The 108,514-nt window shown below is 65.1% G+C and carries 95 protein-coding genes and 1 pseudogene; 52 read left to right on the top strand and 44 right to left on the bottom strand.

Annotated features, from left to right (window positions below; translation table 11 throughout):
• The coding region (locus DY467_RS14970) for a helix-turn-helix transcriptional regulator (protein ID WP_164637138.1) at positions 1-286 on the bottom strand (286 nt) is incomplete at its 3' end.
• A gap of 83 nt (positions 287-369) precedes the next feature.
• On the opposite strand from DY467_RS14970, the gene DY467_RS14965 reads away from it, so the two are divergent.
• From DY467_RS14965 to DY467_RS14955, 3 genes are all read left to right on the top strand, one after another.
• Entirely contained in the window at positions 370-1,014 is a 645-nt protein-coding gene (locus tag DY467_RS14965; RefSeq protein ID WP_164637136.1) for a glutathione S-transferase family protein, read from the top strand.
• Positions 1,015-1,279: 265 nt separating this feature from the next.
• Positions 1,280-1,678, top strand: coding sequence for a hypothetical protein (locus tag DY467_RS14960; RefSeq protein WP_349627644.1), 399 nt, complete (start codon positions 1,280-1,282; stop codon positions 1,676-1,678).
• A 65-nt stretch (positions 1,679-1,743) separates the two neighbouring features.
• Positions 1,744-2,301: a flavin reductase family protein gene (locus DY467_RS14955; protein ID WP_164637133.1), complete on the top strand. Its 558-nt coding sequence runs from the start codon at positions 1,744-1,746 to the stop codon at positions 2,299-2,301.
• Positions 2,302-2,347: 46 nt separating this feature from the next.
• Here DY467_RS14955 and DY467_RS14950 read toward each other — a convergent pair whose 3' ends face one another.
• From DY467_RS14950 to DY467_RS14940, 3 genes are all read right to left on the bottom strand, one after another.
• Complete coding sequence (locus tag DY467_RS14950) at positions 2,348-4,150, bottom strand: NAD(P)/FAD-dependent oxidoreductase (protein ID WP_164637132.1); 1,803 nt, start codon at positions 4,148-4,150, stop codon at positions 2,348-2,350.
• Positions 4,151-4,337: 187 nt separating this feature from the next.
• Positions 4,338-5,309 (bottom strand): hypothetical protein, encoded by a 972-nt coding sequence (locus tag DY467_RS14945; protein WP_164637131.1) that lies wholly within the window; start codon positions 5,307-5,309, stop codon positions 4,338-4,340.
• 111 nt (positions 5,310-5,420) lie between these two features.
• Entirely contained in the window at positions 5,421-6,899 is a 1,479-nt protein-coding gene (locus DY467_RS14940; RefSeq protein ID WP_164637130.1) for a pyruvate kinase, read from the bottom strand.
• Between the two features lie 218 nt (positions 6,900-7,117).
• Here DY467_RS14940 and DY467_RS14935 point away from each other — a divergent pair, with 218 nt between their 5' ends.
• From DY467_RS14935 to DY467_RS14915, 5 genes are all read left to right on the top strand, one after another.
• Positions 7,118-7,465: an ArsC family reductase gene (locus tag DY467_RS14935; protein ID WP_164637129.1), complete on the top strand. Its 348-nt coding sequence runs from the start codon at positions 7,118-7,120 to the stop codon at positions 7,463-7,465.
• Between the two features lie 215 nt (positions 7,466-7,680).
• Entirely contained in the window at positions 7,681-8,436 is a 756-nt protein-coding gene (locus DY467_RS14930) for an ABC transporter ATP-binding protein (RefSeq protein WP_107344178.1), read from the top strand.
• Complete coding sequence (locus tag DY467_RS14925; RefSeq protein WP_164637128.1) at positions 8,429-9,175, top strand: ABC transporter ATP-binding protein; 747 nt, start codon at positions 8,429-8,431, stop codon at positions 9,173-9,175. The genes DY467_RS14930 and DY467_RS14925 overlap by 8 nt, the downstream gene beginning before the upstream one ends.
• A gap of 39 nt (positions 9,176-9,214) precedes the next feature.
• Complete coding sequence (locus DY467_RS14920; protein ID WP_107344180.1) at positions 9,215-10,090, top strand: branched-chain amino acid ABC transporter permease; 876 nt, start codon at positions 9,215-9,217, stop codon at positions 10,088-10,090.
• A gap of 1 nt (position 10,091) precedes the next feature.
• Positions 10,092-11,063 carry a branched-chain amino acid ABC transporter permease gene (locus DY467_RS14915; RefSeq protein WP_164637127.1) on the top strand — a complete coding sequence of 324 codons (972 nt, stop codon included), beginning with the start codon at positions 10,092-10,094 and terminating at the stop codon, positions 11,061-11,063.
• Positions 11,064-11,216: 153 nt separating this feature from the next.
• Here the strand turns inward: DY467_RS14915 and DY467_RS14910 are convergent, their stop codons facing one another.
• Positions 11,217-13,802, bottom strand: a complete 2,586-nt coding sequence (locus tag DY467_RS14910; RefSeq protein WP_246701552.1) for a DUF4407 domain-containing protein — start codon at positions 13,800-13,802, stop codon at positions 11,217-11,219.
• A gap of 600 nt (positions 13,803-14,402) precedes the next feature.
• On the opposite strand from DY467_RS14910, the gene DY467_RS14905 reads away from it, so the two are divergent.
• Positions 14,403-15,047 carry a DUF47 domain-containing protein gene (locus DY467_RS14905; RefSeq protein ID WP_104512446.1) on the top strand — a complete coding sequence of 215 codons (645 nt, stop codon included), beginning with the start codon at positions 14,403-14,405 and terminating at the stop codon, positions 15,045-15,047.
• Positions 15,048-15,061: 14 nt separating this feature from the next.
• Entirely contained in the window at positions 15,062-16,072 is a 1,011-nt protein-coding gene (locus DY467_RS14900; RefSeq protein WP_107344184.1) for an inorganic phosphate transporter, read from the top strand.
• A gap of 102 nt (positions 16,073-16,174) precedes the next feature.
• On the opposite strand, the gene sugE is transcribed toward DY467_RS14900, so the two are convergent.
• Positions 16,175-16,489 (bottom strand): quaternary ammonium compound efflux SMR transporter SugE, encoded by a 315-nt coding sequence (sugE, locus tag DY467_RS14895; RefSeq protein WP_107344185.1) that lies wholly within the window; start codon positions 16,487-16,489, stop codon positions 16,175-16,177.
• Positions 16,490-16,718: 229 nt separating this feature from the next.
• Between sugE and DY467_RS14890 the strand changes: the two genes are divergently transcribed.
• Positions 16,719-18,344, top strand: a complete 1,626-nt coding sequence (locus DY467_RS14890) for a peptide chain release factor 3 (RefSeq protein WP_164637125.1) — start codon at positions 16,719-16,721, stop codon at positions 18,342-18,344.
• A gap of 1,141 nt (positions 18,345-19,485) precedes the next feature.
• Here the strand turns inward: DY467_RS14890 and DY467_RS14885 are convergent.
• Positions 19,486-20,163 carry a hypothetical protein gene (locus tag DY467_RS14885; protein ID WP_164637123.1) on the bottom strand — a complete coding sequence of 226 codons (678 nt, stop codon included), beginning with the start codon at positions 20,161-20,163 and terminating at the stop codon, positions 19,486-19,488.
• Positions 20,164-20,283: 120 nt separating this feature from the next.
• Here DY467_RS14885 and DY467_RS14880 point away from each other — a divergent pair, with 120 nt between their 5' ends.
• Both DY467_RS14880 and rpmD read left to right on the top strand, forming a co-directional pair.
• Complete coding sequence (locus DY467_RS14880; RefSeq protein ID WP_164637121.1) at positions 20,284-21,684, top strand: hypothetical protein; 1,401 nt, start codon at positions 20,284-20,286, stop codon at positions 21,682-21,684.
• Positions 21,685-21,706: 22 nt separating this feature from the next.
• Positions 21,707-21,883, top strand: a pseudogene (gene rpmD, locus DY467_RS26535) (50S ribosomal protein L30); the annotation flags it as partial.
• An 844-nt stretch (positions 21,884-22,727) separates the two neighbouring features.
• Here rpmD and DY467_RS14870 read toward each other — a convergent pair.
• Entirely contained in the window at positions 22,728-23,156 is a 429-nt protein-coding gene (locus DY467_RS14870; RefSeq protein WP_164637117.1) for a GNAT family N-acetyltransferase, read from the bottom strand.
• Between the two features lie 417 nt (positions 23,157-23,573).
• Positions 23,574-24,035 (bottom strand): SRPBCC family protein, encoded by a 462-nt coding sequence (locus tag DY467_RS14865; RefSeq protein WP_164637115.1) that lies wholly within the window; start codon positions 24,033-24,035, stop codon positions 23,574-23,576.
• 280 nt (positions 24,036-24,315) lie between these two features.
• Here DY467_RS14865 and DY467_RS14860 point away from each other — a divergent pair, with 280 nt between their 5' ends.
• Positions 24,316-25,644, top strand: a complete 1,329-nt coding sequence (locus DY467_RS14860; protein ID WP_164637114.1) for a hypothetical protein — start codon at positions 24,316-24,318, stop codon at positions 25,642-25,644.
• A gap of 11 nt (positions 25,645-25,655) precedes the next feature.
• Positions 25,656-27,374 (top strand): FecR family protein, encoded by a 1,719-nt coding sequence (locus tag DY467_RS14855; protein WP_164637112.1) that lies wholly within the window; start codon positions 25,656-25,658, stop codon positions 27,372-27,374.
• A 14-nt stretch (positions 27,375-27,388) separates the two neighbouring features.
• On the opposite strand, the gene DY467_RS14850 is transcribed toward DY467_RS14855, so the two are convergent.
• Positions 27,389-27,814 (bottom strand): hypothetical protein, encoded by a 426-nt coding sequence (locus DY467_RS14850; RefSeq protein WP_164637110.1) that lies wholly within the window; start codon positions 27,812-27,814, stop codon positions 27,389-27,391.
• A 150-nt stretch (positions 27,815-27,964) separates the two neighbouring features.
• On the opposite strand from DY467_RS14850, the gene DY467_RS14845 reads away from it, so the two are divergent.
• Positions 27,965-30,259, top strand: a complete 2,295-nt coding sequence (locus DY467_RS14845; protein ID WP_164637108.1) for a CHASE2 domain-containing protein — start codon at positions 27,965-27,967, stop codon at positions 30,257-30,259.
• Between the two features lie 14 nt (positions 30,260-30,273).
• Here the strand turns inward: DY467_RS14845 and DY467_RS14840 are convergent, their stop codons facing one another.
• Positions 30,274-31,692 carry a sensor histidine kinase gene (locus tag DY467_RS14840; RefSeq protein WP_107344195.1) on the bottom strand — a complete coding sequence of 473 codons (1,419 nt, stop codon included), beginning with the start codon at positions 31,690-31,692 and terminating at the stop codon, positions 30,274-30,276.
• A gap of 185 nt (positions 31,693-31,877) precedes the next feature.
• On the bottom strand, positions 31,878-32,468 hold the full coding sequence (locus tag DY467_RS14835) for a hypothetical protein (protein WP_164637106.1): 591 nt from the start codon (positions 32,466-32,468) through the stop codon (positions 31,878-31,880).
• 344 nt (positions 32,469-32,812) lie between these two features.
• Between DY467_RS14835 and DY467_RS14830 the strand changes: the two genes are divergently transcribed.
• The 7 genes from DY467_RS14830 to DY467_RS14800 all read left to right on the top strand — a co-directional run bounded on the left by DY467_RS14830 (position 32,813) and on the right by DY467_RS14800 (position 40,427).
• Entirely contained in the window at positions 32,813-33,376 is a 564-nt protein-coding gene (locus tag DY467_RS14830) for a TetR/AcrR family transcriptional regulator (RefSeq protein WP_246701130.1), read from the top strand.
• A 566-nt stretch (positions 33,377-33,942) separates the two neighbouring features.
• Positions 33,943-34,503 (top strand): PepSY domain-containing protein, encoded by a 561-nt coding sequence (locus DY467_RS14825; RefSeq protein WP_246701551.1) that lies wholly within the window; start codon positions 33,943-33,945, stop codon positions 34,501-34,503.
• The gene (locus DY467_RS14820; RefSeq protein ID WP_107344200.1) at positions 34,500-34,976 is read left to right on the top strand and encodes a hypothetical protein; all 477 of its coding nucleotides are present in this window, start codon (positions 34,500-34,502) and stop codon (positions 34,974-34,976) included. The genes DY467_RS14825 and DY467_RS14820 overlap by 4 nt, the downstream gene beginning before the upstream one ends.
• 379 nt (positions 34,977-35,355) lie before the next feature.
• On the top strand, positions 35,356-38,043 hold the full coding sequence (locus DY467_RS14815; protein WP_164637102.1) for a DUF1522 domain-containing protein: 2,688 nt from the start codon (positions 35,356-35,358) through the stop codon (positions 38,041-38,043).
• Between the two features lie 68 nt (positions 38,044-38,111).
• Positions 38,112-38,666, top strand: coding sequence for a flagellar biosynthesis repressor FlbT (locus DY467_RS14810; RefSeq protein WP_164637100.1), 555 nt, complete (start codon positions 38,112-38,114; stop codon positions 38,664-38,666).
• Positions 38,667-38,795: 129 nt separating this feature from the next.
• Positions 38,796-39,542, top strand: a complete 747-nt coding sequence (locus DY467_RS14805) for a helix-turn-helix transcriptional regulator (RefSeq protein ID WP_107344204.1) — start codon at positions 38,796-38,798, stop codon at positions 39,540-39,542.
• Positions 39,543-39,782: 240 nt separating this feature from the next.
• Entirely contained in the window at positions 39,783-40,427 is a 645-nt protein-coding gene (locus tag DY467_RS14800) for a helix-turn-helix transcriptional regulator (RefSeq protein ID WP_349627643.1), read from the top strand.
• Positions 40,428-40,451: 24 nt separating this feature from the next.
• On the opposite strand, the gene DY467_RS14795 is transcribed toward DY467_RS14800, so the two are convergent.
• Positions 40,452-41,444, bottom strand: coding sequence for an AraC family transcriptional regulator (locus DY467_RS14795; protein WP_164637098.1), 993 nt, complete (start codon positions 41,442-41,444; stop codon positions 40,452-40,454).
• A 153-nt stretch (positions 41,445-41,597) separates the two neighbouring features.
• On the opposite strand from DY467_RS14795, the gene DY467_RS14790 reads away from it, so the two are divergent.
• The 5 genes from DY467_RS14790 (at position 41,598) to DY467_RS14770 (ending at position 47,372) form a co-directional block, all read left to right on the top strand.
• Positions 41,598-43,289, top strand: a complete 1,692-nt coding sequence (locus DY467_RS14790; protein WP_164637096.1) for an acyl-CoA synthetase — start codon at positions 41,598-41,600, stop codon at positions 43,287-43,289.
• Between the two features lie 18 nt (positions 43,290-43,307).
• The gene (locus DY467_RS14785; RefSeq protein WP_107344209.1) at positions 43,308-44,075 is read left to right on the top strand and encodes a 3-hydroxyacyl-CoA dehydrogenase; all 768 of its coding nucleotides are present in this window, start codon (positions 43,308-43,310) and stop codon (positions 44,073-44,075) included.
• A 58-nt stretch (positions 44,076-44,133) separates the two neighbouring features.
• A complete protein-coding gene (locus tag DY467_RS14780; protein ID WP_164637094.1) occupies positions 44,134-45,321 on the top strand; it encodes an acetyl-CoA C-acetyltransferase in 1,188 nt (395 codons plus the stop codon).
• 7 nt (positions 45,322-45,328) lie between these two features.
• Positions 45,329-46,456 carry an acyl-CoA dehydrogenase family protein gene (locus DY467_RS14775; protein ID WP_164637093.1) on the top strand — a complete coding sequence of 376 codons (1,128 nt, stop codon included), beginning with the start codon at positions 45,329-45,331 and terminating at the stop codon, positions 46,454-46,456.
• Between the two features lie 367 nt (positions 46,457-46,823).
• On the top strand, positions 46,824-47,372 hold the full coding sequence (locus DY467_RS14770) for a cytochrome b (protein ID WP_107344213.1): 549 nt from the start codon (positions 46,824-46,826) through the stop codon (positions 47,370-47,372).
• Between the two features lie 69 nt (positions 47,373-47,441).
• Here DY467_RS14770 and DY467_RS14765 read toward each other — a convergent pair whose 3' ends face one another.
• Complete coding sequence (locus tag DY467_RS14765) at positions 47,442-49,451, bottom strand: TonB-dependent receptor (RefSeq protein WP_246701550.1); 2,010 nt, start codon at positions 49,449-49,451, stop codon at positions 47,442-47,444.
• A gap of 668 nt (positions 49,452-50,119) precedes the next feature.
• Between DY467_RS14765 and DY467_RS14760 the strand changes: the two genes are divergently transcribed.
• From DY467_RS14760 to DY467_RS14750, 3 genes are read left to right on the top strand one after another with little or no spacing between them, the layout of a single operon-like run.
• The gene (locus DY467_RS14760; protein WP_246701549.1) at positions 50,120-51,184 is read left to right on the top strand and encodes an ABC transporter substrate-binding protein; all 1,065 of its coding nucleotides are present in this window, start codon (positions 50,120-50,122) and stop codon (positions 51,182-51,184) included.
• Entirely contained in the window at positions 51,181-52,272 is a 1,092-nt protein-coding gene (locus tag DY467_RS14755; protein WP_164637087.1) for a FecCD family ABC transporter permease, read from the top strand. Before DY467_RS14760 ends, DY467_RS14755 begins: the two co-directional genes overlap by 4 nt.
• Complete coding sequence (locus tag DY467_RS14750; protein WP_164637085.1) at positions 52,269-53,039, top strand: ABC transporter ATP-binding protein; 771 nt, start codon at positions 52,269-52,271, stop codon at positions 53,037-53,039. Before DY467_RS14755 ends, DY467_RS14750 begins: the two co-directional genes overlap by 4 nt.
• On the opposite strand, the gene DY467_RS14745 is transcribed toward DY467_RS14750, so the two are convergent.
• From DY467_RS14745 to DY467_RS14735, 3 genes are read right to left on the bottom strand one after another with little or no spacing between them, the layout of a single operon-like run.
• Positions 53,034-53,663 carry a hypothetical protein gene (locus DY467_RS14745; protein WP_164637083.1) on the bottom strand — a complete coding sequence of 210 codons (630 nt, stop codon included), beginning with the start codon at positions 53,661-53,663 and terminating at the stop codon, positions 53,034-53,036. The two genes, DY467_RS14750 and DY467_RS14745, sit on opposite strands and share 6 nt — an antisense overlap.
• Entirely contained in the window at positions 53,660-54,265 is a 606-nt protein-coding gene (locus DY467_RS14740) for a hypothetical protein (protein WP_164637081.1), read from the bottom strand. Before DY467_RS14740 ends, DY467_RS14745 begins: the two co-directional genes overlap by 4 nt.
• A gap of 12 nt (positions 54,266-54,277) precedes the next feature.
• Positions 54,278-54,805 carry a hypothetical protein gene (locus DY467_RS14735; protein WP_164637079.1) on the bottom strand — a complete coding sequence of 176 codons (528 nt, stop codon included), beginning with the start codon at positions 54,803-54,805 and terminating at the stop codon, positions 54,278-54,280.
• A 599-nt stretch (positions 54,806-55,404) separates the two neighbouring features.
• Between DY467_RS14735 and DY467_RS14730 the strand changes: the two genes are divergently transcribed.
• The gene (locus DY467_RS14730; RefSeq protein WP_107344224.1) at positions 55,405-55,845 is read left to right on the top strand and encodes a c-type cytochrome; all 441 of its coding nucleotides are present in this window, start codon (positions 55,405-55,407) and stop codon (positions 55,843-55,845) included.
• 3 nt (positions 55,846-55,848) lie between these two features.
• Positions 55,849-56,523: a cytochrome b/b6 domain-containing protein gene (locus tag DY467_RS14725; protein ID WP_164637076.1), complete on the top strand. Its 675-nt coding sequence runs from the start codon at positions 55,849-55,851 to the stop codon at positions 56,521-56,523.
• Between the two features lie 29 nt (positions 56,524-56,552).
• Here the strand turns inward: DY467_RS14725 and DY467_RS14720 are convergent, their stop codons facing one another.
• The 6 genes from DY467_RS14720 to DY467_RS14695 all read right to left on the bottom strand — a co-directional run bounded on the left by DY467_RS14720 (position 56,553) and on the right by DY467_RS14695 (position 62,325).
• Positions 56,553-57,338 (bottom strand): enoyl-CoA hydratase, encoded by a 786-nt coding sequence (locus DY467_RS14720; protein WP_164637074.1) that lies wholly within the window; start codon positions 57,336-57,338, stop codon positions 56,553-56,555.
• Between the two features lie 24 nt (positions 57,339-57,362).
• On the bottom strand, positions 57,363-58,157 hold the full coding sequence (locus DY467_RS14715) for a CoA-transferase subunit beta (RefSeq protein ID WP_164637071.1): 795 nt from the start codon (positions 58,155-58,157) through the stop codon (positions 57,363-57,365).
• On the bottom strand, positions 58,154-59,149 hold the full coding sequence (locus DY467_RS14710; protein ID WP_164637068.1) for a CoA transferase subunit A: 996 nt from the start codon (positions 59,147-59,149) through the stop codon (positions 58,154-58,156). Before DY467_RS14710 ends, DY467_RS14715 begins: the two co-directional genes overlap by 4 nt.
• A 125-nt stretch (positions 59,150-59,274) precedes the next feature.
• On the bottom strand, positions 59,275-60,267 hold the full coding sequence (locus DY467_RS14705; protein WP_164572967.1) for a Bug family tripartite tricarboxylate transporter substrate binding protein: 993 nt from the start codon (positions 60,265-60,267) through the stop codon (positions 59,275-59,277).
• Positions 60,268-60,346: 79 nt separating this feature from the next.
• Positions 60,347-61,849, bottom strand: a complete 1,503-nt coding sequence (locus DY467_RS14700) for a tripartite tricarboxylate transporter permease (protein WP_164572968.1) — start codon at positions 61,847-61,849, stop codon at positions 60,347-60,349.
• Entirely contained in the window at positions 61,849-62,325 is a 477-nt protein-coding gene (locus DY467_RS14695) for a tripartite tricarboxylate transporter TctB family protein (protein WP_164637065.1), read from the bottom strand. The genes DY467_RS14700 and DY467_RS14695 overlap by 1 nt, the downstream gene beginning before the upstream one ends.
• A gap of 801 nt (positions 62,326-63,126) precedes the next feature.
• Between DY467_RS14695 and DY467_RS14690 the strand changes: the two genes are divergently transcribed.
• The 11 genes from DY467_RS14690 to DY467_RS14640 all read left to right on the top strand — a co-directional run bounded on the left by DY467_RS14690 (position 63,127) and on the right by DY467_RS14640 (position 78,188).
• A complete protein-coding gene (locus tag DY467_RS14690; protein WP_107344237.1) occupies positions 63,127-64,020 on the top strand; it encodes a LysR substrate-binding domain-containing protein in 894 nt (297 codons plus the stop codon).
• A 167-nt stretch (positions 64,021-64,187) separates the two neighbouring features.
• Entirely contained in the window at positions 64,188-65,462 is a 1,275-nt protein-coding gene (gene gabT, locus DY467_RS14685; RefSeq protein WP_107344239.1) for a 4-aminobutyrate--2-oxoglutarate transaminase, read from the top strand.
• A 37-nt stretch (positions 65,463-65,499) separates the two neighbouring features.
• Complete coding sequence (locus DY467_RS14680; protein ID WP_107344241.1) at positions 65,500-66,951, top strand: NAD-dependent succinate-semialdehyde dehydrogenase; 1,452 nt, start codon at positions 65,500-65,502, stop codon at positions 66,949-66,951.
• 49 nt (positions 66,952-67,000) lie between these two features.
• Positions 67,001-68,299, top strand: coding sequence for an ArgE/DapE family deacylase (locus DY467_RS14675; RefSeq protein ID WP_164637062.1), 1,299 nt, complete (start codon positions 67,001-67,003; stop codon positions 68,297-68,299).
• Entirely contained in the window at positions 68,299-69,888 is a 1,590-nt protein-coding gene (locus DY467_RS14670) for an acetolactate synthase large subunit (RefSeq protein ID WP_164637059.1), read from the top strand. Before DY467_RS14675 ends, DY467_RS14670 begins: the two co-directional genes overlap by 1 nt.
• A 77-nt stretch (positions 69,889-69,965) precedes the next feature.
• Complete coding sequence (locus DY467_RS14665) at positions 69,966-71,555, top strand: ABC transporter substrate-binding protein (RefSeq protein WP_164637057.1); 1,590 nt, start codon at positions 69,966-69,968, stop codon at positions 71,553-71,555.
• Positions 71,552-72,574: an ABC transporter permease gene (locus DY467_RS14660; protein WP_107344249.1), complete on the top strand. Its 1,023-nt coding sequence runs from the start codon at positions 71,552-71,554 to the stop codon at positions 72,572-72,574. Before DY467_RS14665 ends, DY467_RS14660 begins: the two co-directional genes overlap by 4 nt.
• 12 nt (positions 72,575-72,586) lie before the next feature.
• The gene (locus DY467_RS14655) at positions 72,587-73,426 is read left to right on the top strand and encodes an ABC transporter permease (RefSeq protein ID WP_107344251.1); all 840 of its coding nucleotides are present in this window, start codon (positions 72,587-72,589) and stop codon (positions 73,424-73,426) included.
• The gene (locus DY467_RS14650) at positions 73,423-75,081 is read left to right on the top strand and encodes an ABC transporter ATP-binding protein (RefSeq protein ID WP_164637054.1); all 1,659 of its coding nucleotides are present in this window, start codon (positions 73,423-73,425) and stop codon (positions 75,079-75,081) included. The genes DY467_RS14655 and DY467_RS14650 overlap by 4 nt, the downstream gene beginning before the upstream one ends.
• A 77-nt stretch (positions 75,082-75,158) precedes the next feature.
• Positions 75,159-76,736, top strand: a complete 1,578-nt coding sequence (gene ggt / locus DY467_RS14645) for a gamma-glutamyltransferase (protein ID WP_164637052.1) — start codon at positions 75,159-75,161, stop codon at positions 76,734-76,736.
• A 375-nt stretch (positions 76,737-77,111) separates the two neighbouring features.
• Positions 77,112-78,188, top strand: a complete 1,077-nt coding sequence (locus tag DY467_RS14640; RefSeq protein WP_164637050.1) for a thermonuclease family protein — start codon at positions 77,112-77,114, stop codon at positions 78,186-78,188.
• A 35-nt stretch (positions 78,189-78,223) separates the two neighbouring features.
• Here DY467_RS14640 and DY467_RS14635 read toward each other — a convergent pair whose 3' ends face one another.
• From DY467_RS14635 to DY467_RS14610, 6 genes are all read right to left on the bottom strand, one after another.
• Complete coding sequence (locus tag DY467_RS14635; protein ID WP_164637047.1) at positions 78,224-80,326, bottom strand: heavy metal translocating P-type ATPase; 2,103 nt, start codon at positions 80,324-80,326, stop codon at positions 78,224-78,226.
• The gene (locus DY467_RS14630; RefSeq protein ID WP_107344263.1) at positions 80,323-80,661 is read right to left on the bottom strand and encodes a hypothetical protein; all 339 of its coding nucleotides are present in this window, start codon (positions 80,659-80,661) and stop codon (positions 80,323-80,325) included. Before DY467_RS14630 ends, DY467_RS14635 begins: the two co-directional genes overlap by 4 nt.
• Positions 80,654-80,995: a hypothetical protein gene (locus DY467_RS14625; protein ID WP_164637045.1), complete on the bottom strand. Its 342-nt coding sequence runs from the start codon at positions 80,993-80,995 to the stop codon at positions 80,654-80,656. Before DY467_RS14625 ends, DY467_RS14630 begins: the two co-directional genes overlap by 8 nt.
• Positions 80,982-81,254 (bottom strand): hypothetical protein, encoded by a 273-nt coding sequence (locus DY467_RS14620; RefSeq protein WP_349627642.1) that lies wholly within the window; start codon positions 81,252-81,254, stop codon positions 80,982-80,984. The genes DY467_RS14625 and DY467_RS14620 overlap by 14 nt, the downstream gene beginning before the upstream one ends.
• Before the next feature lie 68 nt (positions 81,255-81,322).
• Complete coding sequence (locus DY467_RS14615) at positions 81,323-81,655, bottom strand: HMA2 domain-containing protein (RefSeq protein WP_164637040.1); 333 nt, start codon at positions 81,653-81,655, stop codon at positions 81,323-81,325.
• Between the two features lie 7 nt (positions 81,656-81,662).
• Positions 81,663-82,163: a hypothetical protein gene (locus DY467_RS14610; RefSeq protein ID WP_164637038.1), complete on the bottom strand. Its 501-nt coding sequence runs from the start codon at positions 82,161-82,163 to the stop codon at positions 81,663-81,665.
• Positions 82,164-82,660: 497 nt separating this feature from the next.
• On the opposite strand from DY467_RS14610, the gene irrA reads away from it, so the two are divergent.
• Complete coding sequence (gene irrA, locus DY467_RS14605; RefSeq protein ID WP_107346569.1) at positions 82,661-83,152, top strand: iron response transcriptional regulator IrrA; 492 nt, start codon at positions 82,661-82,663, stop codon at positions 83,150-83,152.
• Positions 83,153-83,281: 129 nt separating this feature from the next.
• Here irrA and DY467_RS14600 read toward each other — a convergent pair whose 3' ends face one another.
• The 3 genes from DY467_RS14600 to DY467_RS14590 all read right to left on the bottom strand — a co-directional run bounded on the left by DY467_RS14600 (position 83,282) and on the right by DY467_RS14590 (position 87,758).
• Positions 83,282-84,655: an FAD-dependent oxidoreductase gene (locus DY467_RS14600; protein ID WP_164637035.1), complete on the bottom strand. Its 1,374-nt coding sequence runs from the start codon at positions 84,653-84,655 to the stop codon at positions 83,282-83,284.
• A gap of 51 nt (positions 84,656-84,706) precedes the next feature.
• Positions 84,707-86,386 carry a dihydroxy-acid dehydratase gene (gene ilvD, locus DY467_RS14595; protein ID WP_164637032.1) on the bottom strand — a complete coding sequence of 560 codons (1,680 nt, stop codon included), beginning with the start codon at positions 86,384-86,386 and terminating at the stop codon, positions 84,707-84,709.
• Between the two features lie 64 nt (positions 86,387-86,450).
• Complete coding sequence (locus tag DY467_RS14590; RefSeq protein ID WP_164637030.1) at positions 86,451-87,758, bottom strand: MFS transporter; 1,308 nt, start codon at positions 87,756-87,758, stop codon at positions 86,451-86,453.
• Between the two features lie 408 nt (positions 87,759-88,166).
• Between DY467_RS14590 and DY467_RS14585 the strand changes: the two genes are divergently transcribed.
• Positions 88,167-88,844: a GntR family transcriptional regulator gene (locus DY467_RS14585; protein ID WP_164637029.1), complete on the top strand. Its 678-nt coding sequence runs from the start codon at positions 88,167-88,169 to the stop codon at positions 88,842-88,844.
• A 38-nt stretch (positions 88,845-88,882) separates the two neighbouring features.
• Here the strand turns inward: DY467_RS14585 and DY467_RS14580 are convergent, their stop codons facing one another.
• The 6 genes from DY467_RS14580 to DY467_RS14555 all read right to left on the bottom strand — a co-directional run bounded on the left by DY467_RS14580 (position 88,883) and on the right by DY467_RS14555 (position 96,298).
• Positions 88,883-89,503: a dimethylsulfonioproprionate lyase family protein gene (locus DY467_RS14580; RefSeq protein WP_164637027.1), complete on the bottom strand. Its 621-nt coding sequence runs from the start codon at positions 89,501-89,503 to the stop codon at positions 88,883-88,885.
• Complete coding sequence (locus tag DY467_RS14575) at positions 89,504-90,514, bottom strand: class I SAM-dependent methyltransferase (protein ID WP_164637024.1); 1,011 nt, start codon at positions 90,512-90,514, stop codon at positions 89,504-89,506. It lies immediately after the preceding gene.
• 243 nt (positions 90,515-90,757) lie between these two features.
• The gene (locus DY467_RS14570) at positions 90,758-91,933 is read right to left on the bottom strand and encodes a hypothetical protein (protein WP_164637021.1); all 1,176 of its coding nucleotides are present in this window, start codon (positions 91,931-91,933) and stop codon (positions 90,758-90,760) included.
• Positions 91,934-91,953: 20 nt separating this feature from the next.
• Complete coding sequence (locus DY467_RS14565; RefSeq protein ID WP_164637018.1) at positions 91,954-93,345, bottom strand: nitrogenase component 1; 1,392 nt, start codon at positions 93,343-93,345, stop codon at positions 91,954-91,956.
• The gene (locus DY467_RS14560; protein WP_107355442.1) at positions 93,345-94,880 is read right to left on the bottom strand and encodes a nitrogenase component 1; all 1,536 of its coding nucleotides are present in this window, start codon (positions 94,878-94,880) and stop codon (positions 93,345-93,347) included. The genes DY467_RS14565 and DY467_RS14560 overlap by 1 nt, the downstream gene beginning before the upstream one ends.
• Positions 94,881-95,104: 224 nt before the next feature.
• Entirely contained in the window at positions 95,105-96,298 is a 1,194-nt protein-coding gene (locus tag DY467_RS14555; protein WP_164637015.1) for a PLP-dependent transferase, read from the bottom strand.
• 273 nt (positions 96,299-96,571) lie between these two features.
• Here DY467_RS14555 and DY467_RS14550 point away from each other — a divergent pair, with 273 nt between their 5' ends.
• Positions 96,572-97,873, top strand: coding sequence for an O-acetylhomoserine aminocarboxypropyltransferase/cysteine synthase family protein (locus tag DY467_RS14550; protein WP_164637013.1), 1,302 nt, complete (start codon positions 96,572-96,574; stop codon positions 97,871-97,873).
• A 157-nt stretch (positions 97,874-98,030) separates the two neighbouring features.
• On the opposite strand, the gene DY467_RS14545 is transcribed toward DY467_RS14550, so the two are convergent.
• The 5 genes from DY467_RS14545 to DY467_RS14525 form a co-directional block, all read right to left on the bottom strand.
• Entirely contained in the window at positions 98,031-98,519 is a 489-nt protein-coding gene (locus DY467_RS14545; RefSeq protein WP_164637010.1) for an Lrp/AsnC family transcriptional regulator, read from the bottom strand.
• A gap of 281 nt (positions 98,520-98,800) precedes the next feature.
• Positions 98,801-99,298 carry a cupin domain-containing protein gene (locus DY467_RS14540; RefSeq protein WP_164637007.1) on the bottom strand — a complete coding sequence of 166 codons (498 nt, stop codon included), beginning with the start codon at positions 99,296-99,298 and terminating at the stop codon, positions 98,801-98,803.
• Between the two features lie 42 nt (positions 99,299-99,340).
• Positions 99,341-100,216 carry a nucleotide-binding protein gene (locus tag DY467_RS14535; RefSeq protein ID WP_164637005.1) on the bottom strand — a complete coding sequence of 292 codons (876 nt, stop codon included), beginning with the start codon at positions 100,214-100,216 and terminating at the stop codon, positions 99,341-99,343.
• 42 nt (positions 100,217-100,258) lie between these two features.
• Positions 100,259-101,182, bottom strand: a complete 924-nt coding sequence (locus tag DY467_RS14530; RefSeq protein WP_164637003.1) for a radical SAM protein — start codon at positions 101,180-101,182, stop codon at positions 100,259-100,261.
• On the bottom strand, positions 101,179-101,562 hold the full coding sequence (locus DY467_RS14525; RefSeq protein WP_164637000.1) for a NifB/NifX family molybdenum-iron cluster-binding protein: 384 nt from the start codon (positions 101,560-101,562) through the stop codon (positions 101,179-101,181). Before DY467_RS14525 ends, DY467_RS14530 begins: the two co-directional genes overlap by 4 nt.
• A gap of 470 nt (positions 101,563-102,032) precedes the next feature.
• On the opposite strand from DY467_RS14525, the gene DY467_RS14520 reads away from it, so the two are divergent.
• Together DY467_RS14520 and DY467_RS14515 are read left to right on the top strand one after the other, a co-directional pair.
• Complete coding sequence (locus tag DY467_RS14520) at positions 102,033-103,430, top strand: pyridoxal-phosphate dependent enzyme (RefSeq protein WP_164636997.1); 1,398 nt, start codon at positions 102,033-102,035, stop codon at positions 103,428-103,430.
• Position 103,431: 1 nt separating this feature from the next.
• Positions 103,432-104,604: a trans-sulfuration enzyme family protein gene (locus DY467_RS14515; RefSeq protein WP_164636995.1), complete on the top strand. Its 1,173-nt coding sequence runs from the start codon at positions 103,432-103,434 to the stop codon at positions 104,602-104,604.
• A gap of 109 nt (positions 104,605-104,713) precedes the next feature.
• Here DY467_RS14515 and DY467_RS14510 read toward each other — a convergent pair whose 3' ends face one another.
• Positions 104,714-105,760 carry an isopenicillin N synthase family dioxygenase gene (locus DY467_RS14510; protein ID WP_164636993.1) on the bottom strand — a complete coding sequence of 349 codons (1,047 nt, stop codon included), beginning with the start codon at positions 105,758-105,760 and terminating at the stop codon, positions 104,714-104,716.
• 496 nt (positions 105,761-106,256) lie between these two features.
• On the opposite strand from DY467_RS14510, the gene DY467_RS14505 reads away from it, so the two are divergent.
• The 3 genes from DY467_RS14505 to DY467_RS14495 form a co-directional block, all read left to right on the top strand.
• Positions 106,257-107,039: a MetQ/NlpA family ABC transporter substrate-binding protein gene (locus tag DY467_RS14505; protein ID WP_205502387.1), complete on the top strand. Its 783-nt coding sequence runs from the start codon at positions 106,257-106,259 to the stop codon at positions 107,037-107,039.
• Positions 107,040-107,047: 8 nt separating this feature from the next.
• Positions 107,048-108,181 carry a methionine ABC transporter ATP-binding protein gene (locus DY467_RS14500; protein ID WP_205502385.1) on the top strand — a complete coding sequence of 378 codons (1,134 nt, stop codon included), beginning with the start codon at positions 107,048-107,050 and terminating at the stop codon, positions 108,179-108,181.
• A partial coding sequence (locus DY467_RS14495) for an ABC transporter permease family protein (RefSeq protein WP_502706446.1) occupies positions 108,135-108,514 on the top strand: 380 nt, incomplete at its 3' end. The genes DY467_RS14500 and DY467_RS14495, both read left to right, overlap by 47 nt.

Below are 108,514 nucleotides of genomic sequence, written 5' to 3'. Positions count from 1 at the left end.
CATCGAGACCGAGCGCGGCGGCGGGGCCGGGCAGGCCGGCGAGGAACAGCGCGCCGGCTTCGCTCTGCGACAGCCCGTTCAGCCGCACGCGATAGCCATCGAGCAGCCGATAGCCGCCGTCCGCGCCGCGGTCGGCATAGACTGGCACGCCGGACGCAGAGAGCGCGTCGATGTCGCGATAGATCGTGCGCACCGACACCTCGCAGGCCTCGGCCAGCTCCGGCGCGGTGACGCGGCCCTTGGCCTGCAGGGTGGTGAGGATCGACAGCATTCGGCTCGCGCGCATGTTTCATTCAACCATACCTGACAGAGGATGTCAGGTATGGGGCTGTAAGCAGGTGTCATCGCCGTCCAGCCGAGGAGCCCCCGATGACCAGCCCGAACCGCGTCACCCTGTTCTATTCGCCGCAAACCCGCGCCACCGGCATGCGCGTGTTGCTCGAGGAAATGGGAGCGCCGTACGATCTTCACGTCCTCAACATGAAGGCCGGCGAGCAGCGCCAGCCGGCGTATCTCGCGATCAATCCGCTCGGCAAAGTGCCGGCCATTCGTCATGGCGATGCGCTGGTGACCGAGCAGGTCGCAATTACGATCTACCTGGCCGATTTGCTTTCGCCGGGCGGCCTCGCGCCGGCGCTGAATGATCCGCTGCGCGGTCCTTACTTGCGCTGGATCGCTTACTACGGTTCGTCGTTCGAACCGGCGGTGGTCGACAGGTTCATGCAACGCGAACCCGGGCCGGCGGAGATGTCGCCCTATGCCGACTACGATACGATGCTCGGCGCGCTCGAAGCGCAGCTTGCGACCGGACCGTATCTGCTCGGCGACCGCTTCACCGCCGCGGACGTGCTGTGGGGGATTGCACTCAACTGGACGCTGAGTTTCGGCCTGGTGCCGAAGAGAGACGCGTTCGTGCGGTACACCGAACGGGTCACCGCGCGACCGGCGTTCCAGCGGGTCGATCAGGCCGATGCCGCGATGGCGGCCGAGCATGCCGCCGCAGTCGGTGGTTGAACGGGCGCGGGCGCTCGTGTTGTCGGCCGGTTGATTGACGAGCGCCAGTGGCGGCCGCGAGGCGGCAAGATCGTCGTGCGGGCGGCAAGACTTGCCGCCATCCGGCCACGCGGCGCCGCTGCCTGGCGCCGCAATGCGCTGTGGCTGTTGGCGAAAGCGGCCGCCGCCGGGATGGCATGTCGGTTGCTTTTGAGTGTGCTCGACCAAGCACGTTTGAAGGCGCGTCATGAATATTTCTGGAGTCGGGTCATATGCGGCCTCACTGGTGACCGCCTCGCGCAGCAGCGCAGGTGCATCGGCGGCGTCCGCCTCTGCGGACAGTGCGGCGGCGACCAAGCCGGGCAGCGGCGGGGTGCAGAAGACCGACTTCACCCAGATGACCCATCAACAACTGTTCGACTGGATCAACAGCAAGATCGCCAGCGGCGAGATGAGTTTCGACGAGAGTTCGACCTTCATCAGCATGACGGTGAGCATGCCGGTCGATGGCTCCTCCTTGGCGCCCGACGACACGCAGAAAGTCGATTTCATGCGGTCGGTGCACAGCGGCATGGAGCGGGCGTTGCAGACTAACGACACCGACCTGTTCGCCCGCCTGCAAACCGCGCTGCAAACCATGCAACGGTTTCAGGGCGAAGTCCGCGGCGTGAACATGACGGTTTGAGGCGTCGTTCTTCCGGGATGTGCTACTGATAGAGGCTGCCCAGACGGACCGACAGGACGCGGAAGATGATCCATCCACGCAAATCCGACTTTCCGGTTTCGGGCGTGCGCCGCTATCTCGAGCCGGGGCCGATCGTGCTGGTGAGCTCGCATTGGCGCGGCGCGCACAACGTCATGACGCTCGGTTGGCACGTCGTGCTGGAATTCACCCCGTCGCTGATCGGTCTGATGATCTCGAGCGGCAACCACTCGTTCGAGATGATCCGCGGCTCCGGCGAATGCGTGGTCAATCTGCCGACCACGGCGCTGACTGATATCGTCGTCGGCATCGGCAACACCTCGGGTGCCGAGATCGACAAGTTCGCGCATTTCGGGCTGACGGCGGAGAAGGCGACGGTGGTCACCGCGCCGCTGATCGCCGAATGCCACGCTGCGTTCGAATGCCGGCTGCACGACGATGCGCTGGTCGGCCGATACAACTTCTTCATCTTCGAAGTCGTCAAAGCGCACGTCGCCGCCCGGCCGAAACATCCGCAGACGCTGCATTACACCGGCGACGGTGTGTTCATGGTCGCCGGCAAGACCATCAGCAGGAAATCGCTGTTCCGGCCGGGGATGCTGTGAGCGGACGCCGAAACGATCGGCGTCCGCGGATTTGATCGAACGGCACTCAACCCAGGTGATGCACCTGTTGCAGGCCGTAGACAGAGGTGGGGAGGCCTTCCATCCGGGCTTTGAGCTGCAGCGCCAGGAACTGCGAGTAGTGGCGCGACTGGTGCAGATTGCCGCCGTGGAACCACAAGCCTTCCTGTTGGGTCGGCTTCCACATGTTGCGCTGCTCGCCTTCCCACGGACCGGGGTCTTTGCGGGTGTTGGAGCCGAGGCCCCAGACTTTGCCGACCTTGTCGGCGACCTCTTTCGAGATCAGGTCGGCGGCCCAGCCGTTCATCGAGCCATAGCCGGTGGCATAGACGACGAGATCGGCCGGCAGCTCGGAGCCGTCGCTGAGGATCACGGAATGTTCGGTCAGGCGCGTAACGTCGACGCCGCTCTTCAGCTTGATCCGGCCGTCGGCGACCAGCTCGGATGCGCCGACGTCGATGTAGTAGCCCGAGCCGCGGCGCAGATACTTCATGAACAGGCCGGAATCGTCGTCGCCGTAGTCGAGCATGAAGCCGGCCGCTTCCAGGCGCTTGTAGAATTCGGCGTCCCGCTCCCGGATCGCGTTGTAAATCGGGATCTGGAACTCGTGCAGGATTTTGTACGGCAGCGAGGCGAAGATCAGGTCGGCCTTGGCGGTGGTGATGCCGTTCTGCACCGCCTGCTCGGAGTAGAGCCCGGCGAGCCCGAGCTCCATCAGCGAGTTCGACTTGACGATATGGGTCGACGAACGCTGCACCATGGTGACGTCGGCGCCGGCCTCCCATAGCGCCGCGCAGATATCATGCGACGAATTGTTCGAGCCGATCACCACCGCTTTCTTGCCCTTCCACGCATCCGGCCCGGGATGCTGCGAGGAGTGGTGCTGATCGCCCTTGAACACGTCCATGCCTTCGAATTTCGGCATGTTCGGCTTTGCCGACATCCCGGTGGCGAGCACCAGCTGCTTCGGCTTCAGCGTGATCTCCTGGCCGTCGCGCTCGACCACCACGGTCCATTCCTTGGCGGCTTCATCGTAGGAGGCGCGCTTGCAGACGGTGGAGCCCCAGTAATTCAGCTCCATCACCTTGGTGTACATTTCCAGCCAGTCGCCGATCTTGTCTTTCGGCGCAAACACCGGCCAGTTCGGCGGGAACGGCAGATAGGGCAGGTGGTCGTACCACACCGGGTCGTGCAGGCAGAGCGACTTGTAGCGCTTGCGCCAGCTATCGCCCGGGCGCTCGTTCTTCTCGATGATGATGGTCGGCACGCCGAGCTGGCGCAGCCGCGCGCCGAGCGCGATGCCGCCCTGGCCGCCGCCGATGATCACGCAATACGGCTGGCGGGTGATGCCGAGCTCGGCGGCCTCGGCGTCGCGCTCTTCCTTCCAGGTCTTACGGCTGGGATCGGCGCCGTGCTTGACGCCCATCGGGCGCTGAAAGCCTTGCGGCTCTTCGAAGCCTTTCAGTTCGGCCATGGTGGTGAGCAGCGTCCAGATCCGGCCGTCCTTGATGCGGAGATGGCCGACGCCGCGGGCGAGCGCGGTGTCGAACTGGATGAAGCACTCGACGATGCCGTCGGTCTCGGCGGCGTCCTCGCCGTCGGCGATCCGCCAATGCGACGGTTTGGTATCGGCGAGCCGCGCGGTCAGCATGTCGCGGACTTGATCCTTACCCTCCATGGTCTTGATGTTCCAGGTGAAGGCGATCAGGTCGCGCCAGTAGCAGTCGGTTTGAAACAGATCGACCGCGCGGTCGATGTCGCCGGCGCTCAGCGCGTCGTCGAGTTGTCCGAGGAGCGTGGTGACTTTGCCGTTCGGTGCGGTGTCGAGCATGCTGGTCCTCCCATGGGCTGTTGTTTTGACAGCATTGTTGCGTCGCGATGCGACGTCGTTTTTTCGCGATGATACCATCGCGCCGATCCGAGGGGAGAACGAAGCGAGCCAGCTAGTGAAGTTGTGATCAGTCGGTTGCTGCGATGCACGCAGCGGCGACAGCGTCTGCAATGCCATGTGTGCGGTTCTATTCGGTCTTGACGTCGAGTTTGGGCGCGCCGGTGTAGTTGTAGACGTCGTGCAGCAATGTGAGGATTTCGGCGGCGATCGCGCCATCCGTCAGCGTCAGCGGATAGCTCTTGCTGTAGTTCGGCGCGCGGCCGGGCTCCTTGTAGCCGGCGGCCGTCAGGCGGGCGATGCGATCCGGACTCAGGACGGCGCTCAACGCCGCCCAGCTTTCGGCCGACGCGGCCTCGCAATACAGCGCCACCGGTGGCGTTTCCGGCATGCACTGGATGTAGCCGATGCCGCTGTCGAACACCGCATAGACCCGATGTGCCGCGTTCACCCGCAGTCGCTGAATCTCTGCTGTGACCGAGGGGCCGTAAAGCTTGATCAACGCTTCCGCAGTTTCGGCGGTCTGCGGCTGCGGCTTCGCCGCATAAGAGCAAGTGAGTAGCGCCGTCGAACGCATCGACGGTGCGCCGCTGACCATGCCGGCGAGAGTCTGGGACGGCCCGTTCCGCGGCGGGCAGGGGATGTCGACCACCCAGTCGGTTTTCGGTTCGAGGTCTTGAAGGTTGATGTCGTAGGCATCTGTCAACGTGCGTAAGATGTCTGCAGAGATCTGGCCGGTCGGCGTGTCGGCCGGAAATACTTTCGCGTAGTTGCCGAAAGCCGGATCGATGGTCCAGCCGAGCGTCGCAAGCCGATTTTGCCGTTCGATCGTCAGGACGTGCTTCAACGTTGGTTGCAGCGTCGGGCCGGCAGCTTCGCAGCGCATCTCGCGGCTCGGCAGTCGGCGGCACTGGATGTATTTGTTGCCGTCCCAGATCGTCGCGTAGCCGACCTTTTTGGCCCGGACGATGCTGGTGATGTTCTGCAGCGCGGCGTCGATCCGATCGACCGCAGCCTCTTCGGCGCGCCCGGGCGCGGCCGTCGTGCCCAAGGTCATCAGCAGGGTGATCGCGGCTGCAAATCGAGCCGTCTGCTGCCTCATGATTTCCTCCGCTCACTCTGGCCGGCACAGCGGTTTTGCACCGTATGGGAACATAGAGTGAACGAAGGTGTTATGGAGTCAACCTTAGGTTGATACCGAAAGTAATTGCGCTTACCCCCAACTACGCAGCCGCCGGAGCTGCGGCGTCTTCTTGTGCTGATGGTCGGCCATCCGGCCGAGCAGTGTATCGAGCTCGGTGATCGCCTTGAACAGATAGGGGCCCTTGTTCAGCATCACGCATTCGGCGCGCGCCGCCATCGCGGCGTCCGTCATTTCGCCGCGCGAGGGCGTGCCTTTCTTCACCAGATGTTCGAGCACCTGGGTGGCCCAGATCACCGGGACATGGGCGGCTTCGCCGATCCACAGGATCTCTTCCTGCATTTCGGCGAGCCGGGCAAAGCCGATCTCGACCGCCAGATCGCCGCGCGCGATCATCACCGCGGTCGGCTGGCGGCCGGCGGCCTGCACCAGGATGTCCGGCAGGTGTGCGACCGCATCCGGCGTCTCGATCTTCAACACCAGCGACAGCTTGTGCCAGTCGTCGGGCCGGCGTTCGGCGAGCGCGGCCTGCAGCATCTTCACGTCGCCGACCGACTGCACGAACGAGAACTCGACACCGTCGGCATGGGCGGCGACGAAATCAAGGTCGGCGCGGTCCTTGGCGGTGAGCGCCGGGATGTCGAGCGGCGTATCCGGGAAGTTCAGGCCTTTCTCCGGCTTCAGCCGGAAGCCGGTGTCGGCCGTGGCGGTGACGCGGCCGAGCAAACCCCAGGCGGTCTTCCGCTCGATGCGGACGCACAGCTTGCCGTCATCGACGAACACCCGGGCGCCGACGGCGGCGCGGGTCAGCGGATCGGGCAGGGTGCATTCCACTGCGAAATGCTCGTCGTCGAGATCGATCCGCTCGAATTCGCCCTGCGCCACGATCGCCACCAGGTCGCCGGTGACGATGCGGTCGCGGCCGTCGGGCGTGCGCGCGGCGCCGGTGCGGATCTTCGGCCCGGCAATATCCATCAGCACCTTCATCCGTCGCCCGGTGGCCTCCTCGGCGACGTGGAGGTGATTGATCATCCGCTGCCAGGCGGCTGCATCGTCGTGGGCGCAGTTGATCCGCACCGCCTCGACGCCGCGCTCGGCGAGCCGCAGCATGAAGGTCGGATCGTCGGCGGCTTCGGACGGGCAGGTGACCAGCAGGGCGGAGTGGCGGGCGCCCGACAGCGGTCCGAACAGCTCGGCGCTGCGGCTAGCGAGATCGTGATCGCCGGCGAAGAACTGCTTCGACGACGGCCGCAGCATTTCCGGCTCGCCCGCCAGCGCCGCCAGGGTGGCGCGCACCGCGAGCAGCGTCGGCATCACCCGACTTTCGAGCCGGCCGAGCGACGACAGCCCCAGCGCCATCAGGGCGTGCTGCAGCGGGCGCAGATCGTGGTGACGTAGCGCCAGATAGTGGGCGAGGTTGGCGGCGCTGGGGCCGAAGCCGGGACGGTGGATCTGATCCACCCAGCCGGCCAGCCGCTCGCGGCTGCCCTCGTCGATCTCCGTGATCAGCGTGTCGAGCTTGTGCTTGAGGCGGAGGATTTCGGTCGACATCGCAGGCATCTCACGGGTTTGGGCGGCGTGGAGAACCGCATTCCACCCGCTCTAGGATCGCTGGATGAAACCGATGTGACAGGCGCCGTTCCGCAGCCTCAGACTTTCTTCCCAGCTTCTTTCGCGGGTTCATGCACAGCGCGGCCATCGCGCTTGACGGCTGAGGGGTGGGCGGCCTGAATGCGAGTCGATTGCTTTCAATCTTGCGGAGCCTGCGCGTGCCCACCACCCTCTATGGCATCAAGAATTGCGACATGATGAAGAAGGCGCGGACCTGGCTCGATGGCCACGGCGTCAGCTACACGTTCCACGACTACAAGACCGCGGGCATCGACCGGGAGCATCTCGAGCGCTGGGCGAAGCAGGCCGGCTGGAAGACGCTGCTCAACCGCGCCGGCACCACCTTCCGCAAGCTGCCCGAGGCCGACAAAGAGGGGGTGACCGAAGCTAAGGCGATCGCGCTGATGCTGGCACAGCCATCCATGATCAAGCGTCCGGTGCTGGAGCACGGCCACAAGCTGCTGGTCGGCTTCCGCCCGGAAGCCTATGCCGAGGCGTTTGGCTAATACTGATCACCGCTCCGCCGCGCGGAGGAGTTTCCCCAAAACCGACCGGCCGCAAACGCTGCCCAGCTTTGCATCTTGCACAAGGCTCGCGAATAGCGGCATAGTCGGGCCAGAAAGACGGGCCGGGCGCCAACGGCGCTCCGAGCACCGGCTCCAAAAAAGAAGACATCGGACGTCTGCGCCGGCACCGCATGCGTTCGATGGGGGGAAGTTGCTTGGCCGATGATATCATCCTCGAAACCAACGGATTGACGAAGGAATTCGCCGGCTTCTTTGCCGTGCGGGACGTCAACCTGCGGGTCCGCCGTGGTCACATTCATGCACTGATCGGTCCGAACGGGGCCGGCAAGACCACGTGCTTCAATCTGCTCACCAAGTTCCTGCGGCCGTCCGCCGGGCAGATCCTGTACAACGGGCAGGACATCACCGCGATGGCGCCGGCCGACGTGGCGCGGCTCGGGCTGGTGCGTTCCTTCCAGATCTCGGCGGTGTTCCCGCATCTGACCGCGCTCGAGAACGTCCGGGTCGCGCTGCAGCGGCAGCACGGGTCGTCGTTCGATTTCTGGCGCTCCAAGAGCGTGCTCGACAAGTACAACCACCGGGCGCGGGAACTGCTCGATGACGTCGGGCTGAGCGAGTTCGCCGACACGCCTGCGGTCGAGATGGCTTACGGCCGCAAGCGCGCGCTGGAGATCGCCACCACGCTGGCGCTCGATCCCGAGATGATGCTGCTCGACGAGCCGATGGCCGGCATGGGGCACGAGGACATCGACAAGATCGCGGCGCTGATCAAGCGGATCTCGGCCAAGTACACGATCCTGATGGTCGAGCACAATTTGAGCGTGGTCGCCAACCTGTCGGACGTCATCACCGTGCTGACCCGCGGCCAGGTGCTGGCGGAAGGCAACTACACCGACCTGACCCAGGATCAGCGGGTCAAGGAAGCCTATCTCGGAGCGGGTCATGGTTGAGGCGACCACAATGGAACGGCCCGCATCGTCGGCTGCCGGCGCAGCGATGCTGAGCGTGCGCGATCTGCAGGCGTGGTACGGCGAGTCCCACATTCTGCACGGCATGAATTTCGACGTCCGCGAAGGCGAGGTGGTGACGCTGCTCGGCCGCAACGGCGCCGGCAAGACCACCACGCTGAAGGCGGTGATGGGGATCGTCGGCAAGCGCAGCGGCACCGTCACGTTCGACGGCACCGACATCAGCCGGGCGTCGTCGGACAAGATCGCCCGCCGCGGCATCGCGTTCTGTCCCGAGGAGCGCGGCATCTTCGCCAGCCTCGACGTCCGCGAAAACCTGATGCTGCCGCCGCAGGTTCGCCCCGGCGGGTTGTCGCTCGATCAGATCTTCGAACTGTTCCCGAACCTGCGCGAGCGGCTGAAGAGCCAGGGCACCAAGCTCTCGGGCGGCGAACAGCAGATGCTGGCGATCGCCCGCATCCTGCGCACCGGGGCGCGGTTCCTGATGCTGGACGAGCCGACCGAAGGTCTGGCGCCGGTGATCATCCAGCAGATCGGCCACACCATCGCGCGGCTCAAGAAGCAGGGCTTCACCATTCTTTTGGTTGAGCAGAACTTCCGCTTCGCCGCCACGGTGGCCGATCGCTACTACGTGGTCGAGCACGGCAAGATCATCGACGGCTTCGCCAATTCCGAGCTCGAAGCCAACATGGACAAGCTTCACACCTATCTCGGCGTCTGACGGCGGGACCGGTGACCTCCACGAAAGACTGAGAGCAAGATGGATATCAACGTCCCCGCTCTGTTGGCGCAGCTTCTGGTCGGCCTGATCAACGGCTCGTTCTATGCGCTGCTCAGCCTCGGCCTCGCCGTGATCTTCGGCATGCTCAACATCATCAACTTCGCGCACGGCGCGTTGTACATGATGGGCGCGTTCTGCGCGTATTTCCTGCTCAACCTGCTCGGCCTGAACTATTGGTGGGCGCTGATTCTGTCGCCGATCATCGTCGGCCTGTTCGGCATGGTGATGGAGCGCACGCTGCTGCAATGGCTGTCGGGGCTCGATCACCTCTACGGCCTGCTGCTGACCTTCGGCGTCGCGCTGATCATCCAGGGCGTGTTCCAGAACTATTTCGGATCGTCCGGCCTGCCTTACGCGATCCCCGAACAGCTGCGCGGCGCGATCAATCTCGGCTTCATGTACCTGCCGGTGTATCGCGGCTGGGTGGTGGTGTTCTCGCTGGTGGTGTGCCTGCTCACCTGGTTCCTGATCGAGCGCACACGGCTCGGCGCCTATTTGCGCGCCGCCACCGAGAACCCGACCCTGGTGCGGGCGTTCGGCATCAACGTGCCGCGGATGATCACGCTGACCTACGGCCTCGGCGTCGGGCTGGCGGCGCTCGCCGGCGTGCTGTCGGCGCCGATCAACCAGGTCCGGCCGCTGATGGGCGCCGATCTGATCATCGTGGTGTTCGCGGTGGTGGTGATCGGCGGCATGGGCTCGATCATGGGCTCGATCATCACCGGCTTTACCCTCGGCGTGATCGAGGGCTTGACCAAATACTTCTACCCCGAGGCCTCCAACACCGTGGTGTTCGTGCTGATGGTGCTGGTGCTGCTGGTGAAACCCTCGGGCCTGACTGGACGGGCAACCTGACATGACCACGATTACGCAGAATTCCGTCCCGACCACGACCCGCCGCCCAGTGCGCGACGAGATGATCGCGTTCGGCGTCATGACCGCGCTGCTGGTCGTGGTGCCGTTCACCGGCGTCTATCCGTTCTTCGTGATGCAGGGGCTGTGCTTCGCGCTGCTCGCCTGCGCCTTCAATCTGCTGATCGGCTATGGCGGCCTGCTGTCGTTCGGCCACGCGATGTTTCTCGGCACCGCCGGCTACGTCAGCGGCCATGCGCTGAAGGTGTGGGGACTGCCGCCAGAACTGGCGATCATCGCCGGCACCGGGGCAGCGTTCGCGCTGGCTGTGGTGACCGGGCTGATCGCGATCCGCCGCCAGGGCATCTATTTTGCGATGATCACACTGGCGCTGTCGCAGCTGTTGTACTTCATCTATCTGCAGGCGCCGTTCACCCATGGCGAAGACGGCATCCAGGGCATTCCGCAGGGCAAGCTGTTCGGCTTCATCGACCTGTCGAACGCCACCACGCTGTATTTCGTGGTGCTGGCGGGCTTCCTGCTCGGCTTCCTGATCATCTACCGCGCGATCAACTCGCCGTTCGGCGAAGTGCTGAAGGCGATCCGCGAGAACGAGCCGCGGGCGATCTCGCTCGGCTACAAGACCGACCAGTACAAGCTGCTGGCGTTCATCCTGTCGGGCACGCTCGCGGGCTTTGCCGGCGCGCTGAAAGTGTTCGTGGCGCAGAACGCCTCGCTGACCGACGTGCACTGGTCGATGTCCGGCGAAATCGTGCTGATGACGCTGGTCGGCGGCCTCGGGACGGTGTTCGGCCCGGTGGTCGGCGCCTTCGTGATCATCGCCATGCAGCAATACCTTGCCGGCTTCGGCCAATGGGTCACGGTGATCCAGGGCGTGATCTTCGTCGCCTGCGTGCTGACCTTCCGCCGCGGCGTCGTCGGCGAGATCGGGCACCTGTTCAAACGCTCGCTGTAACGGCGAGGCGAGGGCAGAGGGAAAAGCAAGCGCCGCAAAGGGCGCTGGTCTTCTGCTCGCGGGCCTCGGAAGAGCGCTGTCAGAAAACAAAAACCGCCGCGCGGCTGAGCCGCGCGGCGGTTTTGCGTTTGGTTGGTTCTGAGCCCGCTGGCGCTACGCCTGCGGGGGCGTCTCCGGCCGGGCGGTGTGCTCCAGCGGCAGTTCGGCGTCGCCCTCGGCGTGGTGCTCTCGCTTGGGATGCGACGCCTTCTTGCGCGGGCGGGACTGCTCGACCGCCTCGGTCATCAGCTTCTCGACGTCGGCATTGTATTTCGGCAGCGGTCCGATCGCCTCGGCGTGGTCAGTGCTTGCCGTCCCGGCGTCGCTCAGGATGGCCGCCTGGGGCGAAGGCGTCGGCTGCTCCATTGGAGCGGGTCGCGCGCGCGCCAGCACGTTCGGCATGACATCCGGCTCCAGCGCCTGCGGCGGTACGGTCGGCGCTTCGGCAACCGTCGTGGCCGGCTCTGCGGCCGGGATCGAGGCCGCCGGTTCGGCCACCGCGACGTCGACAGGCTCTGCGGAAGCAGGCTCAGCCGCGGTAGGAACGGGCGTCGCGGGCTCGACGGCGGCCGGCTCGCTGGGAACGGGCTCGGGGGGGGACGCCTCGACCGGGCGCAGGGCTTCGACGCGCGGCGTCTCGGCTGGCGCCGCTTCGCTGCGCATTGGTTCGGCGCGGGCGGCGGAGCCGGCATCGGCCAGCACCTGGCGAACCAGTTCGCGGGTGTTGAGGTCGTCGACCGGGATGCCGTCCGGCCAGCGCAGGCTGCGTTCGGCGGCCGGCTCCAGGGCAGCGCTCCGGGCCATCGCGCGGTCATCGACGGAGACGCGAACCCGCGCGGCCGGCTCGACCGCGTAGGCCTCGCGCCGCGCCGAGCCGCGCCGCGGCATGATCAGATTGCGAACGTCGAGGTCGCTGGCTTCGTAGTCCGGTTCTGCGAAGTCGCGGCCGCCATAGTCGCGGACCGCATAGTCGCGTGCGACGAATTGCGGCTGGGCACGCCGAGCGGTGGCGCGGCGCGGCCGGTCGTCATAGCGGTCGTAGTCGTGGCGGCGAGCGAACTCGCGGCGTTCGACCTCGCGCGGATCGTACTCGTCATAGCCGCCATCGCTGTCGCGACCGCCGTAGCGCCGCCATTCGTAGGCGCGGTGATCGTCGCGGCGGCGCATCTCCTCGTACTCGGCTTCGTCATCATAGGACGCATGCTCGAAGCTGCGCGGGCGCTCCGCAGGGCGCTGCGGTGCAGTGCGCGGTTCTTCGGCGCGCACTGGCTCTTGGGTCACCGGTTGTGGTTTCGGTGGTTGTGCTGGTGGCTGCACGGATGCGACGGGAGCGGGCGCCGCTGGCTGGACGACCGCGGCCACCGCGGCTGCGGGAGCGGGCTTCGGCGCTTCGTCTTCGAGGTCTTCGTTGTTCTCGATCCGCTGCCGCGCGCGTTCGACCTGAGCCTGAATCTTCGCGGCGTAAACGCTCGGCGGCGAGAAGAAGATTTTCGCAACCACCGGAACGATTTCCAGGAAAATGATGAAGCAGCGGGTCATCCACGAGAACAGCGTCATGGTGGCGCCGTCACGCGGGTCGTTCTTCAGTTCCTGATACGCCGCGATCCGAGTCAGCGGATCGAATTTGTCTTTCTTCTCCTGGTAGTAGGAGTCTGCCATCACCTTCTTGCGGAAGTCGGCGACGCTTGCGGCCTTGTCGATTTCGAACTGCTTCAGGTCGGCGCGGGCCGCATCGATCCGCTGCTGCAGCGCATCGGCGCGCGCCTTGATCGCCCCGCGCTCCTGCTCGCGGGCGCCGAGCGCGTCCGCGGTAATCTTGGCCTGAGCGGCGCGGAGGTCGTCGCGGCGGACGTGGAGCTGGGCGATCTCAGCTTCACGCTCGGCGCGCTGCGCCTGGAAAGCCTGGCGCTGCTTCCTGGCGAATTCGTAGCGGGGGCCGGCGCCGGGGCGGCCGGAATTGTTCGGCGTGGCTTTCAGGCCGAACTCTTCGGCGTTCATGTCGGCGATGTAGCGCTGGATCGTCTTGTCGATCTCGGCGATGTCGGCGCGGATGCCGGCCTCGCGGGTCGCCAGCGCGCGGATCTGCTGCTCGATGTCCTCGGTGCGGGCCTGGGTGGTCGGCTCCGGCTTCGGCTGCTCGGTGAGGGCGTCGCGGTGCAGCGCCTCGAGCTGTTCGATGTCGGCGAGCCGGCGCTTGGCTTCGGCGTTCAGCCCGGCTTCGAAAGCTGCGATCTTGTCGTAGACCGGCTGGTTGGCGGCGACGCGGTCGGCTTCGATCTTCTCGTTGATGGTCGAGGAGAAGATCGCGAGTTCCAGGAACATCGCGATCACCCAGGCGAGCCCGAACGACAGCGTCAGCCGGATGCCGACGCGGACGAACCGCCACGCGGTCTGCTTGGCCTCGGCGCGCGACTGGATCGCAGAGGTATTCCACAGCGTGCCCTGATAGAACCAGTCGGATTGGCACAGCGCGCGGTCGAACATCAGCACGGTCAGTGCGATCACCGTCGAGACCAGCAGCCGAGTCCATATATTGTCGATCATGTAGCCGGTGGCGTGGAACGACACGCCGAGCACGACCACGAACGACAGACAGAGCGATGCGCCGAGATGCGTGGCCCATAATTTGTCGGAGGCCGGGCAGCTCTGAAGAGTCTTGCGATCGACGCCAGCGATGATGCCAAGAACGCGTTGAATCATGGCCGCCCAGTTCTGCGGTGACATGCGCCGCGGTTTGGTTGTGACAGGTCGGCCGAGTCTAACAGAGCGTAAACAAATTCAATACGAGGCCACGTTTAGTAGGCGATTCAACAAGCTCCGATTTGGTCTCAGCAATTTCTGCTAAGGTGCCGTGATCGATTGCAAACTTTCTGAGTTGAAGAGGCGGTGAGGCCGCTTTCGCCATCCTCAATATTTTGTCGTGATGGTCCGTTCGGCCACGCTCGTCCATTCCTCGATTACCACTGCTACGCGGCCTCACGGCCCTCGATTTCACATCAGCGCGTTGAAGTGATTCGCGAGCAGGAGGCGCCCAGGCCGTGACGGCGGCATCTGCCGGCAACCCGGCGGCCGGGCAAAATCTGTGGACGAGGGGACCCAGCGATCACCGAAATGCCCCGATCTCGTGTCGTCCGATGGCGGACGGGACCGGTCCGCGGCTCACGCGTCCCGTCGGTCCGGAATGGACGGTTGCCTGTGAGCCTCTGAAGTGTTTTATGACGCCGGTGTGACGCGGTCGGGCGTCTCCGGTCTCCCATGGCCGACCTACGAACCCGCGTTACGTCAACCGGATAGCTCCCGATGCTACGATACTTTCGAGCCTTTCTGCCCAAGGAAGAGAGGTTCTTCGACCTGTTCGCCCAGCACACGCATACGGTCGTGCAGGGAGCCCAGGCGCTGCAGGACATGCTGCGCGGCGGCGACGAGACGCTGGTGCACTGCCAGCGCGTCAGCCATTTCGAATCCGAGGCCGACAACATCACCCGCGAGGTGCTGACCGCGGTGCGCCGGACCTTCATCACCCCGTTCGACCGGGTCGACATCAAGAACCTGATCACGTCGATGGATGACGCCATCGACCAGATGCAGCAGACCGCCAAGGCGGTGATCCTGTTCGAGGTCCGCGAGTTCGAGCCGCCGATGCGCGAGATCGGGTCGCTACTGGTCGAAAGCGCCAATCTGGTCGGCCGCGCGGTGCCGCTGATGCAGTCGATCGGGCCGAACCTGCAGATGCTGACGGCGATGACCGAGGAGATCACCAAGCTGGAAGGCCGGGTCGACGATCTCCACGATATCGGGCTGAAGGAACTGTTCCTCAAGCACCGTAACGCCAACACCATGGATTACATCGTCGGCGCCGAGATCTACGACCACCTCGAGAAGGTCGCCGACCGTTTCGACGACGTCGCCAACGAGATCAATTCCATCGTCATCGAGCAGGTCTAGGGCAGGGGCCGGCCGTGGACGCTTCGCTCGGGCTGCCCATCCTGGTCGGGTTGATCGCCGTCGCGCTGCTGTTCGACTTTTTGAACGGCCTGCACGACGCCGCCAATTCGATCGCCACCATCGTCTCTACCCGCGTCCTGCGGCCGCATTACGCGGTGTTCTGGGCGGCCTCGTTCAATTTCATCGCCTTCATGGTGTTCGGCCTGCACGTCGCCAACACCATTGGCACTGGCATCATCGAGCCCAGCGTGATCGACGCCTCGGTGATCTTCGCCGCGTTGACAGGCGCGATCGTCTGGAACCTGGTGACCTGGGGGCTCGGCATCCCGTCGAGCTCGTCGCATGCGTTGATCGGCGGCCTGCTCGGCGCCGGCCTCGCCAAGGCCGGACTGTCGGCTGCGGTGTGGGGCGGCCTGACCAAGGCGCTGCTGGCGATCGTGTTGTCGCCGCTGGTCGGTTTTCTGCTGGCGCTGGTGCTGGTGGCAATCGTGTCGTGGGCGTCGGTGCGGTCGACGCCGTTCGCGGTGGACCGCGCCTTCCGCATCCTGCAGTTCGCCTCCGCATCGCTGTATTCGCTCGGCCACGGCGGCAACGATGCCCAGAAGACCATGGGCATCATTGCGGTGCTTTTGTATTCGCAGGGCTATCTCGGCGGCGAGTTCTCGGTGCCGTTCTGGGTGGTGCTGTCGTGCCAGGCGGCGATGGCGCTCGGCACCCTGATGGGCGGCTGGCGGATCGTCCGCACCATGGGACTGCGCATCACCAAGCTGACGCCGATGCAGGGCTTCTGCGCCGAAACCGGCGGCGCCGCGACGCTGTTCATGGCGACCTTCCTCGGCGTTCCGGTGTCGACCACCCACACCATCACCGGTGCGATCGTCGGCGTCGGCGCCGCGCGCCGGATGTCGGCGGTGCGCTGGAACGTGGCGAGCTCGATCGTCTATGCCTGGGTGATCACGATCCCGGCCTCGGCCATCGTCGCGGCGCTGGCGTATTGGGCCACGCGGCTGGTGCCGGCGTTCTAAACACAATGTCATTGCGAGGCGCGCAGCGACGAAGCAATCCATCGCGCCGCGCGAGGCGCTGGATTGCTTCGCTTCGCTCGCAATAACGCAGAAGCTTCGCCTTTAGGCCACCAGCTTGAGCCCGACGATGCCGGCGACGATCAGACCGATGCAGGCGAGGCGGCCGACCGTGGCCGGATCGCCGAACAGCGCGATGCCGAGCGCCGCGGTGCCGACCGCGCCGATGCCGCTCCACACCGCATAGGCGGTGCCGATCGGCAGCGTCTTCAGCGCGAGCCCGAGCAGTGCGACGCTGGCGACCATCGCCGACACGGTCAGCGCCGTCGGAACCAAGCGGGTAAAGCCTTCGGTGTATTTCAGGCCGAGCGCCCAGCCGATCTCCATCAGACCGGCGACGAACAGATAGAACCAAGCCATAGCGGCCTCCTTGCACACGTCCCGGCAATATTGATGAGGCCATCCAACGGGATAGCGCGCCGGCGCAATGCGCGGTCTTGAGGAGGCCGGGTCGTCCCGGCCGAAAAGGTGATTTTGAGGTCGTCCTCGATCCCTTATATGAGGGACGCCGTTCCGCCGCGCAACTGCAGGCGCTGCGACCCGCCGGAAGCCCTTGATCGCGCCGGCTTTCCCTGCCACAGGCTGATGAATGTCCGACACCGCTGTTCCGGCCGAAGCGCCGTCCTCGACCCCGTTTTCGCTCGCCCATGAAGTGGCGCGGCGGCGCACTTTTGCGATCATTTCGCATCCTGACGCCGGCAAGACCACGCTGACCGAAAAGCTGCTGCTGTTTGGCGGCGCCATTAATTTGGCCGGTCAGGTCAAGGCCAAGGGCGAGCGCCGCAACACCCGGTCGGACTGGATGAAGATCGAGCGCGACCGCGGCATCTCGGTGGTCACCTCGGTGATGACCTTCGAGTTCGACGGCCTGGTGTTCAACCTGCTCGACACCCCGGGCCACGAGGACTTCTCGGAAGACACCTACCGGACGCTGACCGCCGTCGACTCCGCCGTGATGGTGATCGACGCCGCCAAGGGCATCGAGGCGCGCACCCGCAAGCTGTTCGAGGTCTGCCGGCTGCGCGACATTCCGATCATCACCTTCATCAACAAGATGGACCGTGAGAGCCGCGACACCTTCGATCTGCTCGATGAGATCGAGAAGACGCTGGCGCTCGACACCACGCCGATGACCTGGCCGGTCGGACGCGGCCGCGACTTCCTCGGCACCTACGACGTGCTGAACGGCGGCGTGCGTCTGCTCGAAGGCGGCGGCGCCAAAACCGGTGCGGCCGAGCAGATCACCATCGAGGAGCTCGGCAAGCGTCACGCCAATCTCGACGTCGCCGCGGTCAAGGAGGAGCTCGAGCTCGCCACCGAGGCGTGCAAGCCGTTCGACCTCGAGGCGTTTCGCGAAGGCCACCTGACGCCGGTGTATTTCGGCTCGGCGCTGCGCAATTTCGGCGTCGGCGATTTGCTGCAGGGGCTCGGCCGCTACGCGCCGCCGCCGCGCGCGCAGGAAAGCAATTTGCGCAAGATCGCCGCCGATGAGCCGAAGATGAGCGCCTTCGTGTTCAAAATCCAAGCCAATATGGATCCGAACCACCGCGACCGGATTGCGTTCGCGCGGCTGTGCTCGGGCAAGCTGACCCGCGGCATGAAGGCCAAGCTGGTGCGCACCGGCAAGGCGATGCCGCTGTCCAGCCCGCAGTTCTTCTTCGCGCAGGACCGCTCGGTGGCGGACGAAGCGTTCGCCGGCGACGTCGTCGGCATTCCCAACCACGGCACGCTGCGGATCGGCGATACGCTGACCGAGGGCGAGGACGTGACCTTCGTCGGCGTGCCGAGCTTTGCGCCGGAAATCGTCCGCCGCGTCCGGCTCGGCGACGCGATGAAGGCCAAGAAGCTGAAAGAAGCGCTGCAGCAGATGTCGGAGGAGGGCGTCGTGCAGGTGTTCCGCCCGCGCGACGGCGCGCCGGCGTTGGTCGGCGTCGTCGGCCCGCTGCAGCTCGACGTGCTGAAGGCGCGGCTCGAAGCGGAGTATCAGCTGCCGGTCGATTTCGAAGTCTCCGAATTCCAGCTCGCGCGCTGGATCTCGTCCGACGACCGCAAGAAGCTCGACACCTTCATCGCCAACAACGGCTCGTCGATCGCCGACGACGTCGACGGCGATCCGGTGTACCTCGCCAAGAACGAATTCTATCTCGGCTACACGAGAGACCGCGCCGAAGGCATTGTGTTCTCGGAGATCAAGGACGTGAAGAAGGTGGCGTGAGGCTGCGTACTACGCGCCATCACAATGCGTCATTGCCGATAGCTGACTTGGTTAGTCGCGTTGTCACCTCACTCGGCCGTCATCCCCCGCGCATGCGGGGGACCCAGTATCCCAGAGCGATAATTGATGACTCCGGCGCACACGAGCGCTCTGCAATACTGGGTCGCCCGATCAAGTCGGGCGATGACGTCGTGCTTAGGGACGTCGCCTCGATCCGCATTTGCCCCGTCGCCCTCGCGGGCCGCGACCTCCGGGCCGCTGAGCTCCAAATAACCAGCACCTTCAAACAGCCACGCCTTCGCACCCTCGCGGCGCAATGCGCCCGAGCTTTGCCCGAAGAGCCGCCCCAAAGTGAGGGGCGGTGGCGCGCCGCAAGACGCGGCGTTGGGTAGTGTCGCGATCCGGCCTTCGCCCGCGCGAGGGGCGAAGATCGCGAACCGCGCGTCGCCTTGCGGCGCGCCACCCCGGCGGTTTTTGGCTGAAGGACCGCTCTTCCGGGACCGAGCGAGCTTGCGGGCTTTCCCCGGCCTCTACTCGACCCGTCCAGCCTCTGAAGCGGCGGCCGCTCGTAGTAGCGGCGGACGGTGACCCTCAACCTCCCGGGCGCGTGCTTGCGAGGCACGTCACGCAGGACGCCGTATCCCGCTCCGCCTCGCAAGCGCCCTCGAGAAGCGCCCCTCGCGAACGAGACAAATAGGAATATAATCTATGTCGGCGGGGGCGTCAATCCGGTCCTGCGGATTTGGCGGACCTTAGCGATCGAAGAAAACGACGCGGACGAGCTGCACGCACATGCATCGGCTATTGGCGAAGCCCGCGGCCGATCAGAGGCCGATACGAGCAGCGAAGCGCGACTTTCAGGTCCGGAGAGTGTACTTAAGTCGATGTCAGGTAATGACCCTTAGCAGATCTAGTGCATCCGCAGGATGTCCGCCGATGTGCCAACAGCCGCCGCCACTCTCCGTCTCCCTTCAACATATCCAAGCGGCCTGGTAGTCACCGGAGTCTTAGCGAGGCCGCGCTAGGGAGGAGGCCCGAAGAGTGAAGCCCCGCGGCAAGCGGGGCTTCGGCGAAGCCGACAGTCCAGCCCCTCAGGGAGACGCGGATCGTGGCTCTTACGACTGCAGGGCCTGCTCGTGCTCTATCCCACCCGAGCCGACAGACGGCGATGCTCGCGATCGATGTGCTCGAACAGGGCATATTCGGCGTTGGTCATCAGCGCGCGGTCGTACTCCTCATATTGCGAACGATCTGCACGATTGATGAGGCCTTGAAGTTCAGGCCCGGCATAGCGGACGTCAGTGCGCACCAGGTCGATGATCTTGGCCAACGGAAAGCCCCCACCATATTCAACCTCGAAGCTTAATGAACGCTGCTTGTCGAAAAGCGCGTGCCAGGCGCGCTTGAGGCGTCGCGAGCGCCGCCCATGCGACCCGAGCTCGTCCCAGGCGTTTTCAAGCCGTTGCCGCAGGTATGGCGACGCCTCCCCGGTGTAGACCGTGATGTGGCGGGTCAGAAACAGCGCATTGAGCGGACGATAGAGATAGATCAGACGTTCAAGGTCGAGTGCGCGCGACCGCTGCCGGCGGTCGGCAACATTTGCCAACAACAAACTGAAGAGTTTGCAGATAGTCAACGTTGTCACGAAGAGCAGCGCGACCGGGATGTTCGAGCGCAGCGATTCGGGCAACGCGGTTAGAAACTGCGGCCACAGCCAGCTCACTAAGAGGGAAATAGAAAGTCCAAAAAACAACCACGTGGGTATCGACTTGAACGTATCGAGCATCTTCGTGGCGGCGATACCGACCGTCGAATCCATTCCAACCTCCTGTATCGGGGCGTATATGTAGGCGCGCCAACGGCGCTATTCTAGTGGACTGCCCATGCTCGCAGGCATTTTCATTTTGTGCACCGTGCAACATTTCGGCTGAGCAAGGGGATGAAAGACAGCGTGGCTACAGCGTCGGTCTATGTCTTGAATGTGCGCCCCGAGAGGCGCGAAACGCTTCTGAACGCCGAACCGGGATGGTTTGGCGGGCCTAGGGCGTCCGAACCCGTTCCGGCTTTTGGTCACAGCCGACGTGCCCCGCTAGTAGTCCTTGCCGCGTTTGAAGATGGCCACCTCACCCACGTCGGGGAGGCACGCAAGGGGGCCTCGGCCGGCACCGGGCTCGTTCGGCTCAACATGATCTCCCTTGAAGCGCTGACGCGTCCGATCCCGTTCGAGGAGGTCATCGGACGCGTCCCAGCAAAGTTCAAGCCCGGTCTGCGAAAGGCCCTTTCGATCAGCGGTTTGCTGCCGCCCAAGACGATGAGCGCTGTCGTCGATGTGCTGAGCGAGATGGATCCGGTACTTCAGGAGAAGCTCAGCAGGATGTCGGCAAGCCGCCGCGAGTTGATGGCGGCCCTTGGGGACCGCGAGAAGAAGAATCTCGCGCTGCAAAAGGAGACGCTGGGGGCGGCGCTGGAAATTGCCGGGGTAGGAACGCAGGGCATCCTCGAATGGACGCCGGGGACAGTTGAGCGCGCCTCGTTTCTGGATGGCCTTGGGGCCGCGAGGGTCAGGGAAGACGTGATGCTTCATGCAGATCTCGCGAGCCTGCCCGGATTCAACGCGATCAGCGAAGCGCCTCATATCGCGGTCCGAACATTCCAGTCCGAAACAGATTCCGCCGTCCGCGTCACAGTGGTCATGGCCAACCGTCTTCCGCTCGAACAGCAGACTGGCGCCGACCTCATCTATTTCAACGAAACGTATCGCTCGTTCATCCTGGTCCAGTACAAGGCGCTGGAGAAGGTCGACAACGAGCATGAATTCAGATGGACCGACGAGGACCAGTTTTCCGGCGAGATTGCGCGCATGGACAAGCTGTTGGAGGAACTCGATAAGATCGAGCCCGACACCGATCCGGACGCATTCCGCCTTAGTAGCAACCCGTTCTTCCTAAAATTCTGCTCGCGGATCGTGTTCAATCCCGACGACAGAGGCTTGTTTCCGGGAATGTACCTGCCGCTTGGACTGTGGAAGAGCCTGGCTCAAAGCGGCCGCCTGAAGGGTGCACGAGGTGGCAACTTGCTGACGTACAACAATGTGGGGCGAAAGCTGAGCGGGACGGAGTTTATCACCCTCGTCGCTGGATCCTGGGTGGGGACCACAATTACGCAGTCGGCGTCACTTGAGACCATGATCCGTTCGGTCCTGGAAAGCGGCCGGACCGTCACTTTCGCCGTGAAGCGGAGCACGCCGCCCGCCCCAGCCGTTGCGGCTGAAGTATTCCCGGAGCTTGATGAGGGAGAGGCGCTTACACCCGAGGAAGCGCTAGTAGAGATCACCAAGTGACCGCAACCGTTAGACTTTCGCCATGCCGCACGCTACTCTCACCATCGAACAAATCCGCAGTCCCATCCGACGCCCCTCTGATCAACGGGCAACGTTGATCGGACTGCAACTGAACCGCATTGGGCGCTTTGCCGAGCAACCCGATACACCGGCCATTCGCGGCATGATCGCAAAGGTCAACCATCTCGTCCGTGTCGTCTATGCAACTAGCGAACTCGACACGTTCGTCGCGGAGGCAATTGCCGAATACCGGAACCTCCTGGTCGGTCAAGGAAGGCGGGTTGTCCGCGGCCAAGTGCTGTGGGATCAGTTCGAAGCTGCCGTCGCTGAATATCACGCGTCACATGGCAAGCGCGATCGGCGCTTGATTGAGGTCGTCAACGAACTCGCGGTCGCCAAGGTGCTGGTCGACGACCCGGCCTTGCAGACAGCACGTATTGAATATGAGCCAGACCTGCTTCCCGATGGGCGCAGGATCGACTTCGTCGTCGATCGCGGCAGAGACAATCTTTATGTCGAAGTCAAGACGGTGCGGCCAGAGACCAGAGCCACACTGGACACCTACAACAAATTCGAGAAGCGAAAGCAGTATCATCCGAAGAACGTCGAGTTCGTTGTAAACCCTCGACAGATGGGCGGCGCGATCTATGGGGACGCTTTCGCCTCGCGCTCGCGTTTCCTCGAATACACCATGGACTTCGAGGAGCGTCTGGCCGCCGCCAAGGCCATCCGACCGGGACCCGGCATTCTTGTCTTTTGTGGCAATGGTTTCGCTTGGCGGAAGTCAAACCTCGAGGACTGGGCCGATTTCTATCATCTCGGACGCCACCGGGCGGACGATCCGTTCGGCCCCATGGAGAGATATTACATCGAGAAGAAGAAGATTGAGCTGAAGCGAAACGTTGACCATTTTTCGTGGCTTCAACGACATTTCGAGCAAGCGAAGCGCTCAGATCTCACCTTCCCGATACGAGGGCCTGCTTTCGGCCGCTGATCTCGTCGGATTCCGAATCAATCATGCCAACGCATACGCTTAGTTCTCATCATGGCCTGGACCGAATACCCGACGGATCGATGCTCTTTTCCAGCTCGGTGGGGCAGTTCGGTCTTTCGGCGTAGCCATGAATCTTGTACCAAGCGATAAGTTCTTCTTCAGAATGACCCTGCTCTAATGGCCGCGGCGATAGCGTGATCTTTTCGTAGCCGAGAGCCTTGGCTAAGCTTTCGACTTCGCCCAGCAGACGCGAACCGAGACCCTTCCCGCGACAGTCCGTCCGCACGAAAATCTCGTACAGAACGAGATAGTCAACATAGGGGATCTGATCGAGGGCTAGGAAGGCGACCTCAAGTCCATCCTCCATCACAACGTAAATACGTGTATGGGGGGCCTTGGCGGTCTGCGATATGCGCGAACGAAGTCCAGCGTCATTGCAGCAGTCGTCGACACCAAGCTGAATCATCGTCGCCGACATCTTCGTCCTCACTGCCTCACGGCCCAGTACCGCGTGAGGGCTGAAATTGACACGAACCGCCAAGCGCGGGTGGCGGCTCTGCGCATATACGCTTATTCGCGATCACACGCGACATGGCACGCGTCGCCTAGCGCATGATGGGCGTCCGAGAGTTGAATTAGTGAGGGGAACATCGCGAGAACGGATCGTAAAACATCGTAAAACCTTCTTGCACAGAGGCTGCAAACGCCCCCTCCTATCCAAATGAATCACAAAGCTTTCACTCCAGTCCAGGATGGCCAATGCCGAGCTAGGCTCCAGGCGGATGGAAGTGGTCCGCTTTGCGCCTAACAGCTGCCACATCTCTCAAATCAGCTTCTGGCCCATAGCGGCCATTAGGCCGTGTCGACCCTGTTGGCCACCGCTTCTCCGGTTAGCTCACCGCCGCTCCACAATCCTTTTGATATTCTCCAGCCCCAGCTCCGCTTCCGCGCTCACCCGCTCGACCATCTCCGGCGTAGGCGGTTTTGGCCGTGCCGGGTTGCGCAGGATTCGGGTGAAGCGGGTGCCGCCGTCCACGGCTTCGAACGTGTAGTGCACCACCACCGGCCCCATGAAGCTGGTCTGGGTGAGGCCGATCCACAGCAGTGGGCGGTCGCAGGCGATCACCAGCCAGTCGAGGTCGACCGGGCCGCTGCGGGTCGACCAGTGCTCGTGGAAGGTATCGCCGAATCCCATCGGGCGGTCGTCGCATTCGAGCGCGTGGGAGGAGGGCAGCCATTCCGGCCAGGATTTCGGATTGGTGACGTAGTCGAACACGGCCTCGGGCGGCGCTGCGATCGTCACCGCATGGCGGATTTCGAACGGCGAGGTCGGGCTGCGGGCGGCTGCATCGGCCATGGAGATTCCCTCTTGCTGTGTTGCTCTGGGGCCGCAGTTGGACGGGCGGCCATCGGTTCCAGCGCCAGTATCCCGAGCGGCGAAGCTCAGTTCTTGCGTGAACTGCCGGTTCCGTTCTTTTTCGGGACGTTCCGCGTGGCAAAAAGGCCACGTCGGCGTGCAATTGCGGACCTTTCGCGTAAAAAAAGATACCGCTGGCCGAACGCCTCCAGCAAAATCCCGACCAATTAGCTCGGCCAACGAGCAATCAGTTTCCAGACAGATCATTTCGGGGTGCGGCGTGCGATTGAAGGCGACATGGTTATGCGCTGTGGCGGCGACGGTGATCGCAGGCTCGGTCGCGTCCGCGCAGGAGCAGAAGGCGACTCCCGCCGCGGTTGTGCAGCAGGGCTACGACGCGCTGTTCAACCAGATGTATCAGCAGCCGGCCAATCTCGACGTCAGCTTCAAATTCGCCCATGCGGCGGTCGAGCGCGGCGACTACGAGGCCGCGATCGGCGCGCTGGAGCGGATGCTGTTCTTCAATCCCGATCTGCCGCGGGTGAAGCTCGAACTCGGCGTGCTGTATTTCAAGCTCGCCTCGTATGAGATCGCGCGCGGCTATCTGCTCGACGCGATCAAGGGCGGCAACGTTCCGGACGAAATCCGCGGCCAGGTGATGGCGTATCTGGCCGAGATTGACCGGCGGCTGTCGAAGCACGAATACAGCGTGTTCCTGCAGGGCGGCATGCGCTACCAGACCAACGCCAATATCGGGCCGAATTCGCTGCAGGTGCGCGCACTCGGCCAGGATGCGATCCTCGATCCGCGGTTCGGCCGCAAACCGGACTGGAACGCGTTCCAGAGCATCACCGCCGCCTACGCCTACAAGCTCAACATGCGCGGCGACGCGATCGAGACCACCTTCCTCGGCTACAATTCGCGGCAGTTCACGCAGAGCCAGTTCAACCTCGGCCTGCTCGAAGGCACGGTCGGCCACCGCGTCGGGATCGGCCAGAACGCCTCGTTCAAATACTACGCGATCGGCGACAAGGTCTGGCTCGGCGACTACAGCTATTTCGGTGCGCTCGGCGGCGGTTTGTCAGCGCGCTCGACGATCGGCGACAATGGTCTGATCGAAGGCTACGTCGAGACCCGGCACCGCAAGTTCACCGACTCGACCTACTACCCGACCGCCGGCACCCAGACCGGCGATCTGACCACGGCGGCGATCACCACCGATTTCCGGTTTGGTCCGGTGCACTGGACCACCCGCGGCGGCTATGACGTCAACAAGGCGGTCGCGGACTACAACAGCTACAAGCGCTATTCGATCGATATGGCGTTCCCGGTCGAATTCGTGGTGCCGGTGTTCGGCCAGCCGCATCAGTTCGTGGTGGCGCCGACCATCGGCTACAGCCGCTCGAACTACGATGCGCCGAACTTCATCGTCGACCCGACGCTGGTGCGGCGCGAGGACGAATACCGCTACGGCGCCATTCTCGATGCGCAGATCGCCGGCAATGTCGGCGTGCGCACCCAGGTGCTCTACACCAAGATCGACTCCAACCTGCCGAACTATCGCACCAACAACCTGTCGGCCTCGCTCGGGCCGACGGTGCGTTTCTGAGGAGGCTCGCGATGCGTCTGTCGGGATGGATGATCGGAGCCGCCGCACTGCTCGCGGCCGGGAGCGGCGCAAATCTCGCGGTGGCGCAGGAGGTCGGCAAGGCATCGGCCGTGAACCCCGCCGCGACGGCGAACTTGCGGACGATTTCGATCGGCGAGTCGATCGCCCACAAGGAGCGTATCAAGACCACTGATAAGGGCTCGGTGCAGATCCTGTTCATCGACAAGACCTCGATGACGGTCGGGCCGAACAGCGATCTGACGATCGACGAATACGTCTATGATCCGAATTCCGGCACCGGCAAGCTGGCGGCCCGGCTCGGCAAGGGCGCGCTCCGGTTCGTCGGCGGCCAGATCAGCCACACCGGCGATGCCGAGATCAAAACTGCCGCGGCCACCGTCGGCATCCGCGGCGGCGTCGCGATGATCGGAACCGGCTTCGTGTTTGCGGGCTACGGCTCCTCGACGGTGACGACGCCCGGCGGCACGGTGACGCTCGGCGCCGGTGAATTCACCCAGACCCCCGGCGCCGGCCAGCCGCCGTCACCTCCGGGACCGCCGCCGCCGAACTTCGTGCAGAATCTAATTCAGTCGTTCCAGAGCGCGCCCGGTCAGAGCGGCGGCGCCGGGCAGGGTACCGCTTCGCGCGGCAACGTGCAGCGCGCCGAGGCCCGCGCCACCGGCACTCCCAATGGGTCGGTCGCCGGCTCGCTGACGCCGCAGGTGCCGACGCCGCTGCCGCCGATCAATCAGGCCGCGTCGACCCTGAACCAGACGATCCAGACCTCGACCCAGCAGACCGCGGTGGAAAAGACCGCCACTCAGCAGGCGTCAGGCACGCTGTTTGGCTTCATCGGCGGCCTGATGACGACGTGGCTCACCGCCTCGAGCCCGACCTCCGGCAATTATGGCTATGGGACGGTCGGCCCATTCACCGGCACCGCGGTGGTCGGTATCGATGCCGTCCGTCGCCGCGTCCAGGCCAATTTCGACGGCACCGTCGCGCACGATGCGAACGGCAATTATCTGCCGGGATCGTTCAGCTATCAGTTCGGTTTCCTCGACCCGAGTGAAGACCCGCAAGGCGGCTACTACGACCAGTCGAATTTTGCCGCCGGGCCGGCGATCCGCAGGAATGGCGCGATCGTGTCGACCATCGACGACGCGCCGATCACCAACCAGACCGGCGCGATGGTGACGATCTCCCGCGAGATGGCACAGCAATACGGCTCGGCATTGGGCTTCGGCAACATCCAGCCCTGCGACTGCGACTACACCAAATGGGGCTTCTGGAGCAGCGGCAGCAATCAGGGGCCTTATTACGATTGGGCTCATGGCTTCTGGGTCGCCGGCCGGCCGCCCACCGCCGGCGAGGTGCCACTCAGCGGGCAGGCGAGCTATGTCGGCCATGCCGTCGCAGCGATCCAGAACGACGGCGCCGTCTATTACGCGGCCGGCGTCTTCAACAACACGGTCAATTTCGGTGCGCGGACCGGGCAGGTGAGTGTCACCGGCCTCGACGGCACCAACTACGCCGGCCAAGTCTCGTTGCTCTCGGGAACGACAGGCTTCGCCGGATCGCTCGCCGGAAACGTCGGCACGCGCAATATGGCGCTGGTGGGATCGTTCTTCCGCGGCGTGTCGAGCCCGGTCGGCGAGATGGGCGGCAGCCTCGCGGTTAGCGGCCCGGGCTATCTCGGCGCCGGCATCTTCGCGGCGAAGATGAAGTAACGCCCGATGATCGCCTACATATGGCCGGGCGGGCCGGCGCGGCGGCCGATCGCTGCCGACTGTTGATCGATGCGGCCTGAGCTCGGCGGCACGTAGCGCGCGCTGGATCGCACGCGCTGCCGGGTGGCGGGATCGACGACCTCGACCGAGACTTCGAGTTCGTCCGCGGACAATCTGCTGGCCTGCACCGTCGCTTCGCGGTCACCAAGCACGCGGCGGGCGGCCGCGGTCGAGACGGTGGTGCTGCGCTCCTGAGAAATGGCCGCGCTGGCGGCCAGTGCGGTGACGCCCTGCAGGGCGGCCTGGTCGGCCAGCCGCTGCAGCGGGGGATCGGCGGGGTGAATCAGCGGCACGGCATAGACGGCGCCAAGACCGACCGGAATGGCGAGCAAGACTGCCAGCGGGGTGGCGATGCGCATGCGAGAGCTGTGCGGTCCCATGGGGGCGCTCCTCCTGGCCGCGCGGGCGTGCTCCCGAACCGGCCTGCGATCTGCTAACGTCGGCGTGATGCGCCAGTTCCCTGTTTCTCCGGCCGTGCTGTGGCCGTTGTCCCGTTTGAGTTGCTCGCTTGCGGAGCGGGAGGCCGTGCCGTGCGGCTGCTGAGCCGGGGGACGCATCCGCTGCTCGGCCGCGCCGCGCGTGGCTGGGTTCGGCTGCGGCGGATGTTTCGCGGCAAGTACATGCGCGCGGTGCTCGCTGCGCTGGCGACGCTGATCGCGCTGACGGCGCTGCGGACCTACGAGCCGCGCATCGTCACCGAAACCAAGGAGCGCGCTTTCGACGCGTATCAGCGGCTGGCGCCGCGGCCGCCGGGCAACGACCTGCCGGTGCGGATCGTCGATATCGACGATGCGTCACTCGCCGCGTTCGGCCAGTGGCCATGGCCGCGCACGCGGCTGGCGGCGCTGACCAAGCGGCTCGGCGAACTCGGTGCCGGCGTGATCGCCTACGACATCATTTTCTCCGAGCCGGACCGCACCACGCCTGAGCGGCTGATTGCCGATCTGAATGCCTCCGATCTACCGGATCGCGATCGCGCCGTGGCGCTGCTGAAGAGCCTGCCCGATCACGACGCCAGTTTCGCCGAAGCGATGCAGCAGACGCCGACCGTGCTCGGCTTTGCCGCCAGCCTGCGCCCGAACGACACGCGGCCCTCGGTGAAGACCGGCCTGGCATTCGTCGGCGTGGCGCCTGCCAACGTGCTGCCGCCGTTCCGCGGCGCGGTCTCCAATCTGCCGCAGCTCGACGCCGTCGCGGCCGGGATCGGCGCGATCAATCTGTCGGCAAGCGATCGCGGCGGCGTGGTGCGCCGGCTGCCGATGCTGATGTCCGACGGCGCGCGGGTGTATCCCAGCCTCGCGGTCGAGGCGCTGCGGGTGGCGCAGGGCCAGAAGGGTGTCATCATCCGCGGCACCGGTGCGTCCGGCGACGACGATGTCGGCGATGCCGCACTGGTGGACATGCGGATCGGCCAGTTCAAGCTGCCGCTGACCCACGACGGCGAAGCCTGGCTGTATTTCAATCGCGACCGCGCGGACCGCTACGTGTCGGCCAAGGACGTGCTCGATCCGGCCCAAACCGAGCAGATGCGCGACCGGCTCGAAGGCACCATCGTGCTGATCGGCACCTCCGCATCCGGTCTCGGCGACGTCCGCGCCACGCCGATCGGGCAGGTGATGCCGGGTGTCGCGATCCAGGCGCAGATGATCGAGCAGATCGTGTCGCAGGAGTTTCTCGAGCGGCCGGACTGGGCGAACGGCTTCGAGATCGTGATGACGCTGCTGCTCGGCTCGCTGGTCGCAGCCCTGGTGCTGATCGCCGGCGCGCGGTTCTCGCTGGTCGCCTGCGCGCTGGTGTTCGTCGGCGCGATCGGGGGCTCGTGGATTGCGTTCTCGCACTTCCGGTTGCTGATCGACCCGGTGTATCCGTCGCTGGCGACGCTCTTGACCTACATCGCGGTCGAGCGGGTGCTGCACACCGCTTCCGACCGCGAGAAGAAGTTCGTGCGCCAGGCGTTTGGCCAGTATCTGGCGCCGGATCTGCTCGCCCAGCTCGAACGCACACCGGACGGCCTGCGGCTCGGCGGCGAGCAGCGCGAACTGAGCGTGATGTTCATGGACGTGCGCGGCTTCACTCCGATTTCCGAGGCGCTGAGCGCGACCGAGCTGGTGGATTTCATCAACACGCTGCTGTCGCCGCTGTCGGATGCGATCCAGGACGAGCTCGGCACCATCGACAAGTATATCGGCGACTCGATCATGGCGTTCTGGAACGCGCCGGTCGACGTGCCGGATCACGCGCTACGCGCCTGCCACGCCGCGCTGAAGATGCGCAGCATCGTCGAACAGCTCAACGACAGCGATGCGTTCGGGTTCGCCGCGCGCGGTTTCGCCGATCCGGTGGTGCGGATCGGCATCGGCCTCAACACCGGCGCGGCCTGCGTCGGCAACATGGGCTCGTCGCGGCGGTTCAACTATTCGGCGATGGGCGATGTGGTGAACGTCGCGGCGCGGATCGAGAGCGCCTCGAAGGAATTCGGTACCGATCTGTTGGTGTCCGAAGAGGTCGCACGCGCCGCGCCGAAGCTGGCGCTGCTCGAAGCCGGCGAGATCAGGTTGAAAGGCAAGTCGCACCCGGCGCGGCTGTTTGCGCTTGCCGGCGACGAGGCGTTCGCCGCATCGGACACCTTCACCGAACTGCAGCGGTTGCATCGCGATTTGCTCGATGCGCTCGCCGCTGGTGACGGAGAGCGTGCGCAGACGAGGTTGGCCGCGTGCCGCGCCTTGGCGCCTCCGGCGGTCGCGGGATTATACGATCACTTCGCCCGGCGCGCTGCGGCGTTGGCCGACGTGGCTCGGCCGGTGCTGGACCGCGCCGGCGGTTAGCAACGAAACGGCGATTACTCCGCCGCAGGGCTGAACGAGATCTGCTGGCGGATCGGGTCGGCGCACGGCAGGGTGAATCGGAACAGCGTGCCGCCGCCGGGCGCCGGCTCAGCCTTGATCGAGCCGCCATGCGCCTGGATGATGGTCTGCGAGATCGACAGGCCGACGCCCATGCCGTCCGGCTTGGTGGTGGCGAACGGCTGGAAAATCCGCTCGGCGATCAAAGAGTCGAGGCCGGGACCGCTGTCGGCGACCACGACTTCGACCATGTCGTCTTCGACCAGGCGGCTGCCGATCGTCAGCTTGCGCTCACGCTGTTCGCGCATCGCTTCGAAGGCGTTGCGGATCAGGTTGAGGAAAACCTGCTGCACCTGGACCTTGTCGACCAGCACGCGGTCGAACGCAGGATCAAGCGACAACGCGACATCGACCGGCCGGTCTCTGGTCAGCACCGAGGCCAGCGCAAGGGCGTCCTCGGCGATCGCCCGCAGGCTTTCGATGGTCTTGTCGGTCTCGCCGCGGCCGACGAATTCGCGCAGCCGCTGGATCACCGCGCCGGCGCGCAGCGTCTGCTGCGCGGCCTTGTCGAGCGCGGTGCTGATCTTGCTCTTGTCGGGATGGCTGCTGGCTTCGATCAGTCGCCGCGAGCCCTGCACGTAGTTGGTGACGGCGGCGAGAGGCTGATTGAGTTCGTGCGCCAGCGCGCTCGACATTTCGCCCATGGTGCTGAGCCGCGCGACCCGCAGCAGCTCGGCCTGCAGCGCTTGCAGCCGCTGGTCGGCCTCCTGCTGCCGCGTCACCGCGCGCTGATGTTCGAGCAGGAAGGCGGCGATCGCCGCGCTCCCGACCGCGAGGATCAGCAGACAGGCAGTGATCAGCGCCGCAGCGAGGCTTTCGCGGTCGTGCTTCGAGAGCCGCTGGATCAGCAGCAGCTGCTCGGCGCGCGTCAGCACCGACAGGCTGGTCTCGATCCGCTCGGTCAGCCGGTCGACACGCGCTTGTTCCAGAATGTCCAGCGCCTCCCGCATCCGGTCGGGGCCGAGTTCGACCACGCGGCCGAGCTGGGCCATGCGCATATCGGTCAGCAGCCTGAGTTCGTCGATGTGGGCGATCTGCTCGGGATTATCAGCGAGCACCGCGCGCAACCCATCGAGCCGGGTGGCGAGGGCGTCGCGGGCGCGGATGTAACTGTCGCGATAAGTCTCGATGCCCGTGAGCAGGAACCCGCGCTCGCTGGTCTCTGCTTCGAGCACAGCCTGCTGGATGGCGGAGATCGCCAGCAGAGCTTTGTTGGTTTGTTGCACCCAGGCGAAGCTGTCCCGGAGCCGCACCAGGTTGAGCACCAGCGCGCCGGCGATGACGATGAACAACAGCAAGGTCGCGCCGAGCAGCCACGGCGCGAGAAATGTTCTTGATAACGAGTTTCGAGTCATCGGCACTCACGCAATCACGACCGGGATACCCTAAAGCAAATCCGGCGCGGATTGAATCGCATCAGACTTGTAGATTTGGTCTAGGGACGCAGTTCTGGTGTGCGATTTCGTCGCTGATAACCCTGAATTAGACGAAAGACGAAAGTATTTTGCCGGTGGCAGTGCTGATCAGGAGGTGACCGGGCTCATAGCTCGCTGAGCAGTTCTGCGACTCGGTCCCAAGTTTGGTCGTGCAGCGTCCGGGTCCGTTCGAAGCTCGCCTTGATGGTTTTCAGCGCCTTGTCACTCGTGGTCGAGAAGGTGCCGAGCCGGACCTGCTCCGACGCGATCCGGCTGACGGTGATGTCGAGGTCGCGCTTGGCCTGATCGATCGCAGCGCGCGATTCCTGACGCAGCCGCTCCAGCGACGCCTGGATGGCATCGCGCTGTTGAGCCCGGTCGTCCTCACGCTCGGCCGAGCCGGGGCATGTGCCGCAGCGGGCGAACAGGAACGAGCGGATCTCGTCGTCGGCCTTGGCCCATTCGTCAGACAGACGCGCGAGGGTGATTTCGGCGATCTGCGGCGGGATCGTCGGATGGGTCGAGAGCGCGTCCAAACGCTCGGCGAACACGGTGCGGATCGACAGCAGCTCCGCGACCGCCCGATGCGCATCGGTGCGGCCGTCACGGTCGAGGTGGGCGGCCCAGCGCCCGAGCGAGGAGGCGAGCAGATCGATCTCGTCGCGCTTTTGCCGGATCCAAATGACCTCGTCGCTTTCGCTCGCGCTCATAGACATGCTGTAGACCTTCGACCTTCACGAAGACGTCCAACCGCGGGCGGGCAAGCCGCGACCGCGCCGGAACTCGATCATATCGCCAAATAGAACGATAACGTTTTGTTTTGTGGAAGTCGATAGGGTGTTTCCTGACAAAGCGGCGATGGTCGTGTAGATATAGGGCAGGAGCAGGTTATAATGTTTCCAACTCGAGACCACCGGAGGCACCGCAAGCAATGTTGAAGTCCGCAGCGAAAAACACCGCTGCAAAGGAACGCACCACCAAATCCCGCGGAGGGCGCCCGACGCGCACCGCCGCTCTCCAACGCGACCTCAGGCTGCTCGATGTAGCCACCCGCTTGTTCATGGAACGCGGGTTCGATGCCACCACGATCGATGCCGTCGCCGAGGAAGCGCGGGTCTCCAAGCTCACCGTCTATTCGCGCTACACCGACAAGCGTGGCCTGTTCGAAGCGGCGCTGCGGCGGGAGATCGAGCGCTGGATGGCGCCGCTGTCGCACGGTGTCGAAGAGCGTCGCAACAATCCGTCGAATGGATCGCTGGAGAACTGGTTCCTCAACATCGGACGCCAGGTGCAGGAGATCGGCATCAGGCCGGAAGTTATCGCGATCATGCGCACGCTGTCGTTCCAGGCGGCGAATTTCCCTGATTTGGCGCGGCTTGCGCATGAGGAAGGGTGGGGGCGGGCGGTCGCGACTCTGGCGCGCCTGTTCGACCACCTGATCGAACAGGGCCTCGTTCGCGTCCCCGACAGCATGGTGGCGGCCGAGACGTTCCTCAACATCGTGGTGGGTCCGCTGACGCGGCTGACGATGTTCGGCATCCCGATCGACGAGAAGTACCGCGAGCGTCAGCTCCGTCTCGCGGTCAAACTGTTCGTCAACGGCATCAAGCCGGTCGATCCGTAAGGCTGCGAAGTTCACGACGTCCTTCAAGAGCGGTGATGCAGTGCTCTCGCGAACTATACTGAATTACCATCGAATGAAGCTCCTGCTGCAGCGCTCGCCGTGGTGCGACGCTGATCACGCGGACGTGTGAGCGCGATCGATGATCGGCCAGCGCCGTCTCTCCGAACTACCTAATCGCTTGAGATCGCCTGCCGAATCTCCGCCGATCTTGGCGATCGCGCCGGTCTTACGAGCGCTGATCTTGTGAGTTGATCCACATCGTTCCTCGGTCCGGTGTTTGACAAAACGAAACGAACTGGTACCGTATCGTTGTGGCGCCCCAGCGCCTCGTGGCTTGCAAGATGGCCGTACTCCCGCCGCCGTCGAGCGGCCGCGCGCGACCGATCACCTGCCGCCCCATGTGATCGGTCGCGTTTCTTTCTTTCGTCCCGGCGGGCGTCATTCCCTGTACGGCCTGAGGGCCGGAGCCAAATTCCATGCGTCCCGCGTTGATCTCAGCGTTTGGTCTCATCCTGTGCTTGGCACAGCCGCCGGCGGCCGGTTGGGCCGCAGCGTCCAGCGCGCCGATGGCCGGCCCTGAAGCCGGCGTGGCAACCTCCGAGGAGGTGCAGGACGGGCATAAGCTCGATCTGGTGCGCGCCGCGCCGGTGACGCTGCGACAGGCCCTCGGTATTGCGGAGCAGCGCCATCCTGGCACCAAGAGCCTGCGGATCGAGACCGACCTTGCGGCCGAGGGGCTGATCTATCGGGTTAGGGCCGCGCGCGACGGCCAAGTGTGGGAAAGCGTGGTCTCCGCCGATTCCGGCATAATCGTCAGCGACCATCCGTCGCCGCCGCGGAAGGACGCCGATGGAGATGAGCGGGCCGAGATGGCGACGCTGGACGCGGTCGGACCTGGAATGTCCGAGGCGGTTGCGGTCGCCGAACGTTCGGCGCGCGGCCGGGCTGTGCTCGGCGAGCTGCAGATCGAGCGGGGGCGGCTCAAATTCGTCATCGTGGTGCTCGCCGGGGACGACTTCAAAGAAGTGGTGCTCGAACCGCCCGGAGCGCGGTTGCGCCGGCCGGCGCCGATCCGCCCGGGCAGCTCTGATCAACCGCACGCGTCGGGAGCCAAGCAGCCGTCATGACCGGCGCCTCGATCTCAGCCCTGGCCGCGCTCGCCGGCTCGGCGATCGGCGGGTTGGCCTCATTGGCCACGGCGTGGCTGACGCAGAGCCATCAGGAGCAGACCGCGCGCATTGCGCAGGAGAACACCCGCCGCGAACGGATCTTCGGCGAGTTCATCGACCAGGCGTCCAAGCTTTATGTCGATGCGCTGGTGCACTCGCTCGACGATCCAACCAAGATGATCGGCATCTACGCGGTGATCGGCAAGCTGCGGCTGTTCGCTGCGGCTGACACGATCCAGGAGGCGGAGCGGGTGATCGAAGCGATCGTCGAGATCTACTTCCGACCGCCGCTGGATCTGCACGATCGCAAGACGCTGGACGTCGACAAATACGATCTGCTGCAGCCGTTCGCCGAGGCCTGCCGTCGGGAGTTGTTCCTTGCATCGCCAGCGCGGCGCCCGCCGACCCGAACGGCCCGCGCGGCGTACTGATTGGGTACGCAAAGCCCGAGCTGATGATCTCGGTAGACTGTCGCGTCGCCGCGATCATTGCACAGGCGCGTAACTCATCGGTCTTTCATCCATCGCCGCAACCGTCGCCGAACAAGCGGTGCGTTGCTTCGCAGTCATGAGCGTTTCCGCTCTTCGCGAAGCTCGCTTCCGATTGCGCATTTGCGCTTCCGACATCTTGGTCCGAGCCGCGCGTCACCCGTAAATCTCAGCTTACCGCTCGCACGTCCGAATGGGTGAAGGTGACGTCCATCTGGATGTTTGGCGGTTCAACGATCCTTTCCGGCGCGAATTTGAAGATGCAGGGCCGACAGAAAAGTTCGGCGCAACGACACGCCATTGCCCAGAAAGGCAAACGTCCATGTCCGGTATCGTTCTTTCCAACGCCGTCCGCCAAAATCTTTCTTCGCTCCAGGCCACGGCTGACTTGCTCGCCACCACCCAAAGCCGCCTCTCGTCCGGCAAGAAGGTGAACACGGCGCTCGATAATCCGACCAACTTCTTCACCGCTGCTTCGCTCGACAGCCGCGCCAGCGACATCAACAACCTCCTCGATGGCATCGGCAACGGCGTGCAGATCCTGCAGGCCGCCAACACCGGTATCACCTCGCTGAACAAGCTGGTGGACAGTGCCAAGTCGATCGCCAACCAGGCTCTGCAGACCGTCGCGGGCTACGCCACCAAGTCGAACGTGTCGGCGACCATCTCCGGCGCTACCGCTGACGACCTCCGCGGCACCCAGAGCTTCAGCAACGCCGTTGCGAGCAGCAACGTGGTGTTCGACGGCACCGCCGGCGGCACCACCACTGCCTCCGCCACCGACCTGCTGGGCGGCGTTGCCGTCAGCATCGCTGCGGCGACCGCCGTCACCGTCGTCGGTGCCGCCGACAACACCGCACTCGGCAGTGCGCTGACCATCGGCACTGCCAGCGGCTCGGCGACCGGCGCCAGCAAGATCAGCGATCTGACCAACGGTCTGACCGCCACAGCGACCGGCCCTGCTTCCGGCGACGCGATCACCGTCAACGGCAAGACCGTCACCTTCGTCACCGCTGGTACGGCGAAGGCGGATTCCGAAGGCAACTACACGATCGGCCTCGATCAGGACCTGACGGCCCTGACCAAGACCATCGATGCGATGAACAACAACACGACCAACGCGTCGGCCGTCACCGCCGGCAAGCTGGAGCTGCATTCGGGCACCACCAGCCCGCTGACCATCAGCGACAATGCGGGCGGTGCGGTTCTTGCTAAGCTCGGACTAGGCAATCAGACTGACAAGACCACTTTCAAGGTCGACACCGCGGCAGCCACCAGCGCGGCGGCGAACATCTCGGGCTCGACCCAGCTGTTCAACAGCCACGGCGGTCTGTCCTCGACGGCGATTGCTGACGGCACCACGCTGTCGGTGAACGGCAAGACCATCACCTTCAAGACCTCCGATGCCCCGCAGGGTAACAACATTGCCTCCGGCACTGGCGTTCTCGGCCGCATCGGTACCGACGGCAACGGCAACTCGACGATCTATCTCGGCGATCAGAGCAACTTCACCAACGCGACCGTGGGTGACGTTCTGACTGCGATCGATCTCGCCAATGGCGTGAAGTCGGCCACGATCTCGAACGGCGTGGCGACGATCTCGACCAGCGCCGGCCAGACCCCGTCGTCTGTCTCCGGTGGCATCGTCACCATCAACAGCTCGTCGGGCGCCGACCTCAATCTGACCGGTCCGACCGATCTGCTCAAGAACCTCGGTCTGACCACTGCGACCGGCTCGGGCCCGCTGACCCTCACCAAGCAGCGCACCACCGACGGCACCACGCTGGGTACGCTGATCGCGGACGGCTCGACCCTGAACGTGAACGGCCACACCATCACGTTCAAGAACGCAGCGGTGCCGAGCGCCTCTGCATCGCACACCGGCATCTCCGGCAACGTCGAAACCGACGGCAACGGCAACTCGACGGTGTACCTGCAGAAGGGCACCCTCGACGACGTGCTGAAGGCGGTCGACCTCGCCACCGGCGTGCGTAAGGCGACCCTCGGCAATGCCGGCGCTGTGATCTCCACCGCGAGCGGTGCGGCCAACTCGTCGATCACCAGCGGCATGCTGAAGCTCTCGACTGGTCTGCAGTCCGACCTCAGCATCACCGGCACCGGCAACGCGATGTCGGCGCTCGGCCTGACCGGCCCGAGCGGCACCGACAGCTCGTTCTCCGCGACCCGCGGTGCGAGCGCCGGCAGCCTGAACGGCAAGACGCTGAGCTTCACCTCCTTCAACGGCGGTGCGGGCGTCAACGTCACCTTCGGTGATGGCACCAACGGCACCGTCAAGTCGCTGGCCCAGCTCAACGTCGCGCTGGCCGCCAACAACATGTCGGCGTCGATCGACAACGCCACCGGCAAGCTGACGATCTCGACCTCCAACGACTACGCTTCCCACACCATGGGCGGCAACGAAGGTGGCGTGCTCGGCGGTACTGCACTGACCACGCTGACCTTCACGACGCCTCAGGCGCCGGTCGCGGACGTCAACGCGCAGAACACCCGCGCGGGCCTGGTCAAGCAGTTCAACGACATCCTGAACCAGATCAAGACCACGGCTCAGGATGCTTCGTTCAACGGCGTCAACCTGCTGAACGGCGACAACCTGAAGCTGGTGTTCAACGAAACCGGCAAGTCGACGATCTCGATCCAGGGCGTCACCTTCGACCCGACCGGCCTCGGCCTGTCGAATTTGGCCTCGGGCGTCGACTTCATCGACAACAACGCGACCAACGCCGTGCTGAGCAAGCTGAGCACGGCCTCGACCACGCTGCGGTCGCAGGCTTCGGCGTTCGGTTCGAACCTGTCGGTGGTGCAGGCGCGTCAGGACTTCTCGAAGAGCCTGATCAACGTGCTGCAGACCGGCTCGGCCAACCTGACGTTGGCTGACACCAACGAGGAAGCGGCGAACAGCCAGGCGCTGTCGACCCGCCAGTCGATCGCGGTGTCGGCGCTGTCGCTGGCCAACCAGTCGCAGCAGGGCGTCCTGCAGTTGCTGCGCTAACGACAACGGACAGGCCGGCGGCGGAAACGTCGCCGGCCTGTTCTTCTTCTAAATCGAGGAGAGACCAGATGCCGATGACCGAGATGACCAAAATCCTCGCCGCCAAGTCGCCGCGGCGGAAGGGGTCATCCGGACTGAAGATCACGTTGAAGCCGTTCGAGCGCATCGAAATCGGCGGCCTGACGCTGGTCAACGGCTGGACGGAATCGTCGACGTTCTCGATCGAGGGCATTGCGCCAGTGCTGCGCCAGGCCAATACGATTCAGGAAGACCGCGCCGACACCGCTCTGAGGCAGGTGTATCTGCGGCTTCAGAAGCTTTATCTGCGCCGCGATGGCGCAACCATCGAATCCTATTCAGAAGCGGCCGAGCGCCTGCTGGCGGAGATGCCGGCGGCTGCGCAGGCCGTCGACAAGGCTGGCAAGGCGATCGCTGACGATCGGCTCTATGCCGCGCTGAAGGTGTATCGCGATCTGCTCGACGAGACCGATCCGGGTTGGTCGGCAGACGAGTCTGAACCGGCTCCGATCAAGCAGGGCACGCGCGAGGTTCAGCCCTCGGTCGAATTCGTCCGCGATCGTCGTCGCTATCGCGCGGGGCAGTCGCGCAGCCATGCAGGGTAGCCCTGCATCACCAAAAGTGGGGATGACGACTCTCTCGGGCTCGCTCTAGCTTCCCGTAAATTTACGAGGTCTCGCGCGATTCGGTTGTGCGCGGAGACGTTTCAACATCCGGTCAGACATTCGCACATCATGTTGGGATCGCAGCTCTCGAAGATCATCAAAGGGGTCGGTATCAGCGCCCTTGTGATTGATCGCGACGGCAAGATTCTCGAGTCCAGCGAAGAGACCGGCGCGCCCGCCACGTCGAAGGCGAAGAGCAAGCTCGGCAAGAGCTATTTCGATGCCTGCATTCGTCCGGATCGGCATTCGCTGGAGCTGCTCCGCGGCTTCAAGAGCCTCGCCGAGAAGAGCATCGACTTCTTCTCGACCGTCAGCTGGCGCGAGGAAGCCGGCGAGCGGAAGCATTTTCTGATCGTCGCGACGCCGAGCGAAGATGATCCCGACGCGATCGTGGTGCTGCACATCGACGTGTCGGTGCTGCTCGGCGGCCGGCAGGAGCTGTCGGCGCTGATGATCGGGCAGGGCGCTGCCGCCGCAGCGCAGGCCGAAGCTGCGATGATCGGGGCGGTGCGCGGTGCCATCGTCGAGGCGCTCGCGGCCTCGCATGACCGCACACCGACGCTGACCATTGCCAAGCCGCCGGTCGAAGAGCACGACGTGTTCAGCGAGCTGACGCCGTCGCAACTGGAGCTGCTACCTTATCTCGCCAGTGGCAAGAGCAATCGCCAGATCGCCAAAGAACGCGACATGAGCGAGTTCACCATCAAGTCGCAGGTGGCCGGCATCATCCAGAAGCTCAATGTCGCCAACCGGACCCAGGCGGCGCTGCTGGCGATGCGCAACAGTGAAGCGCTCGGCATGCGCAGGCGCGCCTAAGCGGCGCGACGCAACAGGCGCAGGCGAGGAACGTTCTTCGTCTGTTGTCGTACAATTCTTCTTCTCACACAGATCGACGGTTCGTAGCTGCGGATGTCGGCGAGTTCGCATGATGCGACGCCGATTCCTGGGTGTGGCAAATCGTCCGGGTTGATTTTCAATCGCATCAGATGTTGTTCAACCGCGGAGTGTGGGCAGGCGTCGGACGCTGTCTGGCGCAGTGGGGACGTGGTGACGATCGTGAGTGATGCTTCTCGGATCGACGACGCTGTTCGCGTCATGGTCGAGACGCTCGACGCGGTGTCGGTTCACACCGTGGTGCTTGGCGGCGATGGGCGCTGCATCAGCATCTCGCCCTGCGCCGAGACGCTGCTGTCGAACGGCTCGCCGCTCACCGTCCAGATGGAGCGGCTGCGCCGCAGCAAGACGTCGAGCGCGGTCGCCGAATGCCCGCGGCTCGGCAGCGCCGTCGACATCGACTACGATCTGCAGCCGTGTATCGACTGCGTCACGCGACGGAACGCCAGCGCGCCGTGCTCCGGCAGTTGCGCGATCTCGATCACCGGCCCGCACGATGCCGCTATCCATCTACGGCTGACGTCGATCGCTGCCGCGGACCAGCAGGCTTTGACTGGTGCTGCCGCGATGGCGGTGATCCGGCCTTTGACGGTGCAGCATTCGGTGGAGTTGCTGCCCGACATCGCCGTGCTACTCACCGCGGCGGAGCGAGACGTCGCAACCGAACTCCTTAGCGGCCGCCGGCCGGCCGAAATCGCACAGCTTCGCGGTGTGTCGATCGGCACGATCCGATCGCAGATCAAGCGCATCTACGCCAAGCTCGGTGTCTCCGGCCTCGTCGAGTTCATCGCCCGCGCGCGCCGCTGACTCGTCCGCCAGTTAGACGATCTCTCACCCGGCGCGGGTTTCGCGGCGGAAGGCGCCGGGGCTGCGGGCCATCCATTTCCGGAATGCGCGATGAAACGCGCTGGGCTCGGCAAAGCCGAGATCGGCTGCGATATCGCCCACCGGTTTTTCATTCTCAGCGAGCCAGCGGATCGCCAGTGCGCGGCGGATCTCGTCCTTGATGGTCTGATAGGTCTGTCCCTCGGCGCGCAGCCGGCGGCGCAGCGTCGAGGCCGGGATCTTCATCTGCTTCGCCAGCGTCTCAAAGTTCGGCCACGCCGTCGGCGGCCTGGCGCGCAGCGTGGTGCGGATGGCGGCGGTGAGGGTGGCGTCGTGGCGATACCGCACCAGGATGTTGGCCGGCGCCAGCCGCAGAAACTCCTTCAGCGCCCGCTCGGTGCGCGTGGTGGGTAGATCGAGGTAGCTGGCGTCGAACGCCAGCGCGCTTTGCGGTTGACCGAACCGCACCGGCGCGCCGAAGAACGAGCGATAGTCGGCGGCCACGGCCGGCGGGCCGCAGGCGAAATCGACCCGGCGCAGCGGCAGCCGACGGCCGACCAGCCAGCAGGCGATGCCATGCACCACGATCCAGAAGGTGCGATAGGCGAAGGCCGAGCGCGGTGCGGCTTTATCGTGCAGCACGATGCGGGCGAGATCTCCTTCGACCCGGAGCTCGCCGTAAGGATCGTCCAGCGCCACCTTCAGAAACCGCAGCGCGCGGTTCAGCGCCTGCCGCAGCGTGCCGGCATTCAGCACCGCGTGGCACAGCAGTGTGAATGAGCCCTGCCGCATCGGCCGCCCGCCGAGGCCGAAGAATTCGTCGTCCATCGCCGCCGCCACCGCCAGCCACAGCGCGCCGAACTGCGCCGCTGAGACGCGCTCCCGCACCACCTCGGGCAGGCCCGCAGCGGCGAACACCGGCCCGGGTGCAACGCCGGCCCGGCGCAGGCAGTCGGCGACCTCTTCCACGAACAGGGGCGCGATCGTCCGCCGCTCCATCCGTCCGCTCCTTCCTCGAAAGTGGCAAAACCGATCACAAATCTAGGTCAGTTTGGTCCTAGAAAGCCACAGGGCTCCGCCGCTTAATCCGCGGCCGTGAATCCATTCGCGTCAGCCCCTCGTGCCAACAACGAGGGCAGGGGAAGAAACACCATGAGCAACGCCCATCCTGCGGTCGCAGCCACTGAAGATTATGCCGACGTCCTGGCGCGGTTTCGCCGCGAGGACCTCGAAGCCCTGTTCGACGGCGACTTCGCGACCGGCATCAATGTCTGCATCGAATGCTGCGACCGTCACGTCGGCGGTGGCGGCACCGCGCTGGATTGGGAAAGCCAGGACGGCCGCACCGCGTCCTTCAGCTTTGCCGAGATGAAGGACTATGCGGCGCGAGTGGCCAATCTGCTGGTCGCGCAGGGCGTGAAGCCCGGCGACGTCGTTGCCGGCATGCTGCCGCGCACGCCCGAGCTGCTGGCGCTGATCCTCGGCACCTGGCGCGCCGGCGCGGTGTATCAGCCGCTGTTCACCGCTTTCGGTCCCAAGGCGATCGAGCACCGCGTCAAGATGAGCGCCGCCAAGCTGGTGGTCACCGATCTGGCCAATCGCGCCAAGCTCGCCGACGTCGCCGATTGTCCGACCGTGGCGATCGTGCTGCGACCGGGCGAGACCGCGCCGCTCGGCGATCTCGATTTCCATGCCGAGATCGCGGCGCAATCGACCGAGTTCGCGCCGGTGCTGCGCAAGGGCACCGATCTGTTCCTGATGATGTCGACCTCCGGCACCACCGGCCTGCCGAAGGGGGTGCCGGTGCCGATCAACGCGCTGCCGGCGTTCTATTCGTACATCCGCGACGCGGTCGACCTGCGCCCTGATGACATCTTCTGGAACATCGCCGATCCGGGCTGGGCCTACGGCCTGTACTACGCGGTGACCGGTCCGCTGCTGCACGGCCACGCCACAACCTTTTACGACGGTCCGTTCACCGCCGAGAGCACCTACGGCCTGATCAAGCGCCGTGGCATCACCAATCTGGCCGGCGCGCCGACCGCCTATCGGCTGCTGATCGCGGCGGGTCCGGAAGCTGCGGCGCCGGTGAAGGGGCAGCTTCGCGTCGTCAGCAGCGCCGGCGAGCCGCTCAATCCGGAAGTGATCCGCTGGTTCGCCGAGCATCTCGCCGCACCGATCCACGATCACTACGGCCAGACCGAACTCGGCATGGTGGTCAACAATCACCACCGGCTGCGCCACACCGTGCATCCGGGCTCCGCGGGTCTGGCGATGCCGGGCTTCCGCGTTGCAGTGCTCGACGAGCAAAGCAACGAACTGCCGCCGAACGTCCCCGGCGTGCTAAGCGTTGATCTGAAGCGCTCGCCGCTGATGTGGTTCTCCGGCTATTGGCAGCAGGAGACGCCGGCGATCGAGGGCGGTTACTACCGCACCGGCGACACCGTCGAGCTGGAGCCGGATGGGTCGATCAGCTTCGTCGGCCGGGCCGACGACGTCATCACCTCGTCGGGCTATCGGATCGGCCCGTTCGACGTCGAGAGCGCGCTGATCGAGCATGCGGCGGTGATCGAGGCGGCGGTGATCGGCAAGCCCGATCCCGAGCGCACCGAGATCGTCAAAGCCTATGTGGTGCTCGCCAAGGACGTGACGCCGAGCGAGGCGCTGGCCGAAGAGCTACGGCAATACGTCAAGAAGCGGCTCTCCGCGCACGCCTATCCGCGCGAGATCGAATTCCTGGAGCAACTCCCGAAGACGCCGAGCGGCAAGCTGCAGCGCTTCATCCTGCGCAAGCGCGACACCGAGCCGGCGGGCACGGCCCAGGGCACTTCTTCTGCAGCTTGAGAGACGGATTAAATCGTCATGAACATTACTGATCGCGTTTTCCTGGTCACCGGTGCCGCCTCGGGTCTCGGCGCCGCCACCGCCCGCACGCTGGTCGCCGGCGGCGCCAAGGTGGTCGGCCTCGATCTCAATGCCGAGGCCGGCGCTAAGCTCGAACAGGAGCTCGGTGCGAGCTTCCGCTTTCTCGCCACCGACGTCACCAAGGCCGAGGATGCGGAGGCCGCGGTGAAGCTGGCCCAGGATATCTTCGGCCACGTCAACGGGCTGGTGAACTGTGCCGGCGTCGCGCCGGGCGAGAAGGTGCTCGGCCGAAACGGCCCGCACAAGCTCGACAGCTTCGCCCGGGCGATCACCATCAACCTGATCGGCAGCTTCAACATGATCCGGCTCGCTGCTGAAGCGATGAGCAAGGAACAGCCGGACGCCGAAGGCGAGCGCGGCGTGATCATCAACACCGCCTCGGTCGCGGCGTTCGACGGCCAGATCGGGCAGGCGGCTTACTCGGCCTCCAAGGGCGGTGTCGCCGCGATGACGCTGCCGATCGCGCGCGAACTGGCGCAGCACGGCATCCGCGTGGTGACGATCGCACCCGGCATCTTCGAAACCCCGATGATGGCCGGGATGCCGCAGCCGGTGCAGGATGCGCTCGGCAAGAGCGTGCCGTTCCCGCCGCGGCTCGGCCGGCCGGCCGAATACGCCGCGCTGGTGAAGGCGATCTGCGAGAATACGATGCTGAACGGCGAGGTGATCCGCCTCGACGGTGCACTGCGGATGGCGCCGCGCTGAGGCGCGGCGTTTCCTCTATCGTCTCGATCAAACAAACCAAGATGCAGGGAGAACTCCCATGACCCACGATCCTATCGTTATCGTCGGCTCCGCGCGGACCCCGATGGGCGGCTTTCAGGGCGAGCTGAAGGACGCCACCGCATCCCAGCTCGGCTCGGCCGCGATTTCGGCCGCGGTCGAGCGCGCCGGCCTGAAGCCGGACGCGATCGATGAAGTCGTGTTCGGTTGCGTGCTGCCGGCCGGTCAGGGCCAGGCCCCGGCCCGTCAGGCTTCGCTCGGCGCCGGCCTGCCGCTATCGGCGGGCTGCACCACCGTCAACAAGATGTGCGGCTCCGGCATGAAGGCGGCGATGCTCGCGCATGATCTGTTGATCGCCGGCAGCGCCACCGTCGCGGTGGCGGGCGGCATGGAGAGCATGACCAATGCGCCGTATCTGCTCGACCGCGCCCGCGGCGGCTACCGGATGGGCCACGGCCGAGTGCTCGACCACATGTTCCTCGACGGCCTCGAAGACGCCTACGACAAAGGCCGGCTGATGGGCACCTTCGCCGAGGACTGTGCACAAAGCTATCAGTTCACCCGCGAGACCCAGGACAACTTCGCCATCACCTCGCTGACCCGCGCGCAGGCCGCGATCAAGGACGGCTCGTTCGCGCGCGAGATCACGCCGGTGACGCTGAAGGCCGGCAAGTCGGAGATCACTGTCACCACCGACGAGCAGCCGTTGAAGGCCAAGCTCGACAAGATCCCGACGCTGAAGCCGGCGTTCCGCGACGGCGGCACCGTGACGGCGGCGAACTCGTCGTCGATCTCCGACGGCGCCGCGGCGCTGGTGCTGATGCGCCGTTCCGAAGCCGACAAGCGCGGCCTGAAGCCGCTCGCGGCGATCGTCGGTCATTCCACCCACGCCCATGAGCCGGCGCTGTTCGCCACCGCGCCGATCGGCGCGATCCGCAAGCTCAGCGAACGCACCGGCTGGAATCTCGCCGACGTCGATCTGTTCGAAGTGAACGAGGCGTTCGCGGTGGTGGCGCTGGCGGCGATGCACGATCTCGGCCTCCCACACGACAAGGTCAACGTCCATGGCGGCGCTTGCGCGCTCGGTCATCCGATCGGCGCCTCCGGTGCGCGCGTGCTGGTGACGCTGCTGGCGGCGCTGGAGAAGTACGACCTCAAGCGCGGCATCGCCTCGCTGTGCATCGGCGGCGGCGAAGCGACTGCCGTGGCGGTCGAGCGGTTGTCGTGAGCGCATCATGATCCTGAACGAACTGCAGACCCAGATCCGCGACACCGCCCGCGACTTCGCGCGCGAGCGGCTCGCCCCGACCGCGGCGGCGCGCGATGCCGCGCATGCGTTTCCGCGCGCCGAACTCACCGAGATGGGCCAGCTCGGCTTTCTCGGCATGCTGGTGCCGGAAGCCTATGGCGGCTCCGACACCGGCATGGTGGCCTACACCCTGGCGCTGGAAGAGATCGCGGCGGGCGACGGCGCGTGCTCGACCATCGTCAGCGTGCATTCCTCGGTGGCGTGCATGCCGATCCTGAAATTCGGCACCGAGGAGCAGAAGCAGCGCTTCCTGCCGAAGCTCGCCAGCGGCGAATGGATCGGCGGCTTTGCGCTGACCGAGCCGCAGGCCGGTTCGGACGCATCGAACCTGCGCACCACCGCGCGCCGCGACGGCGATGCCTACGTCATCAACGGCGCCAAGCAGTTCATCACCTCGGGGCAGAACGGCCAGCTGATCATCCTGTTCGCCGTCACCGATCCCTCGGCCGGCAAGAAGGGCATCACCGCCTTCATCGTGCCGACCGATACGCCCGGCTACGAAGTGGTGCGGGTCGAGGACAAGCTCGGCCAGCATTCGTCCGACACCTGCCAGCTCGCCTTCAACGACATGCGGATTCCCGCCGATCTGCGGCTCGGCGCCGAAGGCGAGGGGCTCAAGATCGCGCTGTCGAATCTCGAAGGCGGCCGGATCGGCATCGCCTCGCAGGCGGTCGGGATGGCGCGCGCTGCGTTCGAGGCGGCTCGCGACTATGCGCGCGACCGCGTCACCTTCGGCAAGCCGATCGTCGAGCACCAGGCGGTGGCGTTCCGGCTCGCCGACATGGCGACGCGCATCGCCGCCGCGCGGCAGATGGTGCTGCACGCCGCCAGCCTGCGCGAAGCCGGGCTGCCGTGCCTGACCGAAGCCTCGATGGCCAAGCTGTTCGCTTCCGAGACCGCCGAGGCGGTGTGCTCGTCGGCGATCCAGACGCTCGGCGGCTACGGTTACTTGAAGGACTTCCCGGTCGAGCGGATCTATCGCGACGTGCGTGTCTGCCAGATCTATGAAGGCACCAGCGACGTCCAGCGCATCGTGATCTCGCGCAATCTGTAAAGCAGTTCTGCTTCTGCTGAACTGCGAGCGGCGTTCGCAAGACCCGCAACGGCTCCAACATCATGGGGAGGAGGCGCAAAGCGCCTTCTCGCATCGTGTGCCGCGAGCGATCGTCTTCTCGTTTCGGCAGGCTGAAGGCGGCCGGGAGGACGACGGCTGGGACACGCCGCGACGTTCATTTGGAATGAAGCGCAGTCTTCTGGGTGCGCAACACCACCGCATAGCGGCACTCGGCGGTTCACCGGACGCAGCCTGAATACTGAACCGGTCGTACAGCATGAATTGACACCCCCGCGGGCCCGCGCTAAACACAATATCAATACCGTACGTACGGTATTGATATTGTCTGATGGGATTGAGGACCGCGATGGAGACGACAGCAGCCGCGCAGGAGCGCTACACGCGTCCGGCGATCTTTCTGCACTGGGGCATGACAGCAATCATCGTCGGGCTGATCGGCCTGGGCTTCTACATGGGACAGCTGCCGCCTTCGCCGGAAAAGTATGCGCTCTACGAGCTGCACAAGTCGCTCGGTGTCGTGACGGTGTTGCTGCTGTTCGGACGCTTCATCTGGCGCGCCGCCAATACGCCGCCGGAGCTGCCGACCGCCTATTCGCAGCTACTCCGCACCGCCAGCCATCTCGGGCACTTTGCACTTTACGTGTTGATGCTCGCCGTGCCGGTCAGCGGCTGGGTGATGAGCGCTGCTTATGGCCGACCGGCTTCGCTGTTCGGCGTGCCGATTCCGCCGCCGGTCGCCAAGAGCGAGGATCTCGCCGAACTCTGGGGCACGATCCACTTCGCTCTCGGATCGGCGCTGGCGCTGGTGATCGCGGGTCACACGCTGTTCGCGCTCAAGCATCACTTCATCGACAAGGATGGGCTGCTGTGGCGAATGTGGGTCCGATGCCCCTGAGGACCCGCAGCGGAGGCGGACCGTCCTACGCCGCAGGACGGTCCGTCTCCCATCAGACACGCCTTGTCGTCAGAACGTGTGGGTGAGCCGGGCGGTGAAGTTGCGGCCGGGCTCGAGCAGCGGGTTGTACATCGACTGGCTGTACGATCGGTTCACATAGGTCGACGCACTCGCATACGAGGTGTCGAAGATGTTCTGCAGGCTGAGGTGCAGCTTGGTGTCGCCGAGGCGGCGCGAGACCAGCACCCCGAGATCGAACGAGGCGTAGATGCTCGGCACCGCATAGCCACCGGTCGGGTATTCCTGCGTGGTGTTGATGCGGGTCTTGGCCGACGCCCAATCCACCGCGGCACCCACCGCGTAGCCGGAGCCGACCGGCGCGTATTGCACGCCGACGCGTCCTTTCCAGGGCGCGATGAACGGCAGCGGCGCATCGGTGTCGGTGTTGGTCGCCTGCAGCCACGCGGCATTGCCGTGCAGGTTGAACGACGACGTCGCCTGCCAGCGCCACTCGGCTTCGACGCCGTTCACAGTGGCATGTCCGACATTTTGGCTCTGCGTCACCGATGTCCCGTTATAATTGACGAATACCGACTGCAGGAAATTCGCGTAGTGGCTGTCGAACGCCGTCAGCTTGAAGGTGGCGGTCGGAAAGTTGAGCTGGAATCCGCCCTCATAGGTGAGGCCGGTCTCCGGCTTCAGCTCCGGATTTGGGATCGAGGTCGCCGAGAACGCGAACAGCTCGGAATTGGTCGGATAGCGATAGGACGTGCCGACCGAGGCGAGCAGATCGAGGATCGGCGTCACGTGTACGGTGGCGCCGATGCTGCCGGTCGGCGCGGTGGCGGTGACGTCGCTGTTCTGCCGAAGCACCGCGAGGGCGCGGGCCGAGCTCACCGGAGACAGCTCCGAGGTGGTGTTGAACCAGTCGAACCGGCCGCCGGCCGACAGCGTCAACAGATCGATCGGCTTCCACTCGTGGAGCATGAACGCGCCGGCATTGGCCTGGGTGTTGTCAGGGCCGGTCTTGAACTCGGGCGTGATCGTCGAACTGGTCGCAGTCTGCCGAACCGACCACGACGTGCTGCCCGGCCGCCATTCCTGGAAACCGTCGAAGCCGAACGTCGTCTTCAGCAGGCCCCACGGCGCCGGATCCCACGGAATCACGCCTTGCACCCGGCCGCCGATCACCAGCGGGCCGCCGACGTGGCTGACCGAGGAGGTGACGACGCCCGGCGTTGCGGTGTTCACGGTGGAAAGCTTGGTGTCGAAGTAGTTGGCGTAGAACGAGCCTTCGACGTGCTGGACCAGCTGATCGGTGAAGTCGCCGGCATAGGACAGCTTCGCCATGTGCACCTGGTTCGGCTGCTGCCGCACCTGCATATAGGGCCAGCCCGGTGCGCCGCCGACGCCGCCGGCGCGGCCGTCTTCTTCCCAATAGTCGCGCAGCGTCAATTCGAAGCGCTGGTTGCTGGTCGGCGACCAGCCCAGCCGGAGATTGCCACCGATGCTCTCATAATCGCTGTTGAGCGCGGGGCCGCTCGGCGTGTGATAATTGCCGCCCTTGCGATAGCTGACGCCGCCGAGCACGTCGAAGCCCATGCCGGCCGCCTGCGCCCACTCATAAGTGCTGAAGCCGTTGTCGACCGAACTGTAACCGGCCGAAAACCCGCCATGGGTGACGCGCCACGGGCCGAACGGATCGACCTGGGGACGGCGGGTGACGACGTTGACGAGCCCGGTCATCGCCTCGGAACCGTAAACTACCGAGGCGGGGCCGCGCACCACCTCGACCCGTTCGATCTCTTCGGGAGCGAAGTAGTTGAGCTGCAGCGTGTTGCGGCCGCGGAATCGGTCGCCGTCGATATACATCGGCGAGCGCCAATTGTTCGACGAGAAGCCGCGCAGATAGATCTGGCCACCGATGCCGCCGGCGCGCGCGATCGACACACCCGGCACGTTCTGCAGGATATCGAGCAGGCTGGTCGGACTGGTCTGTTCGATCTGCGCGCGATCGACGACGGTGATGCTCTGCTGCGCGGTGTGTGGAATTCCGGGTTGCGGAAGCTTGCCACCCATCGGCTTGAGCGAATGATCTGAGGTCGCTACTGCGGCCTGCTGAGCCGGCGCAGGCTTTGGAGCTTGCGCCGCGGTGCGGCGGGCGCCGCGGCCATCGCTCGACCGTGTTGCGCGCTGCGGCTTCGGTGGATTTGCCGATTCCACGCGCACTTCCGGCAACACATGGCGCGCGCGCGGTGTCGATGTGTCGGCGGTCTGCGCCCGCGTCGCGGTGCTCGATCCCGCCGTCATCGCGCAGGCCAGTGCGACGCTCAGTCCGCAGCTGGAAGCAAGAAGTCGGCTCCGTGCGGATTCGCGCGTGAATGCCCGTTGAATCATTTGGTGGCGTCCCCCAGTTCACGATTAGTGAACGGGTCCTTATCGAGTCGTCACTTCGATCACCACCATCCCCACGTTAGCGTGGCGCACGATTACCACCGTGTGCAGGCAAATCTCGACACATTACAAAATGGGATGTCTGTTTCGTTACGCGCGCGATTAGTAACGCGCGCAACCGTACCAACTCAATCTTGAGAGATTCTAGTCTCGAGGACGTCGTCGCGCGCGTCATCGCGGTGTTTTGGTTTTGCGTTCTGTGATCGGCCGCCTATGAACGGCGGTGCCGTGCAGAGGCAGGTCAGGAGGAGCGCTGTGAGGTCGTCAACGTGATGCTGTCGTCATTGCGATGGATGAGACCGGCGATCGCCGTGGTGATCGGCGTCTCGGTAATGGCCGTTTCGTCTCGGGCCGCTGAGTTGACCGACCAGCGCGGACGGACCGTTGCCGTCACCACACCGGCGCAGCGGGTGGTGTTCCTGCCGATGCCGGCGCCGTCGACCTACATGGCGATCGATCGTTCGGCCACGCATGTCGCCGGGATGAATCCGGCGTCGGCCACAGCGATGCGCGCCGGCATTCTCAGCCGGATCTTTCCGTCGTTCGATCAGATCCCGACCGGGATCACCCGCGGCGCCGGCGTGGTGCCGAATGTCGAGGCGATCATGGCGCTGCATCCGGACGCGGTGCTGCAATGGGCGACCTCCGGCGACGAGCCGATCGCGATGCTCGATCGCGCCGGCCTCACAGTGCTGGGCCTGCGCTACGGCGGCCAGGACGAGGTCGAGGGCGCGAGTCTGATGATGGGACGGCTCGCAGGGCAGGAGCCGCGTGCGGGCAGGATCGTCGAGCGGCAGCGGCAACGGCAGGACGTGCTCGCGGCCACCTTCAGAGCAACGCCGGAGGCCGAGCGGCCGCGGGTGCTGCATTTGTCACGCGCCTCGGACTCGTTCGCCGTCGCTGGTCGCGACACCTATACGGACTTCGTCATCCGCACCGCCGGCGGACGCAATGCGGCCGGCGAGATCGGCGGTAGTCGCACCGTCACGCTCGAGCAACTGCTGGTGTGGAATCCCGATGTCATTCTGCTCGGCAATTTCGACAGCGCGATGCCGGCTGATCTTTATCGCGATCCACGGCTGCAGGGCATTGCGGCGATCAAGCAGCGCCGTGTGTATCGCGTGCCGCTCGGCGGGTATCGCTGGGACCCGCCGAGCCACGAGTCGGCGCTGGCATGGACATGGCTCGCGAAACTACTGCATCCGGATCGGCTGACGACCGATCTGCGCACCGAGATGCGGGACTGGTACAGCTTCCTCTACGATCACGCGCTGGCCGATGCCGAGATCGATGCCATTCTGCAGACGCCGCAGAACGGCGCGTCCGCCGGCTACGCCCGGTTTGCGGTCGCGCGATGAGTACGCTCGACACTGCCGCCGTGCGGCCCGGACATCCTACCGCAACATCTTTGATAGCCGCCGCGCTCGTTCTGCTGCCGATCGTGACGGCGCTGCTCTGTCTGTCGGCGGGCCGCTACCACGTGACGGCCGCGCATGTGTTCGGCATTCTGCTGCACGAGCTGTTCGCTTCGTTCGGTCTCGATGCAGCGAACTGGTTGCCGGCGGGGTGGGGCGCCGCGAGTTGGACACCGACGGAGCGGATTGTTGTCACGACGGTGCGATTGCCGCGGGTGCTGATGGCCGGCATTGCCGGCGCCGGGCTGGCGCTGTCCGGCGCGGTGCTGCAGGGCATGTTCCGCAACCCGCTGGTCGGCCCGCAAACCATCGGCGCCGCATCCGGCGCGTCACTCGGCGGCGTCGTTGCGATCCTGTTGTTCGGCTTCGGCCTGCCGGTGCATCTCGGCGCGTTCGCCGGCGCGGCGATCGCGCTCGCCGCAGTGCTGATCGTTCACCGCGGCGACGGCGTCTCGCCGGTTTTGACGCTGGTGCTCGCCGGCGTGGTGATCGGGGCGTTTTGCAGCGCGCTGGTCGGCTTCGTCACCTTCATCGCCGATCCTGAAGTAAAACTACCCGGCATTGTGTTCTGGCTGCTTGGCAGCTTCGCGGCATCGAGCTGGCCGAACCTGGCGTTGCTGGCGACGTGTACCATCCTGGGCGGCGGCGTGATGCTGGCGATGCGCTGGCGCGTCAACGTGCTGTCGCTCGGCGACGAAGAAGCCCGGACGCTCGGTGTCGAGCCCGGACGCGACCGCGTGATCCTGCTCGGCGCCACCTGCCTTGCGGTCTCGGCGCAGGTCGCGGTCTCCGGCACGATCGGCTGGGTCGGACTGGTGATCCCAAATCTGGTTCGCATGGTGGTCGGGGCGGATCATCGCCGGCTGCTGCCGGTGTCGGCGGTCGCGGGCGCCGCCTTCCTGATGGCGGCCGACACGCTGGCGCGCGACCTGTCGGCGGCTGAAATTCCGGTCGGCATCGTCACCGCGATCGTTGGCACGCCGGTGTTCGCCTGGCTGCTGCGCCGGCATGCAAGAGGACAGACGGCATGATCCAAGTGGAGCAGGCGGGGCATTGGTTTCGCCCGGAGCAGTGGCTGTTTCGCGATCTGTCATTCGCGATCGCGGAAGGTGAGGCCGCCGCAATCCTCGGGCCGAACGGCTGCGGCAAGACCACGTTGCTGCGCGCGCTCGCGAATACGCTGGCGTTGAAGCAGGGACGTATCAGCGTCGACGGCATCGTCGGCGTGGTGCCGCAGGCGCTGCGCGGCGATGTCGGCTACCGGGTGATCGACATGGTGCTGCTCGGGCGCAGCCGCTATCTCGGCCGCTTCGGCGCGCCAGGGCGGCGCGATCTCGCCCGCGCCGAAGCTTGTCTCGAGGCGGTCGGCATCGCCGATCTCGCCGAACGTCGCTACGACCGGCTCAGCGGCGGCCAGCGCCAGCTCGTGCTGTTCGCCCGCGCGCTCGCCGGCGATTGCCGCGTCCTGCTGCTCGACGAGCCGGCCTCGGCGCTGGATCTTGCCAATCAGGGCGTGGTCCTGCGACTGATCCGTCGCCTCGTTCGCGACGACGGCATGACCGTGGTGTTCACCACGCATCATCCCGATCATGCGCTCGCGGTTGCCGACAAGGTGCTGATGATGGCGGGCGAGCCGGTGTTCGGCCCCGCCGATCGCGTGCTCGACGAGGCCAATCTGGCGCGGCTTTACGGCGTGCCGGTGCGCCGTGTCACGATCGAGGCGGATGGCGAGCGCATCGAGGCGACCGTGCCGGTGCACCGGCTGACGGGCGTCGATGCGCCGCCTCCGCGGCTATGATCGCGCGGTGGCTTGCGCCCAGCGCAGGAAGCCGTCGAGAAACCGCGTCGTCGCCGGCATGAACCGGCTGCCGTGGTGATAGAACGGATCGAGCGTTGAGACGATCAGGCGGCCCGGCGTGGTGACGCGATCGTCATAGAGCAGTGCGCCGCCGGGATCGCAGCCGTCGCGATCGTCCGGCACGGTGACGAGCGCCTGCGCGCCGTCCGGCGGAAACAGCACGCCGTGAATGTGCCAGATCGTCGACTCCGCCGGCACGTAGCTGAAGATCTCGTGATCGGGCGCCACGATCTGGTGCGGCGGCTTCTGCGCAGGATCGAGCCACCACCAGAAGTTGGTCGGCCGTCCGGCGCTGCGCACGCCCGGCGCCCAGGTCTCGGCCTCGCTCTCGCCGAGCACCACCAGCGTGTTGCCGCGGGCGAGAAAGTCCGTGAGCAGCGGCTGGTGACGGCGCATGACATCGGGATTGGTGCGATCGGGGATGATCAGCAGCGTCGGTTCGGCGAGGTCGGCGGTGGTCAGCGCTGGTGCGTAGATCACCCGATCGAAGCGGTCGCGGAAACGGTCGCCGAAGATGGTCTCGTGATGATAGTACGTGCCGCTATCGAGCACTGCGACGGTCATGAGCGCGCCTCCACCAGCCAGGACATCAGCTGCGGCAGCAGGCGACGGCTCGAGTCGTCGCCGCCGAAGCTCCACAGATCATTGCCGCCGTGCATCAGCACCTCGCCGCGGCCGTGGCGATAGATGAAGTCGAGCGGACGCGCCGCCGGCCCCATCGTGTGGATCACGGTCGCGCCCTCCGGTGGCCTATGCCAGGCATGGCCGTAGAAACCGGCGACGCCGCGCCGGAAGATGAGATCCTCGAGCGCCACGCCATCCCAAATCGGATGTGCCTGCGCGCGGGCGATGGTCAGATCGGCGAGGCTGCCGCCGCCGAGCGGCTGCACCGGCGACAGGCCGGGCAGGAACGGGTGGGCGATATGGCCGCTGACGACGGCGATGCCGCCGGCCGCGACGTAATCGCCGAGCAGTGCCGCGTTGGCCTGCAGAAAGCGCTGGTCCATATGCATGCCGATCAGCAGTGCATCCGCGCCGTCGAGCAGCGCGGCGTCGAGCGCGTAAAGATCAACATCGCGAATGGTGCAGGGCAGGCCGGCGAGCCGGTCGGCCCAGCCGGCCGACGAGGTCTTGTGACCGCAGGAGAAGCGGATGATGGTTTTCATCGCGTACTCCGATTACAGCCGGTCGAACAGCGCATCGGGCGACGTGGCCAGCACAGCATCGGCGACGCTGCGCTTCAGCGCGGAGAGCTCCACATTCTCTGCATCGCTCCGTGCCGCACCGCGGCCGATCAGCTCGAAGAACCGTTCCGGAACCGCGCCCTGACGTAGCGCGACGCCGACACTCTGCTCACCCGCCGAAACCCGCCAGCTGTAAGACATGTCGGCGCCCGGACACAGCCGCGCATGCGGCAGCGAGCGGTCGACGGTGTAGACGCCGCGCGTCACCGCGCGGGTGACGAATTCGAAAGCGTCGCGCACGCCCGGACCCGGATGTCCGCTGATCACGCTGATCTCGGAGCGCCGCAGTGGACGCTGCGGCGACAGCGCCGGCAGCATCAGGCGCAGCGCCTGAAACGTCACTGCGAGCATCGCCAGTGCGCTCTGGCCGTGATACGCGGCGACCATATCGAAGTGAATGTCGATGAGATCTTCCTCGCCCTCGATGCTCAGCATCGGGCGGATCTCGGCAGGTGTCGTCATGATGAGTCTGTTTTCTCCGGCGTAAGTCACGCGAGATATCGCTTCGCGTAACAACAACGCCCGAGGGGCGGCAATCGCTGTCGCTCGCGCGCCGCGTGCAGCGGCTCCTGTGAATGAGCCTAACTACTTCGCCGGACACATCTCTTCGGCTCATTTAGAATTGCCAGAAAGTCGCAAATGCCGAGAGCAGAGTGGCGTGTGTTGGTACGTTATGTACCAAATACGTGAATGTGCTCGGCCTCAAGCGGCGCACGCCTGCGACAATGACGCACATGTGATCAGCGGATCAAAAGATCGATCCGGATCTGCTTGGTCTGATCACGTGGGCTGCTGTCCCAATCTTTAGCCATTGCGTCCATGTCAGGGCAGGTGTTCGCAGTTGGTTCTTCCCGATCGTTTGCGGCGGCGATGTCGCATCGGCTAAGAGATCGGGTGGGGGCAGGAGAATCGCGGTCGCTGCACTCCCGGCTCTGTGACGTTGTCACCGCAACGTCAGGTTGATTGTGGGAGAACAGCCGCGATGGAAGCGACTCACCGGGATGGGTGAAGCTGCCGGTCGGCGCCTGCGGCGACCGGAACGATCAAAAGGACCTGCAAAGATGAAATTGAGAATTGCTACTATCGCCGGACTGGTTGTGCTGGGCAGCGGCTTCGCGATCGCGCAGACCGACGCCATCGCGCAGCGCAAGGCGATCCTGAAGCAAATGGGCGAGGCGACCAAGCCGATCGCCGCGATGCTGAAGGGCGAGGCGAAGTTCGACCAGGCGGTGGTGCAGAAGTCGCTGGCCGCGATCGCAGACGACTCGAAGAAGCTGCCGGCGCTGTTCCCGGCCGATTCCAAGACCGGTGGCGACACCGCGGCGCTGCCGAAGATCTGGGAAGACAAGGCGAAGTTCGACGACCTGTTCGCTAAGCTGGCCGCTGCGGCCACCGCGGCGCAGGGCACGATCAAGGATGAAGCCTCGCTCAAGGCGAACATCGGCGGCGTGCTCGGCAACTGCAAGTCGTGCCACGACGACTTCCGCGCCAAGAAGAGCTAAGACATGAACGAAGCGAGCGTCGTCGCCTGGGACGGGCCCACGCGCGTCTTCAAGTGGGCGCTCGTCTTCGTCGTCCTCGATGGCTGGATCAGCAACACCTATGGCGGGGCCTATCCCGCCTGGCACAAGCTCAATGGCTATACCGCGCTGGTGCTGATCGTCTTCCGCATCCTGTGGGGCTTCGTCGGCGGCTCGACCGCACGGTTCGGCAGCTTCGTGGCGATGCCGGGCAAGGTGCTGGCCTACATCACCGACAAGAAGAAGTTTCTCGGCCACAATCCGCTCGGCGGATGGATGGTGGTGGCGCTGCTGGCGCTGGTGTTCGCGATGGCGATCAGCGGGCTGTTCTCCGCGGATGAAGACCGTCTGATCATCGAGGGACCGCTCGCCAAGACGGTCGCCGATGCCACCGTCGACACCGCCGCGCTGTGGCACCGCCGGATCTTCACCGCGATCGAGGTGTTCGTCGCGGTCCACGTCGCCGCCAACGTGATCTACGCGGTCACCAGCCGCGAGCCGCTGATCCAGGCGATGATCACCGGCCGCAAGCCGGCCGACAGCTATGCGGATATGCCGGCAGCCGAGCCCGGCCCTTGGGGCCGAGCATTCGCCTGCCTGCTGGTGGCAGCGTTCGTGGTGCTGGCACCGATCTACGTGATCGCGGGACGGCTGCTGTAACGCGTGCGGAGCTTAAGCTCCGCGACGTCTCACCGCCCGCACCACACCGGCGGGCGTTTCCCAAGGAAGGCATCGATGCCTTCCTTGGCGTCTTCGGCCTGAAGGTTTTTCGCCATCACCTGACTGGTGTAAGCGTAGGCGTCCGCCAGCGACAATTCGGCCTGGCGGTAGAACGCCTCTTTGCCGATCGCCAGCGTCAGCGGAGACTTGCTCGCGATCTGCCGCGCGAAGGCGAGGGTGCGCTGCTCGAGCTCGGCGGCGGGAACGACCTCGTTGACCAAGCCGAACCGGAACGCGGTGTCGGCGTCGATCAGATCGCCGGACAGCAGCATCTGCATCGCGTGCTTGCGCGTCAGATTGCGCGACAGCGCCACCATCGGGGTCGAGCAGAACAGCCCGATATTCACGCCCGGCGTTGCGAACCGCGCATCGTCAGCAGCGAAGGCGAGATCGGCGCTGGCGACCAGCTGGGCGCCGGCGGCGGTGGCGACGCCGTGGACCCGCGCGATCACCGGCTTCGGCAAATGAACGATCGCCTGCATCACCTCGGCGCAGGCGGCGAACAGGCGGTCGACATAGCCGGGGTCATAGTTGCCGGCCCGCAGTTCTTTCAGGTCATGACCGGCGCAGAAGGTCGGGCCGGAGCCGGCGATGATCAGCACCTGCACGCTGGCGTCGGCGGCGATCTCCGCCAGCGCCGCGCGCAGCGCCTCCAGCATCCCCTGCGACAGCGCGTTGCGCGCCTGGGGCCGGTTCAGCGTCAGCGTGGTGACGCCATCATCGTCGGCGCGCAGCACGTAAGGAGTGTCGGTCATCGGAAGTCCTCGTTGTCGGGCGCGCTAGTGCTTGCGCAGCGCGCCGGTCTCATCGACCTTGCGCAGGTTCGCGAGCTCGGTGGCCGTCGGCTCGGCGATCATGTGGGCGGTGGGCGACACCTTCAGGTCCCAGCCGGTGTGCGCCTTGATCTCGTCGACGCTGGAGAACGCGAACCAGCCGTCGAGCTGAAATTCCTTGGTCTCCGGATCGGGACGCAGGATGCCCAGCGTGGTGATGATGGCCGATGGTCCGCCGCCGACGAAGCCGAACCGCTCTCGGGCGTTGCCGCCGTCGAGATAGCCTGGCGAACTCAGATAGGTGACCTTCTCGGCAAAGCGCTTGGGTTCGTGCGTCACCATGATGATGAAGCGCTTGGCGCCGCAGGCAATGTCATTGGCGCCGCCCGCGCCGGGCAGACGGATCTTGGGTGGACGATAGTGCGTGCCGATGTCGTCGTCCCAGATGCCGGTGGTGTTGACGTTGCCAAACTTGTCGACCTGCGCCGCGCCGATCACGCCGACGTCGCATCGGCCGGAGGCGACCAGGAAGCCGAGCGCGTCGATCGCCGAGGTGAAGCTGGTGGCGTTGGTCGAGATGCGGTTGCACTCGATACCCCAGGGCAGGCCGCCGACCGGCGTCGCGCCATAGACGCCGCCCTCGGTCATGGTCCGCAGATGCGGCGCATGATTGGCCTGGGCGAAGTAACCGGCCAGCATCGACAGGCCGACGCCGAAGATCGCCAGCTCGCCGTCCTTCACTTCGCGCCCCGTGGCGATCGCCATCATCTCCTGGCGGGAATAGTCCAGTGTCTCGCTCATGCTGCGACCTCCTGGGCGGACAACGCGGCCACCTCGTCGGGCGGCAAAATCCAGCGCCGATACGGATCGAGCAGGAAACTGGTGGTGCTGTTGCGTAGTTCGGCGATCTTGTCGCGGCCGATCATGTCGAGATAGCTGTCGATGTCGTGATAGCTGGTGACGAAATCCCGGATGTAGGCGGCGGTGCCGTCTTCGCTGCCGAGCGCCTTGTTCATGAACTTCATGTGTGCTTCGTCGACGTCGTACATGCCGGGCGAGCTCTGCGGCCAGGCCGCGAACGGCCAATGCACCACGGCCTCGACGACGAGATCCGGAATCCGCACTAGGTTCGGATATTGCCGGATGCAATCGGTGTCGACGATCGCATCTGCAATGATGATCACCTTCTTGGCTGCGCGGGACAGCTCGACCCGGCTCCATTCGGTGCCGAGCATGATCGCGTTGCCGTACGGATCGGCGAGGGTGACGTGGATCGCCGCCAGATCCGGCTTTAGCGGACTGAACGCGCCGATCTCGCGGCCGGTGAACGGATCGACCACCGTCGGGATCTTGTGCTTGCTGGGATAATCGTCGGGCGCGAACGCGCTGCGATACTGCAGATCAGAGCCGATGTTCACGGTGGCCGGGACGAACGGCCAGTTCAGTGCGCCGCCGAGCAGTCGCAGCGGCAATCCGAGGTTGGAGTAGTCTTCGAGCGCCATGTGGCCGCTCTCGACTGCGCGGCGCAGGCCGTTGGCGAAGCCAAACACTTCCAGGGCCGAGAAGCCGCATTCCGCCTTTGTGACCACACCGGCGGCGGCCAGCAGGTTCAATTGCTGGCTGTTGCAGTGAAAGATCGCGTGCAGGTCGCGCCGGCCCTGGCGCAGCAATTCGCGTCCAAAGATGATGGCGTCGGATCCGATCGGCAACGCAGCGCCGCTCGCATACTGCATCCCGTCCCAGCTATAGCGTCGCACTGCCTCTTGCAGCGAGATCAGCCTTGTCTGCGCCATCTGCTCCCCGATGTGGTTCGTGTCGTTGCCGGTGTTATGTCGCAGTTGGGTCGTCGGTGGAAGCCATCGCCACAGCATGCAGCTGCGGCGGATTTGACGTCCGCCGCAGCCGGCTCAGTGCCATCTCAATCGAGCTTGGCGCCCGACGCTTCCACGACCTTGCCCCAGCGCGCATAGTCTTCGTGAATGACCTTGGTGAAGGCCTCCGGGGTCGAAGGGATCGCGTCGAGGCCTTGTGCGGCGAGACGGTCGCGGACATCCGGCAATTTCGCCAGCGCGTTGATCTCGGTGTTCAGCCGCGCCACGATGTCCTTCGGCGTGCCGGCGGGAACGACGATGCCGAACCAGGACGACACCACGAATTCCGGCAGTCCGGCCTCCGCAGCGGTCGGCACGTCGGGCAGCAGCGGCGAACGGGTGCGGCTGGTGATCACCAGCCCCTTGACCTTGCCGGACTTCACCTGCGGCGCGAGGATGGTCAGCGTGTCGAACGAGAGGTTGACCTGGCCGCCGAGCAGGGCCTGGATCGCGGGCGCGCTGCCCTTGAACGGCACGTGCAGCAGATCGGTGCCGGTGAGGTTCTTGAACAGCTCGCCGCTGAGATGGCACAGCGTGCCGTTGCCGCACGACGAGTAGCTGAGCTTACCCGGCTCCTTCTTGGCCGCCGCGATCAGGTCTTTCAGCGAGGTCGCGGGCGTGTCGGCGCTGGCGCCGATCACGTAAGGCACTTCCGCCACCAGCGACACCGGCGCGAAGCTCTTGAACGGATCGTAAGAGAGCGACTTGTTCAGATGCGGCAGAATGGTGAGCTGACCGGCGGGCGCGAGCGACAGCGTGTAGCCGTCAGGCGCCGCCTTGGCCGCCGCGTCGGCGGCGATCGCGGTGCCGGCGCCGGCCTTGTTCTCGACCACCACCGGCTGCTTCAGCACTTCGCTCAGCTTCTCCGCGACGACGCGTCCGACCGCATCGGCGGCGCCGCCGGGCGGGAACGGCACGATCAGCTTCAGCGGCTTGTTCGGCCAGTCAGCCGGCTGCGCCGAGGCTGGCAGGGCGGCGACGAGAGAAGCGGCAAACGTTGCGCATAGCAGGATGCGGCGAGAGACCGTCGAGGCTGTCATGGGCGTCCTTCATTCCGTGGTGGAGAAATCGAAGAGGGTGGAGGGCGTCGTCGAATCATCGTGCGGCGTGGTGCGTCGGTCAGTCTTCGTGGAAGGCGACCTCGCGCGTCTTCCGGACGCTCGGCAGCACCAGGATGACGATCAGCGCCAGCGCGATCAGCAGCAGTGCGAGGCTCAGCCCGCGGGTGACGAAGACGGTCGGGTCGCCATGCGCCAGCAGCAGCGCGCGCCGCAGGTTTTCTTCCATCAGCGGGCCGAGCACAAAGCCGAGCAGCAGCGGCGCCGGCTCGCAGTGCAGCTTGATGAACATCCAGCCGAGCAGGCCGAAGCCGACAGCGAACGCGACTTCGATTGTGCTCTGGTTGACGCTGTAGATGCCGATGCAGCAGAACACCAGGATCGCCGGATACAGCACGTGATAGGGAACGCGTAGCAGCCGGATCCAGATTCCGATCAACGGCATGTTGAGCAGCACCAGCAGCAGATTTCCGATCCACATCGAGGCGATCAGGCCCCAGAACAGTTCCGGCTTCTCAGTCATTACCTGCGGGCCTGGCACGATGCCGTGGATCATCATCGCGCCGACCATCAGCGCCATCACCGCGTTCGGCGGAATGCCGAGCGTCAATAGCGGAATGAACGAGGTCTGCGCGCCGGCGTTGTTGGCGGATTCCGGCGCGGCGACGCCTTCGATCGCGCCCTGGCCGAACCGGCTCGGATCCTTCGCCAGCTTCTTCTCGATGGTGTAGGCCGCGAACGAACTCAGGATCGCGCCGCCGCCGGGCAGCACGCCGAGCAGCGAGCCGAGAAACGTGCCGCGCAGCACCGGTTTCCAGGCCGCCTTGAAGTCCGCGCGGGTCGGCCAGATGCCGCCGACCGAGGTCGCAAACACGTTGCGTTCGATGCCTTTCTCGAGATTGTGGATGATCTCGGCGATGCCGAACAATCCCATCGAGACGACGACGAAGCCGAAGCCATCCGACAATTCCGGGATGCCGAAGCTGTAGCGTTCGGTGCCGGAATTGACGTCGGTGCCGATCAGCCCGAGCAGCAGCCCGAGCACGGTCATCGCCACCGCTTTGGTGAGCGAGCCATTGGCGAGCACCACGGCCGCGACCAGGCCGAGCACCATCAGCGAGAAGTACTCGGCGGGGCCGAACTTCAACGCCAGGTTCGACAGCGGTTCGGCAAGCGCGGCGATCAGCAGCGTTGCCACGGTGCCGGCGAAGAACGAGCCGAGCGCCGCGATGCCGAGAGCGGCCCCGGCGCGGCCCTTTCGCGCCATGGCGTGGCCATCGAGGCAGGTGACGACCGAGGAGGATTCGCCGGGCAGGTTGACCAGGATTGCCGACGTCGAACCACCGTATTGCGCGCCATAATAGATGCCGGCGAGCATGATCAGCGCCGACAGCGGCGGCTGGCCGTAAGTGGCGGGCAGCAGCATCGCGATGGTGGCGACGGGCCCGAGCCCCGGCAGCACGCCGACAAGCGTGCCCAGCGTGACGCCGAGCAGGCAGTAGCCGAGATTGCTGAGCGTCAGCGCTGCTTCGAAGCCATGGCCGAGTTGACTGAACAGCTCCATCAGAACGGCGTGACCCTAAACGGCAGCCGCAGCCCATAGGCGAAGATCGCGACAGAAGCCGACGCCAGAACGAGGCCCGAGGCCGTGACCGAGCGCCAGCCTACGTTGGAATTGGCGAGGCTGCTGACGGCGACCACGCCGAACGTCGCAAGCGCGAGGCCAACCGATTCAATCGCCACCGCGAACACCAGAACGCTGGCGGAGATCAGCAGCGCCGGCCGGAGCTTCGGGATCGCGAGGGAGGTGGGACCTGCCGCTTGCTCCGCGACCGAGTGACGGCGGAATGCGCCGAGGCCGACGACGACGCCAAGGCCCGCCAGGATCAGGCCGAGCACGACCGGGAAATACCCAGGCCCCATCCGCATCGTCGTGCCGAGCGGGTAGTTGAGCGCGACAACCGCGAACGCAATCCCGAACACAAAGAACGCCGCACCAGCGGCACCATCGCGATGATCGAGGCGGCGCCGAACCGACATGGGTGCTCCTACAATGTTCGCGGCCAACTAATCGCCGGCGATCGGCAGTATAGATACCGCGAACCTCCAGCCCGAGAGGCCCGCAATGTGTCGTCAAACGGTGCCAGCAGCAATGAAATGCTGTTGTAAAGACTTGGCTGCGACGGGAGGATTTTGATCGTTTCGTCCGGCTGGCGTGGAAGATCTTTGCGGGCTCTGCCGCACGATGCGCGCCGGCCTCGCGAGTCATCTTTCAGCGCAAATCTGAGGATGCGCTGAGTCAGGCCGGCGAAGGTCCTGCGGAGACGGTCTGCTGTTCGGTGAGTTTGAGTCCGCGAGCTAATCGACGTCAGGAGCGATCGTCTCAATGCAATTTCGGTGGGCGCTCAGACGCGGCCGACCAAGCAATGGGCGTCGCCGTGCTGCGCGCTTCCGCACAAGATCGCCGAAGACAGGATGCGCCGGGCGTGGTTGCAGTTGTCCGACTGGACCACTCCTGGCCGCGATCTGGTTCTTGATGCGCTCCATCCGCCGTTGCGTGATGGTGCCCTGGTCTGTCCTCTTGGGGGGGCGCTCGCCGTGATCGGCGGGAAGCGTCCTGGAATCGTTCAAAATTGAGCGAACGTGCATGGCGGGCAGCAGGCATGCGGTCCGACAGGACGGCGCGATATTTGTGACGGTTGCTTCGCCGTGCCACAAGAGAGAAGAGTTTTGCCGCAGATCGAGGTCGATCGGGGGTGATCATCTCGATCGGCGCGTGTGAGGAGGCGATAAGTCTATAATGTCCAAGCGTCGTTACAGCGATCCGGCGATACGGCTCTCATGATGCGCCGTCGTTTGCCGTCGCTGATCGCGCTCCGCGCCTTCGAGGCCGTCGGGCGCACCGGCAGCGTTCGCGCCGCCGGAGATGAACTGGCCGTCAGCCATACCGTCGTCTCGCGCCATCTGCAGAACCTGCAGAAGTTTCTCGGCGTGGCGCTGGTCCGCGGCGAGGGCCGCGGTGTGATGCTGACCGAAGCCGGCGTCAGCTTTCATGCACAGATCTCGCAGGCGTTCGATATTATCGCGCGCGCCACCACCAGCGCGCGGCCGTCGTCGCTGCCGACGCTGAACATCTGGTGCATTCCGGGCATCGCCAATCGCCTGCTGCTGTCACGCTTGCCGGAATTGACCGGGCCTCCGCGCAACTGGGAGGTGAATCTGCAGCCGACTCTCACCCATCCGGATTTGTCGCGGGCAGAGGCCGACGCCGAAATCGTCTATGCCGACGTGATCGACTCCCGCGGGCCGCTGATGTCGGAAATCCTGGTGCGGCCGCGGGTCTTCCCGGTCGCCAGCCCGGCCTATCTGGCGCGCTATCCGGCAATCACCAGCCTCGAAGATCTGTCGCAGATTGCGCTAATCCACGAAGAATCCACCATGCAATGGACCCGCTGGTTTGAACTCGCGGGCCTCGACGATCTGCCGCCGCTGCGCGGCCAGCGGCTGTGGCACGCCCATCTGGCGATAGAAGCGGCACGGCTCGGACAGGGCGTCGCGCTCGCCAACGATGTGCTGGTCGAAGAAGACCTGCGTTCCGGCGCGCTGGTCGAGGTGATCACATCGTCGGTTTATATGGAGACTTATCAGCTCGTCGCGCTGAAAGAGCGTTGGGACGATCCGGCGATCGTTGCACTGCGCAATTGGCTGAAGCAGGTGCTCGCAGAGCTCGAGTGATCACGCATGGCTGCGTGTTGAGCGGATCGCTCAACAATGCGCCAGTGGTTGCACGTTATGGTGCAGCATTTTTTGATTGGTGCATGGAAGTCACCAGACCGAACTTACAAGCTGATTGATTGTCCGAACCGTCACATTAGCGTTGTCATCAGTTCAGGAGAGAGCTGATGACGAATAGTGAATTGCTGACGCGCAGGCAGACGGCTGTCGTGCGGGGCGTCAGCCAAGCGACGCCGGTGTTTGCAGAGCGTGCGCTGAATAGCGAGATCTGGGACGTCGAGGGCAAGCGTTACGTCGATTTCGCCGGCGGCATCGCCGTGCTCAATACCGGCCATTGCCATCCGCGTATTGTCGCGGCGATTCGTGAGCAGCTCGATCGCTTCACCCACACGTGTTTCCAAGTCGCGCCTTATGAAGGCTACATCAGGCTCGCCGAGCGTCTGAATCAGTTGGCGCCGATCAACGGGCCGCTGAAGTCGATCCTGCTGAGCACCGGCGCGGAAGCTACCGAAAACGCGGTCAAGATCGCGCGCGCTGCGACCGGACGCAGCGGCGTCATCGCGTTCACCGGTGGTTTCCACGGCCGCACCGCATTTGCTTCGGCGATGACCGGCAAGGTCATCCCCTACAAGAAGGCGCTCGGTCCGCCGCTGCCCGGCGTCTGGCATGTGCCGTTCCCTGTCGTCGGTGGTGACGTCTCGGTCGAGGATGCGCTGCGCTGCGTGCAGTTCGTGTTCAAGGCCGATATCGATGCGTCGCAGGTGGCGGCGATCATCATCGAGCCGGTGCAGGGTGAGGGCGGCTTCCATCAGGCCCCGCCCGAACTGATGCGCGGCCTGCGCAGGCTGTGCGACGAGAACGGCATCGTGTTGATCGCTGACGAAGTGCAGACCGGCTTCGGTCGCACCGGCAAGATGTTCGCGATGGAGCACTACGATGTTCAGGCCGACATCGTCTGCGTCGCCAAGAGCCTTGCCGGCGGCCTGCCGCTGTCGGGCGTGATCGGCCGTGCCGCCATCATGGATGCGGCCGAGCCGGGCGGCCTCGGTGGTACCTATGCGGGCAATCCGCTGGCCTGTGCCGCAGCGCTCGCAGTGCTCGATGTGTTCGAGGAAGAGAACCTGATCGCGCGTGCGAACCAGATCGGCGAACGGCTGCGCAGCGCGATCGATCGCTTCGCGCTGTCGAACACGCTGGTGCCGACCTCGGTCGCGCGCGGGCCCGGTGCGATGGTGGCATTCGACATTCTCAAGCAGCGCGGCAGTAATGAGCCGGATGCCGAGGCGACCAAGCGCGTGACGCGGCTGGCGTACGAAAACGGCCTGATCCTGCTGTCGTGCGGCACCGCCGCCAACACCATTCGCATCCTTGTGCCGCTGACGGCCTCCGATGCGATCGTCGACGAGGGATTGGCGATCCTGGAGCGCTGCCTCGCCGCTTAGCACAGGGCGCGTCCGCGCCGAGACGGGAATGATCGAGATGCTGATGCCGAGTGATCCCGGCCTGTTGGCCGAGCGCTGCCTTGTTGGCGGCAAGTGGTGTGGTGAGCCGGTCGATGCCGTGTTCAATCCGGCGACCGGTGAGCGCATCGGCGCGGTGCCGCGGTTCGGCACCGACGAGGCCGAGGAGGCGGTGCGCGCCGCCGACATCGCGTTCCGGCAGTGGTCGAAGCTGCTCGCCAAGCAGCGCGCCACCATGCTGCGCGCTTGGTTCGACCAGATCATTGCCAATCGCGACGATCTGGCGCTGCTGCTGACGCGCGAGCAGGGCAAGCCGCTCGCCGAAGCGCTCGGTGAAATCGACTACGCAGCCTCGTTCGTCGAATTCTACGCCGAGGAGGCGCGGCGCATCTACGGCGAGACCATTCCGTCGCACCGCGCCGATGCCCGCACGATGGTGATCCGCCAGCCGGTTGGCGTCGTCGCGGCGATCACGCCGTGGAATTTCCCGGCCGCGATGATCACCCGCAAGGTCGCGCCGGCGCTCGCCGCCGGCTGCACGGTGGTCATCAAGCCTGCTCCCGAAACGCCGCTCACCGCGCTGGCTCTCGGCGTGTTGGCGCAGCGCGCCGGCTTTCCGCCGGGCGTGCTCAACATCATCACCGGCGATGCGCCAGCGATCGGCAAAGCGTGGACCGAGCACCCGACGGTGCGGGCGATCAGCTTCACCGGCTCGACCGAGGTCGGCAAGATCCTGATGCGCCAGGCCGCCTCCACCGTGAAAAAGGTTGCGCTGGAACTCGGCGGCAACGCGCCCTTTATCGTGTTCGATGATGCCGATCTCGATGCTGCGGTCGAAGGCGTGATCGCCTCCAAGTTCCGCAACATGGGGCAGACCTGCGTCTGCGCCAACCGCATCTACGCGCAGGACGGGATCTACGACGCGTTCGTGGAGAAGCTCACCGCCAAGGTGGCGACGCTGCAGGTCGGTAACGGTGTCGACGCCGGTGTGACCCAGGGGCCGCTGATCACGGCCGAAGCAATCGCCAAGGTCGAGCGTCATGTGTCCGACGCGGTCGCCAAGGGGGCCAAGGTCGTGCTCGGCGGCAAACGGCACAAGCTTGGCCGCACTTTCTTCGAGCCGACCGTGCTGGCCGGCGTCACCACAGCGATGCTGATCACGCGCGAAGAGACCTTCGGTCCGGTGGCGCCGGTGTATCGCTTCACCGACGAAGCCGACGTGATCGCGCAGGCCAACGACTCGCCGTTCGGCCTGGCGTCCTACTTCTACGCGCGCGACCTCGGACGCGTATTCCGCGTCGCCGAGGCGCTGGAGTCCGGGATGGTCGGCGTCAACTCGGCGCTGCTCGGCGCCGATGTGGTTCCGTTCGGCGGCGTCAAGCAGTCCGGCCTCGGCCGCGAGGGCTCGCGCCACGGCATCGAGGAATATGTCGAGACCAAATACATCCTGCTCGGCGGTCTCGATCGCTGATGCTGCCGTCTGCGTAACGACAACTATCAGATCCAGGGGAGACCGAGACGTGGCGACTGAGACATTGACCAAATCGGATGCGATCGCAGAAAGCCTGCGGGCCGCGGTCGATCGCAATTTCGACGACCAGGTCGCGTTTCTCCAGCGCATGGTGCAGTTCCGCAGCGTGCGCGGCGAAGAGGCGCCGCAGCAGGCATGGCTGGCGCAGCAGTTCGCCGACCGTGGCTACAAGGTCGACACCTTCAGTCTCGCCGACGTCGATATCGCCAGCCATCCCAAGGCGGCGCCGATGGACACGATCGATCCGGCCGGCTCGATGCAGGTCGTCGCCACCGCGGACAGCGACGGCAAGGGCCGCAGCCTGATCCTGCAGGGCCATATCGACGTGGTGCCCGAAGGCCCGGTCGATCTGTGGAGCGATCCGCCCTATGCGGCGACCGTCCGCGACGGCTGGATGATCGGCCGCGGTGCGCAGGACATGAAGGGTGGCGTGTCGGCGATGATCTTCGCGCTCGATGCGATCCGCAGCGCCGGCTACGCCCCCGACGCGCGCGTCCATGTGCAGACGGTGACCGAAGAGGAGAGCACCGGCAACGGCGCGCTCTCGACCCTGATGCGCGGTTATCGCGCCGACGCCTGCCTGATCCCTGAGCCGACCGGCCACACCCTGACGCGTGCCCAGGTCGGCGCAGTCTGGTTCCGGCTGCGCGTGCGCGGCACGCCGGTTCACGTCGCTTACTCCGAGACCGGCACCAGCGCGATCCTGTCGGCGATGCATTTGATCCGCGCGTTCGAAGAATACACCAAGGAGCTGAACGCCCAGGCGGTGCGCGATCCGTGGTTCGGCCAGGTCAAGAACCCGATCAAGTTCAACGTCGGCATCATCAAAGGCGGCGATTGGGCGAGCTCGACCGCTGCCTGGTGTGAACTCGACTGCCGGCTCGGCCTGCTCACCGGCGATACGCCGCAGGAGGCGATGCGCGGCATCGAGAAGTGTCTCGCCGATGCGCAGGCGACCGACAGCTTCCTGTCCGAGAACCCGGCCGAACTGATCTGGAGCGGCTTCCAGGCGGATCCGGCGGTGTGCGAGCCGGGCGGGGCGGCTGAAGACGTTCTCATAGCTGCGCACAAGGCCGCGTTCAACGCGCCACTCGACGCCCGGCTGTCGACCGCGGTCAACGATACCCGCTACTACTCGGTCGACTACGGCATTCCGGCGCTGTGCTACGGACCGTACGGCCAGGGGCCCCACGCGTTCGACGAGCGCATCGATCTGGAAAGCCTGCGCAAGACGACGCTGAGCATCGCGCTGTTCGTTGCCGAGTGGTGCGGGCTGAGGAAGCTGTGATGACAGTCGCGGCTCCGGCGGCGTCCGCCGTGCAATCGATGACGGGAGCGGACCGGCTCTGCGATGCGCTGCTGGCGCACGAGGTCGATGTCTGCTTCGCCAATCCCGGCACGTCGGAGATGCATTTCGTGGCGGCGCTCGACCGGCAGCCGCGGATGAAGTGTATCCTCGGTCTGTTCGAAGGCGTCGTCACCGGCGCCGCCGACGGCTACGCCCGGATGACCGACCGGCCGGCCGTGACGCTGCTGCATCTCGGCCCCGGCCTCGCCAACGGCCTCGCCAACATGCACAACGCGCGGCGCGCGCATTCGCCGATGATCAACATCGTCGGCGATCATGCGGTCGAGCATCTACCGCTCGATGCGCCGCTGACCAGCGACATCGATTCGCTGGCGCGGCCGATGTCGCGGTGGGTCAAGCGGATCGCCGATCCGGTGCGGATCGATCAGGACGTCGCGGACGCGTGGTCGCAGAGCATGGCGCCCGGCATCTCGACGCTGATCCTGCCCGCCGACATGGCGTGGAATGAGCACAGCTATCGTTCGCCGCCGATGCGCGGCAAACGTCTGCCGCAGACGCCGCTGGTGCAGGAGACGGTCGTGCGCATCGGCGCCGCGATCCGTACCAAACGCAAGGTGGTGTTGATGCTGTCCGGCGGCGCGCTGCGCGAGCGTCCGCTCCGGATCGCCGACAACATTCGCCGCACCGCCGGGGTGGAGATCTACGCGCAGGGCGCCAATGGCCGGATTGCGCGAGGCCGAGGCCGGGCGCCGATCGCCAAGCTCCCGATGACCCACGAGATCGGTCTCGAGATGCTGCGCGGCACCGACATGGTGGTGCTGATCGGCGCCAAGGAGCCGGTGTCGTTCTTCGCCTATCCGAACCGGCCGGGCCGGCTGGCGCCGCCGAATTGCGAGATCGTGCAGCTCGCCGGGCCCGATCAAGACCTGGTGCAGGCGCTGGAATGGCTCGCCGACGAGGTCAATGCACCGAACGAGCCGGTTGCGATTGCGCCGTTCGCCGTTCCGGCGCCGACGGCGGGGGCCAACGCCGCTCTCACCGTCGACATGGTCAACCGCATCGTCGCTGCGCGGCTGCCGGATCAGGCGATCGTCTGCGACGAGGCGCTGACCTCATCGGGCTTCTTCGACTATTCGTATGATGCGGCACCGCACGATTATCTGCAGATCACCGGCGGCGCGATCGGGATCGGCATTCCGATGGCAGCCGGCGCCGCGGTGGCGTGTCCGGATCGCAAGGTGATCAACCTGCAGGCCGACGGTAGCGGCATGTACACGGTGCAGGGGCTCTGGACCCACGCCCGCGAAAACCTCGACGTCGTCACCATCGTGTTCTCGAACCGCTCCTACGCCACGCTGTGGGGCGAGATGAGCAAGGTCGGCGCACAGACACCGGGCCACAACGCGCAGCGGATGCTGCAGCTCGACCAGCCCGAACTCGACTGGACGAAGATGTCGCAGGGCCTCGGCGTCGAGGCCAGCCGCGCGACCACGCTGTCGGAATTCTCGCGCGCGCTCGATACGGCGCTGGCGCGCCGTGGTCCGTACCTCATCGAGGCGATGGTCTGATGCACTGACCCCTTCGCCTCAATCATCAACATCCTGAACGACCGACCAGTCCAACATCTCGTAACGCGGGGGCTAGCATGAACAGACGTGAATTCGCCAAACTGGGCCTGATGGCCGGCGCACTCGGCATCGGCGGCATCCCGCTCGGCATCACGCGGGCCGTGGGACAAACCCGCGGCGGCACGCTCAACACCATCATTCAGCCGGAACCGCCGATCCTGGTCACCGCGCTCAACCAGCAGCAGCCGACGCTGACGCTGGGCGGCAAGATCTACGAGAGTCTGCTGCGCTACGATTTCGACCTCAAACCGCTGCCGGGCCTGGCGCAGTCCTGGGAAGTATCGCCCGACAAGCTGACCTACACGTTCAAGCTGTTTCCCAACATCACCTTCCACGACGGCACGCCGCTGACGTCGGAAGACGTGGTGTTCTCGGTGATGAAGATTCTGATCGAGAACCACGCGCGCGCCCGCAACACCTTCTCGCGCATCGACAAGGCCGAGGCGCCGGATCCGCTCACGGTGGTCTTCACTCTGAAGAAGCCGTTCGCGCCGTTCCTGACCGCGTTCGACTGCACCACGGCGCCGATCGTGCCGAAGCATATCTATGACGGCACCGATTATCGCAAGAACCCGGCCAACGCGAAGGCGATCGGCTCCGGCCCGTTCAAGCTGAAGGAATGGGTGCGCGGTTCGCACGTCCATCTGGTCCGGCACGAGGGCTATTATCGTCCGGGAGAGCCGTTCCTTGACGAGATCATCTATCGGGTGATCCCGGATTCCGCGTCGCGCTCGGTGGCTCTGGAGCAGGGGACGGTTCAGCTCACGCAGTGGACCGACGTCGAACTGTTCGAGGTGCCGCGGCTGTCGAAGCTGCCCAACCTGACGATGACCACCAAGGGCTACGAATTCTTCGCGCCGCATACCTGGCTGGAGATCAACAACCGCATCGCACCGATGAACGACAAGCGGTTCCGGCAGGCGGTGATGTATGCGATCGACCGCAAGGCGCTGCTGAACCGGATCTATTTCGGCCTCGGCAAGGTCGCCACCGGCCCGGTGTCGTCGAAGACCAAGTTCTACGAGAAGAACGTCAAGGCCTACGACTTCTCGCCCGAGAAGGCGAAGGCGTTGCTCGACGAAATGGGGCTGAAGCCTGGCTCCGACGGCAAGCGCGTGACGATTCCTTTCATGGTGTCGCCCTATGGTGAAACCCATCAGCGGACCGCCGAATTCCTGCGGCAGTCGCTCGCTCGCGTCGGCATCGATCTGCAGTTGCAGGGCATCGATGTCGGCGGCTGGGCCGAGAAGTTCAGCAACTGGGACTTCTCGATGACCACGACGACGGTCTATCAGTTCGGCGATCCGGCGCTCGGCGTGTCGCGGAGCTACGTCTCGTCGAATATCCGCAAGGGCATCCTGTTCTCCAACACCTGCGGCTATTCCAATCCGGAAGTCGACCGGCTGTTCGAAGAAGCCGCGACCGCGACGTCCGACGACACGCGCCAGGAGCTGTACAGCCAGGTCCAGAAGATCATGGTCGAGGAGGTGCCGGTCGCCTGGCTGCTCGAGATCGAATATCCGAACTTCATGGACAAGCGGCTGAAGAACGTGGTGACGTCGGCGATCGGCGTGCACGACACCTTCGGCACGGTTTCGTTCGGATGATGGCGCTGGCGCAGTCGATCGGCAGCAGCCGCGGTGTGGCGATCGCTTTGGCGGTCGTCCGCTGGGCCGTCCGCTTCGTCGCGGTGGTCCTGGTGATCGCCACTTTCAACTTCATGCTGGTGCATGCGGCGCCCGGTGACCCCGCGCAGGTGATGGCCGGGCAGAGCGGGGCGGCCGACGAGCAGATGCTGACCAAGCTGCGTGCCGAATACGGCCTCGATCAGCCGTACCCGGTGCAGCTCGCGATCTACTTGAAACGGATCGTGACGCTGGACCTCGGCTATTCCTATCGGCAGCAGCGCACTGTGCTGTCGCTGATCGCTGAGCGCCTGCCGGCGACGCTGCTGCTCACCTGCAGCGCGTTCCTGCTGTCGCTCGCGGTCGGCGTTTCGCTCGGCACACTCGCCGGTGTCCGCGCCGGCAAATGGTCGGATACGGCGCTGACCGTGGTGTCGCTGTTCCTGTACGCGATGCCGGTGTTCTGGCTCGGCCTGATGCTGGTGCTGCTGTTCTCGGTGCACCTCGATTGGCTGCCGGCGTTCGGCTACGTCACCATCGGCGTGCAGATGACGCCGTTCGAACGGATCCGGGACATTGCCGCGCACCTCGTTTTGCCGGTGGTCTCGCTCGGCGCCGTGCATCTGGCGATCTATGCGCGGTTGATGCGCTCCGCGGTGATCGACGTCGCGCACCAGGATTTCATCAAGACGGCGCGCGCCAAGGGGCTGAAGCGCGGCCAGATCATTATTCGCCACATGCTGCGCAATGCCGTGCTGCCGGTCGTCACCGTCGCCGGCATGCAGGCCGGTACGCTGGTTGGCGGCGCGGTGGTGATCGAAACCGTATTCGCCTGGCCAGGTCTGGGCCGGCTCACCTTCGATGCGGTGCTGCAGCGGGACTATCCGCTGATGCTCGGCATCTTCCTGGTGATGTCGGTGATCGTCATCTCGCTGAATCTGATCACTGACGCGATCTACCGGATCGTCGATCCGCGCGTCTCCTTGCGTGCAGCGGCCTAAGCGGAGGTTGGGATGGAAAGGCTGAAGACGTTCCTGCGCCACCCGACCGGAGTGATCGGGCTGATCATTCTGATCGCCGTGGTGATCCTGGCGATCTGTGCGCCGATGCTGTTTCCGGACGACCCTTGGGAGATGGTTGCGGCGCCGTTCCAGCCGCCGGCCAGCGAGGGATTGCCGCTTGGCTCGGACATGCTCGGACGCAACGTCGCGGCGGGCATTGCGTACGGCGCGCGGGTATCGCTGACGATCGGCGTTGCCTCGACGCTCGCAGCGCTGTGCATCGGCGTGACGATCGGCGCGATCGCCGGCTATTTCGGCGGCCGGGTCGATGATTTCATGATGCGGCTGACCGAGCTGTTCCAGACCATCCCCGGCTTCATCCTCGCCATCCTGCTGGTGGCGACGATCGGACCGACGCTGACCAACGTCATCATTTCGATCGGCGCGGTGAGCTGGCCTCCGCTGGCGCGGCTGACGCGGGCCGAATTCATGCGGCTGCGTGGCCGCGAGTTCGTGCAGGCGGCCGTCTGTCAGGGACAGGCACCGTTGATTGTGGCGCTGCGTCACATCCTGCCCAACGCGATCTCGCCGATCATCGTCACCGGCTCGCTGACGATCGCCACCGCGATCCTGATCGAGAGCGCGCTGAGCTTCATGGGGCTCGGCGATCCCAACCTGATGTCGTGGGGCCTGATGATCGGCGCCTCGCGCACGGTGATCCGTCAGGCGTGGTGGATGAGCGTGTTTCCCGGCATCGCCATCCTGCTCACCGTGCTGGCGATCAATCTGGTCGGCGAAGGCCTCAACGACATGCTCAACCCGCGCATCGCGCGAAAGGTGCGCAACGCATGAGCGACGATATCCTGCTGTCCGTCGAGCATCTGTCGGTCGAGCTGCCGCATGGCGGCGATCGCAGCCACGCCGTCTCGGACGTATCGCTGAGCGTCCGTCGCAACGAGATCGTCTGTCTGGTCGGGGAGTCCGGCTCGGGCAAGTCGATCACCGCGCATGCGGTGTTGCAGTTGCTGCCGCCGAGCCTGGAGATCGGCGGCGGCGCCGTCCGGTTCTGCGGCGATGATCTCGCCCATGCGGACGAGGACACGATGCGCCGTCTGCGCGGCGGCGCGATCTCGATGATTTTTCAGGAGCCGCTGAGCGCGCTCAATCCGCTGGCGCGGGTCGGTCATCAGATTGCCGAGGCGATCCTGGTGCATGCCGCGCCGCGGCCGAGCCGTTCCGAACTCGATGCCCGGGTGCTGGAGCTGATCGCCGCGGTCGGCCTGCCGGACCCTGCAACCCTGGTGCGTAGCTATCCGTTCCAGCTCTCCGGTGGCCAGCGCCAGCGGGTGATGATCGCGATGGCGATGGCCAACAATCCGGCGCTGCTGCTCGCCGACGAACCCACCACCGCGCTGGACGTCACCACGCAGAAGCAGATCCTCGCGCTGATCCGGCGGCTGCAGGCCGAGCGCGGCATGGGCGTGTTGTTTATCACCCATGATTTCGGCGTGGTCGCCGATATCGCGGACCGCGTCGTGGTAATGCGCAACGGCCGCGTGGTCGAGCAGGGCACCGTCGACGAGGTGCTGCGGCGGCCGAAGGACGACTACACAAAGGCGCTGATCGCCGCGGTGCCGGGGTCGCGTCCGGCCGCAGCCGGCGATCGCGGCATCGACGGCGAGCCGCTACTTGACGCGCATGGACTGAACAAGACCTTCGTGACCGGGCAGGGGATGTTCCGGCCTGATCGAACGGTGGTGGCGGTGCGCGACGTCGCACTCAGTCTGCGGCCGCGCGAGACCGTCGCCGTCGTTGGCGAGTCCGGCTCGGGCAAATCGACGCTCGGCCGCATCATCATGCGCCTGATCGAGCCCGACACCGGGGCGATCGAATTCGCAGGTGCGGATTTCCTGCAGCTTCGCGGCGAACAGCTTCGCGCGATGCGCCGCAAGGTGCAGATCGTGTTTCAAGATCCGTTTGCAGCACTTGATCCCCGCCAGAAGGTCGGCGATGCGATTGCGCGCGGTCCGATGGCCTATGGTGTGCCACCCGCTGAGGCGATGGCCGACGCCAAGCGCCTGCTGGCGCGGGTCGGCCTCGAGGCCAGCGCGGCCGGGCGCTACCCGCACGAGTTCTCCGGCGGTCAGCGCCAGCGCATCTGCATCGCGCGCGCCCTGGCGCTGAAGCCGATGGTGCTGGTCGCTGACGAGGCGGTGTCGGCGCTCGACGTGTCTGTGCAGGCGCAAATCCTCGACCTGCTGGCGGAGCTGCGCGAGGAAATGAACCTTGCCATGCTGTTCATCACCCACGATCTGCGGGTCGCGGCGGAGATTGCCGACCGCATCGTGGTGATGCGCCGCGGCGAAATCGTCGAGCAGGGTGATACCAAATCGGTGTTCACCTCGCCGCAGCACCCCTACACTCGGGCGCTGCTGGACGCCATTCCAGGCCGCAGCCTGTTCGCGGGCCCCGAGGCGGCGGCGACGCTGGACGCGATGACGGCATAATCGCGCGTTTGTGTCTGCGGGCAGCGGAGCTTGCTGGCAGACAAAACCGCGATCACGAATCCAACAGGGAACCAAGCATGCGCGATTTTCACAAGACCGGCCGCTCGCTCGCGGTCGCGCAGAACGGCATGGCGGCGACGTCGCATCCGCGCGCGACCCTGGCGGCGATCGACATTCTGCGCCGCGGCGGCAATGCGATCGACGCCGCTGTGGCCGCAGTCGCGATCCAGGGTGTGGTCGAGCCGCAGATGACCGGCATCGGTGGTGATTGTTTCGCGCTGGTGTCGCTGGGCGGCGGCCGGCCGATCGCGCTGAACGGCTCCGGCCGCACTCCGGCCGGTACCGATGCCGAGAAGTATGCTGGCGGCGAGGCCCGGGACATTCCGCCGACGTCGCCCGAGGCCGTTACCATTCCGGGCGCGATCGATGCGTGGTGTACGTTGATCGAACGCCACGGCAGCCTGCCGCTGGCAGACGTGCTGGCGCCGGCGATCGAAGCTGCGGAGCAGGGCTTCTGCGTCACGCCGCGCGTTGCTTCCGACTGGCGCCGGTTTCGCGCGCGCATTGAAATCGATCCGAACGCAGCGGCGCAGTTTCTGCCCGGCGGCCGCGTCCCTGAGATCGGCGATGTCCGCGCCCAACCGCGGCTCGGCGCGACGCTGCGCAAGATCGCGCGCGAGGGGCGGGCCGGGCTCTATGAGGGCGAAGTTGCCGAAGAGATGGTCGCGGTGCTGCGGAAGCTCGGCGGCGCGCACAGCATGAATGATTTCGCGGCGCATCGCTGCGAGCATGTGACGCCGATCTCAGCCGATTATCGCGGCTTCACAGTGATGGAATGTCCGCCGAACGGGCAGGGGCTCGCGGCGCTGATGATCCTGCGTGTGCTCGAAGGCTTCGACGTCGGCAAGCTGAACGACGCCGACCGGATTCATCTGCTCGCAGAGGCGACCAAGGCGGCTTATGCGACCCGTGATGCGTATTTCTGCGATCCGGCGATCACTCCGCTCGAGCCTGCGCGATTCTTGTCGGACGCCGTGATCGGCAAGATCCGTCAGAGCATCAGGATGGATCGCGCCGGTGAGGCGCAGCCGTGGCTCGACACCGAACATCGCGACACGGTCTATGTCACCGTGGTCGACCGCGATCTCAACGCGGTGTCGCTGATCAACTCGATCTTCTCGCCGTTCGGCAGCGGTATCTACGCGCCGAACTCGGGCGTGCTGCTGCACAATCGCGGCTGGAGCTTCCGCGCCAAGCCCGGCCATCCCAACTCGCTCGCGCCCAGCAAGCGGCCGATGCATACGATCATTCCCGGCATGCTGATGCAGGGCGATCAGGCTGTGATGCCGTTCGGCGTGATGGGCGGCCACTATCAGGCAGCGGGGCACGCCAACTTCATCTCCAACGTGTTGGACTTCGGCCTCGACATCCAGGCTGCGGCCGAGCGCCCGCGCAGCTTCTGCTTCGACGGCGCGCTGTCGCTGGAAACCACGATCGGCCAGGACATCCACGACGAGATGCAGCGCCGCGGCCACACCGTGCGTTGGACCGAGGAAGCAATCGGCGGCTGCCAGGCGATCCGTATCGATCGTGCGCGCGGCGTCCTGCTCGGCGCTTCCGATCACCGCAAGGACGGCGTGGCACTCGGCTACTAAGACCGCCGGACGCGGAAAGCACGATGGATCGAGCCTGATGGTACCGGCTCGATCCCCTGAGGCGAAGGTTGGCGTTCTCTCGGCGCACAGCAGTCCATGCATTCCGCGGTCGCCAGGTTCCGTGGCCGGATGCGCCTTAAGCGCCAGGCGCAGCCCCTTCATCTCCGACGATGTCCGCCCCGACGAGCCGCCGGATAGGCCCAGAATCCCCTCGATCCAATTTTCGCCCAGAAGGGCGGCGAATTCTGCCCGGACACTGGCGCGGGCAAGGCCGTTTTGCGCCCGGCAGCAGAGGTGGCATGGCTCCTGATCGGGGGCGGCGGCTTCAATCGCCGGGCGCCTATGCTAAGCCGCGCCACCGGAGAATGGGTTGGAATGCGATTCTTCTCGAAAATGACGATCGGCATGGCGGCCGTAGCCACGATCGCGCTCGCCTCCACTGGGGCGTATGCGCGGGGTTGGGACACCGTGCACCGCTTCGTGCATAAGACAGGCAAGTGCGGTGCGGGCAAAGAAGTCCTGGCGTCGCTGTATACGGTCGGTTCGCGGACGAGCAGCGGCGAGCCAATGAAACATGACGGCTTGACCGCAGCCTCCCACGAATATCCGCTCGGCACCACCGTCGTGGTCACCAATCCGGCGAACGGCCGAAGCTGCAGCATTCGGGTCAACGACCGCGGCCCTTACGGCAAGCCGCGCGATCTCGGCGTGAAGATCGACTTCACCCTCGGCTCAGCCCGGTGTCTCGGCATGCGGGGGACGCAGTATGTCTGTCTGCCGGGCGAGGAGCCGATCGAGATCGCCGGCATGGCGCTGGTGATCGACGGCAACACGGTCGAGATCAGCGGCACGAAAATTCGGCTGCAAGGGATCGACGCGCCGGAGACCGACCAGCTGTGCGTCGATGAGAAGGGCACCGGCTGGACCTGCGGCCTTGCCGCACGCGATGAACTCGCCAAGCGCTTCGGCGACAAGCCATGGACCTGCCAGGTCGCGGGTCATGACAAATACGGCCGGTCGCTCGGAAGCTGCGCGGTGAATGCGGAGAGCGTTGAAGAGTGGATGGTACGCTCCGGCTGGGCCGTCTCGCTCGTGCGCTCGGCACGCACCTATGAGGCCTCCGAGGTCATCGCCCGGGACGCGCAATCCGGCCTGTGGTCAGGCGCGTTCATCATGCCATCGGATTGGCGGAATCGAAACCAGAAGACCACCATCGTCGGGGCTGCCAACGTCCCGAGCAGCGCCCTGGAAATCCTGCGCGGCGCAGCCTCAGTTGCCGAAGCGCCGTCGCCGGAATGTGCCATCAAAGGCACTATCGCCAAGGGCGGCCAATGCACTTACCAGCAGCCAGGCAGTCAACTGTACGCGAAGCTGAAGATGGGCCCGAGTAAGCGCTGGTTCTGCAGCGTCAAGGAAGCTGAGACGGCGGGGTGCCGGGCTGTCAAAAAGTGAGCCGTCCCTAAGGTCGGCTTGTCTTGTTTGTGGGCTTAGCGGTCGCCAACTCGGGGCGCTGCAACCCTCGGCAGTGTATTCCTGAGGGCGTTCAGCAGAATTCCGATCGTCGTGCCGTTGTGCAGGACGGCGGTGGTGATCGGGGCCAGCACGCCCATCGCTGCGAGCCCGAGGATCGTGGTGTTGAGGCCGACTGTCAGTTTGTAGTTGCTGGCGATCCGCGCCATGGCGCGATTGGCGAGCTCCTTGGCGTCGGCGACGCGATCGACGCCGTCTTCGAGCAGGGCGATGTCCGCCGTGAGCCGGGCAATATCGGCGCCCTTGTGCATGGCGATCCCGACATGGGCGCCGGCCAGCGCCGGCGCGTCGTTGATGCCGTCGCCGACGAACGCGATCTTAGCGCCCTGGGCGTTGAGGTCGGCAATGATCGCGGCCTTGTCGGTCGGCAGCAGCTCGGCATGAAAGCCGTCGAGCCCGAGCTCTTGCACCATTTCGGCCGCGCGGTCGCGGTGATCGCCGGTCAGCAGCAGGATGCGTTTGGCGCCGGCGCGGCGCAGGCGTGCGATGGTCGCAGCGCTGGTCGGGCGGATGGTGTCTTTCAGTCCGAGGACGCCGAGCAGACGGCCGCCGAAGCCGATGAACAGTAGCGTCTTGCCTTCGCGATACAGGCGATCGATTGGGTCTCGATGCAGCGAGATATCGATGCCTTCGTCCTCTTCGACGAAATGGCGCGAGCCGACGACGATACGCTCACCGGCGATCACGCTGGCGACGCCGTGGGCCACGATGAACTCCACCTCCGCATGGTCGAAATGGTGGCCGTGCCGGGCCTTGGCGGCGTTCACGACCGCTAGCGCGAGGGGATGGAAGTAGTGCTCTTCGACCGAGGCGGCGAGACAAATCAGGTCGTCAGCGCTGTAGGCGGAGTCGAAGGTGATCGAGTCCGTCACCTCCAAAGTTCCGCTGGTGAGCGTCCCGGTTTTGTCGAAGATGAAGGTGTCGGCCTGTGCAAGGCGTTCCAGCGCGCTTGCACCCTTGACCAGAATGCCGATCCGGCCGGCGTGATACATCGCGGATTTGAACGCGACCGGCGTCGCCAATTTCAGCGCGCAGGAATAGTCCGCCTGCAGCACCGAGGCGGCAGAGCGCCAGTCGCCGGTGAGCAGCACGGAGAAACCGGCGAGCTTGAGCACGGTGGGAACGAGTCGATCGGCGAGGCGGGCGGCTTCGATCTGTGCCTCGCTCTTGGCAGTCAGCGACTGTTCGACATAGTCGGCGATCCGTGCGGCGGCGGTCCGGCGGCCGACCTGCTCGGCATAGATCGTCAGGCGGCCATCCTCCAGCATGGTGCCGGACAGAACCTTGCAGCCGCGGCTCTTGACCACCGGCGCGCTCTCGCCGGTCATGGCTGCCTCATTGACGGTGGCTTCGCCCGACAGAACGGTTCCATCGACCGGAACGACCGCACCGGCGCCGACCACCACGGTATCACCGGCCGTCACCTCGTCGGCGGAAATCTGTACTTCGACGCCGTCGCGCAGAACCCAGACGCCGTCGCTAGTCGGGCGCAGCAGATGCTTGAGCAGATCATCGGAACGGCGCGCGATGGAGTCTTCAATCGCTTCGCCAAGCGCCAGGATGAACGTCGTGGTGTTGGCGGCGACGAAGTCGGAGCGCGCCAACGAGATCGACACCGCCATCGCCTCCAGCACGTGGCTGGTGACGCCATGGGTTCGAAGATCGGCCGCCGCATGACGCAGCAACGGCAGCGCGGCGGCGAGGCTGACCGGAAGGCGGGCCTGCATCGGCAGCGTGCTCGTCCCGAGCAGGACGGCGAGCGTCGCGGCGACGTCCGAACCGCCGTCGTCACTTCGCGGATTTGCGCCGGCCTCCGACGCCTCAAGGCCCGCGATGGTCGCGACGATGGTGTCGGCGTCGGTGCGGGCCGGATCGAAACACACGATCAGCGACGCAGCGCGTGGATTGACGCGCGCCGAGGTCACGCCGTCGATCAACCTGGCGATGCCGGCGAGCAGAGCAGGGTCGGTCGTCTCGGAGCGGCGCTGATAGCGCAGGCGGATGCGGCCGGGCAGGCGGTGAACGATCTCGACTGCCGACAGCCACCGGTTATCGGTCATACGGTGCCGCTCTGCTCGGCCTCGACTTCCGCGCTGAGGTCAGCAAACTGTTCCTTCAGTTCGGCGACGCTTCCCATCATGTTGGCGTAGGCCTTGATCGCGCCCTTGAACAGCTTGCTACGTAGTTCCTCTTCGGAGAGGACGTAGGCAGCGAGGCCGCCGATCAGCAGGCCGAGCAGAAACTGCTCGTTGCGGCCCTTGGGGAGCAGCCCGCCGAGATTGCCGAGCATGCCTTGCCGCGGGCGGTTGCCGGCGAGGGTGAGTTGGCCGGCGAGCAACTGCTCGATTTCGCGACGCTTCAGGCCCTTGCCGCGCTTTCCCTTCTTCTTAGCCAAGTCCAATCTCCTCGGATGTTTCGGTCGCGACCGCCAATTCGGTCGCCAAGAGAGTTTCCAGAGCCAGGGCGCCGAGCGCCCCGCCAGCGAGCGCGCTGACCGCGCCGAAATAGTCCTGATCGCGCATGCTTTCGGCGACAGCTGCGCCGGCCGCCAGCGCCACGCCGCCCTGCAACGCCTGGCGCAGCAGTTTGCGACCATGAGGCTTGCCTGATGTGCGGCTGTCCTGGATCGCGGCGAGCAGGCCTGCGGCGATCATGCCGCGGGTGAAGTTGGTGGCGATTTCCCCGACAGCGAGCGGCGCCGCGCGCTGCTTCGCTTTACGCTTTTTCATTCGGGGCAGTCTCGTCGGCGGACTGGGTTGGTGCCGCGTCGGTTGTCGCTGCGTTCGGCGCAGCGTCTGTCGCTGCTTCGCTGCTATCCGCGGTGGTGGACAGCTTCGATCGGAGCGCGGCGCTGGATTTCTCGACGGCGCTGAGGCCGGAGACGGTCGCTTCGCGGAGTTCCTCGCCGGCCTTATCCAGTCCGCTGCGGGCTTTCTGAGCGAACGACTTAACGGCTTCCGGCGCTTTGGACTGCTTCAGCAGATGCACGCCGACGACACCGACAAGGATACCGGATGCAAATCGCAGAAGTGGGAGCATGATGAATTCCTTCCGAACTATGAGCTGGCCAGCAGGCCGTGCAGATTGTTGCGCAGCCTTTCGCCCTCCGGCGTCACGTCGCCGGAGACGAAGTCGCGCCAGGCGGCGGGCGGGATTCCGCGCGGGTCGTATTCGACTACGCAGGATCGCGCGAGCGGGTTCAGGCTGATCGAGCGGATGCCGTCCATCTTCGCCAGCGCTTTGCCGAACCGCTTCGCTTCGTCCGCCATCGCGATCAGCTCGCCGTCGAGCGGGACCTTCAGTTTGAGGCGGATGCGACCGGGCAGGTGGTGCGCAATCTCGAGATGATGCGTGAAGCGCAGAAGGCCTGCGGCGGAAGGATCGGACACGGAGAACCTAACGGAATGTGCGGCGCCAATGCACCGCGAGGTGGGTGAGGGTCGCCGCGATGGCGACGATGCCCATCTGAGCGTGGAGTTTGCGGCTGACGCCGAGCGCCGCGACGGTGCCGGCCATGCCGGCGAGGGCGCCGACTTTGGCGACGCGATTGATCGTCGACCGGGTCTGCGCCCGGCGCCGCAATTGCTCGATCGGGTCGTCGGAGGTGGCTGCAGCCTCTACATCGGCGGTTGGTGAATCTGGTGCCCCGGCCGGCGCCATCGTAGCCCACACCCCTGCGACCTCGGCACGGATTCGCGCCTCCATCGCTGTGTCGGCCGGATCGTAGCGCAGCAGGAACGAGCCGATGGCTGGATCGCCATCGACCGCCACCAGCGTGCGCAACCGTGCGTCGAGCGCAGCATAGCGGGAGCGATCTCGCAGCATGCGATGCCGCAACCGAATCCGCCCCGGCAGGACCGAGACGAATGCAGAAGTGTGATCGTTCGGGCGGGTCATCGCCGCACCAGACCCTGCCGGCTGGCGTGCTTGGTTGCGGTGTGGCGCGGTAAGAAGGCGTTTGGTGCGATTGATGGGAGGCGAGAGGGGCGCCCGCTCTGGCCGCGTGCGCAATCGGAGACGCAGGGGCCATCGAAGGCGAAATCGGATCGACAGCTGGCAGTCAAAGGCGCTCCTTCGCGTCACCCAGGTTTAGAGTTTGCCAACCTCGATCGTCTGCAAAAGCGCCGATGAGGTTGCGTAGTGCGGTATCTCTGTAGTGAGTATGTTGCTTGTGACTATTAGTCTGGATCGTAAAAGTCGGCACTTTCCTTGATGCGCGTCAAATACGGAGGTGCTGCGGTCCAGCGGACGAATACAATTGGTACCAGGATGATCCGCGGGAGGCGGCGCGCTGCGATCATCGGCGAATGCGACCCGTTTCCAAGATTTGACTGCGGTCAATTCGCAAAAGCGAATTGTTCCCTATGGTGATCTTCGAAACGAGGATTCTCAGAGTGAATTTCAGACCCGACAGCCGCCGCTTTGACTCGGCCGACATCCGGCCGGTCGACATCAATCAGCTTGCCCCGGAGCCCGCGCGGCCCTGTGCGGTCGACCTGCTGCAAACAGTAGGCCTGCGCCCCACGGCTCAGCGCCTGGTTCTGACGCAGCTTCTGTTCGGGAGCGGCGACCGCCATGTCACCGCGGAAATGCTGTACGAGGAGGCGTCAGGCGCTTCGGTCCAGATCTCACTCGCGACGGTGTACAACACCCTCAATCACTTCGCCGAACTCGGCTTGGTGCGCCGTGTCAGCGTCGATGGCAGCAAGACCTATTTCGACACCAACATCAGTGACCACCATCACGTCTATCTGGAGAATCGGCACGAGCTGATCGATATCCCGGCCTCGCTGATTCAGCTCGGCGAGCTGCCTCAAATTCCCGAGGGCTACGAGGTCAGCCGCGTCGATCTGGTGGTGCGCCTCCGGCGGAAGGGGCGGGGCTAGACTAGGATTGTCAGCGTCCTTTGCTTCGCCCGCCTAACTTAGCAATCGGCGTCGAGCTGTGCGGAGGTCTTGAACTCGCCAGCACGAAACGTGAGCACGAACGGCTCACGTTTCATTATCACCGAGTTATCAAAGAGCGCTGCCGGCTTTCTTCATCCGCTCGGCAATCGCAGCCGGCTCGAGCAGATGCAGCGGAGTGTCGTCCGAGATCGAAAGGGCTGCGGCAACGCCGGCAGCGTGGCCATATTCGAAGCACTGAGCAGTGACGCGCGCGGAGGCGAGAGCTTCGTGTTCGGCCGACAGGCAGCGGCCCGCAACGACGATGTTTTCGCCGGAAGCAGGGACGAGCGCTCCAAACGGGACATCGTAGTAGTCGTCGAGCAGCCAGTGCAGCTTCGGCTTGTCACCGGCGTGCAGCTCGATCGGCCAGGGTGAGCGGCAGATCGAATCCGGCCGTTTGGTCCCCGCTACGACGTCCTCGTTCGTCAAAGTCTGAAGGCCTTCGATGGAGCGGGTCTGCCGAACGCCGCACTCCACCCCGGTATCGATGACGAAGCTGCGTTCACAGCCCTTCACGTGAGCCGATAGAAACCTTGCGTACTCCCGAACCTGGCGGCGTCCATCGATCTCAGCAACGGTCCAATCCTCCGGATTGATGACGTTGAGCATCGATCCGTCACGCGCCGACAGCCGGGTTGCGTTGACGAGCAGTTCGCCGGGCTGCGTGGTTGGAAAGATCCAGATCTTCTTCCGGGGAAGATCGTAGTTCCTTCGATCGGCCGCTGTGAGCGCCTCCACGATCTCCGGCGGAGAGATCGTGTCTTCGCCCCAATGTTCGACGAAACGGTCAACGTCGACGCCGCCGAGGCGGAAGAACATTGTCGGGTTCTGAATGCGGCCCTGATCGCCGAACCGCCACGGGTGACCGGCGCGGGCGACGACAGCGGCATCTCCGGATGCGTCGATCGTGCGTTTGGCAAGGATCACCGAGCGGCCGGCATTGGACTCGATCACCACGCCGAGGTGGCGATTGCCGTCCATGATCACCGCGACCACGACGGTGTGGAACAGCACCCTGACGCCAGAGACCGTCAGCAGGGTATCGGCAGTCTCACGCCATTTGAGAGGATCGTGGGTGACGACGTACGTCTTGCCGTACTTCTGCGGCGGGGTGACGCCGCCCCGTCTGGCGAGCTCGGATCTGAAGCGTTCGGAAAACCCGAAGACGACCTGCTTCGGCTTGCTCTGTTCGCTAGCCAGAAACAGACCGCAGATCGTCCCCGATAGTCCTGCAACGGCTGCGCCGCCGCAGAATCCGTAGCGCTCGACCAGGATGGTCGAGCAATTGGACTCTGCCGCAACGGTGGCCGCAGCAACGCCGGATGCGCCGCCGCCGACGACGAGAACATCGATCTCCGCAAGACACGGGAGCGATCTGGCCTCATCAAGGGAGATCTGGTGCCGGATTTCCCAAGCCGGAATGTTGACGCATGTGGAGTCCATCAAAATAACCTCGCGTGTGACTAGCGGCTCGGGGCGTGCGCGGCTGCGCTATCAGCGACGGCTTCGATCACCGAGCACGGCTCCCTTCGAGAGCGGCTGGACGAGCTGGGCGTATTGCGCGAGCCAGCCATATTCGGCCGGCAGCGTCTGCGGTTTCCATTCGGCTAGTCTGGTCGCGAGTTCCTTTTCGGTGATCATGAGCTCGATCGTTTCGGCGGTCAGATCGATCGCGATACGGTCGCCGTCAGCCACCACGGCGAGCGGGCCGCCTTCGGCAGCCTCCGGCATGATCTGGCCAACAGTGATACCGGAGTTGAGACCCGACAACTCACCGTCAGTCAGAACGGCGACGCCGCTCGACAGGCCGGCGCCGACCAGGGCCGCCATGAACGAGCACGCGAACACCGTGCCCGGGCCGCCCTTCGGACCCATGTGCCGGAGGATGATGGCCTGTCCCTTTTGAATTGAGCCGTCGCTGAGGCCGGCGATCGCCTTGTCCTCGTCTTCGAAAACCTTCGCTACGCCCTCGAACCGGCGGACGGAGGCCGGGACGGCGGACAGCTTCACCACCGCGCCGTCCGGCGCGAGATTGCCGCGGATGATGATGAGGCCGGGTTCGTTGCGGAACGGGTTCGATAGCGGCCGGATCACGCGTTCGTCCGGCGCGGGCGCTTCGGCGAGATTTTCTCCGAGGGTCTTTCCGGTGACCGTCATCGTAGAGAGGTCGAGCTTGCTGGCAAGCTGCTTCATCGCGCCTCGCACGCCACCTGCAGCGTCCAGCATCTCGATCCGATGCGGACCGTTGGGACGCACTTGCGTGATCTGAACCGCGTCCTTCGACAGAGCCTCGTATTCTGCCACGACGTCCATCTCGATGCGGCTTTCGATGGCGATCGCCGTCAGATGCCGCACCGTGTTGACGGAAAGCCCCAGCGCTTGCGCGATCCGAATTCCGTTCTGGATCGACGCCTTGGTCAGGATCTGCCGTGGCCTCAGATCTTGTTGAATGAGCCGCACGATGGCATGGCCGACTTGTACCGCGTAGTCGGACAGCCGCTCGCTTCCAGCCCGGATCGGCGCATTGCCGGGCAGGGCCATGCCGAGCGCCTCAGCGAGGCAATGCATGGAATTGGCTGTTGCGAGACCGGCGCAAACGCCGGGTCCCTTGATCGCGGCGCAGGACATGTCGGTCAGATCCTGCAGGCTGATCTGGCCCGACTTGTAGGTTCCGACGCCGTTGTAGAGGTCTTCGATATCGACGTCTTTGCCGCCGCAATGGCCGCCGAGTTGATAGCCGCAGGCCAACACGATCGACGGAATGTTCAAGCGACCAGCGGCCATCAATTGGCCCGGCGTGGTCTTGTCGCAGGAGGCGAGCAAGACCATGCCGTCCAATTCCGCGCCTTCGACCTGGACCTCGACGTCGTTCACGAGGAGATCGCGGGACGGCATCAGGTAGCGCGCTTTGCGGCCCGCGGAGGTGACGAAATCAGACGGGGCAACGGTGCGGATTTCAAACGGGAGCCCGCCGGCGTCGCGGATCGCCTGCTGCACTTTCCGAGAGATCTCGTCCAAGTGCTGATAACAGACCGAGAGCCCGCTGGATGAATTGACCACCGCGATCTTGGGCTTGTGGAAATCCTCTTCCTTGATGCCCATCGCCAGCCATTGCGCGCGACGCACGGCCCACCGGGTCGAACCCGGCTCGAAGTTGCTTCTGAGTTCGTTCATCGGTCAATCTCCAAAGATGCGGGAGCAATGAGCGTTCCGGCGCGGCGCCGGAACGCTCTTCGACTTATCCGAGTTTCTTGCTGACGGTTTCCGGCCCAAGCTTCAGGCCGATCAAAGTGATGATGCCGAGCACCCACATATAGGCGACGATCGGCCACCAATGATGGGCCCATGCGGCAAGCGCCGTGGCGATGAAAGGGGCGACGCCGCCGGCGAGCAACGAGCCGAGCTCTCGCGAGAAGGCGAAGCCCGAGAGCCGGAACTGGGTGTCGAACAGTTCGGCGTACCAGGAGGCCTGCGGCGCGAGCATCGCTGGATAAGCAATGCCGAGGCCGATGCCAAATCCCAGGATGATGGCGGCGGTCGCGCCGGTGTCGAGCAGCAGGAAGAACGGCACCAGCCAAGCCATCGAAAGCAGCGCTCCGGCAACATACACCGTCTTGCGGCCAAGCCGGTCGGACAGCACGCCGAAGAACGGGATGGTGGCGACCTGGATCATCGAAGCGATAATGACAGCCCACAGCGCGGTCGAGCGTGGCTGTCCAAGCGTTGTGATCACATAGGAGACGCAGAACACCGGATAGAGATAGGCAAAGCCGTTCTCTCCCATACGCGTCAGAAGCACGATGACGAAGCTGCGCGGGTTGCGTTTGATCGACGTGAACAGGCCAATCTTCTCGGTCTTCGCCTGCTCGACGGCACGTTCATAGACCGGCGGCTCCTCGACACCGCGCCGAATGAAGTAACCGACCAGCACGCACACGCCGCCGAACAGGAAGGGAATGCGCCACCCCCACTGCAAGAACTGGTCTTCGGGCATCGAGGCAATGACAGAGAAGAACACGGCGTTGGCGAGCAAAGTTGCCAGCGCAAAGCCCATCGGAGCCCAGGCGCCTGCAGCGCCGCGCTTACCCTCCTGAGCGTGTTCGACGGACAGCACCACCGCGCCGGCGTACTCACCGCCTGCGCCGAAACCCTGCAGCAGGCGCAATCCGACAAGCAGGATCGGCGCCCAGATTCCAATTTGCGCGTAGGACGGCAGACAACCCAGCAGGAACGTGGCGGCGCCCATGATCACGAGCGTGAGCACGAGAACGCGCTTTCTGCCGTATCGGTCGCCGAGGTAGCCGAGATACAGGCCGCCCAAGGGGCGGGCGAGGAAGCCGACCGCGTAGGTCGCAAACACGGCCAGCGTTCCGACGTACGGATCTGTCGAGGGGAAAAAGACCTTGTTCAGGACGACGGCTGCGGCCGTTCCGTAGATGATGAAGTCGTACCACTCCAGCACCGTGCCGATCAGAGCGGCCCACGCCGCCCGGCGGGATTTCTGGTTTCCGCCGACCGCGCGTTGGTCCTGTAAAACCTCAGCCATGGATGTTTCCCCGTTTTCAACGAATTATAGCCTCATCGACGATTGATATATCGATGATATATGCTGATATATTACAAGTATGGCAGTAGAGTCCAGCGGCTTGAAGCTGAAGGCCGCGGTTTTGCGCACGCGTGAAATCGGGATGGGGTAGGGGGACGAGGCGGTGGAACTGACAATGAGCGCGGGCCGAAACGGCCTTCCGACGAGAGGCTCGGTCCACCGTCCGCATCCATGAACGTGCCGCCGTATGCGGGCGATGTTCATCCGGTCAGCGATCCGGCGTCCGCCGATGATCGGCTCTGCGCCAGAGCGAGCCCGCGAACGCAGTCCCTCGGATGCCGAAGACGATGGCCTCGGCTCTCTTGCAGGCCAAGTTTAAGCGACAGATTTCTACCGGACAGCAGATAGATGCCCGAGCACACCAATAAGTCTGAGCAGGTTTACGACGTGATCGAGAGAATGATCACGTTTCAAGAATTGAAGCCTGGCCAAATGGTCAGCGAAGTGACGTTGATGGAGGCGACGGGTTTCGGCCGCACGCCTGTGCGCGAAGCGCTGCAGCGTCTCGCTTGGGAGCGGATGGTCGAGATTCATCCGCGGAAGGGAGCCTTCATTCCGTTGATCTCGGTCGAGGTCCAACTCAAGCTGCTCGAATTGCGCAGAGTCGTCGAAGAATTTGCGGTGCGAACCTGTGTTCATCGCGCCACCTCCGTTCAGAAGCGGATGATGCTCGAATTGGCGCGGGAGTTTGATGAGGTCGCAAAATCCGACGACATCGTTCTGTACGGCGATCTGCTTAAGCGGGTGCATCAGATCATCGTTGCGGCGGCGCAGAACGAATATCTGACCTCCAGTATGGCTCCGCTTCAGGGGCTGTCGCGACGGTTCTGGTTCGCCAATATTTCAGATCGCCCCACAGAGTTGATGGTGGCGTCCGAGAAGCATTCGGCGACGCTGAGAGCGATCAACCAGGGCGACGAGCAGGCCGCAGCCGCCGCATCGCTCGCGCTGAACGATTACCTCACCGATTTTGCGTACCGCACTCTCCGCGGAGCCGATGCCAGGATCGCACTCAAGCAGCGATGAGCCTTGCCTGTTTTGGCGGCGATCCTTCCCGCGAGCTGTCACACCCACCGCGACGGCGTATCGACGTCGCCGGTCCATGAGTAGATCGCCAGCAGCGGCTCGTCGTCGGCGCGCATCGCGTGGACGACGTCGCTGGCGTGCAGGACGGCATCGCCGGGCCGGCGCGGTGCGGTGTCGGTGGCGACCGTCCAGTGCGGATGGCCGACCACGATCCGATACAGCTCGACCGCGGGATGACGGTGCGGCGGGTAGTAAGTTCGCGGGCCGATCAAGGTGAGGCCGAAGCAGACCTCGCGGCTGACGATCGGCGCCAGCGGGCCGATCAGCTCGGCCCAGCCCATGGCGCCTTCGAGGCCAGGCGCATCGTCGCGCGGCGTGTAGCCGTAACGCCAGGGGAGCTGCTGCGCGATCGGGCGGAGGGCGGCTGCGACCTCCGGCGCTGTGGCTTCGGCAAGATCGAGCACCGCCGGCAGGTGCTGCGTCAACGGATGGTGCGTCGGCTGCAGCGCCGCAGCCTCCGCCGGGGCCGCGGCGAGCAGCGCCTCGACACGGCGGATCTCGGCCCTGGCCGCGTCATCGGCTCCGTTCGGATCGGCGAAGCAACGCCGCAGCGCTGCGACCAGCGATCGCAGCTGGCCGGCTTCATCGGAGACGGTCATTCAGCGCAGGCCCGATTGCAGCACCACGTAGGTGTGGCCGATCCGCAGACCGTTGCGATGCGCCTCCCAGGCCGCCACCGCGCCGAGCTCTTCGCCGGCGAGACTGGCCTCGATCGTCGCGGCATTGGCGCCGGCCTCGCCGGGATCGAGATCTGCGAACGCAGCCTCCAGCGCATCCGCGGCATAGAACCGGAACGGGCCGAGGCCTTGGCGTTCCCAATTCGCGTAGGTGGAGATGACGTCGTCGGCGTCGGCCTGCACTTTCCAGCCATAGGTGAGGACGCGCGGCACCAGCCCGGCGGCGCGCGACATCTGCGCCAGAATGTCGAGCGGCACACGCGCGCCGACCGTCGACAGCACGACGCCGTCCGGCGTCAGCGCGTCGCGCGCCTGCACCAGCGCGAGGTAGTGCATCGTCAGCAGCCAGTCGGTGATGAAGGCCGGGATGTCTTCGCTGCGCGGCGCAAGGAAAGCGGCGCTGGTCTTGTCAGCTTCGATTTTGCGGCTGTCGTCGACCGGCAGATTAGGCAGGTTCTCGTAGATCACGTCGAACTTCACGCCCGCGGAAGCGAGCGGAATGAGAAGGTCGCCCGCGCCCGCGTGCAACGTGATGGCCGCGTCGGGGCGGACATTGCCGCGCACGTTGCGCGCCGCGGTGGCGACCACCTCGTCGAACAGGTCGGTGATGCCGACGATCTCGGCGCCGAGCAATTCGATCGCCGCCAGGGCATCGACGCCGGAGCCGGTGCCGATCGAGGCGAATGCGCGCGGCGGTGTGGCGCGGTTGCGCGCGAGCACCCGGAACGCCGGTGCGGCGACGCTCGCCACCCAGTCGCGCTTGAGGTCGTTCAGGTCGGGTAGATAAGCACGGTCGGCGAGTTCGATCTCGACCTCGTCCTTGATCCGCCGAAGGGGCGTCGTGCCGAGATACCGGCGGGCATCGAAGCGCAGCTTGGGCGCTGCTTCAGGAGCGGGGGCCGATGTTCGGCCGGTGTTCAGTGCCGTCGCCATATTGTCACTCGCAGTCGGATTGTGGATTCGGTGTCGATCGAATGACTCAGGCAAGGTGTCAATGCGCCACTGACGGTCGTCGATGATGGCAACACTCATACGTCAAGGTTGCCAGCAGGAGTTTTCCTTGTCGGCAGCGAAGCGAGAATGCCATTCGCCTCCGCGACGCAAGCATGGTTGATCATGTGCGTTCGCCGCTGGCTCTCGAGAACGGGCCGAGGTCCGAGTCTCACCGATGCGCTATCAATGGCACAGACCGTAGCCGCCAGCGATGATTGCCTGGACCGGCGCAGCGCCGATCGCGATCGACGTCGTGCGCTGGCGCAGATGGGTGTCGATCACCGCGACCGTTCCCTGATCCTCGATCGGCAAGTAGAGCTTATCGCCGTCGGGTGTGACCACGCCGGTACCCGGCACGCCTTCGAGAGCGATCGAGCCTGCGGCCTTGCGGCGCTCGAGGTCGAAGATCAGCAGCTTGCGCGCGGCGGGCGCCGGCACGAACGCCACCGTATCGAACCAGGCTGCATAAGCTGTCGATGCCGCGGCCGGCAGCGTGACGCCGCCCGGCTGCAGCGGCTCCGACGGCAGGATCGACAGCGTGCCCGCATGCTGATCGATCGCCAGCAACTGGATGCCGGTGCCGGTTGCGAACAGAACGGGATGATCGGAGGTGGGCACGCTCGCCAGGACCTGCCGCGAACGCAGATCGAGGTGCAGCACGCGGCGCGGAGTCTCGGCCGTCAGCGCAAAGCCTTCGCGGCCGTTCGGCGCGCGCAGCAGCGCGTGTAGCGACGGCCCCTCGACCGGCGGAACAGGCTGCGCGGTCGCGATGTCATACGTCGATAGACCGCCGACGCTCGCAGCTGCCACCAGGAGGGATGAGCTATCGCCGGAGAAGATCGCCTCGCGGATCTCACGCGGGCCGTCGATCCGGCTGCGTTCGCGGCCGTCGGTGCCGTCGAGCAGCACGATTGTGCCGCGCGCATCGTCGAACGCAGCCAGTCGCTGCCCATCGGGGCTGATCCGCAGCCGCGACGGGATGAATGGCAGCGGCACGTCGCGGCGGCTCTGCGCTGCTAGATCGACACTGACGAGACGTGGACTGCGCAGGTCGATTGCGGCCAGGCGGCCGCCGCGCTGGGAGATCTGCAGCTCGCGCGGTTCAAGACCGAGTTCGAGCGTGCCGGTCACGGTCTCGGAATCGACATCGATCGCATCGAGTGCGGCAACGCCGCGCCGCGCGACGAAGATCGTGCGCCGGTAGTCACGGTAAGCCTCGGCACGAGCAGTGGCGGCGGCGAGCAGCGATGCCGCGCCAACCAGCGCTGTTCCAAAAAGACGCCGACGGGTAATGCCGGCACGGGAGCGTGCTCCGGCGGGCTTCGTTGGATCGTATGGCGGGTGGGAATTGAACGTCACGATGTCTCGTCGGGAAGAGCTCAGGCGCTACGGCTGATCGCTGTGGTGTAGATGCGCTCGATCAAAGTGAGCGCGCCGCGATAGCCGGCGTAGCCGCGCGACAGCACGACTTCGTAGGAGGCCGGGAAACCGACTTCGAGAATGAAGCCGCGCAGCTCCTTGGCGAGATCGCGCTCCCAGGTGGTGCCGAAGATCAGCGGCGGCTTGCGGCCGAAATCGGCGCTGCGGAGTGCGGTATGCACCGCGTAGCTATCTTCGGCGAACACCGGTTCGATGCCGACGTCGTGGTCGAGCTTGGCGAACGCCGCGCGGATCGCGTCGCGGTGCTCGGGCGGTGTGTTGTCGGTGATCACCACGGAGGCCGGCACCAGGCCGAGCTGACGGACCGCGAAACTGCTCAGCGACAGCGTGGTGGCGGCATCGCCGACGGCGGCGAACCGCGCCGGCAGGCCCCATCGATACTGCGAATAGAACTCCGAGAACGCCTCGATGTAGCCGTAGTAGTCGCGCTCTTCCGCAGCGATGAAAGCGCCGGCCTGCGAGTCCGGAATGCCGGCAAAGGCGGCGACCTGGCGGAGGAATTCGGAGGTCTGCCGGCCGCCGATCGGCGGCACGGGCAGGTGAAGATACGGCTGGCCGTATTTGCTTTCCAGATGCTGCGCGGTGGCGAGGCCGAGCCAGGGCGATGCCACCAGATTAAACTGCGCCCGCGGGATTGCGCGCCATTCCGACACGCCGGCCGAGCCGGGCCCGAACAGCACGTTAACGCGCAGCCCGATGCCTTGCAGCAGCCGCTTCAATTCGGCGAGATCGCCGCGCCAGAATGGGTCCTGGTAGGGCAGCGGCGCCCACAGATTGACGAGGCCGTGTTCCCGCGGCCCTGCATCCGCGCTGGTGAACTGGTCGATGATGGCGCGGGTCACGACCTCGTGGCCGGTGTAGTTATTGCCCCGGAAGCCGCCGGTGCCGGCATAGACCACGGGCGCGCCCTTGGCCTGGAATTCCTTGACCACGGCCGGCACGTCGTCGCCGATCAGATCCGGGATGCAGCCGGTGAGCACGACGAACAGATCTGCTTCCATCAGCTCCAGCGTGTGGCTGATCAGCTCGCGGAGCCGCTCTTCGCCGCCGAAGATCACTTCGCGCTGGGTGGCGTTGGTGCTCGGCGCGACGCCGAGACCGCCCCAGCCGCCTCCCTGGTAAGCGTTGTTGAAGGCGAGCGCGCCGCATTGCTTGTCGGCGCAGCCCGGGCCGCAATGGGTGATCGGAATCGCGCGCGGGATCGCCGCCACGGTCTGCATCGCACCGAGCGCGCAGGCGTAGCGGACCTGCTCGATCGGGCCTTCTTCGGGGACGTCGGCAACGACAGGGACAGGACCGGAGCGACGGACTTGAAGCGGGGTGATGGTCATCAGACGCGGCTTCCGGCGGCTTGCGGGGCGTTCTGCCGGGCGAGCAGATAGGGATCGGCCTGATCCAGCCACCATTGCTTGTAGGGCAGGCTGGTATGACCGGCCAGATCCTGGTGGAATTTGCGCTGCGCCAGCGCATCGACGATCTCCTCGCCGAGATCGATCATGCCCTGATAGCCGATCGCCGTCGAAGCATCGCCGAGCGCGATCGCCGGCACGCCGAGGCGCGAGGCGAGGCCGGCGAGGCCCCCGTGGCGGATGATGATGAAGTCCGGATCGGAGCGCTTCAGCAGATTGTAGAACTGATACGGCTGGCGATTGGAGATGCTGAAGTGCTCGACGTCGCCATAGGCGTCGATCATGTGACCAAGCGAGTCCTGGCGGACGTCGTGGCTGTCATAGACCGGGTCGTGATGGAACACGAGCGAGCCGGGCACCTCGACGCCGAGCTCACGCAGCACGCCGATCACGCCGTGAGCATAGGCCGCGCCCATCGCCACGTAGCCGCGCACGCCCTTGAGCCGTTCGCGCAGCCGCTCGATCTGTGGGCGGACGCGGGCGTGCTCGCGAGCGATGTAGGCTTCGGCCAGCTCCTCCCGGTGGGTGGCTTTCGCGAGCGCGCGCAGCCAGGCGTCGGTGCCGGCGAAGCCATAAGGCTGCGGCGCCTTGATCTCCTGCACGCCGTATTGCTGCTCCAGCGCAGCGCCGAGATAACCGCCGACCGAATAGCAGAAGGTGGCCGATGCGGCGGCTTCTGAGGCGCGGGCGATCTCGTCGACCGACGCGACGGTGAGGATGTTGTTGGCTTCGAGCCCCAGCTCCGCGAGCATCGGCGTGAACACGTCGCTGCCCCACAGCACGATGATGTTGACGAGGTTGTCCTGCCGCGGGCCCGGCTTGGGCTTGACGACGTGGCGCAGCACGCCGTGCTGGATCGCGTCGAATCCCGAGCTCCAATGCTTCGACTTGAAGCCCTCACAATACATTGCCACCACCGGGACGCCGAGCTCGTCCTCGCAATCGCGCACCACGCTCTCGACGTCGTCGCCGATGATGCCGGTAGCGCAGGAGGTGGCGACGAACACCGCTTTGGGCTGGTGCCGCTCGACCGCGGCCTTGATGGTGGCGCGCAGCTTCTCGGCGCCGCCATAGATCATGTCGCGCTCGATCAGGTTGCTCGACAGGCCGGTGACGTTGCGCGGAGCCAGGCCGCGCCGCATCAGGCCGTTGCGGAAGAACGCATTGCTGTTGATGTGACCGGCGGCGCAACCGATCGGGGAATGCTGCACCAGCACTGCGTCGCGAACGTTGCTGGCTTGGCTTTCAGCAATCTGCTCGGAGCAGGTCGAGCCTTGCGAGAACGGCGACTCCAATTCGCAGATGCGCTGGCCCTTGCCGCCGCATCCGGGGCCGCAATCGCCGCGGGAGAAGGCCGACTCGTGGGCAAGGCGGGAGGCGGGGCCATCCCATGAAGTAATGGTACCAAGACGCTGCTCGCGGGTCTCGGCGGACGGACTACGAAGATTAATGGCCATCGGCGCGCAACGCCTTCAAAGAACGAAACTGTGAGGATGATCAGTTGCGCGCGAAGATGGCCATGAGGACGCGCTGTTCGCAAGCGCGAAAGCGCGGTGCGTTGCGATTTGAAAGAACTAACTGCGCCGCGTCGTGCGAGGAGAAGCAATCCTGTGTCGATGAGGCGCCGGGCGATGACGGTCGGCTACCAACTTACGGTATGACCCGTCCGTCGCGGTCACGATCAGGCGCCAGCGAGCGCGGAGTCGAGATCAGCGAGGAGGTCCCCGGCGTGCTCGAGCCCGATCGACAATACCACGCGCGGTGAGGCCGCAGCCCGGTCGAGGATGGCGCTGCGGACGCCTCCGTAGGTCACGGCAGGATCAAACAGCGTCAGCGCGTCCGTAAACCGAGCCGCAGCGGCTGCGCTGGGCAGATCGAAGGCGATCAACGCAGCTCCGGTGGCGAGACCGGACACCTTTGGATGCGCGCCCAGATAGGTCGCGACCTCGCGCGCACTGGCCGTCTGTCGGCGCAGCCGCAGCGGCAACGTCTCGACACCTTGGATGATCTGGAACACCGCCAGGGGATTGATCGCCGCGCCGAGATCGCGCAGCAGATGCGCCCGCGTCCGCGCCACGAACGGACTTGCGTTCCATTTCTTCACAAGCTCGGTCCAGACCACGCCGTGATAGGACGCATCCGGTTCGCTGAGGGTCGGCAGCCGGGTGGCATGAGCCTCCCAGGAAAACTGGCCGCCATCGATGATCAGGCCGCCTTGGGCACCATCGTGGCCGCCGAGATACTCGGCCGCCGAATAGATCACCAGCGCCGCGCCGTGCTCGAACGGCCTTAATGACAGCGGCAGTGCGGTATTGTCGACGATCAGCGGTACGCCGGCCTGCTGCGCCGCTTCCGCTGCACCGGCGAGCGGGAAGGCGCGGAGCTGCGGCACGCTGAGGCTTTCGACATAATACGCACGGGTACGTGCATCGGTCGCCGCGGCGAACGACTCCGCCGATCCCGTCTCGGCAGCGAAACGGACGTCGATCCCGAACTGGCGCAGCGAAGCGACGAGGCCGGCATTGCGTCCCGCCGCGATGTCTGGCGACAGCACGACGTTGTCACCGCTGTGAGTGATGTTGAGTAGCGCGTACAGCGATGCGCTCTCGCCGGTGGCGAGCGCAAGGGCCCCGGCGCCGCCTTCGAGTGCGGCCACGCGGCGCTCTAGAAACTCGCGGGTGGGATTGACGGTGCGCGTGTAGGTGTAGCCGATCTCTTCGAGCGCGAAGATACGGCGCGCGTGCTCGGTGTCCTGAAATTGGTACGACGTCGTCAGGTAAATCGGAGGCACCACTGCGCCGGTGACCGGATCGGCGCGGAACGAACCGCCATGCACCGCGAGCGTTTCGAAATTGGCGGCCTGTGGCTGGGTCATGGTGGCGCGCTCCTCGGCGGCAGAGGTGAAGAGAATGGATCGATCAGTGGATGTCGAGCGATGGATAGATCACTCAATGCTGCTGCAGCCGCCGTAACGCGGCGCATGCAAGACACGGCGCTGCGTCGACACCATACGGCGCGGTTTGGGAGTTTCGCGACGCGTGAGACTTCCGACAACTGAATAGCAAGTGTGTTCGAACGCGGCTTGTTCACAGCATCTGCAGAGAATACGGTTGGCACATGAAGTCAAGTAATCGTGCTGGAAAGTGAAATGTTCGCGCAAGCTTCAACGGTCGATGATAATCATGCTGTCCAACTGCTGCATCCCAGCACATTCGTTCTCCGCGGCGCACGTGGCCGTGCCGAGGTGAGTCGCCGTCCTGCGTCGCGCGGCGATGACGGGGGCAGCGCACCGCTGCATTTCGGCAGCGAGAGGCTGGATGCGCGGTATCGGGCGGTGAGCCATCCGGTGCTTCGCGAGTTGGAGAGTCGGCTGGCCGCGTTCGAAGGTGGCGCGGCGGCGCTGGCGGTCGCGTCGGGGCAGGCGGCATCGACGTTCTCGGTGCTGAACCTGGCGCAAGCCGGCGACAATTTCGTCACCTCCACCGGCCTCTACGGTGGCACCTGGATTCTGTTCGACAACACGTTGCGCGAGCTCGGCATCGAGGCACGGTTCGTCGATCCGTCTGACCCGGAGAACTTCCGACGCGCCACCGATGCGCGGACCCGTCTCTATTATGCCGAGACGCTGCCCAATCCGAAGCTGGAGGTGTTTCCGATCCGTGAGGTGGCCGCGATCGGCCGTTCGCTCGGGGTGCCACTGGTGATGGACAACACCGCCGTCCCCGGCGTGGTGCGTCCGCTCGATCATGGCGCGGCGATCGTGATGTACTCGACAACCAAATATATCGGCGGTCATGGCACTACGCTCGGCGGCGCGATCATCGACGGCGGCAACTTCCCGTGGCAGCAGCATGCCGAACGGTTTCCGCTGCTGACGGCGCCCGATGCGGCCGATCCGCAAGTCGTCTGGACCGATGTTGCGCGGCCGTTCGGCTCGATTGCGTTTTCGCTCCGCGCGCGGCTGAGGCTGCTCGGTGATCTCGGCGCCGGCATGGCACCGCTCGCCGCGTCGCAAATTTTGCAGGGGCTGGAGACGCTTCCGATCCGGATGGAGCAGCACAACGCCAATGCGCGTGTTGTCGCCGACTATTTGAAGGATCATCCGAAAGTTGCGGCGGTGCATTTCCCTGGCCTGCAGAGCGGTGAGCTCCGCCGTCGCGCCGACGCGTCGATGCGGGGAGGGTACGGCGCGCTGATCGGCTTCGAACTGCGCGACGGGCAGGCGGCCGGCCAGCGCTTCATCGAGGCGCTGAAGCTGTTCTATCACGTCGCCAACATCGGTGACGCCCGGTCGCTGGCGATCCAGCCCTCCGCCACCACCCATTCGCAGCTTAGCGAGCAGGACCAGCTGGCGGCCGGGGTGACGCCCGGCTTTATCCGGCTGTCGATTGGGATCGAGCATCCGGACGATATCCTGGCCGATCTCGCACAGGCGCTCGACGCTGCCTGATCGCTCATTCCCCGAGGGTTGGCGATGAGTCAGCCCTTGGGACACCCGTGGAATGGATTACGTGGCCGCGAGGCAAGCGCGGCGCACTGGATCGCTTCGTTGCGAGGAACGGCAGGCGCGCAATAGCTGGGATCGCGTGAGACGTCTTGGTCGATCGTTATGGCGTTGCTTGCGGGGGCGGCGGGACCACCGGGAGCGCGGTGATTGCCTTGATCTTTTCCATCGCAAACCGCGAGGTCACGTTCTTCAGTTCGGCAGTCTTGATCAGTCGGCGGTAGAACCGGTCGAACGACTTCATGTCGGCGACCACGACGCGCAGGACGTAGTCATAGTCACCGGCAAGCCGGTACACTTCGACCACTTCGGGCATGCCGCGGAGCTTGGCGGCGAATGAGGCTTGCCATTCCTTGGTCTGTTCGCCGGCTTCGATGAAGACGAACACCGACAGCCCGAGCCCGATCTTTTCCTGATCTACCAGCGCCACGCGGCCGGTGATGACGCCGTCCATCTGTAGGCGCTGAATGCGCTTCCAGCACGGGGTCGACGACAGCCCCACCTTGGAGGCGATGTCCGCGACCGAGTGAGTGGCATTCTCCTGCAACAGCCGGAGGATCTTGATATCGAGATGGTCGAGTGGTCGTGACATACCGAACTGACGACGGAGTGATCCTGATCCGAGGATGGTCTGATCGTGCGCCAAGCGTGACGAAGGGACGGATGCCATCGGTGACACCTTCGGCGGAACGAACTACTCCGCGATCTAAAGACGATCTCCGGTCGAACACAACATCCGCCAAGCAGTTTGAAAGATGCTGCTGCACTGTTAGTTGGGCGGAGAACAAATCGCTCGTGCGGCGGCATTCTCCGGCGCGAACATTCTTGCCCGGCCGCTGGTCGTTCCGGACCGAAAGGCCGTCGTGCTCCGAGTCAAGCTGCTCGACCGGTAAACTCGGCTGCCCACCCCGTGGCATCGCTGAGATAGCGAACGGCTTTGATCCGGCGGGCGGCGGTGAGGCGGAAGTTATGTTCGAGGCCCGCGGGCACCACGATGAAATCGCCGGGACCAACGTGAAGATCGGCTCGCTGCCCGTCGACGATCACGCCGAAGATGCCGGCGCCATCGAGGATGTGACGGATCTCGTCGCCGGCGTGGCGGTGCCAGCTCTCGAATTTGGTGGCGAGCTGCTCGTTATCCGCCCGTTCCGGATGCAGCACAATCAGGTCGCGCGACGGAAACTCCGGGCGCGGTGGTAGCGCGTCAAGCACGGTGGCGGTGGCAGTGTCGTCGAGCAGCGGTCGCGCCAGGGTTTCCGCCAGCGCCGTCGGCACCGGGCGATGCTCCACCACGATGCGATGCGCGCGTGCGATTGTTTCGATTTCCGCGGCGGTCGCCTCGCGTCCGTCGGCGAACAGGAGAGTTGCCATGGTTGTCCTCTTCAAAGCAGTCAGGGGTGGAGTGAGGGGGCGTCAGGCGACCGCGCGGTCGCGCTCGGCTTCGGCGCGCTCCGCGGCGACCAGTCGATCCGCCCAGCTGCTCGACCATTCGCGAAGTTGCTGCGGATCGAGCGGCGTTGGCACCTTGGACTCGGTGTGCTCTGCGATGCGGCGCGCGAGTTGGCGATAGATGTCGGCTTGAGCTGATTGCGGCGCCGCCTCGATGGTGGTGCGGCCGCTGAGTTCTGCTTGGGTGACGGTCAGGGAGCGTGGCACGTATTGCACGATCGGCGTCGCGGTGCGCGCGGCGAAATCGTCGATCACGTCGCGCTGGAAGTCGGTGTTGATTGAATTGGCGATGATGCCGCCGAGCAGGGCGCCGCCCGAATTGGAGAACCGTTCGATGCCGCGGAACAGGTTGTTGGCGGCATAAACCGCCATGAAGTCGGACGACGACACCGTGAACACGTGTTCGGCGATGCCCTCGCGCACCGGCACGGCGAAGCCGCCGCACACCACGTCCCCCAGCACGTCGTAGATCACGTAATCGAGGTCGAGTTCTTCGAATACCCGCTGCTGCTTCAAGAGTTCGACCGCGGTGATGATGCCGCGGCCGGCGCATCCGACGCCGGGCTGCGGACCGCCGGCCTCGACGCAATAGATGCCGCCGAACCCTTGAAAGATCGCCTCGTAGGCATCGACGCGTCGGCGCTCCGCCAGCAGGTCGAGCACCGACGGGATGTAGGCGCCGCCGCGCAGCGTGTTGGTGGAATCGGCCTTCGGGTCGGCGCCGAACTGCATCACCTTGTAGCCTGCTTCAGCCAGTGCCGCGCTGATATTGGAAGTGGTGGTGGACTTGCCGATCCCGCCTTTCCCGTAGATGGCGATTTGCTTCAGTTTGTTGGCCATGGTCGGCTCCTATCCAAAGGTTCCAATGACTGTGGGGCGGCGTCAGCCGTGCGAAAAGGTCGGCTCGGCGAGCAGATCGTTGCCATAGAGCGTGGCTGTGTAATCGCTGATCCCGAGTACGCCGCAGGCGTCGGCGCGGCAGGGTTGGCAATCGTGGAACACGCGCAAATGACGCTCGGCGTCGGCGCGGGCGACGTAGCGTCGCATCAGACTTGGCGCTGGAAGATTGGAGAAGCGATGCTGTGGGATCAGCGGGATGATGTTGATCATCCGCGCGCCGGCGGCTGCGACCTCGGCTGCGATGTCCCCGATGTGATCCTCGTTGACGGTGGGGATCAGCACGGTGTTCACCTTGATGGTGAGGCCGAGCGCGGCGGCAAGCGCGATACCTTCGAGCTGGTTGCCGATCAGACGCTCGGCCGCTGCCCGGCCATCGAGGCGTCGTCGTCGCCATGCGATCTTGGGCGTGATCGTGGCCTGGATGTCGGGATCGACGGCGTTGACCGTCACCGTGAGGGTTTCGATCCCCACCGCGGCGATCTCCTCGATCCGTGATGGCAGCATCAGCCCGTTGGTCGAGAGGCACAGCGTCAGTTGCGGCCAACGGGCGCGAATTCGCACGAAAGTATCGAGCGCATGATCGGTTGCCAGCGGTTCGCCGGGGCCCGAGATCCCGACCACGGCAAGGGAGGGGCAGAGTTCGAGCGCGCGTTCGACCACTGCCTCGGCGTCCTCCGGGGACAACAGCCGCGTCGCGACGCCCGGGCGCTGATCGCGGTGGTCAAAATCGCGTTTGCAGAACGAGCAGTCGATATTGCAACCGGGGCTGACGGGAAGGTGGAGCCGCTCCGCTGCGGCATGGCCTTCCGACGTGGTGCTGAAACATGGATGCCGGCCTTCCAGCGCCGGGAACGCAGGTGTCGCGTGCTGCAAAGCATCGGCATTTGCGTTCAACGATATCGTCATGCGGGGCAGCGCTCCCGCAGCAAGCTGCTCTCCGCCAGCTCGCGCAACACGCTGTCGACGGTATCGTCGGTCTCGAACGCGAGGATGTTGAGTTCAGCCAGGCGATTGACACCGCATTCGCCGATCTTGGCGACCACGACGGCACGGCAGTCGGCTACGAGATCGACCGAGACGTCGAGCGGATCGCGCTGCTGCGCCGCACTGCGGTCGGCACCGCAGCCGGGGATGTTGCGGCGGGTCTCAAGCAGCCGCGGAGTCGATGTCGAGACATCCCAGATCTGGAAGTCGGTCGCATAGCCGAAATGCTCGGTGACGCCGACCCCGTTCCCGGTGGCAATTGCAACCTTGATCGGTTCGGACTCCGATGATGGCGATCCCATATGGCCCCACGCAGCTCATCAGCGTATATCCGCGCGAAATGCGGATGATCGATTAGGTAGCTGATCGGCCGGAGCAATGGCTTTCGTTGTCGCTCGCCGAAGATGATACGCGTTCTGTCGAAATCGCCCGGCAATCAAATCGATGCTACGTCGCGTCGTGGCCGGTACGGCGTTGCCTCTCTGGCACCGCGCTTGTTCCAGCTTGGTACGGCAGATTGATTCCGGAACGCGATCCATCGCGGTTCATTGCTGTCAGCAAGCGATGCGTCGCTGAACAGGGCAGAAGCAAGATCTCCGTCCGCATGGCTGCGCGATACAAATCTGCTGCGGATGATGCGCTTGAGATCGCGTTCTTGCTGAACTGTTGCGTGCATATTGACGCCGCGGAGCCACGCGGCCCACTTTGATCAGCATCCGCGGCGGTGACGTCATTCCGCAGCTGCAATCGCGGAAGATCGAGAGAATACATCGTGAGCCTGGCCCGTCTTGCCACACCCAAGGATCGCTCGCCCAAGGCGTTGATCGATCTGATTGGGAACACGCCCCTGGTGCCACTGACACGGCTGGATGCCGGCCCGTGCCGGTTGTTCGCCAAACTCGAAGGCCAGAATCCAGGGGGGTCGATCAAGGATCGCCCGGCGCTGGCGATGATCGAGGCGTTCGAGCGCAGCGGCGAGCTGCGGCCGGGAGGGACCCTGGTCGAAGCGACCGCCGGCAACACCGGCCTCGGTCTGGCACTGATCGCCGCGCTCAAAGGCTATCGGCTGGTTCTGGTCATCCCGGACAAAATGAGCCGCGAAAAGGTGCTGCACCTGAAGGCGATGGGCGCCGAGGTGGTGATGACCCGCTCCGACGTTGGTAAGGGACACCCGGCTTACTATCAGGATCTCGCCGAGAAGATCACCGCGGAAACCCCGGGCGCGGTGTTCGTCAATCAGTTCGCCAATCCGGCCAATCCGCTCGCCCACGAATACGGCACCGCGCCGGAAATCTGGGAGCAGATGGATCGCCGCGTCGACGCGGTGGTATGCGGCATCGGCTCCGGGGGCACGCTGACCGGAATCGGGCGGTTCTTTCAGCGCGCCTCGCCGACGACCGAGATCATTCTGGCCGATCCGAAAGGCTCGGTGCTGGTCGACGTTGTCGAAGGGCGTGAGCCCGGCCCGGTCGGAAGCTGGCTGGTCGAAGGCATCGGCGAGGATTTCGTACCGAGCAATGCCGAGCTGAAGCTGGTGGCGCGTGGCTACACGGTCACCGATGCCGAATCCTTCCACGCCGCGCGTGAACTGCTGCGACGAGAGGGGATTCTCGCCGGCTCGTCGTCTGGCACGCTGCTGGCGGCTGCGCTGCGCTATTGCCGCGAGCAGACCAGGCCGAAGCGGGTGGTGACGCTGCTGCCGGACGGCGGCAACAAATATCTGTCGAAGATGTTCAACGACACCTGGATGGCCGATCAAGGCTTCGTCCCGCGCCGGCACGACGGCGATCTGCGCGACCTGATCGTACGCCGCCACGACGAAGGCGCTTCGATCACGGTCGCTCCCGAGGATACGCTGAATTTCGCCTATTCGCGGATGAAGCTCTACGAGGTGTCGCAACTGCCGGTGCTGGTCGACGACCGCGTCGTTGGCATCATCGACGAGTCCGATCTGCTGATGGCGACGATCGGCGATCCGGCCAAATTCGCCGAACCGGTACATTCGGCGATGAGCAAGCGGGTCGAAACCGTCGAGGCGTCGGCACCGTTCGAAAGCCTGATGCCAGTGTTCGACCGTGGTCACGTCGTCGTGGTCGTCGACGGCTCGCGCTTCCTCGGTCTGATCACCCGGATCGACCTGATCAATCATTTGCGTAGCAAGGTGCACTGACATGGATAAGACCACCAACCTGCGGCAGCGCGGGGCCAACACCCGTGCGGTGCACGGCGGCCAGCATTTCGATCCGTCGACCGGCGCGGTGACGACGCCGATCTACGCCACGTCGACATTCGTTCAGTCGGCGCCCGGCGTGCACAAGGGCTACGAATACGCGCGCTCGCAGAACCCGACGCGTGCCGCGTTCGAGGCCGCGATTGCCGATGCCGAACGCGGCCATGCCGGCTTCGCTTTCGCCTCCGGGCTTGCAGCCGAGGCGGCGCTGTTGGAGATCGCCGGGCAGGGCAGCCACATCGTCGCGTCGGACGATCTTTATGGCGGAAGCTGGCGGCTGTTCCATCGGGTGCGCAGCCATTCGGCCGGGCTGACCATCACCCATGTCGATCCGGCCAATCTCGATGCGCTGCGCGATGCGATCCAGCCGAACACCGCTTTCATCTGGATCGAGACGCCCAGCAATCCGACGCTGCGCTTGGCCGATCTGGAAGCGATCGCCGCGATCGGCCGCGAGCGCGGCGTCCTCACCGTGGTCGACAACACCTTCGCGTCGCCGGCGGTACAGCGCCCGCTGGAGCACGGCATCGACATCGTGGTGCATTCGGTGACCAAGTACATCGGCGGCCATTCCGACATCGTTGGCGGTGCGATTGTCGTTCGCGATCCGGAGCTGGCGCAGAAGCTGCAGTTCCTGCAGAACGCCACCGGCGGCATCCTCGATCCGTTCTCCAGCTTCCTGGCGCTGCGCGGCATCAAGACGTTGCCTCTTCGGGTGCACCGCCATAGTTCGAATGCACTGGCGGTGGCGCGCTGGCTCGATGCCCATCCGAAGATCGAGCGGGTGGTCTATCCCGGGCTCAACAGCCATCCGCAGCACGCACTTGCGGTGCGCCAGATGGACGGCGGCGGTGGCATGGTGGCTGCCTATCTGAAGGCCGACGAACAGCAGGTCGTGGACGTGCTGAGCCGCTTCAGGCTGTTCGCGTTAGCGGAGAGCCTGGGCGCCGTGGAGAGCCTGGTTGGGCAGCCGTGGACCATGAGCCACGGCTCGCTGCCGGAAGAAGATCGGCTCGCGCGCCAGATCACACCCAATCTGATCCGGCTGTCGATCGGCATCGAAGACGTCGAGGACCTGACCGACGATCTCGAGCAGGCGCTGTCCATCTTGTGACGAGCCCGCTGGACAGGGATATCTGAGCACAGCAAATCAGAGATGCCCGGCATATGCCGGGCATCTTTGTTGTTATCGCGATCCAATGAGGCGGTACGACTGTTGCGGCCTAATAGGCCGCCGCGAGGCCCGGCTTGATCGCATATTCCTCCAGCAGATCGGCATGGTGACGTTCGGCCACGTCCGGGTGCGAGCGCAGACGGCCCTTGAGATAGTTGCGTCCGACCTCGCGGAACAACGGGTTCTGTGGATCCTGAGTAACGCCGCGGGCGTAATCGGTCAGCTCCGGCGGCAGCGTCAGCACCGGCACGGTGGCGTCGAGCCGTGCGCCGAGGAAAAACGCGACCGATAGCCGGTCGGTGTCCGGCGGCGGAGATACCACCCGGTGCACATTGGCGCGCAGGGCACCGTTCGAGGCCAGCTCGAGGATCTCGCCGATATTGACCACGAACGATCCCGGCAGCGGCGGCGCATCGATCCAGCCGTCGGCGGTTTCGACCTGCAAGCCCGCCACGGTGTCCTGCAGCAGGATCGTGACGAAGCCGGAATCCTTGTGGGCGCCGACGCCCTGGTCGCTCTCGTCCGCTGCTCGCCCGGGATAGCGGATGATCTTGATCAGCTGGTTGGGCGAGGGCACGTAGATTGGCTCGAACACGTCTTCGGATTGTCCGAGCGCTGCCGCGAACACCCGCAGCACTTTGATCGCAAGCTCCGTCACCTCCTGCTGATACCGTAGCAGCAGCGGCTTCAACTCCGGCAGTGCATCGGGCCATTGGTTCGGTCCCTGCAGCCGGGTCCAGGCCGGCGCCGACCGGCTGAGCGGGAACGCCTCGCGTTCGGCCCCAACATCGAGCTGTTCGCGCCAATCCGGTTGGCCGCGGGTAAATTCCCGGCCCGCGCGGGTGTAGCCGCGGAAATGCGGCGAGTTGATCATCTCGATCTCGAGCTTGTCCGCCTCCGGAAGCGCAAAGAAGTTGCGCGAGGCGAACAGCACGTCGCGGATCAGCCGGTCAGAGATGCCGTGACCGACAAGGTAGAAGAATCCGGGACCGAAGGCGGCGTTGCGGACATCGCGGAGAAATTCCGCCCGCGCGGCGGTGTCGCTGCGAAATCGGCTGAGGTCGAGGACGGGAAGCTGCGAGGGCGATGCTGTCATCGATTGGCTCCAACTATAGCGGCTGCTTCGAATGATGCGTGCGTGCCGACATGCTGTCGAGGCTTCGGCGAAAATAGCATCGGTCGTGCTGTCGATCAGTGTTGGTCCGTTGGGTTTATTTCCTCGCGGATGCGCTTCGTAGTTGGTCCTGCTTCCGAAAGCATCGGTGTTCTCGAATCCGAAGCGGCGCGCATCGCCTGCGGGCCGATAGCGATCGTTGGCAGCTTAGCTGCAATCAAAATTACCGATTGGATGCCTGATCTCGAATCTCGCATGGATTTCGAAGAAGCTTACCTGCAGAGCAACTAATTTAGATGGCCGTACTACTCACGAAAATTGAAAACGCTGGGAGTGCCATCTAGCATCGGTGATCGTCGATCGGGCGCCGCAGTTGATGTTGGCAGCCACGTGATCGGTTGGGCTGACCTCGGTCGCGAGCATCGCCATGCCCGCAGACCTGCAGGTATCTTTGAAATTGGGAAGGGAATTTAACTTGATGCGACCGCTCGTATTCTCCGTCATTCTCGCCGCCGCGATTGGGGCCGGAATTCCTGCCGGCGCCGAGACCATCCGCGTCGGCGTCACCAGCGGTCCGCATGCGCAGATCACCGAGGCTCTGGTTCCGGTCGCCAAGGCCAAGGGGCTCGACGTCAAGCTGGTGGAGTTCTCCGACGGTGCGCTGATCGATGTTGCCACCCATAATGGCGAGCTCGACGCTAACGCCTTCCAGCATACGCCCTATCTCGATCAGCAAAACCGTGACCGTGGGCTCGACATCGTCTCGATCGGCCGCACTATCCTGCTGCCGATGGCCGGCTATTCCCGCAAGCATAAGTCGCTGGCGGATCTGCCGATCGGCGCCAAGATCTCGATTCCGAACGATCCCACCAATGGCGGACGGGCGCTCAAGTTGCTGGAGGCGGGCGGCGTGATCAAGCTCGCGCCGGGCAGCAATTTCAGCGCGACCGAACTCGACATCGTCGACAATCCGAAGAAGGTGAAGATTCTGGCGATGGAAACCGCGCAGCTGCCGCGGTCGCTGGAAGACGTCGATTTTTCGGTCATCACCTCGTTCTTCGCCCTGAGTGCGGGTCTTGTTCCCAATCGGGATTCGCTGCTGATTGAAAGCCAGCAGTCCGATTACGTCTGCCTGATCGGGGTCGCTCGCAAGGATGCGGACAAGCCTTGGGTCAAGACCTTGGTCGAGAGCTATCAGTCGCCCGAGGTAAAGCAGTTCATCGCGACGAAATTCAACGGCAATATCCTGGCGGCGTGGTGACGGATCGGATGAATGCGCTCCCGCCACCATCCGAATTTCACCTCGTCGCCGGCGGAGCCGACGCCTCCCGGGACGCGGTGATCCGGATCGAGCATCTCAGCAAGACGTTTTCGGACGCCGCCGGGCCGGTGCTCGACGACGTCTCGCTCACGATCCGTCGCGGCGAAATCCACGGCATCATCGGCAGGTCGGGAGCTGGCAAAAGCACGCTGGTCCGCTGCATCAATCTGCTAGAGCGGCCGACCTCAGGGCGGGTGATCGTCTCGGGCCGTGAGATCACCAGCCTGCGCGGCCGTGCTCTGCGCAATGCACGACGTGATATCGGCATGATCTTCCAGCACTTCAACGTGCTGTCGTCGCACACGGTCGCCGGCAACGTCGCGCTGCCATTTAAGGTGGCGGGGCTGCCGCGCGCGGAGATTGCTCGGCGGATTCCGCCGCTGCTCGATCTTGTCGGGCTCGCACATAAGGCGGACGCCTATCCGTCTGAATTGTCAGGCGGTCAGAAACAGCGAGTCGGAATTGCCCGGGCGCTTGCGCTCGATCCGTCAGTGCTGCTGTGTGACGAAGCAACCTCGGCGCTCGATCCGGAGACCACCGACCAAATCTTGGCGCTGCTGCGCGACATCAATCGCAAGCTCGGCCTCACCATCGTGCTGATCACCCACGAGATGCACGTGGTGCGCGACATTGCAACCCGCGTGGCGGTGCTCGATCATGGCCGGGTGGTGGAGGAGGGCGCGACCTTCGACGTTCTGGCGTTTCCGAAATCAGCGGTGGCGCGGTCGTTCCTGTCCGGACTTGTGGCGCACGAATTGCCGCCACCGGTGGCGGCGCAGCTCCTGCCGGAGGCCGTGCCCGGCAGCGATCCGGTGCTGCGCATCGTGTTCACCGGAACCGCGGCGCACGACCCGATCGTTGCTGATCTCGTGTCGGTGTTCGGCGTCCAGCCCAATATTCTGCACGGGCGGATCGATTATGTCGGCGACCGGCCGCTCGGCGTGCTGACGCTGGTGGCGGGCGGGGCCGGCGACAAGCTGCCTGCCGTGCTGTCGCATCTTTCCTCCCTTGGATTAGTCGTGGAAGTCATCGGTCATGCCGTTCGATCTGCTGTCGCCCGCCGTCACAGCTCTGCTCGTTGAGTCGCTCAAACAGACCGCCTACATGGTCTCGGTCGCGGCCGTGGTCTCGACTGCGCTCGGCCTGCCGCTTGGCGTCCTGCTGGTGGTGACGTCGCCGGGCCACATTCTGCCACTGCCGATCTTCAATCGGGTGCTCGGCACTGTGGTCAACCTGGTCCGGTCGACGCCCTTCATCATCCTGATGGTGGCGATCATCCCGTTCACGCGCTTCGTCGCCGGCAGCTCGGTCGGCACCAGTGCCGCGATCGTTCCGCTCACTGTGGCTATCACGCCGCTGTTCGCGCGGCTTGCCGAGACCGCGATGCGTGAGGTCGATCGAGGGCTGATTGAAGC

The organism is Rhodopseudomonas sp. BR0G17, assembly GCF_010907025.1.
In the GTDB taxonomy this organism is placed as follows: Bacteria; Pseudomonadota; Alphaproteobacteria; order Rhizobiales; family Xanthobacteraceae; genus Rhodopseudomonas; species Rhodopseudomonas palustris_H.
The sequence above is the reverse complement of the archived record's forward strand: the minus strand, read 5'-3'. Positions and strand labels throughout refer to the sequence as shown.

Bases quoted from the DNA above. Each gene is read 5' to 3' on its own strand.
- DY467_RS14965 (WP_164637136.1), top strand. From the start codon at position 370: ATGACCAGCCCGAACCGCGTCACCCTGTTCTATTCGCCGCAAACCCGC.
- DY467_RS14955 (WP_164637133.1), top strand. From the start codon at position 1,744: ATGATCCATCCACGCAAATCCGACTTTCCGGTTTCGGGCGTGCGCCGC.
- DY467_RS14950 (WP_164637132.1), bottom strand. From the start codon at position 4,150: ATGCTCGACACCGCACCGAACGGCAAAGTCACCACGCTCCTCGGACAA.
- DY467_RS14945 (WP_164637131.1), bottom strand. From the start codon at position 5,309: ATGAGGCAGCAGACGGCTCGATTTGCAGCCGCGATCACCCTGCTGATG.
- DY467_RS14940 (WP_164637130.1), bottom strand. From the start codon at position 6,899: ATGTCGACCGAAATCCTCCGCCTCAAGCACAAGCTCGACACGCTGATC.
- DY467_RS14925 (WP_164637128.1), top strand. From the start codon at position 8,429: ATGGTTGAGGCGACCACAATGGAACGGCCCGCATCGTCGGCTGCCGGC.
- DY467_RS14920 (WP_107344180.1), top strand. From the start codon at position 9,215: ATGGATATCAACGTCCCCGCTCTGTTGGCGCAGCTTCTGGTCGGCCTG.
- DY467_RS14915 (WP_164637127.1), top strand. From the start codon at position 10,092: ATGACCACGATTACGCAGAATTCCGTCCCGACCACGACCCGCCGCCCA.
- DY467_RS14910 (WP_246701552.1), bottom strand. From the start codon at position 13,802: ATGATTCAACGCGTTCTTGGCATCATCGCTGGCGTCGATCGCAAGACT.
- DY467_RS14905 (WP_104512446.1), top strand. From the start codon at position 14,403: ATGCTACGATACTTTCGAGCCTTTCTGCCCAAGGAAGAGAGGTTCTTC.
- sugE (WP_107344185.1), bottom strand. From the start codon at position 16,489: ATGGCTTGGTTCTATCTGTTCGTCGCCGGTCTGATGGAGATCGGCTGG.
- DY467_RS14890 (WP_164637125.1), top strand. From the start codon at position 16,719: ATGTCCGACACCGCTGTTCCGGCCGAAGCGCCGTCCTCGACCCCGTTT.
- DY467_RS14885 (WP_164637123.1), bottom strand. From the start codon at position 20,163: ATGGATTCGACGGTCGGTATCGCCGCCACGAAGATGCTCGATACGTTC.
- DY467_RS14880 (WP_164637121.1), top strand. From the start codon at position 20,284: ATGAAAGACAGCGTGGCTACAGCGTCGGTCTATGTCTTGAATGTGCGC.
- DY467_RS14870 (WP_164637117.1), bottom strand. From the start codon at position 23,156: ATGTCGGCGACGATGATTCAGCTTGGTGTCGACGACTGCTGCAATGAC.
- DY467_RS14865 (WP_164637115.1), bottom strand. From the start codon at position 24,035: ATGGCCGATGCAGCCGCCCGCAGCCCGACCTCGCCGTTCGAAATCCGC.
- DY467_RS14855 (WP_164637112.1), top strand. From the start codon at position 25,656: ATGCGTCTGTCGGGATGGATGATCGGAGCCGCCGCACTGCTCGCGGCC.
- DY467_RS14850 (WP_164637110.1), bottom strand. From the start codon at position 27,814: ATGGGACCGCACAGCTCTCGCATGCGCATCGCCACCCCGCTGGCAGTC.
- DY467_RS14840 (WP_107344195.1), bottom strand. From the start codon at position 31,692: ATGACTCGAAACTCGTTATCAAGAACATTTCTCGCGCCGTGGCTGCTC.
- DY467_RS14835 (WP_164637106.1), bottom strand. From the start codon at position 32,468: ATGTCTATGAGCGCGAGCGAAAGCGACGAGGTCATTTGGATCCGGCAA.
- DY467_RS14830 (WP_246701130.1), top strand. From the start codon at position 32,813: ATGGAACGCGGGTTCGATGCCACCACGATCGATGCCGTCGCCGAGGAA.
- DY467_RS14825 (WP_246701551.1), top strand. From the start codon at position 33,943: ATGGCCGGCCCTGAAGCCGGCGTGGCAACCTCCGAGGAGGTGCAGGAC.
- DY467_RS14820 (WP_107344200.1), top strand. From the start codon at position 34,500: ATGACCGGCGCCTCGATCTCAGCCCTGGCCGCGCTCGCCGGCTCGGCG.
- DY467_RS14815 (WP_164637102.1), top strand. From the start codon at position 35,356: ATGTCCGGTATCGTTCTTTCCAACGCCGTCCGCCAAAATCTTTCTTCG.
- DY467_RS14810 (WP_164637100.1), top strand. From the start codon at position 38,112: ATGCCGATGACCGAGATGACCAAAATCCTCGCCGCCAAGTCGCCGCGG.
- DY467_RS14805 (WP_107344204.1), top strand. From the start codon at position 38,796: ATGTTGGGATCGCAGCTCTCGAAGATCATCAAAGGGGTCGGTATCAGC.
- DY467_RS14795 (WP_164637098.1), bottom strand. From the start codon at position 41,444: ATGGAGCGGCGGACGATCGCGCCCCTGTTCGTGGAAGAGGTCGCCGAC.
- DY467_RS14790 (WP_164637096.1), top strand. From the start codon at position 41,598: ATGAGCAACGCCCATCCTGCGGTCGCAGCCACTGAAGATTATGCCGAC.
- DY467_RS14785 (WP_107344209.1), top strand. From the start codon at position 43,308: ATGAACATTACTGATCGCGTTTTCCTGGTCACCGGTGCCGCCTCGGGT.
- DY467_RS14780 (WP_164637094.1), top strand. From the start codon at position 44,134: ATGACCCACGATCCTATCGTTATCGTCGGCTCCGCGCGGACCCCGATG.
- DY467_RS14775 (WP_164637093.1), top strand. From the start codon at position 45,329: ATGATCCTGAACGAACTGCAGACCCAGATCCGCGACACCGCCCGCGAC.
- DY467_RS14770 (WP_107344213.1), top strand. From the start codon at position 46,824: ATGGAGACGACAGCAGCCGCGCAGGAGCGCTACACGCGTCCGGCGATC.
- DY467_RS14765 (WP_246701550.1), bottom strand. From the start codon at position 49,451: ATGGGTGGCAAGCTTCCGCAACCCGGAATTCCACACACCGCGCAGCAG.
- DY467_RS14760 (WP_246701549.1), top strand. From the start codon at position 50,120: ATGAGACCGGCGATCGCCGTGGTGATCGGCGTCTCGGTAATGGCCGTT.
- DY467_RS14755 (WP_164637087.1), top strand. From the start codon at position 51,181: ATGAGTACGCTCGACACTGCCGCCGTGCGGCCCGGACATCCTACCGCA.
- DY467_RS14750 (WP_164637085.1), top strand. From the start codon at position 52,269: ATGATCCAAGTGGAGCAGGCGGGGCATTGGTTTCGCCCGGAGCAGTGG.
- DY467_RS14745 (WP_164637083.1), bottom strand. From the start codon at position 53,663: ATGACCGTCGCAGTGCTCGATAGCGGCACGTACTATCATCACGAGACC.
- DY467_RS14740 (WP_164637081.1), bottom strand. From the start codon at position 54,265: ATGAAAACCATCATCCGCTTCTCCTGCGGTCACAAGACCTCGTCGGCC.
- DY467_RS14735 (WP_164637079.1), bottom strand. From the start codon at position 54,805: ATGACGACACCTGCCGAGATCCGCCCGATGCTGAGCATCGAGGGCGAG.
- DY467_RS14730 (WP_107344224.1), top strand. From the start codon at position 55,405: ATGAAATTGAGAATTGCTACTATCGCCGGACTGGTTGTGCTGGGCAGC.
- DY467_RS14725 (WP_164637076.1), top strand. From the start codon at position 55,849: ATGAACGAAGCGAGCGTCGTCGCCTGGGACGGGCCCACGCGCGTCTTC.
- DY467_RS14720 (WP_164637074.1), bottom strand. From the start codon at position 57,338: ATGACCGACACTCCTTACGTGCTGCGCGCCGACGATGATGGCGTCACC.
- DY467_RS14715 (WP_164637071.1), bottom strand. From the start codon at position 58,157: ATGAGCGAGACACTGGACTATTCCCGCCAGGAGATGATGGCGATCGCC.
- DY467_RS14710 (WP_164637068.1), bottom strand. From the start codon at position 59,149: ATGGCGCAGACAAGGCTGATCTCGCTGCAAGAGGCAGTGCGACGCTAT.
- DY467_RS14705 (WP_164572967.1), bottom strand. From the start codon at position 60,267: ATGACAGCCTCGACGGTCTCTCGCCGCATCCTGCTATGCGCAACGTTT.
- DY467_RS14700 (WP_164572968.1), bottom strand. From the start codon at position 61,849: ATGGAGCTGTTCAGTCAACTCGGCCATGGCTTCGAAGCAGCGCTGACG.
- DY467_RS14695 (WP_164637065.1), bottom strand. From the start codon at position 62,325: ATGTCGGTTCGGCGCCGCCTCGATCATCGCGATGGTGCCGCTGGTGCG.
- DY467_RS14690 (WP_107344237.1), top strand. From the start codon at position 63,127: ATGATGCGCCGTCGTTTGCCGTCGCTGATCGCGCTCCGCGCCTTCGAG.
- gabT (WP_107344239.1), top strand. From the start codon at position 64,188: ATGACGAATAGTGAATTGCTGACGCGCAGGCAGACGGCTGTCGTGCGG.
- DY467_RS14680 (WP_107344241.1), top strand. From the start codon at position 65,500: ATGCTGATGCCGAGTGATCCCGGCCTGTTGGCCGAGCGCTGCCTTGTT.
- DY467_RS14670 (WP_164637059.1), top strand. From the start codon at position 68,299: ATGACAGTCGCGGCTCCGGCGGCGTCCGCCGTGCAATCGATGACGGGA.
- DY467_RS14665 (WP_164637057.1), top strand. From the start codon at position 69,966: ATGAACAGACGTGAATTCGCCAAACTGGGCCTGATGGCCGGCGCACTC.
- DY467_RS14660 (WP_107344249.1), top strand. From the start codon at position 71,552: ATGATGGCGCTGGCGCAGTCGATCGGCAGCAGCCGCGGTGTGGCGATC.
- DY467_RS14655 (WP_107344251.1), top strand. From the start codon at position 72,587: ATGGAAAGGCTGAAGACGTTCCTGCGCCACCCGACCGGAGTGATCGGG.
- DY467_RS14650 (WP_164637054.1), top strand. From the start codon at position 73,423: ATGAGCGACGATATCCTGCTGTCCGTCGAGCATCTGTCGGTCGAGCTG.
- ggt (WP_164637052.1), top strand. From the start codon at position 75,159: ATGCGCGATTTTCACAAGACCGGCCGCTCGCTCGCGGTCGCGCAGAAC.
- DY467_RS14640 (WP_164637050.1), top strand. From the start codon at position 77,112: ATGCGATTCTTCTCGAAAATGACGATCGGCATGGCGGCCGTAGCCACG.
- DY467_RS14635 (WP_164637047.1), bottom strand. From the start codon at position 80,326: ATGACCGATAACCGGTGGCTGTCGGCAGTCGAGATCGTTCACCGCCTG.
- DY467_RS14625 (WP_164637045.1), bottom strand. From the start codon at position 80,995: ATGAAAAAGCGTAAAGCGAAGCAGCGCGCGGCGCCGCTCGCTGTCGGG.
- DY467_RS14610 (WP_164637038.1), bottom strand. From the start codon at position 82,163: ATGACCCGCCCGAACGATCACACTTCTGCATTCGTCTCGGTCCTGCCG.
- DY467_RS14600 (WP_164637035.1), bottom strand. From the start codon at position 84,655: ATGGACTCCACATGCGTCAACATTCCGGCTTGGGAAATCCGGCACCAG.
- ilvD (WP_164637032.1), bottom strand. From the start codon at position 86,386: ATGAACGAACTCAGAAGCAACTTCGAGCCGGGTTCGACCCGGTGGGCC.
- DY467_RS14590 (WP_164637030.1), bottom strand. From the start codon at position 87,758: ATGGCTGAGGTTTTACAGGACCAACGCGCGGTCGGCGGAAACCAGAAA.
- DY467_RS14585 (WP_164637029.1), top strand. From the start codon at position 88,167: ATGCCCGAGCACACCAATAAGTCTGAGCAGGTTTACGACGTGATCGAG.
- DY467_RS14580 (WP_164637027.1), bottom strand. From the start codon at position 89,503: ATGACCGTCTCCGATGAAGCCGGCCAGCTGCGATCGCTGGTCGCAGCG.
- DY467_RS14575 (WP_164637024.1), bottom strand. From the start codon at position 90,514: ATGGCGACGGCACTGAACACCGGCCGAACATCGGCCCCCGCTCCTGAA.
- DY467_RS14565 (WP_164637018.1), bottom strand. From the start codon at position 93,345: ATGACCATCACCCCGCTTCAAGTCCGTCGCTCCGGTCCTGTCCCTGTC.
- DY467_RS14560 (WP_107355442.1), bottom strand. From the start codon at position 94,880: ATGGCCATTAATCTTCGTAGTCCGTCCGCCGAGACCCGCGAGCAGCGT.
- DY467_RS14555 (WP_164637015.1), bottom strand. From the start codon at position 96,298: ATGACCCAGCCACAGGCCGCCAATTTCGAAACGCTCGCGGTGCATGGC.
- DY467_RS14550 (WP_164637013.1), top strand. From the start codon at position 96,572: ATGTTCGCGCAAGCTTCAACGGTCGATGATAATCATGCTGTCCAACTG.
- DY467_RS14545 (WP_164637010.1), bottom strand. From the start codon at position 98,519: ATGTCACGACCACTCGACCATCTCGATATCAAGATCCTCCGGCTGTTG.
- DY467_RS14540 (WP_164637007.1), bottom strand. From the start codon at position 99,298: ATGGCAACTCTCCTGTTCGCCGACGGACGCGAGGCGACCGCCGCGGAA.
- DY467_RS14535 (WP_164637005.1), bottom strand. From the start codon at position 100,216: ATGGCCAACAAACTGAAGCAAATCGCCATCTACGGGAAAGGCGGGATC.
- DY467_RS14530 (WP_164637003.1), bottom strand. From the start codon at position 101,182: ATGACGATATCGTTGAACGCAAATGCCGATGCTTTGCAGCACGCGACA.
- DY467_RS14525 (WP_164637000.1), bottom strand. From the start codon at position 101,562: ATGGGATCGCCATCATCGGAGTCCGAACCGATCAAGGTTGCAATTGCC.
- DY467_RS14515 (WP_164636995.1), top strand. From the start codon at position 103,432: ATGGATAAGACCACCAACCTGCGGCAGCGCGGGGCCAACACCCGTGCG.
- DY467_RS14510 (WP_164636993.1), bottom strand. From the start codon at position 105,760: ATGACAGCATCGCCCTCGCAGCTTCCCGTCCTCGACCTCAGCCGATTT.
- DY467_RS14505 (WP_205502387.1), top strand. From the start codon at position 106,257: ATGCGACCGCTCGTATTCTCCGTCATTCTCGCCGCCGCGATTGGGGCC.
- DY467_RS14500 (WP_205502385.1), top strand. From the start codon at position 107,048: ATGAATGCGCTCCCGCCACCATCCGAATTTCACCTCGTCGCCGGCGGA.